The organism is uncultured Pseudoteredinibacter sp., assembly GCF_947502065.1.
Lineage (GTDB): Bacteria > Pseudomonadota > Gammaproteobacteria > Pseudomonadales > Cellvibrionaceae > Pseudoteredinibacter.
Map to the genome: position 1 here is coordinate 114,942 of NZ_CANMYE010000006.1, position 84,614 is coordinate 199,555.

Consider the following 84,614-nt stretch of genomic DNA (forward strand, 5'->3'; position numbering starts at 1 on the left):
CAGACGTTTAGTGGCTATTTGCAAGGAAATGGTGAGAGTCGATCTAAAGGTGTCGAGCTCAGTTTCCAGAAGAATCTGAGTGAGCAACTGTATGTTTACAGTAATGCTACCTATAACGATACAGAAACTGCACCAAATAGTGCAGGAGTAAGAGAACAGCGTGTTCGTCGTCCGCGAGTGTTGTTTAATGCCGGCATGGATTATCATTTTTGGAATGATCACTTGATCTTAAGCAGTAACTACCGTCATGTAGCTGGACAGCGTGATAGCTCTTCAGAGCTTGAAGACTATCAAGTTCTGGATGTATCGTTACGTTGGACGGCGACCGAGCATATCGATTTATTCTTGCGGGCTGAAAATGCTTTTGATGAAGATTACCAAGAAGTTTCTAGTTATAACTCGTCTGGCGCAGCTATTTATGCGGGCTTTAAATTAAGTTTGTAAACTCCTAAACCGATCAATAAATATGGGGCTCAGAAGGTATGCATAGAGAAACGGCTAAGCGAATTCTCTATTTGCAGTTGATCCTGCTGCTGCCCCTTTCCCTTTTGGCGCTCTGTATAGGCACAGAGCCCTCCTCAATTTCTGATGCGCTACAAGCTTTGCTTGGAAGGGCGGATAATACCGAACAGCTTATCATCCGAGATATTCGGTTGCCGCGATTGCTACTGGCCATACTTGTTGGTGCTATGTTGGCAAGCTGTGGTACGGCAAGCCAAGGATTATTTCGCAACCCTCTTGCCGACCCAAGTTTAATTGGAGTGAGTGCAGGCGCTTCAATGGGGGCTAGCTTGTGTATTGTCTTCGCTGCTGCGGTGCTCGATGTCCCGCTTAGTTTTCTTTTGATTGCACTGAGTGCATTTCTCGGTGGAGCTTTGGCCAGCTTCTTAGTGTATCGGCTTTCTTTAGGGGATTATGGAACCTCCGTTGCGATGATGCTATTGGCTGGGATAGCAGTTAGCGCGCTCGCAGGAGCGATATCAAGTTTCAGCGAGTTCTATTCCGATAATGAGCAGTTACGACGGATCAGTATTTGGCAAATGGGAAACCTGTCTGGCAGCAGCAGTATGCAGCGTTGGAGCCTATTTGCTTTGTTAGTAGCCGTTCTTTTTTTCTTACAGATAAATGCACAAAGGCTAAATGCGTTGCTGCTTGGTGAATCCGAAGCCCGGCATCTGGGGGTGAATGTAGACGGTTTGAAAGTGCTTGTTGTTTTGTTGATTGCTGCTGGTTTAGGCTTATCTGTAGCGCTCGCTGGTATTATCAGTTTTATCGGCTTGGTGGTGCCACATATTATGCGTTTATTAATAGGTCCAGATCATCGGTTTTTGATTGTGAATTCGGCCTTAGGTGGCGCCCTACTACTGTTGTTGGCTGATACTTTAGCGCGCACCATAGTTTTGCCTACCGAGTTGCCAGTTGGGGTTTTGACAGCTCTGTTGGGGGCGCCATTCTTTTTAGTTTTATTACGTAGCAAGCGTCAAAAGATACTATGAATAAGGCATCACAAGAAAGCAGTAAGCCTCCAATAAAGCAGTTCGCCTGCTTAGAAGCGCAAAACCTATCTGTGCTTCGCTCGGGTATTGAGGTATTGAAAAATATCAGTTTTTCAGCTTGTGCGGGTGAGTTGGTTGTAATCATTGGTCCCAATGGGGCGGGAAAGTCCAGCTTGTTAAAAGCTATGTCGGGGGAGCTTCCAGCTGCTAGCGGTGCTATTCACATCCACGAGTTAGAAATCGCAAAGCTTGACGCGTCGCAAAGGGCGCAAAGCTTGGCGGTATTATCCCAGCATACTAATTTGAACTTTCCATTTTCAGTATCTGAAGTTGTGGAAATGGGACGGATGCCATTTGCAACGGGTAGGGCGTATGACCAGGAGGTTTGCGCGAAGGCGATGCAGACCTTTGATTGCTATGATTATCATGGGCGAACTTACACACAGCTTTCGGGTGGCGAGCAGCAAAGAGCTCAGCTAGCAAGAGTTTTTGCGCAGGCGTGGCCAAAACTTGCTTATTCCCCCCAGTATATATTTTTAGATGAGCCAAATAGTTCCTTGGACTTGAGTCATCAGAAAATGCTATTGGAAGCCTGTCGGCAACGAGCAAAAGATAACGCCGTGCTTATACTGGTTCTGCATGATTTGAACTTGGCTTGTCAATACGCTGACCGTATTTTGCTGCTTGATAAGGGCCAGCTTAAGGCAAGTGGTAAGCCATGGGAGGTGTGTACAGAAACCTTGCTGAGTGAGGTGTACCAGGTAGATGTCAAGGTCGTTCAACATCCAAGTAAAGATTGTCCGGTGGTTTATATATGAATGCCAAGTGTTTGCGAGTCCGCCATTTCAAAAGGTGTTTGGTCTGCTCGATTCTCTTGTTTCCCTTGTTTACTGCCTGGGTGTGGGCGAATGAATCGAAGGGTTCCGTTGGGTCGGCAAAGCGAATAGTGGCCTTGGCACCACACTTGGTGGAAGTGGCTTATGAAGTCGGTGCCGGAAATAAGCTGATCGCTGCTGTCGACTATAGTAATTACCCTGAGGCTGCTAAATCTCTACCGAGAGTTGGCGGATATACCGGTGTGAATGTCGAAGCGATAGTGCGCTTGAATCCTGATCTGATCCTTGCTTGGAAAAGCGGAAATTCTGAGAAACATTTAAAGCAGCTAGAAAATCTGGGTTTTCAGGTTTATTACTCCGAGCCTAAGACCTTAGAAGATATTGCTCTTTTGATGGAGGATGTGACTCGATTAACTGCCAGTAAGGCAGGCGTTGCCAAGGTGGCCGAATTTCGCGACAAGCTGAGTCGATTAAAAACGAAATATCAGTCGCAGAATAAGGTGTCTGTGTTTTATCAGGTTTGGAATCAGCCCCTGCAGAGCCTTAACGGTCAGAGCATAGTCAGTGACGTTATTGATTTATGTGGCGGAGTAAATGTTTTTCATAGTGCCAAAAGTATTGCACCTAAGCTGAGTGTAGAGACTGTGCTGCGTAAAAATCCAGATGTGATTGTCGCAAGTGGTATGGGCGAAGAAAGGCCACAGTGGCTAGATGAATGGAGGCGGTGGCCTAGCTTAAGCGCTGTGAAAAACGATCATTTGTTTTTTATTCCGCCAGATCTAATACAAAGGCATTCTCCTCGTTTGCTAGAGGGCGCAAGCATATTATGCGAACAGCTGTCGTCTGTACGGCAGCGAAAAGCTAATTAAAAGTATTGAGTCAAACTAGTTGGGTGATTAAAAATGACCGAAGAAAAAGAACAGCGCCACAAAAAGCGCATGCAACAACGCAAACAAATTGTAGATGCGGGTGTTGCTAGAGCCCAGGAAGATAAGGGCGTGTTTATAGTGCTAAGTGGTGACGGTAAAGGCAAGAGTAGTTCAGGCTTTGGTACCGTGCTTAGGGCCCTAGGTCACGGTTATAAAGTAGCTGTAGTGCAATTTATCAAAGGCACCTGGGAGTGCGGCGAACGCAACATGTTGGAGAATATGCCCGACGTAGATTTTCATGTCATGGGCACTGGGTTTACCTGGGAAACCCAGGATGATGAAAAGGATAAGCTTGCCGCCCAAAAGGTTTGGCAGGAAGCTAAATCGGCATTTAACAATCCGGATATCCACTTGGTGTTGTTGGATGAGATGACCTACGCCTTAAATTATAAATGGTTAGATAAAGACGAAGTTCTTGAGACTATTGCCAATAGGCCCGAGGCGCAAAGTGTGATTATCACCGGGCGTGGTGCAAAGAAATATCTGCAAGATGCCTGCGATACCTATAGCGAAATTAAGGCTGTAAAGCACGCATTTCAGGCTGGAATCAAAGCCCAAAAAGGTATTGAGTGGTAGCTCAGTGAAGTTGGATCTCAAGAAGTTTAACAGCGCTGCTCTGATGGTGCAGGGCACCACCTCTGATGCCGGTAAGAGCACATTAGTAGCAGCGCTATGCCGGATATTTTCCAACCAAGGTAAATCTATCGCGCCATTCAAGCCACAAAATATGGCCTTGAATAGTGCAGTTACTGAAGATGGTGGTGAGATAGGTCGAGCGCAAGCGGTTCAGGCAGAAGCGGCTAGGGTGCCAGCCCACACCGATATGAATCCGGTTTTGCTAAAACCAAGTACGGACACCGGTGCCCAGGTTATTGTGCAAGGCCATTCCATTGGTGACATGCAGGCCTTAGATTATCACCACTATAAAAGCACCGCGAAGCAAGCGGTTTTGGAATCTTTTGCACGCTTACAAAATAGCTATCAATGGCTGTTTGTGGAAGGGGCTGGAAGCCCTGCGGAAATTAATTTGCGTGAAGGTGATATTGCCAATATGGGCTTTGCTGAGGCCGTAGATTGCCCAGTTATTCTTATAGCAGATATAGATAAGGGAGGAGTATTTGCTCACTTAGTAGGAACGCTAGATCTTTTGAGTGAAAGTGAGCAAAAGCGTGTGGTCGGCTTTGTTATTAATCGTTTTCGTGGCGATATTGCATTACTTGAACCGGGTTTAGAATGGCTGGAAGAAAAAACTGGCAAACCCGTTTTAGCGGTTATTCCTTATCTACATCACTTTCACCTGGAAGCCGAAGATGCGATAAGCGTCAAACAGCAAAGAAAAGCAACGGATAATTTAAAAGTCTCTGTACTTGTTCTGCCTAAAATTTCAAATCATACAGATTTCGATCCTCTTGCCCTGCACCCGCAGGTAGAACTTAGCTTTGTTGACTTGAAATCGAGTTTGGAAGAATGTGATCTGCTGATTATTCCTGGCTCAAAGTCGGTACGTTCTGATTTGGACTATTTACGGGAACAAGGCTGGGAGGATGTCATTAAACGACATCTTCGCTATGGCGGAAAGCTTTTGGGGGTATGTGGTGGCTACCAGATGCTAGGTAATAGTATTAATGATCCGCTGGGCGTCGAGAGTGCAGCAGGAAAAAGTCCAGCTTTGGGCTTGGTCGATATGGATACCGAACTCTATGAGCGTAAAGAGCTGAATAATCGTCAAGGATACTTTTTTGCTAGTAATATTGCGATCAGCGGTTATGAAATCCATATGGGTAAGAGTTCTGGCGCTGATTTAAAGCAAAGCCCGTTGTTTGAATTAGAGGGTGATCTGGGGCTAGAGCTAGAGGGCTTTCGCTCTGCTGATGGACAAATACTGGGAACCTATTTGCACGGATTGTTTAATGAAAGTTCGGCTCTTGAACAGTTACTGCAATGGGCTGGTTTGGAATCTTCCGAAGTGTTTAATTATTTCGAATTTCGCGAGCAAGAAATTGAACGTTTAGCTCAATCTACTCTTGAGGCCTTGGAGCAACGCGAAGCTGGCAGAGACTTATTATCAATGTAAAGCTATACATTGAGTTTTGAATTTACTTAGCTGGCCCTGGATCCAATTATGTAGACTACTCTTAGCCAGTGCTACAAAGCAAAACCAGTGCTGCGGCCTCGATAATTTCTACACTGGCTCCGGCTGTATCGCCGGTGCAGCCGCCAATCCTACTCATCATTAAATGGCGAAGGCCTAGCCAGATAAGCAGTAATATACCTAAATCGATTAAGCCTGTGGGCCAGAGCAGTACAAACAGGCTTAGATAAATTAAGAGGGCTAAGTTGATTACATTGGTTTTCTTCAAATCTAAAAAACCTAAAGCTGAGCCTGATTCACTCACGTAGGGGCAGAACCTAAAAACAGCTATCGCCGAACAGCGGCCCAACATAAGGATGATGATTAAGCTGCTGGCTAAATTGATTGACTCAGTGTCACTTTGCTGGAATAAATGTAGCAGTGCGCCATATTTAAGTAACAATAAACAGATCACGGTAAATACAGCGCCGCTACCGCAGCGTGGGTCTTTCATAATGGCTAGGCTGCGACTCTTATCGCCCAAGCCGCCAAGCCAGGCATCGGCTGAATCCGCTAAACCGTCGATATGTAAACCACCTGTTATATAAACCCAAGCACAAAGTAGGATGGCGGCGCTGACACTCGCAGGAAATTGGCTTGATAAAAATAGACTTAGTACAGCGAGAAGGGCGCCTAGCAATAAGCCCACTAAAGGAAAGAGAAGGCCGGATCGACGTTGGTCTTCAAGTTTGTATTCCTTTAAGTGCGGCATGGGGATGCGGCTTAAAAACATAAAGGCGATGGCTAAGCTGCGCCCAAATCCCGAAACTCGTTCCATATGGAGCCCTATTAAAAACAGGTGATAACAGTAGTCAAACTTAATTTAAGCCGTGACTGATTAACTGCGGCCAGTCTGGTTTTCCTGCCTCGTGAAAAATGTCGATTTGACTTAAGCAAGCGTGAGGCACGCTGATTCGAGATAACGGTCTTAGCGACATGCCTAAAACATCGGCAAGTATACAGCGAATAACACCACCATGGGTGATCAATAATATTTGTTTATATTGGTATTGCTGCAAAATGTTATGCCAGGCTTGGCAAACCCGTTGATTGAAGTCTGCCATTGTTTCGCCATTGGGTGGGCAGTTCGATACAGGGTCGCTCCAAAAAGCTTCCAGTTGTGACTGTTGGCTTTTCATGAGTTCTTCTATATTAACTCCTTCCCAATCACCAAAGTTGATTTCTTTTAAATCTTCCTCGATCAGCAAGTCTGAATTGCTATACTGCTGTGCCAATTCCTCTGCAACTTGCCGACACCTTTGCAGTGGAGAGCAAATAATAACGTCAATATCTTGCAGTGCAGTACAGGCAGTTAGCATTTGTTGATGCCCTTCGCTAGATAAAGGGCTATCCCAATGTCCCCGAAAAATATTGCCACCTTCGCAAATACCATGGCGCAATAAACGAATACTGGTTTTCATTATTGACTGACACCTGCTTCGGCAAAGGTGGCCATATTGTTGTGAATTTGACAGGCGCTATCTAACAGGCCAATGCACAATGCTGCACCACTGCCTTCTCCTAAGCGCATACCCCATTCTAACAGTGGCGTTAAATTAAGGCTTTCTAGAATAGTTTTATGGGCTATTTCAGCGGAGAGGTGGCTGGCCAGCAGGTAGTGTGTTACGGCTGGATTAATTTTGCATGCTAGAAGAGCGGCGACACTGCTAATGACGCCATCGAGCAATATGCTTTTGCCCATTTGTGCGGCCCTAAGGTAAGCTCCGCATAAGCCCGCAATTTCAAAGCCACCTAGCTCTTCTAAGGCGAGAAGCGCTCGCTGGCGCTCAGTTAAATCTAGCGACTTCGCTTTTTCAGTAAAGCGCTGCACGCCCGCATTAATTAGGCTAGCTTTTTGAGATTTGGCATCTTCACTGATACCCGTCCCGTAGCCACACACTTCATCGATCTCTTTATTCAGCAGCGCAGCGGCTAGCGCTGCTGCGCTGCTGGTGTTTGCAATGCCCATCTCTCCACCAATAAATAAGGTGCACTCCAGCGGGGCTCTTTCAAGAGCATTTGCTCCTTCTTGCAGGGCTTGCTGCGCTTGCTCACTGCTCATAGCGGCTTGCCTTGAAAAGTCGGCGGTAGACTTTGCAATAATGGCATTGTGCAAACCTTGTAAAGGCTCTTGGTTGCTGCTCAAGCATTGGGGGATTGGATAGCAGGTGCCAAGATTAACCACTTCCAATTGGGCATCGAACTGCTTCGCCAAGACACTGATCGCGGCACCACCGGCGATAAAGTTGCTAACCATCTGTGCAGTGACTGACTGTGGAAAAGCCGAAACGCCTCGCTGAGCGATACCATGGTCAGCGGCAAATACAGTAATTTGTGGAGCTCGAATAGTGGGTTTATTACTGTTTTGTTGTGCCGCCAGCTCAATGGCCAGTGATTCTAGTTTGCTTAATGAGCCTGCTGGCTTAGTGAGCTGTGATTGATGTTGTGCTGCTTTCTCGCGGCTATCGTTCGAAGGTAGCGGGATGTTTTGGTCGAACCAATATAGAGTTTCGGGCATGAGCGGGCTTTCTTGTGTTGGTGTTGGGCTTGTTTTGAAGCGGTAGGGCTCTATTTGTTGCTCTGAGGTTTGAGTTGTTGCGGTATACCTGCGGTGACGAATGTTACTTGGTCGCAAATTCGAGCCAGATCTTGATGTAACCAGCCTGATTCGTCAACAAATACTCGGGCCAATTTATCCATAGGGACCAAGCCTTGTCCGACCTCATTGCTAACCATTAGTAATTGGCCTTCGAAGCTGCTTAAGCAGCTTAGCAGTTGTTGCTTTTCTCTGTGCCAAAGCTCTTTGTCTTGATGAAGTAGGCAATTGCTTAGCCAAAGAGTTAAGCAGTCCACTAAAACGATAGCATCGGTATGGTTCAGCGATTCTAGTGTCTGGGATAAAGCCGTTTTTGTCTCAATGAGTTGCCAGTGGCTGGGGCGCATCTGTTGGTGCTGTTTGATTCGCTGAGCCATCTCAAGATCGTTTTGCGAGGTATCGGCGGTGGCAATATAGAATACCCTTCGTCCAGCCGATTCGAGGGATCTTGCAATTGATTCGCTATATCGGCTTTTGCCAGAACGGGCACCGCCTAAGACTAGATGCAGCATGATATAAGTTTCTTAGTTAGAGGAAAGGCACGCCATGGGGGTAAGCAATGCCACTTTAAGATAAAAATGATTCCAAAGTATGGATAATTTGTCTTGTTTCGCATAGAAAGATTGTAATTTTAGACTATTATTTAGTTGATTGCTGCGACAAATGTCCTGTATCACTTGGAGTAGCTGGGTATAAAGGATGTTTGTTGATTGATCAATTTGCATCGCTGTTCGAGCGCTAGGCTCAGCTTAGCCATTTTTGCACTCGCCAAAAAAAGCCGCTTAGAGAGACTTTATTAAAAAGTGACCACGGGACTGGAAATCAGCTCCTGTTGACCAATACTCTAAAGGAACGGGGCAAAAATTTGGACAGCGTTTCGGTGTTTGGCCGTACGGTTCTATCCACATAGTGCTGTATTTAGATAAAGAGAGAATTAGGAAGTTGGCAGGACTAGGGCTGGTCCAGGGTGGTGCCTCAAAGGTATTGGGGCGGATATTAAGAACTCTAATATAAAAGACTATGAAATTTAATGACTCCTGTGTGCAAGACCATATGACAATGGGTTTTGTAACGGTGGAACCCAATGCATCGTTAAGCGAGATATTACAAACTCTCACTGAAGCGAAGTCTCCATGCCTTATTGTGATAGATGACGATAAGCCGGTAGGCATCATCACCGAAAGGGATTTGGTAGGATTGCTGGCGGCCAGTCACCTTGAAGGTAAAGACTTCTCTGCTTTAATTGCGCAAGATATTATGACGCCCTCTCCTGTGACGGTACATTATGGTTCACCGCTTAGGGAGGCTTTTGTTATCTCGCAATCCTACAATATTCGCAATCTGCCCGTAGTTGACCCGGATGGCTATTTGATGGGGATTATCGGGCAGAACGATGTTTTAGATGCCCACTTTAATATGCTCGATGAGCTTAGAACCCTGTCTATGGAGGATTCTCTTTTGGGGATCGGCAATCGCCGCGCCATGGAGATGGATCTGCAATACACCCATAACAATGCCTTGCGTTATCAACGTTATTATTCGGTTGTGCTGATCGATGTTGACTGCTTTAAAAAATACAATGACCACTATGGGCATCAAGAAGGTGATCGGGTTCTAAGGCTGGTTAGCGATACAATTCAGTCCAGCTTGCGTAGCTCTGATAGATTGTATCGTTATGGTGGGGAAGAGCTGCTAGTGTTGCTCCCAGAGACTTATCCCTTGGTGGCGGCGAAAGTGGTTGAGCGGGTATTAGAAGCGCTTGAGGCTAAGGCCGAGCCACATTGTGAAAGCGACTACGGTATTTTAACCGCAAGTGCCGGCCTCTGTAGCTATGAGCCCGGTTGTGGAATGGAATGGAAAGAATTAGTAGAGTTGGCTGATGGGCAGCTTTATAAATCTAAAAATCGGGGTCGAAATTGTGTTAGCTGGGAAGGCGATAAAGATTCCATAGCTGCGGCTGCCGTTTGATTTTGATCGTTAGCCGAGGGTTGCGTTATTGTTTTTAAAATGCAGCCTTTGCAATATCTTTAATGTACCAATCTTTGACAGGCTTGCTCCCTTCTAGTTAGTGAAGTAGATTGATTGAACTAGAATGTATCAGGGAGGGCTGTATGAATATCCTTTTAACAGGCGCCAGTGGTTTTATTGCCCAATTTCTAATTCCCCGATTGCTCTGCAAAGGGCACCAGTTACTCGCTTGGAGCCAGTCTAAAAATACCTGCGCACAATTATATGGGAAGCAAGTAGAGTGCTTCGCCAGTCTCGATGATTATTGGCAGCTTGCGAACAGCCCCAAGATAGATGCGGTGATTAACTTAGCCGGAGCGGGTATTGCTGATCAGTGTTGGAGTGAGTCACGCAAAGCAGAGTTACTTAATAGTCGTATCAGCACCACAAAAAATTTAATAGAGTTGATTTCAAATTTAGATTGTAAGCCCGATGTCTTACTGAGTGCTTCAGCAATTGGATTCTATGGTAGCCATCTTGAAGATGAGCCGCTCGACGAAAGTGCTGCCCCCCAGCAGGGCTTTACTCATGATTTGTGCAGCTCCTGGGAAGCTGAGGCCTCTCAGGCAGAAGAGTATGGCATTAGAGTTTGTCTTCTTCGTACAGGGATTGTGCTTGGGCCCGGAGGCGCACTTGCTAAAATGCGTTTGCCGTTCTCTATGGGTCTTGGTGGTCGGGTTGGCAGTGGTAAGCAATGGATGTCGTGGATTCATATTGAGGATGAGGCGCGAGCCATAGAGTTTTTGTTGGAGAATAAAAACGCTAAGGGCGCTTTTAATTTAACAGCACCCAACGCTGTACAGAATGTTGAGTTTACCCGCCTTTATGCTGAATCACTGCGGCGCCCCGCAATTTTTCCTTTGCCCGAGATAATTCCAAAGCTTATGCTCGGTGAGGGAGCGGAGCTGTTGCTTGAGGGGCAGAGAATCTATCCAAGGAAGTTATTAGAGATGGGCTTTCAATTTCGATATGAAGAATTGGCAAAGGCATTTTCCACGCTGTAAAAAATAAAAAAGAGCCCAGCGGAGCTGGGCTAGAAAATCGACTAGGGTTTAAAGCCTATTTAGAAAAAGTTATATCTAAAATCTATGCCGTAGGTTCTGGGCAAAGCATAAGACCTTCTGACTACACCTTCTTGGGCTAAAAATGCTGGTGCGATACTGGTGTAATAGCGTTCATCCGCCAAGTTTTTGCCCCATAGGCCTACTGTCCAGTTTTCATCATTATCCGAAATCTCGAAACGACCATTGAGCAACTCATAAGAGTTGATAATGATGTTGTTACTATTGGCGATATCACCATAAACGTCATCAATATAACTGTAATCTAAGGACGCGCGGGCCATATTACTATCGCTGATGCTGAAGCGATAAGAAACTTGCGCATTTGTTTGCAGCTTAGGAGTGTTTGGTGTTTCATTGCCAATAATCGTTGCAGATTCTGCTGGGTCTTCAGAGGCAAACTCAGTAATTTCACCGTCAAGATAGCTGGCGCCTAGGTCGATTCGCAGCCCTTCAATCGGTTGCCAGTTAATATCGAATTCAGCACCTGCAATCTCCGCCTTACCGGCATTTGTTAAAATGGCATCTTGTACCCTTGTACCGTCTTCGCCAACAATGGTTACTAGTGCTTGTGCTTGCAGATTGTCATAGTCATAAAAGAATACCGAAGCATTAACTCGCAGCGGAATATTACTGGAGGTCCACTTTATGCCAGCTTCATAGGCTAATAATTCTTCACCGTCGAAAGGTTCTAGGGCCGCGTTTGAAGTTATGCCTGAGCCATCAAAGCCGCCTGACTTATAGCCTTCGCTAATGCTAGCGTACAATAAGGTGTCGTCATTGGGACGATAATCCAAGCCGAGTCTCCAGGTAAGCTCCTCAGCATTGATGCTGTCTTTGCCTGGGATTATTGGCAGGTCAGGAAATATTCGATCTACGAGAGCCGTACCATAGGGATCGAATGATTGTGAGCTGCGATCGATACTGCGCTCTTCTTCAAGATAACGTAGGCCGGTGGTTAAGGTGAAGTCGTCAGATAATAACCAGTCGACCTGCGAGAATAGGGCCCAGCTCTCTACGGTTCGTAAATACTTTGTATCAAGAAAGCCTAAAACCGAATCAGAAGCGTCTTGTCTTTTGAAAAAATCCACTTCGTCTTCAGCGTAATGAAAACCGGCCGTCCAGTTTGTGTTTTGCGTTTCACCGACCAATCGAAACTCTTGGCTGAACTGCCAAGAATCATTGTATAAATCTTCGTTAAGAATTCGGCTGGCAGTACCCTCAGAATCAATCATGTGTCGATTCAGGGTTTCGTAACCACTTAATGAGGTGAATTCTGCAAACCCTAGATCCCAGCTAACTCGCAGTTGACCGCCCCATTGCTCATGGTCATTAATGCCCAGTTCGTCACCTTCAACCGTGTAGGGATCATTACTGGCGGGGCTCATCCCAAGAGCATCCGCGCCATCAAGTTTCACCAGTGGGATATCTGATTCATCATTAAAATAGTGAATGCTGGAATATACTTCTACCTCTTCGCTTGCCTCCAAAAGAAAGCTCGCGCGAATAGATAACTTGTCCTGCCCGCCAAAATTACTGTCGGCTGGGCGCTCTGCAATTCCTGGGATCACTCCAGGTATTCTGGTAAAGCCCGCAGTTCTACTGGTGCCCAAATTATTTTGATGACCATCTGAGCGAGTCTGCTTTAGGGCGACTCGAGCCGCTAAGTTATCGCTTAGGCTGCCGCCGATTGCAGCTTCGATATCCGTTTCATTAAAACGCCCGTAACTTAAATCTATGTAGCCGTCGGTTTCATGGCTGGGTTTACGAGTAATAAAGTTAATGGCTCCGGCTGTAGTATTTTGTCCAAATAAAGTTCCCTGAGGGCCTTTTAAGACCTCCACTCGTTCAATATCAAACAAAGGAACATTCAAGTAACTGGGGGTTGCCATTGCGACTTCATCAATATGCACAGCTGCTGAGGCACTTACATTGGGTTCTTCAAAGCGTAGGCCGATTCCCCGAATTGTGACGATAGGGTCATAAAAACCAGTAGAGGGGGCTAAGTTTAAACCTGGGGTTAGGGTGCCAAGCTTACTAAAATCGTCGATACCCTTATCCTTCAGGTTTTCAGCGCTAAAGGCCGCAATAGAGATCGGAATATCTTGAATATTCTGCTCTCGCTTTTGAGCGGTAACGGTAATCTCCTCTAGCGTGCTTTGTTGAGCAAAACTGTTACTGGCACATATGGCCAAGGCTAGGGCGCTGAATAAAAATGGTTTGTTTAAGCGTGATCGGGCCATGATGCAAGTGTCTCCGAGGCTATGCTGTTGAGCGTTCAAGTTATTGTTATGCATACAATCATTCATGTATTTCAGATACTTAAAGCTTCTCGTTTACCTCGGCCAAGCCGGCGGCCAACAGCATTGCTGACTGTATACCGGCCAAGGTGTTTTAACAGCTTGAGTAAGCCAAAATACCTACTGAATATTTACATACATTAACGTATGTATGGATGATAGGCAAACCGAGTTTCAGTTTGATGACAAGATTTAGATCGCTTTCAACTGATATCTAGGGTTCGTCCAAAATGCCTAAAGTGGCCTTTTCAGCGATATCAAACAGCTCGTTGAAAACTTCCTTTTCGGGAAACATTAGGTACTCGATAGCAGCCCCGCGCAGCAGGGTTCGCTGCATATAGCGGATTTTTTGAATCTGAGCATGCTTTAAGTCAGAGTGCTTTAGGCAGTTGCGCCATTGCTCTGAAAGCTTGCTGTCTAATTCCTTAAACAGTGGCAGGATTCTTTCTGATAGTTCAGTGTCGCTGCGACAAGCGAGCCATATTTGGATAAGAACAATGGTTTCTTTTTGGTGGAATAATTGCTTTTGGAGTTGCCAAACGTCCTTCAGAAGTTTTCGTGGGTCTTCGTCTTGTAAGATAGGCAGGTATTGTGCGTAATACTGGTCATACACATGCTCGGCGGCTTGAGCGATAAGCTCTATACGTCGGTTACCAAAATGGTGTTGCAGCGCGCCACGGGTTACCCCTGATTCTTGAGCAATCAAAGACATAGTGGCACCTTGGTAGCCGTGTTGCTGTATGCAGCGCACCGTCGCTTCTAAAATATTGCTACGGGTTTGATTGCTACGTTCCTCGTTGCTACGCCGAATTAGACTCATGCTTGCCTTCTTTTCCCAAATCAAGCGGGAGATTCTAACCTTTGACCTTTATGTACACAATGCAGCAGGGAGCCGCTAAGGTTTAGGTTAGGCCTTCTGCTTTAGGAGATGGCTTTCTCAAATATTGACATGCAGTCATGTATGTATGTATCTTGTATGTATTCTAAGCGTAGTCTTGCGCTGGCAAACTGCACTGGGCTGTATTAGAGAGAATTTAAGAAATGAAACGCAGAGAGTTAATAAAGTCCGCTGCTTTAGTGGGCGGAATAACCGGGCTTCCTTTGGCGCATGCTACAAAGAATGCAACTGTTTTTGAGCACGGTGTAGCAAGTGGCGACCCCTTACAAGATCGCTTTATTATTTGGACGAGAGTTCACCCGAGCCAGGCGTTGCAGACAGTAAGCTGGCAGCTGGCGGAAGATCGCGAATTTCACAATATTGTGCAGCAAGGTGAGCTTGTGGCACAGGCTGAAAACGATTTTACTCTCAAGCTTGATGTTCAGAAATTGCTACCAGCGAAGGAATATTTTTATCGTTTTGTTTGTAATAAAGAGTTCTCGCCAATAGGGCGTTGCAAAACTCTAGCGGCCGAAAATTGTAAGCAGGCTAGATTGGCGGTGGTTTCCTGCTCTAATTTCCCGGCGGGTTACTTCAATGTTTATCGAGCAATCGCGAATAAGCCTGACTACGATGCTGTCGTGCACCTGGGGGATTATCTCTACGAGTATGGTCGCGGCGGTTATGCCACTCAGCATGCTGAAGCGTTAAACCGTGAGCCCGTACCGGCCAATGAGCTTAAATCCTTAAAAGATTACCGATTGCGCCACGCACAATACAAAAGCGATACGGATTTGCAGGCTATGCATGCGGCGCATCCTATGATCGCGGTATGGGATGATCATGAGTTTGCCAATAACGCCTGGCAAGATGGCAGCCCTAAAAGTAAAAGCCCGGATGCTTGGCGCAAACAACAAGCGGCGGCACGCCAAGCTTATTATGAATGGATGCCTATACGGGAAAATGCCAATGATGGCATAAACCGGCATTTTACTTTTGGTAATTTACTTAGCCTTTCAATGTTGGACACCCGTCTTAAAGGAAGAGAGCAGCAACCCAGTCGTAAGGCCTTTGCGCAGGGGCTAGAGCGTGATCGTGAAATGCTTGGGCAAGACCAATCAAACTGGCTTGAAAGGCAACTTTCAAAGAACAGCTGTCGGTGGACAGCAATTGGCCAGCAGGTAATGGTGTCGCCATTTCACATGCCTGATTTGCGCAAGGTAGCAGATCCCAATGGAGATTCTGAGTTTGCGCGGTCGCGCTCTCGCAAGCACTATCAAGCGGTAATTGAATCCAGTAAATACGGACAGCCTATGTTGCTAGATGCCTGGGACGGATATCCCAAAGCTCGGGATCGGTTTTTAGAAATTTTGGGCAAGCATAGTGTAAATGCTGTCATCCTAACGGGCGATATCCATACGGGAATATGTTCTCAAATTTCGATACCGAGTAAACCTCAGCAAAAAATCACAGAGTTAATTACCAGCTCGGTAACCTCCCCAGGCTTAGATGATTATCTGCCAAGCTTCCAGGGAAGTTCGGTATCTGATGCCTTTATCGAAAAAAATCCACATCTTAGCTATGTCAATGGCAAGGATAAGGGCTGGATAGATGTGGATTTTCAAGTCGATAAAATGTCGGCTCGCTGGATGACTGTAGATAATATCCACTCATACAGCTTTACGGTCAATGAAAAATATAAAAAAACGGTTACTGCTAAAGGTTAGTTTTAATGAAGTTGTCCATTTTATTGTCTCTCGTTATGGTGTTTTCCCCTTTGGTCTTAGCTGGGTCTAAGGATAGCCTGCCGAATTGGAATTCGGGTCTATCTAAAACTCGATTATCACAGTTTATAAGGGATGCAAGTGACCCTGAAGCAAAGAACTATATTGCTAAAGAGGATCGTATAGCTGTTTTTGATGTGGACGGCACCCTTTGGGTCGAAAAGCCAAACTATGCTCAGCTAGACTTTGTCTTGTCACTTAAGGCGAATGAGCTAGCAATGGCAAATCCAAAGTCCGAAAAAGATCTTTTGGCATTGTCGTCTGCTGTTTTTAAGGGCGTTAGCGAAAAGAAATATCAGCAATACGCGCGGGAGTTTTTGCTGAGAAAAAGTCGTCACTCTAGATACGATAAAAAACAGGCTCAGTTAGTCTATCGGCCTATGCTTGAGTTAATGGCGATGCTGCGTGAGCACGATTTTGAAATCTATCTTTGTACTGGCTCGGATGAAGGTCTGATCCGTTCTGTGTCGCAAGAATTATTCTCAGTCCCTCCGCAGAATGTAATCGCTCAAAATGTCAGTTATGTAATGTCAGATGGCGAGTTGGTTCGCTCTGGTGTTTACAGAACACCTATCAACTTAGCCGAAGGTAAGGTCAGCAATTTGCAGCATAGGCTCGGTAAAGCGCCTGTGCTTGCTGTGGGCAATTCGATGGGTGATTATCATATGTTGAAGTGGGTTTCTCGCTCGGGTGGCTTAGCAGCCTTGTTGGTGCATGATGATGAGCAAAGAGAATATGATTACGGTAAAAAGAATAAAAAGTTGGCGAAAGCTTTTTCGGATATAGATATCGTTAACATCAGTATGCGAGAAGAGTTTCTACAATTGTTCGATGACTAGAGTAGAGTGCGGATTATGCGTTACATGATTTATGGTTTATTGCTAACCGTTGTGTCTGCCGCTCTGCTTGTGGCTTATATATGGCAATCACTTGGTGGCGGCAATGAAGTATCGACTAGCGATTACCAATCTTGTGAGCTTATAAAAGGGCCGGTCGGAGCTGAAGATATCGAAGTGGGGCTTGGGGGCTACGCCTATATTTCTGCTGATGATCGTCGCGCTCACCTGGGGAATCCAGCTGCGGCGGGGAATGTTTATCGTTTTCAGAGCGCTGGTGAGAAACATGAACTTCAGCTTATGGAGCTTCCCGAGGCTTTAAATAGTTTTCACCCTCACGGTATAAGTTATTTTAAGGAAGCTGATAAAGAATACCTTTTTGTTATTAATCATCGTGTTCCTGCTGCAGCTGATGGGGGGCACGATATTTTCCTGTTTAGGATTGATGGTCTGCGCTTAATTACTGTGAAGCAACTTGTTGTTCCAGATGGTTATTCACCAAATGATATTGCCGCGATCTCTAGCGAAGAGTTCTATTTTAGCAGTGACCGAAAAGCTCTATCCGGAATCGCTATGTACGTCGAAGTACTGCTGGGTTTGGCTCGGTCCTCCATCGGTCATTATTATCAAGGTCAATGGAAGGTGGCTGTGGACGGCTTGGCTTTTGCGAATGGTATTGCTTATTCTCCACGCTACCAGCAGCTCTGGGTTTCTGAGTCGCGAGCTGGGCAATTAGGTAAATATTATCGCAGTGAAAAAGGTGGTCTGGAATTACTGCAAAAATTTTCTTTAGGTAATAGCCCCGATAATATCTCTGTGCTGGAAAATGGTGATCTTCTGGTGGCCGATCATGTTAATGGTGTGGCTCAGGCTCGCAATGCGAGTGACTCAACGATTGCATCACCAAGTCGTATTTGGAAAGTGAAAGCAAATGGCAAGCTTGATACACCGCTATTGCAATTAGATGGGCGAGCCTACTCGGCTGCCAGCGTGGCGGTAAGTATCAATAATCAGTTGCTTTTGGGGTCAATATACAACGACGGTTTATTGCTTTGTTCGGTTGAGCAGTAAGTATTTTTGCGCTGAAAATAAAAAAGCCCGGCGATAACCGGGCTTTTGGCTTACACCTTAAAGCTTAGGCTTTAATGGGCTTGTACTTCATTCGCTTAGGGCCGGCATCGGCGCCTTTACGAGCAACAAAGTCTTCATGGTATTCAGTGTAGTTACCTTCAAAGAATACAATATCACTTTCGCCTTCATAGGCTAGGATATGTGTTGCCACGCGATCCAAGAACCAGCGATCGTGCGAGATTACCAGTGCGCAACCTGGGAAGGTAAGTAGGGCTTCTTCCAGTGCTCGTAAGGTTTCAACATCCAAATCGTTTGACGGTTCATCGAGTAGCAATACATTGGCGCCTTGCTTTAAAGTATTTGCTAAGTGCAGGCGGCCACGTTCACCACCGGATAGTTCACCAACGCGTTTTTGCTGATCAGTACCCTTAAAGTTAAAGCGGCCGACATAGCTGCGTGAACTAACTTCGTAGTTGCCAATCTTCAAAATATCGTGGCCACCAGAAATGGCTTCCCAAACATTTTGGTTGTCGTCTAGGTTTTCACGTCCCTGTTCAACGTAGGCTACTTTGACCGTTTCGCCTAATTCTACAGAGCCTGAATCTGGTTGCTCGGTACCAGCGATCATACGGAATAAGGTGGATTTACCAGCACCGTTACCACCGATAATACCAACGATAGCGCCTTTAGGAATGGTTAGGCTTAGGTCGTCAATTAACTTACGATCACCAAAGCTTTTGCTTAGGTTTTTGATTTCAATAACCTTATCGCCCAGACGCTCTCCTGGTGGGATATAGATTTCATTGGTCTCATTACGAGATTGGAAATCTTGCGATTGCATTTCGTCAAAGCGAGCTAAACGCGCTTTGTTTTTAGCTTGACGGCCCTTCGGGTTCTGGCGTACCCACTCCAGCTCTGCCTTGATGGCTTTGTTGTGTGCGGCCTCAGCTTTTTGTTCTTGCTCAAGACGTTGTTCTTTGGTTTCTAGCCAAGTGGTGTAGTTACCTTCATAAGGAATACCGTGGCCACGGTCGAGTTCCAAAATCCAGCCGGCAGCATTATCTAGGAAGTAGCGATCGTGGGTGATGGCCACTACGGTGCCAGAAAACTCTTGTAGAAACTGCTCAAGCCAGAATACCGATTCAGCATCCAAGTGGTTAGTCGGCTCATCAAGTAGCAGCATATCGGGGCGCGATAGCAGCAGGCGGCATAATGCTACGCGACGCTTTTCACCACCAGAGAGCTTGCTTACTTCAGCATCCCATGGCGGAAGACGCAAAGCATCGGCAGCCTGCTCTAGTTTGTGGTCTAGATTGTGGGCATCCCAAGCTTGAATAATATCTTCGTATTCACCTTGCTGCTTGGCCAGTGCGTCGAAGTCAGCACCTTCTTCGGCATAGGCCGCGTATACCTGGTCTAAGCCCGCGATGGCATCAAGTGCTTCACGAACACCGTCTTCAACATTGCCACGCACATCTTTTGCTTCATCTAATTGCGGTTCCTGTGGAAGGTAGCCAACCTTAATGCCTGGCATTGGGCGGGCTTCACCGTTGTAATCGGTATCGACGCCAGCCATGATGCGTAGCAGGGTGGATTTACCTGAACCGTTCAAGCCAAGAACGCCAATTTTTGCGCCAGGGAAGAAACTCAAGGATATATCTTTTAGAATTTGACGTTTTGGTGGGACGATTTTGCCCACTCTGTTCATGCTGTAAACGTATTGCGCCATAGCGCGTCAGCCTCCAATCAGTGCATAGAAAATTGCCGCTATTGTACCTGAGCCAACAAAAAGTGGCCCGCTCATAGGCTATTTATTTTCACTTTGTGCTAATTTAGCTTTTATAACTTGCATTAATAAACTTACTAAGCCATGATTAGATCATAGTGATAACAATATAAACTTCGAAATAGCCAGAAATGGAGGCCACAAGCCATGAATTCACCAATAGACGCTGCCAATCTAGAGGTCGCTGCAAAGTGCACCATTATCGAAGACAAGCAGGGCAACCCGGCCCCAAATGCACCTGCTTGGACTAAGGAAATCGACAATCCTTATTTGCATGGTGTCTATGCGCCAATCTGTGAAGAGGTGCAGGCCGATACATTAGAAGTTGTAGAAGGTGAGATTCCTGCGGATCTTTACGGTGCCTATCTGCGTAACGGTCCAAATGCGGTTTATAAGCCTCGCTTTAACTACCATGCCTTCGACGGCGATGGCATGTTGCACATGATCAATTTTAAAGACGGCAAGGCCAGTTACCGTAACCGTTGGATTCAAACGGATGCCAAGATAAAAGAGGCGGAAGAAGGCACGGCTGTTTGGCCGGGCGTGATGGGGCCATTTGATTTCAGTTTGCCAGGTTTCCCCATTAAAGATACTTCCAATACCGACGTGATGTACTACAACGGCCATATTATGTCGCTATGGTACAACGCGGGTATTCCTTACAAGCTTGATATGGACACCTTAGATACCAAGGGTAGAGAAGATCTAAATGGTGGTCTTAAGCGAGCACTATCGGCGCACTCTAAAGTTGATTTGGAAAATGGTGAGTTGGTCTTCTTCGATTACTCTGATGACTACCCTTATTACACTTACGGCATCGCTGATAAAGATGGCAATATCAAACATGAAGCAGGCGTTGCCTTGCCTGGCCCACGCCTGCCTCACGATATTGGCGTAACTCCTAATTATGTGATTGTGCATGATTGTCCTTTCTTCCACGATGTGGACTTATTGGAAAAAACCAATAAGCGCGTAATGACTTTCCATCGTGATGTGCCAACTCGATTTGGTGTGCAGCCGCGTTACGGTAATGGCGATGAAGTGAAGTGGTTCGAATGCGAGCCTTGTTACATTTTGCATGTAACCAACTGCTGGGAAGAGGGCGATTGGGTGATTCAGGTAGGCTGTCGCTCAACTAACCCAATGCCAAAAGCGGACCCTACTGAGGGTGAGCTTTCTCATATGTTGGCTTATATGCGGCTCGAGGCTAACTTGTACGTCTGGAAGTTCAATATGAAGACGGGCGAGGTTATTGAACATGATGTTGATACGCTAAACTCCGAATTCAACCGTTCTAACCCTCTTTATATGGGCTATAAAACTCGCTACAGCTTTAACCAATATATTATGACCCGCAAGGACGACGGCGTAGGCACCTTAGCATTTGGTGCAATGCTGAAATATGACGTTGAAAATGGCGATTTAGAACGCTGGGATTATGGCGAGGGTGTATTCGGTAGTGAGGCACCTTTCTGTCCGGCCAAAGGTGCGACTCGCAATGACCCCGAAGATCAAGGGTACTTGGTGACCATCGCTACCGACACTAACGACTGGACGTCTTACTGTTTGATCTTTGATGCGCGAAATGTTGCTCAGGGGCCTGTCTGTAAGTTGAAGCTGCCACAGCGCGTACCAGGAGGCTTCCATGCTAACTGGGTGCGAGGAGAGGATCTTTACGGCGAGTAAATCTCTCTGCTCTGTAGTATTAAAAAACCCAGCATTTGCGGGGTTTTTTAATGGCTTCGTTTTGAGGCATAAAGACTTGCCTGCAATTAAGCCTAGTCTTTCTTAATAGCTTCAGCGGCCTGCGCGGCGGCAATGGCTTTTTCGTGTTCGTCTTTCTTAATATCTTGCAATACTTGCAAGTTAGCACGAAAGCGCTCGGTTAGGTCATCGATACCTTTTTCTGAAAGGTAGCCGGCATTGCCGGTAGACACATAAGAGCAGTAGTTGGCGCTTGCGGTCATTAAAGCGGCAGCAACCAAATTCGGGTTTTCAGTTTCTTGAGCGGCTGTGTTGCACATTTCGATAAACAGGCCGGTCAGGCGGTGATGTTCTTTTTGTAGGTCGTCCACGTCACAGTTCTTATTAAAACTGCTGAATGATGCGCTTTGTTGGCATGTAGGTCAATATGCTTGGCCCGCTTTGCTCAATTGTTTCCTTTGAGCCGCCGCCATTGCTGGCGAGTTAAAAGTTGAAGCTTTCATTCCTAGGGCTTTGAACCAGTTCTAAATTAGGCGGGTTTAATGAGAGTCCTCGAATGCTACTGCTACTCTGGACCGTGCTGGCGATTTTATCTCTTGTGATGTTTGCGCCACAATCTCCATTGCAATTCAAGGTCCAGACTTTCTTAATGTTATTCTGCTGGTCGAGCAGCAGTAATAGTTTTAGCTTGGCTTTTTGCCCATTTCTATTGATATCGAGGCTCTTGATTACACCGAGATAACTTGTCGTTTTGCTATGCCCTTGGATTTCGCTTGAGTCGGCTGAAAATTCACTGAGCTTACCGTCAAGTTGGTGCTTGGCTAGCAAACTTAAGGCTGCAAGTAATGTAAATACAAGCACTAGTCCTATATTGCTGCTTGAGTTATCAGAATCGATTCGACTGTAATCTAAGTGGCTGGTTTTCATCTATACACTCGGCTTATCGTTGATTCAGTAGTCGTCTAGAGGAAAACATAGCGCTGGTGCGTATATTAGAATCCAGTTCCAGTATCTGATGGTCTATGAGTTGGTAACTATGGTCGGCATATAGATCAAATATATCGAGGCTGCTTGTAATGATAATTGTCGATCCGGTAGCTCTTAATTGACGTATCAGTTGCAATAGTTGGGCATTTGAGCTGGCACAAAGATGTTCGCTAGGATCATCAAATATGATGAGTTTGGGCTTCCCAAATACTGCCCTTGCTAAAGCAATTTTTTGTTTTTGGAGTACGGAGATTTGTTGGCAGCCGTCGCCGATCTTGCTCTGGTAGTTTTGCGGTAAGCGAAGGATATCGGAATGAACGCCAGCCATTTTGGCAGCTTTTATGACTTCCGAAATGTCGGCATTCGTAAAGCGGCTAATGTTTTCAGAGATTGTGCCTGCGATTAACTCGGGTTGTTGGCTGATAAAGGCTATGTGTTCAGCGCGATTCCCATCGGTCCACTCGCGAATATCTAGGTCGGCGACTTTAATGACTCCTTGTAGGCATGTCTCTAGGCCTAATGTCGCGCGGCATAAGCTGGTTTTTCCGCTTTGTGCTTGTCCTTTAAAAAGGTGGATTTCGCCAGGGGTTAAGTAGAGGTCAGTGTTAAAAAATATGGGGGAGAATCGATCATCACCAATGGATACATTACGCAGCTCGATACTTAATTCATTGTTGATTGTTGTTTTTTGGGCGGCTGGTGTCGACGCTATATTTAATACCTTTTTAGGGTCGAAACATTCGGCTTGAAAGCGACTATGGAACTTAAACGCATCATTTAATGAAGAAATAATTTGGTAAAAAACGATCAAGCTTATCGCCAAGCTGGAATAGCTTATTTGTGAGCTAAAGGTGAGCTGTGCACCCAAGATGGCAAGTCCGCAAAGGCTGGCGTTACCGCAAAGCCTGAGCAAATTCGAGAACAAACTGTTGATGCCGTTGCAGGCGTTTAGCTGGTTTTGATTAGCATTGTATTGCCCAAGCCAAGAGTCTTTAAAGCTCTGCTGCATGCCCATAGCGATAGTGCTATCGCGGTGATCGAAGAATGATGCCAATGACTGCTTGGCTTCCACTTGCTTGACTTTGGCATTTATCGCCTCTTCGAATGTTAACAGCTCTTTGAGCTGATGAAACAGCCAAAGCAAGAAAGCGCAGAGGCATGCTAAGGACCCAATGCGAACATCAACAGCAAAAAGGGCGAGCAAATAAAAAGGTGTCCAAAAGCTGTCTAGTATGGCTGGAATTCCTGATCCGCATATTAGGGGTTTAAGTCTTCCTAGTTCTTCCAATTTTAATAAAGGCTTGGCTGTTTCTCCTGCAGACGGAGTTGCTATTTCGCCATCAGGGGTGAATATGTCATCTATGCGTTGTTTCTCTAATCTATTGGAGAAGCCCGAGAGCGCCATATGGCGTTGCCGATTGTAATAGCCAATAATTAGAAATGCAGATAGGCTTGTTAAAATAAGCGCAGTTATTGTGCTGTTGCCCTCTATCGGTTGGGCTATAACGTAGCTCGCTAGACCTAATAATAAGAGGTTCTTAATGGCGCTCATCTGAATGATTCTGGATGAGCGGAGAGCATCGTTTTCTATCAAGATTTGCTTGGTAAAACTGATCATATCTTAATGGCTATACTTATAAATGCTGTGTACTGCAGTGAATTTGGATGGTGAGCAGTCTCTTTGGCCGCGATTGTGTTGCTTAGTATTCGCAGTCGTAAGTCGACACCTGGTCTCATTGTTTAACTCATCAAGCAGAATATTTAGCGCTTTGATCCATTGGTACTGGGCTTGACTAAGGCCAGTAAATGGTTGTAATTCATAAAGCCTCTGCAAGCTGTCTTCTAGCTCTTGCATAACAGGGTATTGCGAGGATGCGAGGAAATCTTCGATTACACGATCACTGATATGCTCTCCGGCTGAATCAATTACGGACTGCCATATGGCATCCATTTGCTGATAAATATGCTCTGCTTGCTCGCGTTCTTCTTGATTGAGAGTCTTGCATGGGCCTAGCATGGCATCGGCCTCATTATTCAATTGTGCAAGTGATAGCCTCGGGTCGACGCGATGGTCATGTTTGTCTGTTTGGTGTATCTCTGTTTTAAAAGCCATTTTGGTGCAGCTACCATCTTATCTATCAGCTAGATAATTATTGATGGCTGACGTGCTGCTTTAAATGAATACAATGTGATGATTTGTAGCTTTTTTCCCATTTCGAAGGCCCGCTAGATACAATGCGATACATTTGCGGTAGCTTTGTAGCTAGCTGCCTAACTTTGCGGGGAGCAAGCTAGGCAGCTGGGCTGAGTCAGTAGGATTTTTAACTGAAACTGCTGAGCCAAGCGGTTGTTGCCGCTATTTCTTAAAGGGGCGACCATTTAGGCGGTAAGGAATAGTATTTCTGAGGTAGTAGGCGGCCAGAATATTTGAAGGCTTTAGATCAAGAGGATGAGCCTCATCAGAGGATGAGTTATTAGAGCGATTCAACTCAATATCGCCATTTCCCATTTTTAGAGTGAGTCGCTTACTGAAAATTCGGGATAAGTCCAAGATATTACGCTTGCTGCTGCGGCCCATTTGAACCACTTCGCCGTTTAACAAATTTAGTTTGGGTAGTGTTGAAAAGTTTCTAATGGTGTCTTCTTCTGAAGCGCTAACCTCTTGACCTACAGCGCTCAGCTCTAGAGACATTTCGTGGCCATTTTCGGTCTTAACATGCGCAGAATAAGCTGTCTCAGAGCGGTTGAAGTCGATATCACCCATGGTTTTGGGTAGGCCTAGGCGTCGAATTCCTGCAATTCGAGATTCCTGGCTGGTCACCGGCATAAAGATACAATGCCAAAACTCATTGCCTTCGTATTTGCCTAAGATAAAGATTGATGCTTCTTTGTAGGGTTTGGTATTGGCGTCCATTTTGTAAAAATCGGATATGAATGCAAATACCATTGGGGTTTCCGGCATGGTAAAGCTGTCGGGAAGAAGTTCGCGGTAGCTATCTATCTCATCGGTTTCATAATAAATAAAAATTCCGTCGTTCTCATAGTAGGTGAATCGCTCTTCCTGAGATACAGCCTGTTGTGAGCTGAAAAGTGTTACTATTAGAAAGATGATTGAAGAAATTGCCTTGTACATATCTCTTTTCTCTTGTTTAAAGTGGTTGATAGTCTGCGGTGGTTTTACTTACAACTTATTTCTAGGCCCTGCTCATCTTTGCAGATGTGTTCCCTAATGATTTTTCCATCTTGTAGGGTTGCGCTACCTTCATAGCTTTTTCTGCTGGCGCCTTCTCTGGATACGTTTTTTCTGTAGCTTAATCCTTCGCTCTCGCTGTAACTGCTTTGTCGAGTCTTATTCACTGTGCCGCCATTTTTGTTGTTGCGCTGCTTATTTATCTGCCTCCAGTATTCACCTTCAGCAGTCCTTCCGCCATGTTTTGTTCGCAATCCTTCTGTGCCGTCAGCTTTCTCATAGGCTCGTGCATGAGTTTTCAGCACTCCGCCTTTATCATTCCCTCTGTTCGCCTTGCGGGTATAAACGGCCCCTTGCTCAGCAATCGAAGCCTTAGACTTTGAGATTTTACTTAGGCTAGACTCGCTAGCTCGCACCCTTGTCGATACCTTTTTCTTATAAATTGAGCCTTCTGCGTCGGCAGAAGGTGGACTTGAGTCTGCATGGGTGCCCGCTGAAGATAGGAGCTGGATGTTACATGCTGCCAGTAGTATGGCCAATTTTTTCATGTGGATATGTTGGAACATGGGGGGCTCTTGCCTTTAGATTAAGATGTGGTGTATGTTGAATTAAGCATGAAAAAGTTTCAGTCAAATATCCGTTATGGTAGTGTAAATTTTTTGTAAATAAGCTTTGGCTAATGGTTGATTATGGTGGGGAAAAACCACGTTTTAGTGATAGAGGATGATCTCGATGCATGTGAGTTGCTGGCTGAATATCTAAGTTTCGAAGGCTTTAAGGTGGACACTGCCAACTCGGGCATGGAGGGGCTTGGTTTCCTAGAAAAAAATCAGCCGGATATTATTCTACTGGATATTATGATGCCTCAAATGAATGGCCTTGATGTATTAAAACGTATACGGCTTGACTCCGATGTACCTGTGCTTATGTTGACCGCAAAGCATGAAGATATGACAAAAGTTATGGGCTTTGAGTTGGGTGCCGATGACTATCTGACAAAGCCATACAACCCCGTTGAATTGAGTGCACGTATTAAGGCTATTTTGCGCCGTACAAGCAAGGCTGTTACAGAAAGCAACGCTCGCTTAGCTAATCTTGAACTGATACAAGCGCGTAGGGAGGTTAAAGTCGATGGCGAAACTGTGAGTTTAACAGCAACAGAATATGATCTGCTGGAATACTTGCTGTTTAGGCCCGCACAGGTGGTCAGTAAGGAAGAACTTTTTCAGAATGTCATTGGAAGAAAATATGAGAGCTATGATCGAACTTTGGATATGCATGTTAGCAATCTGAGGAAGAAGATCGACGCAGCTAATGTGAAGTTGGCTACCTGTCGGGGTGTCGGGTATGAGTTGATTGAGTTGGAAAATGACTAGGATCTTCTGGAAGATTTTTTTTTGGCTGATTGTGGTCAATTATGGGGTTGCCACTATATTTTTCCTAATAAGTGGTGAGCGATTAGCGCTATCTCAAAAACAGTTCTCGTCTGAAAAGCTCAGAAAGGTTCAGTTGCAAAGAGTACAGTTTATTACTTATTTGCTGGCAGAATCTGAAGAAGGCGTTGCTCGTAAGTTTATTCATGAAAATCGAGAGATGCGGCCTAGAATCTGGGTTCTAGATGCATTCGGCCAGGACATTCTAGATCGTAATATTCCAAGTTTAATAAGCAACTCAGAGCGCATACATCGACAGCTGGTTCGTGGCCAAAAAGGCGAGAGCTTTGAGGTTCTTACTTTTATTCCTGAAGAAATCAAAGAGCCCTCTCTACTGCAGGGGAAGCACAAGAAAAAAGTTAGAGTATTGGTTTACTTTCTAGGTGGGCTTATCGCCAGTTTTTGGCTGGCCTGGTATTTATCAAGGCCTATCAGAATGCTCTCAGAGGGAGCTAGGAGCTTAGCAGAAGGCAAATTTGAGAAAATCTTACCAAGATTAGGTGGGCGAAAAGATGAGCTAGTAAGCTTGGCTGCTGATTTCGACAAAATGGCCCTTGAACTTCAGGAAAAACAACAGTCGCTAAAAGTCTTGCTTGGCGATGTGTCTCATGAGTTAAGATCACCCTTGACCCGGGTTAGATTGAGTCTTGGCCTGCTGGAGCAAAAGCAAGAAAACATTACTGCCAAGGACTTCGATCGGGTAAAGGCAGAGCTGGATCGCCTGGATGATTTGATCGATCAAATACTGACGGTGAGTCAGCTGGAAAATAATCCTGATTACCCTCTAAATGACTGCGTCGAGTTAAAAGGTTTTTTGCAAAGTACCATTGAGAGGGTTGATGTGGAAATTGGCCGAGGCTCCTGTAGGGTCTCTCTTCATCAAAGTAATGTGCCGGACGAGCTGTTAATGAGCGCGAATAGGGAGATGCTATTAAGGGCCTTTGAAAATATCATTAGAAATGCGCTGAAGTACACGCCCCCCAATGGCCGTATAGATGTGGAGCTGTTTGATCGGCCAGAGGAAATTTGTATCCATGTTACCGATGAGGGGCCGGGGGTACCCGAATCAGAACTGGATAAGATATTTTCACCGTTTTATCGTTTAGATCCATCCAGAAGTAGTCAGGGGTATGGCTTAGGTTTGGCAATATGCAAACGGGCCATCGAGCACAATAATGGCAGTATTGTGGCTAAGAATGCGACCCGTGGGCTGCGAATAGAGATCAGCTTTCCGAGGCGACTCTTCTTGAGCGCCTGAAGAATCTTCTGGCCTGCCTAGGCGGTATGGTGATGGTTGCAAATCTATATTCATAAGTAGGCTATTTAAGGCATTTGTAGTGTTAATCCCCCCCACTTTGTCGACATTGATACAAAGCGATACATTTTAGCAAAAAAGTACGCAAACACTGATTCTATCTGCTGCTAAAATACCACTTATTGTATTTGCCTTGAGAGGCGTCAATTGGCTTCTGTAAAAGGTTGGTAAGTGAAGCGGCTGTTCTTCTATTTATTTGGTTCTATTGTGGTGTTGTTCCTGTTAGTAGGGGGGATGTCCTATGCCATTTTGGAAGCGCAGAATGAAAAACGCTATCTAGAGCACATAGACAGTCATATGCTTCCTGTTGCTAACCTAGTGTCAGTAGGTCTTCAGCGTCAACCAGCAGCTAAGCAAAATGAGTGGTTGAACTTGGTTCGTGAGCTACTTGGAATAAGCTTGGAACCCCAGGAGCAGCCTTGTGCTACAAGGCTAGATATTTCTACAAAGACGGTTGGCGGGCAAAGCTATGAGACCTGCTTTCAAGTAGAGGGCAATAAATCCATAGTATTTCGCTTAGAGGCACTCAGTGAAGAGTTGTTCAGTACCATGGCCTTTCTGATTCTAAATGAGCTAGGTACGGTGCAAGCCAAAGAGCGGCAGGCTTTATTTGATCAAATAAAACGTAGTGCTCCATTCCCTGTATACCGATCCAAAAAAGTGCAGCAGAAATTGTCGGATAAACAGCGCTCTTTATTGCAGCAAGGCCGAATCATAGTGCAGTGGAAAAAGCAGTTTGATAAGGCTGAGCATTTGTTGGTTGTGGCGCCATGGGGAGGGACAAGCGATAGTCTGGTTCTCGGTCCGATACCGCTTTTTGAGCCTTACCCTAAAAATCAAATTTATTTAATTATTTTTGTTGTACTTTTACTTTTGGCCAGCATTGTCCTAATGATTCTTAAGTACTTAACAAGGGAAATTCAAAAGGTTCAGTTGGACATTGATACTATTAGCCGAGAGCAACTTGGGCTTGCATCTATTCCCTATCACAGTGAATCGATTTCTTCTATTGGTGAAACAATCGTACAGCTCGTTGAAAGAATCAAATATTTGTTACAAGAAAAGAACTATGCTATCAGAGCGATATCGCATGATCTTAGAACGCCCATTTCACGTATGCTATTTAGAGTGGAGTCGATAGAAGACGATGTGGGGAAGGCCGCCTTGCCACTGAAGCGTGACCTGCTTCATATGGAGTCGCTAATCAAACAATTGCTATCCTATGAGCAGCTAAGTGTTAATCAAAAGTTATCATTGCGAAAGGTTGATGTAGAGCTTTTAGCCAAAGAGGCCCTTGCTGGTTTTTGTGAGGTTAATAGTCATTTGACTTATGTGCGTCGCGTGAGCTTGGGCGATAATAAACAAGCTTGTTTAATGGATAGAGAGCTCATCTATCAGGGTTTACAAAATTTATTGCAGAATGCGAGTCGCTTCGCTGGCACAGAGGTTGTTTTAAGTGTCTCAGCGCGAGATGGGGGGCTCGAGTTTGCAGTATTGGATGATGGCCCCGGCCTGCCATCAGATGGAAATGATAAATTGTTTGATCCCTTTTATAAGGCGGATAAAAGCCGTGGTGGAACAAGCCTTGGGTTTGGGTTTGGTTTGTCTATCGTTAAGAAAATAGCATTACTGCACGGCGGCAAAGTTAAAGCAAGTAATAGGTCTAACAAAGGGGCTGCATTTTATATGCACATTCCCATTAAAAATGAAGATGTCGAGGAGGGTGAGAATGTTTAGCCTGAATCGATTGGTATTGCTTGTCTTGTCGTTGTTATACTGCATCCTTGTCAGTTCGGTAGTCGCTGCCGGTGATTCTAGTAGTGATACAGCAACAAAGAAGCTAGAGTCAACGAAGCTTGAAAAGCAAGCGAAAGATAAAGCCGGCAAAGTTGGTAAGTTGTTGGGTGCTAATAAAAGCCAAAAGGATAAAGAACTCAGCAAGAAAGTTTTGAAGCCTGTGCTTGTGGATGACTCTCAGGCCGAGGCTGCTAGTAAGCAACAATGGCAGGATTGGTTGAAAGACTCACAACGCGAGTTTGGTGTGGGCATTAGTGGTAGCATAGAAGAAAAAATTAATATTCTAGATAAAAGTAATTTATTAGATGATCCAAGTGGTGTACTTGCAGAGGAGGAGCTAGATGAAGGTATATAAACCGACGAAGCTTCTCAGTGTTGTAACTGTCTTAAGCCTATCTGCCTTATGGAGCACTGGCTCGCAAGCAGAGCTGCAAGCTGACGAAGGCCTTTTGCGAGAGGCTCTCGCTAGCAATTCAGAAAATCACTTGGCACGCGCAAAACTGGTTCAGCTTCTGGTAAAAAAAGAACAGTGCGCTGAGGCGAACTCTAATGCACAACAGATTATCGTTGCTGATTCTGTCCCAGAATTGGTTAAAGATAATCTTAATTTACTGATTCAGCACTGCCATACAAAGCGGGAAAATCAGTTAGCATCAAGCTTTGCTTTACTTGTTAAACCTAGGGTGGGCTACGATAGCCGGCCAACTTCTTTTAGCCAAGATTTAGGTTTTGCTGGCTCTTTACTTGAGGGTATCCCGGTTTTTGGTATTGTCGATAGGCCAGTTCTTGATTTTTACGATCCCGCTGCTTTAGGGGCTGATGTTCGCGATGAGTATGAAAATGTGAGCTGTGTGCAGAGCGCTTGTGATGCGGGGCAGGGTGATGAGTATACCGCTATATCGGCTGAGCTTGCTTATGCAAAGCAGTTTGAAATCTTTGACAGTAAGCCTAGTCAGTTAATCGTGAGAAATCGATTCTACAATCGTTCTTATGCAAATAATGATCATTATGATGTCAATAGTATTAAGGCTGGCTTAGAATTTAAAACAGAACTCAATAACAATCTGGCTGCCGTAGCAGGCATTACTTGGTGGCAGCAAAAATCGGCTGCTGATCTAGAGTTTAGCAGCGTTGGTAATTATATGGGGCTAAACTGGAATGTAGATCATTATGAAGCGTCTTTGATACTTGAGTCACTCAGAAGAAACTATAGCCAGCACGAAGAGATTGATCGAACGGAAACTCGCTCGGCCACATTGTTGTTCTCCACGCCGTTGTTCGACGAATTTGTGAGGCTGTCGGCCCATTATAAATTCTCTGAAAATGATGTTTGGGGTTTCTGTCAAGTCTGTCGTCTTAACTTTTCAGCGCCGGCCGTGAGTCAGGCTCGTTTTCTAGATTATCACAGCAGTAGTTATGGCTTTGATATAGAAAAGCCCTTAAACAATGATTATGTTATTAAGGCCGGTTGGCGGTATATAGACTATAAGGGGCTAAGCAGCGGTGTTGATAACTACAGCCGAGTAAAATTAGAGTTGTCCAAAAAAATTAACTCAAGCTTAGAGTTAAACATAAATATGCGCTCAGAGCGCCACAACTCCTCATCTCATGAATTGGATGATCGAAATGTTGTCTCTTTGGGCCTAGGTTGGGTTTGGGATGGATAAGCATAGGATATTAATCGTTGAAGACGACCTGGAATTGGCTGAGCTTACCTCGGACTTTCTAAGTAAGTATGAATTTCAGTGCTTTATCGAGCCCAATGCTGAATTGGCCTGCAAGCGTATCGTTCAAGAAGATTATGATTTAGTTTTTTTGGATTTGATGCTGCCCGAAATGGATGGCTTTGAAGTCTGCCGACATGTTCGAAGCCAATATTCTGGAAAGATTATAATGCTGACGGCCCGAACCGATGTTATTGATCAGGTGGTGGGTTTAGAGATTGGTGCCGATGATTATATTCCTAAGCCAATTGAACCTAGGTTATTGTTGGCAAAAGCGAGAGCTTATCTGAGAGCGCCTGAGTTAACTGAAAAAGAATCAGCGCCCGAGATGCTCTCTAAACTTAGCTATAACGGTTTGGCTCTTGATAGAGCACGACGTAAGCTGGAGATAAACGGTCATGGCATACACCTTGGCGATCTAGAATTTCGCGTGTTGGAGTTATTTTTTACCAATCCGGGAAAGGTCATTAGTCGGGATATGATTTTCAAACATATTCGCGGAATAGAATATGACGGAGTGAATCGACAGGTTGATTTGCTGATATCGAGGCTTAGATCAAAGGTAGAGCTAGACCCTAAGAATCCAGAATTAATCAAAACCGTTCGTAACCAGGGCTATGTCTTAGCCTGTCTCGCCGATAGCTAGCTGTATATTCAAAAGTTCTCTCCATTTGTAAATGCATGCTTTTGCCCTATAGTGTGCAAGCGATTGATGGATATAGTCGCGCTATTCTGTAGTTACTGTTTCTGCTCATTGCTCTGTGTTGATGGGCTTATTCATTGAAGCTTAGTCTTAAAGAAAGGATATCTTTTGTACAAGTATTTTTTGTGTTTCATAGTCATTCTCCTACAGGCATGCGCCAAACTACCCAGTAAGCCAGCTGTATTAGATCAAGATCCTGTATATACCCTAGAAATTATCGCTCCTTTGGGATACAAGCATGCAGATGTCGACATGCCGTATATTCCGCACCTTCTGGAGCATTTATTGGTATCTAATCTTGTGCGTAATGTTGGATCGCTTCGGGAGGGGAATGTGTCGGTGTCTGCCACAACCGGGAGGTATCGGACGCGATACGAGTTTCGGTTCTGGGAAGGCAGTCCCGCTATGGTGGAGCAAGTGCTAGAGAATTTCTTTGGGCCTGAGAGTTTTGCTCTGGCTGACATCGAGCGAGAGTATAAAAGTATTCATATTGAGGGTGGTAGCAAAAAGCACAATGTTAAAACCGTGGAGCAGTATCGTGATAAAAATATAGATATATGCGCATCGCTTGGGCTTTCTTGTGGGCCAGACCTCATGACGCAGTTTGAATTGGCGGCCTCGATTGATTATGAGCTTGCCCAACAAGCCCTGTTGAGCAGCTGGAAGCAGTACTATGGGCGCGATAAGGTATCTGTCATGGTTACGGGCCCAGCTGCATCGAAGCTAGCAAAATTAAATCAAAACTTAGATAAAACGTTAACCACAGATCCAGCTAAGTTGGCAAAAACGGCAGTTGCTAAGAGTGCGAATCAAGATCTTGTTGTTTTAGCCAAGGCAGGAAAGGAAGCGCTCTTCCGAAGTGGCCTGTCGATCGAGTTTGATATGGAGGCAGTTGAGGATGAAAAGGTTTTCGATTCTATTCTTGAGCGTGTAAATCGGGGCCTGGATGACTATATTAGCAAGCCATCTATCAGGGATAGATGGCTTGCTAAAGTCGCTGTCCAAAATTGTTTGTATAGCGCTTATGGTAGCTGCAGTGGGATGACTCGGATGTTTGGGGATGCCAAAGACCCGGATGAAATGGCGGGGTTTCTAAATAAATTACTGAGTCTATTCCAAGAGAGCGGCTTGGAGTTGGACGGAGATTCCTCAGCTTATTCTTTGGTTGTTTGGCTTGATGATGAAGCTGGCCTTGATCAACTCCAGAACAAGCTTGTCACGTATTTGGGACGAGAGTTGAAAGATGAGGGAGCTATTCGCTATTTTGACCGGGGCAGAATTTCCAGTTTTTCATCTGTAGCCGTAGAGGCTTTGCCCAAAGCGGATGCTCCTATAGTAGTTTCCTCTCCGAGTGAGGAGTCATCGAAAAAGCAAATCACAGTTCTTGAGCTGAAGTCAGTTGGCTTTTCATCAATGCTATCTAAATATACCGGATTCTTGGCGCACTATTTCAAATCAAGGTGCCATAAGCTAAATCTCCAATCTGTCGTAAATGAAAAAAGTAGTATATTTCTAGAGTTCAATACTGCTTTAGGCATGGCCGAAACCGAATTGTGTTTAGAGGGAAAAGTGGGGCCTGAGTTAAAACGAGATGATGTCAATTTACAGTTGAGATTTTATAATTTTAACAATATGAGTAATAAGCTCGGCAAAAACAACCTGGGCAGTGTTTGGGCAGAGGCTTCTACGGGAATCGGAGACAGCTATATTCTCTCTGACTCAGAAAAAAATGAGGTGTATGAGATTTTGGGTACTCTGAAGCTTACGGCGTCCGCAGCTATAGCACACAAAGATTCGGCAGTAGAAGAGGCCTCGTTGATTGAACGCTTTCAGAGGGCTAGCTGCGAAATAGATTTTCCTGCAGCTTTCGATAAGGACAAATTGATTGTCTCTCCCGCCCTATATGATCTGCCCGGCCAAGAACCCGTTTACCAAGTTGGTATAGCCTATCTGCTAGATGATGTGGATATTGAAGGAAAAGAATTCCCCTATGCTAGGTTTTATACATCCGCAGCCTATGCCCAAGACTTCGCATCTTATGGAGCCAATGTTGAGTTTTTACAGTATGGCGATAATGTGGTTGCCCTGTTTTCGCTGCAAACCATGGATGTAAAACGGGTCGTTAAAACCCTTAATGAGTTGCGGGATCTATCTGATAGCGTCTTGGCTGAGGCATATGATGGCAAGACCTTTGATAGTGTGAATCTAACGGACTTACCCATTGAATTATTCGGTAAAAAGAACAGGGCCAAAGATGTCTTTCTACCCTCGCAGTATCGAAAAGCTTATGGAACGAGGGCGGTTAACAATTGCCAGTAGGCTAGGGAAGGAGCCTCCCCTAGCCTTGCTTGGATTCCCTATTTTGGAATCGTTTGCAGCAACTTGGCAATTTCAGTCTCATAAAGCGCTTGACGTGCCTCAGGTTTAGCTTTACTGGCCTTGCCTAGTTTTACACTGCCGCGCCATAACATCTTTCCGCTTTTGTTGGAGTTTAAGTCGATAATAAGCTCGGGCTCTAGGCTATCTGCTTCTTTTGCTTTGGCTCTCCACGAACCACTATTAGCGCTGCCGCTGTAATTGCCCGTTAGGCTCATGCCGTCGCGCTTGCCGGAGTCTAGGTAATAGCTGGCAATAATATCGGCTTCAAGAGGATTAAAAACCTCGTCGAAACGCCCCTTCATTTGACCCGCTATGGCGCGCTCTACACGCTTTAACTCCATTTCGGTAATTTGGGTATCCCTTAAAGTGCTTTGCTTTGAGGATACTAAGTAGAAGCGTTTAAATTCACTGAACTGGGTTGCGGTGTCATAATCACTTTGAATATTGCCTTTATTACAGGCTACTAGAGCTACGCTCAGTGTTGCCAACATCAAATATTTTATGGCTTTCATAATACTTCCTAAAACTTTATCAAGTTACGCTATGTTAATAATCTTCGCTTTCCCAGGAGTAAAAGCAGCTAATCGCTAATACTAACCAAAGTCCTAAACCGCCCCAGTAAAGTGTTGGGGACTCTTCCCGGTAGATAACTTCATGTAGGATGGTGTAGCCGGCATATAGGTCGTAAACGACCCAGATTAGCAGCAGGACACCGATTACTTTCCAGAAATTTGTCATGGTTTTTCCCAAATTGAGGTTATTGGTGAGCCCTGTGGGTACAGGGCTCTTTAACATGGGAACAGTGTAAGTTAAGGCGGGGGATAAACGTGTCCGCTTTTACGGATCAGCCTACCTAGGCAGAATCAGAATCGTTCTGGTGGACGTGGTAGCTGGCTTGCACCGAAGACTTTGCTTGGTACATGGCTTGGTCTGCCATGCTGATTAATGTCTTGGCGTTGCCAGCACTGCTAACTTTACTGCTGGCTACGCCTAGGCTCCACAACATGGGGTGTTCGCCATTGTAGGAGCGACTGCTATCGATTAGCCTCTTGGCGACTTTCTCGGCACCTTTGAGATTGGTGTTACTCAGTACTATGACAAACTCATCGCCGCCTATTCTTGCTGCGAAATCAACTCCTTGGCGTAATGTGTTGCGGATCAAGGAGGCCGCGCCAATTAGCTGCATATCACCACTGGCATGACCGTATTTGTCGTTGAGGGATTTGAAATTATCCAGGTCGCAATAAATAACCGAGATATCTTGACGGTGACGTTGGTGTTCGCTCCAGCTGTGTTGTAGGGCCTCTTCAAATCCGCGCCTATTCAATAAACCGGTTAAGGGGTCGCTATTGGCAATTTTAAGGAAATCTTGTGTGCTACTTTGCAGCTGCTTCTTAGATTGTCTATAGCTCCAAACCAACATAAATATAGAGCTGGCTGCAATTAAAAATATACTCAGTTTGGCTATATTTTCCAGCTTGCTTAGTGATGGAGTGTTTACCATGGCGTGGTGTATCGAGAGGCCTCCACGTATATCGCCGACTTTCCAATCGGTTTTAGGGCTGTTTGGCAAACTATTGTGGCACCCTATACAGCCCTCTTGCATCACCAGTGGTTCAACATAGTCAAAGCTTAGTTTGTTACTTTGATGAGAGCTTTTAAATACAGCTTCAATTTTCTTGCCAGTGGCTTTTTGCTCTCGAAACTTTTGTAAGGCGAGTTTTTCAAAATCTGATTTCGCACCGCCATCTTTAATTCGGTTGGGGAAGGGGTGCTCGCTAAACATGCGAACACGTATATTGGGCTGCTGTTGGCTAACCATTTGGGCAACTTCGATAGTGAAGGTTGCCGGATTAGGCAGCGCCAGTTCTTTGTCATGATAATCCGCCCCAATATAAATATTACTTTGTTTGCTCAGGGGCTTCGCCACGTTTTTATTGTAGTGTATTCGGGCGGCATTCATTGTCATTGCCATAGCGCGGGCTGATTGCAAGGCAGTGCTTTCAACGGCTTCTAAGGCTGAGTTATGTAAACCCACCAATGAGGCAATAATAATTGTTGAAAGTGCGATGCTGTACCAAAGTAGGCGAGCACGAATCGAGATACTACGTAACACTAGATACCTATCTTGGGGTTCTTCGATAAAAAACTAAAGAACAAATCTGCTTCCATGGGCTTGTGAAAGTAAAACCCCTGTGCTTTATCACAACCTAATTTTTGCAAAATATCAGCCTGCTCCTTGGTTTCCACACCTTCGGCTATTGTTGTTAAAGAAAAAGTTTTGGCGATGTTGATAATGGACTCGACTAAGGCGAGACTGGATGCATCATGTTCTATATCGGCTACAAAAGATCGATCAATTTTTAAAGCAGAAAACGGGTAGCGGTTTATATAAGATAAACTAGAAAACCCTGTGCCAAAATCGTCGATAGATAGCGCAAATCCAGCCTGGCTGAGCTTCTTTAATTCCCTGAGGGCGTGCTCGGGTTCGTTGATCATTAGGTTTTCGGTGATCTCTATCTGTATATCCTGGGCGCTCAGCTGATTCTTGCTTAAGACTTCTAGCCATTTTTCGCAGATATCATTGCGATCTAAGATCTCGGCGGGTGAGCGATTTACGGATAAGCACAGCTGCTCAAAGCCCAGTTCTTGCCTTACCCGACATAGAAATTCACTGGCATCCTTAAACATCTTATCGCCAAGATCACGTATCAGCCCGGTATGCTCGCAAACTTCAACAAATTCTTGCGGACTGATCCGGCTCTGTTCATCGCCTTTCCATCTTGCCAAGGCCTCAAATGCCATTACCTTTCGGCTATCTAGGCACACGATAGCTTGATAGACGGGGTAAATACGTTGATCGATGCCGTCTTCGCTTAAACGCTTGTAAATGCTTTGAAAGCGCTCGCTAGACTGCTTTATCTGCTGATCAAAAAAGACTTGGGTATTGCGGCCGTTTGATTTCGCCCTTTGCAGGGCCAGTGCTGAATTGCTTTGTAAGGTATTACTGCGGTCGCCGTCTTCTGGAAATAGGCTGGCGCCCGAGCTAAAGGTTATGTTGCCGTTAAAGCCGGGAGTTGAAAACTCTTCGCGAACAAATTCTCTGAATTCTTTGATTAAATCTGCAATTTCAGTTTGATTTTTGTTCTGAACGAACAAGCTGATTTCATCAGCGCCCGATTTGCAAATCAGCTCTTCTACTTCGAAATGATTTTTAAGTGCGAAGGCGAAGCTTTTCGCTACATCGTCGGCGACGTGATGGCCAAAGAACTGATTGATCGACTTAAAATTATCGATATCAAAATGAATATAGGCGCCACATTGACCTGTTCTTCCTAGTTGCTCGAGTACAGGCTCTAATTCTCTTAGAAAGGTTTGGCGTCGTAATAGGCCCGTCTGTTCATCGTGAGTCGAGCGGTATCGCAATTGTGCTTTGCTGCGCTGCTCCTCGGTGATGTCTCGGTAGAACTTTACAAAAAAACTTGCAGTATCTTTATCGTTCTCATAAATCCCAATAATGTTGGTTTCAAGCTGTTTTAGCTCTCCATCAGCGCTTTTTATTTCTTCGATAATTGGCGGGAGTTCAAGCATATCAGTGTTGAGATGTTGCCCTATTACTTGAGACTGCTTTAGTCCAAATAGTGTTTCAAAGGCGGGATTAACCGAGCGAATTTTCTGCTGCTGGTCTGCGATTAAAATACCATCATGGGCACACTGAAGTATGCTACTCGATAAATTAATTTCACGATTTCGCTGCTCCAGCTCCAGTAATTGCTCGGTAAGAGCCAGCTGGTGCAAATGTCGCTCTACTTCGGCGGTAACCCGAACCGAGAAAAGATCGAAGACATCGTGAGCCCAATCTGGGTTTGGGATTTCGGATTCGTACAGTGCACTAACAAGGCCAATTTTCTGTCCTAGGCTATTGAGTAAGACCTTGCCGATGTAAGAGTGTACCTGCATGTCGACAAGATGATGATCATGCGGAAAACACTGTTGAACATTTAAATTGTAGGCGCAGCTCCCATGGCTTGCGAGCTGTTGGCAGGGGGTGTTTTCAAGTGGGTAGTTTATAGTTTTGGCTTGTTGACCATTCTCATAACCGGCAATGACACTGGCGTTCTCTAAAGCGCTGTCTAGAGTGACCACGTATACATATTGGGCCTTTATTAGGCCAGCAAGTTTCTGCGAGAGCTGATTTAAAAAATCGGCTCCAGTAAACTGACTGATTTCTGAGATAACCCTGACATATTCAGGGTTTAAACCACTTCTATTCATACTTAGCTACGATCAAATACCGGCTAATCATGCGAAAGCACTGATGTGAAGAAAGTATGTATGATGATTTAGGTACTGTCTAATTAGTTATGGTTAATATTCCTATTAACCATATCAAGGCTAATGTTTTTATTGGTGTCGGCTGCGGCGGTATTGGCTGGGTGATAGACCAATCTGTTTTTTAAACAAGCGCGAAAAATAGTAGGCATCCTCATAGCCAAGGCTGGCTGATATCCGTTTAACGGACTGGTCGGAGCTATCGAGTAGGCGGCAGGCATGCTGCATTTTTAGGGCGATAAAATACTGCATAGGCGACTGCCCGGTTAGTTCTTTAAACACTTTGCTGAAATGGAATTTACTACGGCGCATATGCTTTGCCAGATCATCAAGGCTAAAGTTGCTGTGCAGGTGCTGTTGCATAAAGGCTTCAACTTTCTCCATGTTGATGGCTTTTTTGCTGTCTAATTTTGACTGGCGTGCGAGTAGGGCCAATAGGCTAATTAGTTGCTGGGTTTGGTGGCAGCCATGGATAAAAGCCGTGCGGCTGGTTGCGGTATAGCGCACATCAAAGAGCGACTCAAACGCTGCTAGCACTTGGGGCTTGGTGCCTATGTCATGAATCGAGCCACTTTGGGCCGGGCTCAGTAGCCCCATTAATTGATCGGCCAGCTCGCCGTCGAAATGCAGCCAATAAACCGACCAAGGCATCTGTTCATCGGCCCAGTAGCGATGAGCTTGCCCTTTGGGGAGGGCTATTAATTGCCCTCGGGTGATGCTTTGTGTGGGCCCCGCCCTAAGCTGGAGGTAACCCTTGCCGGCGGTGCAATAGAGCAGCAACTGATTATCATGATCTTGGCGCTCCATATAGTGCCCGAGAGCGCTTGGGTAATAACCCATAGCTACCGGGTAGGCACCTTTGGTTAGCGGGTTGATCATCAGCCATTCAAACAACACGTGGGGAGTTAGAAAGCGCGTGGCTTGAGGTTGCAGGGGCCAGTCTGAGGTAATTGGCATGGTATTCTGTCTTACTTAAATAACAGCAATATAGTCCATCATAAAGCCAATATAATCAATCGAATTGCGCCTTATAGCTGTGTTTAACTAGGCTTAATAACGCAATATCTAACCATCGAGGTGATTATGAGCTTTAAATTTCCTTCCCAAGTACCCCTTTTTATTGAGGGTGAGTGGCAGCAAAGCCAATCTAAGCAGTTGATTCCGGTAACAAATCCGGCCACTCAGGAGGTGCTTACCCAAGTACCTTGTGCCACGGAAGATGAGATGGCTCGTGCCATTGCTTCGGCGGCTGAGACGTTTAAATCCTGGAAAGACACGGCAGTGCCTGTGCGTGCTCGCATTATGTTGAAGTATCAGCAGCTGCTTAAAGAGCACCACGATGAGCTAGCTGAAATCCTATGCCAAGAAACCGGTAAGACTTTTGAAGATGCTAAGGGCGATGTGTTCCGTGGTATCGAGGTAGTTGAACACGCTTGTAATATTGCCAGTTTGACGATGGGTGAGACAGTTGAAAACGTAGCACGCACCATTGATTGCTTTTCGGTAACTCAGCCGATTGGTGTGTTTGCGGGTGTTACGCCATTTAACTTCCCCGCCATGATTCCTTTGTGGATGTTCCCTCTGGCAATTGCCTGCGGTAACACGTTTATTTTGAAACCCTCTGAACAAGATCCGCTAACGCCGACTCGTTTGGTTGAGTTGTTCGAAGAAGCTGGCGCGCCTAAGGGTGTGTTGCAGGTTGTTCACGGTGGTAAAGAGCAGGTAGATACGCTGCTAACTCACCCTGAAATTCAGGGCATTTCTTTTGTAGGTTCAACCGCTGTAGGTGAGCACATTTACCGTACCGGTACTCATCATTTGAAGCGTGTTCAATGTATGGTGGGCGCTAAGAACCATATGGTTGTGATGCCTGATGCTAATAAGCAGCAGGTTATTAATAATCTTGTTGGTTCTGGTTTTGGTGCGGCTGGTCAGCGTTGCATGGCTATCTCTGTCGTGGTTGCTGTAGGTAAGAGCAATGAGTGGGTTGAGGAGCTGAAAGCCGAAGCTCAGAAAATTCGCCCGGGCGCTTGGAATGATCCAGAAGCTGCTTATGGTCCGCAAATTAATCCCCAAGCGCGCGATCGTGTTTTAAGTTTTATCGAGAAGGGTAAGCAAGAAGGCGCCAACTGCATTTTGGATGGTTCTGATTGTACGGTAGAAGGTTACCCAGATGGTAATTGGGTTGGCCCTACCATTTTCACCAATGTAACAACGGATATGGAGATTTATAAGAATGAAATCTTTGGTCCGGTTTTGTGTGTAATTAATGTCGATACTTTGGATGAGGCGATCGAGTTAATTAATAACAATCCAAATGGTAATGGTACGTCTATCTTTACGGGCAGTGGTGGCGCTGCGCGTAAATATAAGCATGAGATTTTGGTTGGTCAGGTAGGTGTTAATGTTCCTGTGCCTGTGCCGCTACCTTTCTTCTCTTTCACTGGCTGGCGCGGTTCCTTTATGGGTGATCAGCATGCTTATGGTAAGCAGGCGGTACGTTTCTATACGGAAACTAAGACGATTACTGAGCGTTGGTTTGATGATTCAGAGGAAGCTGCTTTGAATATGACGATTACTATGAAGTAATTCGATTTTTTAGCTTCGTAAGATACACCGTGCAGATGGGGTGCTGCCTGTGGGCTTCCACTTAGACAACTCGCCGTGAACCCATCCCTGGGGGCTCACCTTCAGCATCCATGCTGAAGATGGTTGTCTAAGTGGAAGCCCACAGGCAACACCCCGATACCTATGCGATTCTTTTAGATAAATAAGATTAGGTATCAGTTGGCAGGGTGGAGTTTCTTTAGGGGGGAGGAAGGTAGGTAAATGCATCTTCAGCATGGATGCTGAAGGTGAGCCCCCAGGGATGGGTTCACGGCGCCATTCACCTACCTTCCTCCCCCCTAAAGAAACGTAGGAAAGAAAAGATAACTGAGTAAATTGAAAAATCCACCAAGAGAAAAGCTATGGATTTTAATTTAAACGAAGATCAACTGGCTTACCAAGAAGCTGCAAGAGCATTTGCGGAAGGTGAGTTAATGCCGAATGCGGCCGAGTGGGATGAAGAAAAAATATTCCCACTAGAGACTATCGCCAAAGCGGGTGAAATGGGTTTTTGCGCCATGTATAGCCCAGAAGAAGTCGGTGGCATGAACATGAAGCGCACAGATGCCGCAATTGTGCTGGAAGAGTTGGCCAGAGGTTGCACGGCGACGGCGGCATTTATATCGATTCACAACATGGCCCTGTGGATGATTGCCAATTGGGGTACTGAACAGGCAAAAGCAGAATTTTGCCCGACATTAGTGACCGGTGAGCACCTCGTTAGCTATTGCCTAACAGAGCCCAATGCAGGAAGTGATGCTGCCTCATTGCGTACCAGCGCGAAAAAAGATGGCGACGATTACATTGTTAATGGCGGCAAGATGTTTATTTCTGGCGCCGGCAGTACCCAAGCCTTGGTCGTAATGGCGCGCACAGGTAGCCAGGATGATGGCGCAAAAGGCATCAGTGCATTTGTAATCCCTGCGGATGCTGAAGGCGTGAGTTACGGTAAGAATGAGCCCAAAATGGGCTGGAATGCTCAGCCTACCCGTGCTATCAGTTTTGAAAATGTTAGAATCCCCGGGCACTACCTACTTGGCAAAGAAGGTGAGGGTTTCAAGTTTGCAATGATGGGGCTCGATGGTGGCCGTATTAATATTGCGACTACAGCAGTAGGTACAGCTCAAGCGGCGCTAGAAGCAAGTCAGCGCTATATGCATGAGCGTAGCCAGTTTGGAAAGCCCTTGGCAAACTTCCAAGCCCTGCAATTTAAGTTGGCCGATATGGCAACTGAGTTGGTGGCGGCAAGGCAAATGGTTCGCTTGGCTGGCTTTAAGCTAGATAATAATCACCCTGATAAAACCACCTACTGTGCGATGGCCAAACAATTTGCAACAGATGTTAGTTTTAAAGTGTGTAATGAAGCCATGCAAATTCATGGTGGCTATGGATATTTGCGCGAGTATCCCATTGAGCGTTATGTTCGTGATACCCGTGTGCATCAAATTTTAGAAGGTACAAACGAAGTTATGCGTATGCTGGTTTCTCGCCGCATTCTGCAAGACGGAGCAACGGAGTCGATACGATGAGTGAAACAGGTTTATTAAAATACGAAACGCGTGGTCATACTTGCATTATCACCATGAACAATCCTCCGGCCAACACTTGGACGCCAGAAAGTCTACGTGAGCTAAAGGCCAAGGTTGAAGAATTAAATGCGGATAAAGATAACTATGCCCTAGTTATCGCCAGCGAAAGCGAAAAGTTTTTCTCTGCTGGCGCGGATCTAAATCGCTTTAATCATGATGACAAAGGTCAGGCCTTTGAATTTATTGGCGCCTTTGGTGAAGCTTTTGAAGCATTAGCGGATTATCAAGGTGTTTCGATTGCTGCGATTACTGGTTTTGCCATGGGTGGCGGTCTAGAGACAGCTTTGGCCTGTGACATCCGTGTTTGTGAAAAGCAGGCTCAGCTGGCTTTGCCAGAAGCGGCCGTAGGTTTATTACCTGGTGGTTTAGGTACGCAGCACTTGCCTTGGTTGGTTGGCGAAGCTTGGGCGAAGCGAATGATTCTGTTGGGTGAGCGCGTTAAGGCTGAAAAAGCTGAACAGATTGGCTTGGTTCAGGAAGTGGTAGCAACTGGCTCGGCGCTTGATAAAGCCGTAGAGCTGGCGGAGAAGGTTGCTAAGCAATCGCCAACTTCCGTGCGAGTGTGTAAAGAGCTCATTATGGCGGCTCGTAGCCAAACCATGAATTCTGCGCGAGCATTAGAGCGTGAGACCTTTGTGAAGTTGTGGGATACCCAAGATCAGAAAGAAGGTGTGGCGGCGTTTATTGAGAAGCGGGCGCCCGATTGGAAAAACGCCTAAAAATGAATTTATAGGCGCGCCTTAGGCTCAATAGCGGCGTCAGCGCTGTGCTCACTCGGTCACGTACTTCGTGTACGCTCCCTCGCTGTGCGCAGTGCTTCCTTGCTCTTGTGCCTAATTCGCACCTCTAAATCCATTTTATCTAGTAAAGAAAATTTCATTTCTTTTTGTCCGATTAAATTCTGCTTGTTGTACCAGTGGGCGAATGGAAATAGATCTGAATTTAAAATCTGAGAAGTGATGATGGCTGAATTACCTGTTTTGTTTGAAGAGTTGGAAGCGGCGGCTGGTAAAAAAATCGGCGTGGCAACTTTGAATGCTGAAAAATCCCTTAACTCTCTTAATTTGCAGATGATCGATTTGCTGCAAGAGCGCTTTAGTGCCTGGGAAGTAGACGATGCCATTGCCTGTGTATTTTTGCAGGGTGCTGGCGATAAGGCATTTTGTGCGGGCGGTGATGTTGTCGCTTTGCATGGTGGCAGCGCTGCCTATGGCGAGGAGGTTCCGAACGATTACTGCGTGAATTTTTTCGCTCGTGAATATGCATTGGATTACCACATGCATACTTTCAAGAAGCCCATTATTTTGTGGGGGCACGGAATTGTGATGGGTGGCGGCCTTGGTTTAATGGATGCTGCGAGCCATCGTGTGGCGACTGAAACCAATCGTATGGCCATGCCGGAAGTTACCATTGGTTTGTACCCTGATGTGGGCGGTACATGGTTTCTAAATCACGCGCCAGGTAATACTGGTTTGTTTCTCGGTTTAACCGGCGCCAACATCAATGCGGCAGATGCTAAATTCGTTGGTTTGGCGGATCGTTTGGTGGCCAATGAATACCGCGCTAATGTGCTTGCGGATTTGCAGGCTGCGGATTGGACGGTAGATTCGGAAGCGGTAGTTAATAAAGTGCTGCGTGCTTACGAGGCCAAGTCTCAAGATAAAATGCCTGAGCCTAATGTGCGTCCCAATTATGATTTGATTAATCAGCTTTGTGATGGCGACTCTGCTGCTGAAGTCTGCCAGCAGATTTTGGATTATCAAACGGAAGATAAGTGGCTTTCGCGAGCCATCGATACCTTGCGTAATGGTTGCCCTATTACGCCGCATCTGGTTATCGCTCAAATGCGTGAGGGGGCACATAAAGGCCTGGCTGATGTGTTTCGTATGGAGCTAATTATGTCGCGTCATTGTGCGGCGAAGGGGCACTTCAAAGAAGGCGTGCGTGCGCTACTGATTGATAAAGATCGTCAGCCCAACTGGCAACATAAAAACATTGCCGATGTGACCGCCGCTGAAGTCGCAGAGTTTTTCATTCCTTTTGATGATGACCCTTTAAGCCACCTTTAAGTCGACTAAGCGTTGGCTCGAGGCCAAAGTGTCCTAGTTTGGAGAAAGTTATGAGCAAAAATGTTGCCTTTATTGGCTTGGGAAATATGGGCGCGGGTATGGCGGCCAATCTAGTAAAAGCGGGCTTTAAGGTTACCGCTTTTGATTTATCAGCCGAGGCTTTAAATCAAGCTAAAGCTAATGGTTGCGCTATTGCCAGTAGTGCAATTGATGCGGTGGCCTCTGCTGATGTAATCGTATCCATGTTGCCCAATGGGCAAATTGTTGAAAATCTATATATCCACAATGACAAGCTGCTTTCGTCGATAGCAAAGCATGCTTTGATTATTGATTGCTCGACTATCGCGCCAGAAAATGCCCGTAATCTTATCGCTGCGGCAGCTGATGCAGGGATTGCGGCAATCGATGCGCCGGTGTCTGGTGGTGTTGCTGCGGCAGCGGCTGGCAGCTTGGCATTTATGTGTGGTGGCGAAGAGTCAGCCTGTGAGGCGGCTAAGCCTGTGCTCGAGGCTATGGGGGCTAATATTTTCCGTGCCGGTGATGCGGGTGCAGGGCAGGTGGCGAAAATCTGCAATAATATGCTGCTGGCCATTCATATGACTGGCACTGCCGAAGCATTGCAGTTGGGTATGGATAATGGTTTAGATCCGGCTGTTTTATCTAATATTATGCTCAAGAGCTCAGGCTGCAACTGGAGCCTCGAAAAGTACAATCCCGTTCCAGGCGTATTGGAAGGTGTCCCCTCTAGTAATAACTATCAGGGCGGCTTTATGGTTGACCTGATGCTGAAGGACTTGGGGTTGGCTATGGAGGCCGCCTTGGCAAGCCGATCATCCACCCCAATGGGTGCCGCAGCGCGTAATTTGTATAGCTTGCATAAAAACAGTGATCAAGGTGACAAGGGGGCAAAGGACTTCTCTTCAATCCTTGAGTTGTTTGCCAAATAACCTGCCTAGCTGAGCGACGTATTAAGCTGTTACTGCATTTTGATATGGTTTGATGCGTCGTTTTTCTACATCTTTAAATATTTCTAATATCCTTTTTTACTAATACGGTTAAGTAGTGTTCCTCGCCGCTTGATTGTTTGCCGTTTCACTTTTGGCCAAGTACTATCAAGATTAATAGTCTAATATCAAGGCTAAGACTCTGTATCAAGTTAATACATGGCATCAAGCCGATTATTCTTACAAGGTTTACATTATGTCTTCAATGCTTAGTCGCTTGGCGGCTACTTGCTTTGTGCTGCTGTCTGGCTCTGCGCTCGCCGAGTCTGTGCCAAAAGCAAAGCTTGAACCCTGTTATCTGCCCAATTTATCTGATCAAGTATTTTGTGGTGAGCTTACTCGTCCAGAGACTGTCGGTGGCGAAAAAACAATTGCGGTGCATTATGCAGTATTACCAGCACTGCGGGATAATTTTCCAGAAGAGGCTGTGCTTGCAATTGCAGGGGGGCCCGGGCAGTCGGCAATGGATTTAGCTGCTCACTTTAATCAAACTTTGAATGATGTGCGACGAGAGCGGGATATCTTGCTGATTGATCAGCGTGGTACGGGGCGCTCTAATATTTTACATTGCGATGAGATGGATTCTCTAGAGCAGTTGTCCTTCGATGATCAGAGTATGGACATCGCTAAAGAAACCCAGCGCTGCAAAGATGATTTGGCGGCCGATCTCAATGGCTACACGAGTCGCCAGGCGCTTGCTGATTTTGAAGCTATACGTAAAGAACTAAATTACGAAAAGTTGCATTTATTCGGTACTTCTTACGGCACACGCATGGTGCAGTTGTATATGCGCCACCATCCAAATGCCATTGCAACAGCGAGTATGGATGGCCTTGTTCCACTGCAGCAAAATGTACTGGCAGTGGGGGAGTCTGTAGATCACTCTATGGAGCTATTGCTAAAGCAGTGTGAGCTCCAGCCGGCTTGCCATAATCGTTTTCCTAGCCTCAGGCAAGATTTTGAAAGTCTGCTGAGTAATATTGGTGGGCAAACCCTGTTGCAAGGCGTAAAGCATCCGATATCGGCAGAAGGGGCCGCGCTGCGCCTGACGAAATCAAAGTTAAATGGCATTTTACGCTTAGCGCTATATAGTCAGCAGGCTAGAAGTTTACTGCCTTATGCTATTGATCGTTTAAAACTTGGTGACAGCGGACCTGTGCTTGGCTTATTTGGTTTAACCATGTCTGGTTTTGACCTTGCGATGGGTATGCATGCTGCGGTGGTCTGCGCTGAGGATTGGCCAAGATTAACAGAGCAAGATAGGCAGGCTTTGAAGGGAAGTTTAATTGGCGAGGATATGATTGCTGCATTGGATATCGCTTGCCCGATTTGGCAATTGGAGGCCGACGTTAAAGATTTTTCTGAGCCGCTGCGCAGTGATATTCCTACATTGCTATTGTCCGGAAAATACGATCCTGCAACTCCACCAGCTTGGGCTGAAACAATGGTGGAACAGCTGAGTAATAGCCGACATATTGTTTTCCCTAATGGCACCCATGCAGTAGCTGGTCATACTTGTGCCGATGAGCTAATTACGGCTTTTATCAGTAATCCTAAGCCCGACGAACTCGATGTGAGCTGTGTAAAAAAGGATAGGGAGCGAGGCTTTTTTATAAATGCCAATACTGCTTCGGCCGCTGTAACAGAGAAGGAGCCTGCTGATGATTGAGGTGCATAACTTAAGTAAAAAGATTGCCGATGTTCAGGCCTTAGATCAGCTGAGCTTCAGTGCAGGCGATGGCAAGATAACCGGTTTGTTAGGGCCAAATGGTGCCGGTAAGACGACTTGCCTCAGAACATTGTTTAATCTGCTTGATGCCGATGATGGTTGGGCCAAAGTAGATGGCATTAATGTTAAAGAGAGCCCTCTAAAAGCTAAGCAAAGTTTGGGCTTGTTCCCTGATCCTTTTGGTTTGTATGAACGCTTAAGCCCGCGGGAGTATATTCAGTATTTTGCGGAGTTAAATGGCCTAGCAAGTTCAGCAGCGAGCGCCGCTTGTGATGAGGTAATTGAGCGTTTGCAAATGTCGGATATTGCCGATCGTCGCTGCAAAGGTTTTTCCCAAGGGCAGCGTATGAAGACGGCCTTGGCTCAAGCGATCGTACATAAACCTCAAAATATTGTACTTGATGAGCCTACCCGTGGGCTTGATGTAATGAGTACGCGGACTCTGCGAGACTTGCTGCTTGCTCTTAAAGCGGACGGGCACTGTATTTTATTTTCATCCCATGTGATGCAAGAGGTATCCGCTTTATGTGATGAAGTGGTGGTGATGGCCGCTGGCAGAGCAATCGCTCAGGGGAGCCCCGCTGAACTTTGTGAGCGCACAGGGCAAGATAGTTTAGAAGAGGCCTTCATAAGTCTTATCGGTTCAGATGAGGGGATTGCTGCATAATGGCTGCTTGGATAAAAATTTATAAAAAAGAAATGAAGGATGCCATACGTGATCGACGATCAGTCATGGCGGCCTTGTCCTATTCTATCGGTACCCCTTTGATCATGTGTATTTTGTTCATCGCCATGATTGATAAATTTTCGAGCCCAAGTGCCTTGTACCTCACGATTGAAAATTCGCAGCAAGCGCCAGAGCTAATGCGTCATTTGCAGAGTAAGGATATTTTTTCTAAGGATGCCTTGCCGGAAGGCAAGAGTGCCAAAGCTATCACTTTAACGATCGATGACGGCTATTTGTATGCCATGCAGCATGGTGAGCTGGCAACACTTAGCATAACGGCCGATTTCTCAAATGATAATTTGCGCAGCTCGATTCGGCGTTTACAGCGGGAGCTCAGAAGTTTTTCAAGGGAAGTTGCAGCGCTGCGTTTAATTGTGCGAGGTGTCTCGCCTGAAGTTATCAGGGTTTTGGATGTGCAGGCCAAGGATACTGCTAAGCCAGAGGCAAAAGGTGGTTTCATTATTGGTGTTGCTATCTTTATGATGATTTATGCCGTGTTTATCTCTGGTATGAATCTGGCCATTGATACCAGTGCAGGTGAGCGTGAAAGAAACTCTCTTGCATTAATGCTGAGCTTGCCCATTCGGGTCAGTGATTTGGTTGTGGGTAAGTTGCTGGCGGTAAGTAGCTTTGCGCTATTTGGTTTGTGCATGATTCTTTTGGTGTCGAAAATTGCCTATGCCTATGTACCATGGCAGGAGTTGGGTGCCAATGTCATAATCGATGGCCGCTTTGCCTTATATATGCTGTTGTTTAGCTTTCCTTTGGCTTTGCTGGCGGCCAGTATGCAGCTATTTGTATCTTTTATGGCGAAGACTTTTAAAGAAGCACAGTCCTATTTAACCATTGTTTTAATTTTGCCAATGGGTATGGCAATGGTCACCGGTTATGATATCGGCCCAGACATGTTGCGCTGGCTGCCGGTTTCAGGGCAGCAAAAAGCTCTGATGGAGGTGGTAAAAGGAAATGCATTGCCTTGGGATTCGCTATTGATGGCGACGGCTATTACCCTGTTGTTGACGGGCTTGCTGGTTGGGGCACTGATGAAATTATTAAGTAGTGAGAAAACGGTGTTTTCACTATAAGGGTAAAAATTCCCGCGAGCTGCTCTATAGTGGGGCAGCTCGGGGCTTAAATGGATACGATTAGTCTGCCATTAAATCTAATACAAGTTGTACGTTTACCGCAGCAGAGCTGGCGATATCGATATTTCCTACTGTGCCGGCCAACTTATTTAGATTCGAGCTAGGAATGCCAAAGTCGCTTGCTGAAACAATCACGGCTTTTCGGCTGCTAACCATTAAGCGGCGGCCAGTGTTGGCGATGAGCAATTCTAAATCTAACTCTTTGCTGCCTTGCCAAACCCTTAAAGTCCCTTTCGCCATCATCGGCTTTATCTCACCGGTTTTGGGGAGGCTGTGTGGGTCAATATGGGCGCTAATTTCAATCGATGGGTATTTGTCGTACTCAAAAAACAAATCCCTAAGTCGCCCATCACGAATAGGGTTGACGGTGTCTAGGTTTTTTAAGTCGATATGGGCGACAAACTTTCCGCTTTTATCAAGCGCGCCGCTCAGCTTGCTAATGGTCGCAGGCTCGATAATGTATTGCTTCTTGGTGGTGGCAAAGTTAAGGGCAGATAGCTCAGGATTAATTTCGTAATGCCCAGCAAAGAGTTTTGGGGCAAGTAGAATGCACAGGGCTAGCATCCAGTACTTCATATTATTCTCCGTTATAATTCTTACTGTGTAAGCAGCATAGCAGAAAAAAGGGGCTAGAACCTATGGCTCTGCCCCTTTTTGGTGCTGCGTATTAAGAAGAAAACTGACTTAGCTTAAGCCTAGTTTCTTCTCAAGGTAGTGGATGTTCACACCACCTTCGGCAAATGCGCGATCGCGTGCCAATTCCTGTTGTAGCGGAATGTTGGTTTTGATGCCGTCGACAATCATCTCATCCAAAGCACTCCGCATGCGTAGCAAAGCTTCTTCGCGAGTGTCGCCAAAAGTAATTAACTTGGCGATCATTGAGTCATAGTTAGGCGGTACCAAGTAGCCACTGTAAAGGTGAGAGTCTACTCGTACGCCCAAACCGCCTGGAGGGTGGAAGTTTGTTACCCGGCCAGGACTTGGTAGAAACGACTTTGGATCTTCAGCGTTAATGCGCGCTTCGAACGAATGCCCTTTAATAACAATGTCTTCTTGACTCAAAGATAGTGGTTCGCCGCAACAAACGCGAATTTGCTCTTTGATCAAATCGACGCCTGTCACCATTTCGGTAACGGGGTGCTCAACCTGAATACGGGTGTTCATTTCGATGAAGTAAAAGCGACCACCTTCGTATAGGAATTCAAAAGTACCTGCGCCGCGGTATCCGATTTCAATACAGGCGTTGACACAAGATTGCTGAACCTCAGCGCGCACATCATCAGGAATGCCTGGCGCTGGTGCTTCTTCAAGAACTTTTTGGTGGCGGCGCTGCAAAGAGCAGTCGCGATCACCTAAATGAATAGCACCGCCCTGTCCATCGGACATCACCTGGATTTCTACGTGGCGAGGGTTCTGCAAAAACTTCTCCATGTAGACAGTATCGTCACCAAAGGCCGCTTTTGCTTCAGCCTTAGTGATGGCGATAGATTGGATCAGTTCTTCTTCTTCGTGAACAACACGCATGCCTCGGCCACCGCCGCCAGCGGCAGCTTTGATGATAACCGGATAGCCAACATCACGACCAATGCGCAAGCAGGTTTCTTTGTGCTCAGGTAGTGGGCCGTCAGATCCTGGAACGGTTGGAACGCCGGCGCGTTTCATGGCTGAGATGGCCGAAACCTTATCACCCATTAGGCGGATTACATCGGCATCGGGGCCGATAAAGGTGAAGCCGCTTTTTTGTACCTGCTCTGCAAAGTCGGCATTTTCCGCAAGGAAGCCGTAGCCAGGGTGTACTGCTGTAGAGTCAGTAATCTCCATGGCGCTGATAAGAGCGGGAATGTTTAAATAACTTTCTGGCGATGGATTGGGGCCGATGCAAACTGATTCATCGGCTAATCGCACATGTTTCAAATCGCGGTCAATCTTCGAGTGCACCGCTACAGTTTTAATGCCCATTTCTTTACAGGCACGCAAAATGCGTAGTGCAATCTCACCGCGGTTGGCAATGAGTAATTTCTGTATCATAAATGTTTCCTCAATGGGCTATTGTTTATCGCTTAAGGTAGAAGTCGATTTAAACAATAGTTACCAGAGGTTGATCAAATTCAACTGGCTCGCCATCTTCGATCAAGATAGCTTCAATGATGCCGGCTTTGTCTGCTTCAATTTGGTTCATCATCTTCATGGCTTCAACAATACAAACCACATCACCAGGTTTAACCTGCTGTCCCACTTTCACAAACGGGGTGGCGCCTGGGCTAGAGGCTGCATAGAAAGTTCCAACCATTGGAGACTTAACCGAATGGGTGTTGCTAGCTGGGGCGGCAGGCTCTGCGCTTTCGGCTGGGGCTGCAGCGGCAGCTGGAGCGGCGGCTGGCATCGGAGCGGCGGGTGCCATCGCAGGCATCATTGAAACGGTTTGCATAGAAGAAGAGCCGCGGCTAATGCGAACTGATTCTTCGCCTTCTTTAATTTCCAATTCGCCGATATCAGATTCTTCTAACAGCTCGATCAGTTTTTTAATTTTACGAATATCCATGTTTAAACTCGCTAATTGTTCTGTCGTTAAAAACGGTTGTGTTGGTTCAAGCTACATTCTCTATTGCCCAATCCAAAGCTAGTTCATAGCCTTTGGCGCCAAGGCCGCATATAACGCCCACAGCAATATCGGAAAAATAGGAATGGTGTCGAAAGCTTTCTCTTTGATGCACATTGGACAAATGCACTTCAATAAAAGGGATGTTTACCCCAGCTAGGGCATCACGCAGTGCCACGCTGGTGTGGGTAAAGGCCGCCGGGTTGAAGATGATAAAATCTACCCCTTCGCGGCGGGCATCATGAATACGTTCAATCAATTCGTATTCGGCATTGCTCTGCAGGGCCATTAAATGGTGGCCAGCTTCTTTGCATCGTGCGCTTAAGCTTTGATTGATGTCTTCTAGAGTGGTGTGACCGTAAATCTCCGGCTCGCGAGTGCCAAGCAGGTTCAGGTTTGGGCCATGTAAAACCAAGATAGTGGCCATAGCGGCTGCCCTTTATTGTGATTATTGATCAGATGAATGTGGGCAGTGTGCACGATTTTTGGGCGGATGTCCATGTAATTGGCGAAAAACCCGCGTTTTGGCGAAGATGCCAACAAGATTGGCGAAGTTGTGCTTTGTGTTTTTAATGCAAAAGTCGAGTGCGTGACACTTTTTTGCAAGAAGTGCATCTTTTCGGCGAAGTTGTTGCGTTTTTCTCGCTTTTTATTTGGGTTTCAGGTAAGTTCTGAGAAATTGCGTCGAAGTGGTACCAAAAGGGCGCCTAAAAGCGCCCATCTTGCTAATTGGTCTTGGTGGAAGAGAGTAATATCTCTTCTGTGAGCAGTTGAGGAAGTATTTGCACCTGACCTTTATGGTAAAAAAGGTATAAAGGTACACCGTTTCTACCATGGCTTTGAAGTAAAGAGGTAATTTCGGCGTCGTAGTTCGTCCAGTCTGCTTTCATGGCTAGGGTGCCTTGTTGCTCTAGCTGCGTTTCGAAAGCTTCGGTAAACGCTATACGCTCATTGGCCAAGCAGGTTAAGCACCAAGCAGCCGTTGCATTAATAAATACAGATTGCTGTTTGCTTAATGCGCCATCAAGTTTTGCTTTGCTATAGCTTTGCCAGAATCCGTTCGCAGGTTCTGCAGATTGGGTGGAGAGTTTATCCATCACCCATGGAAGTGAGAGAGCCAGCGCAATGGTGGCGATGCTTAGTATTTTGTTTATTGCGTTTTTATAGCGCAATAGCCAAAGGGCAAACGATAACAACGTTAGGCCAAATAGCGCCAATGCCATTGCATCGCCACCTGCTTGGCGACCCAATACCCACAACAGCCAGATAGCTGCAATAAACATTGGGAAGGCTAGGGCTTCTTTTAAGGTCTCCATCCAGGCGCCGGGTTTTGGCAAATACTTGCCCAGCGTAGGTATATAGCTCAGTAATAAAAACGGGGCAGCCATGCCAAAGCCAAGAGCTGCAAAGACAGAAAGTGCGACGGCGGGGCTCTGGCCTAGGGCAAAGCCTAATGCACTACCCATGAAAGGCGCTGTACAGGGGCTGGCTACCACACAGGCAAGCACACCAGTAAAAAATGAGCCTTGATAGCCTGACTTCTGAGTCAGCCCTTGGCCGACTCCCATTAAGCGATTGCCAAACTCTGCAAAGCCGGCCAAAGAAAGGCCCATGATGAAAAAGAGGTAGGCTAGTAGGCTAACAAAGATTGGCGACTGTAATTGGAAGCCCCAGCCTATGGCCTGCCCGCTGGCTTTTAAAATCAACATGATGCCGGCAATAAGTACGAAGCTCAGTACTGCGCCTGCTGTATAGCTCCAGCCGTGTAATTTTTTACTGCTTGAGCTGTTACTGGCTTCCGCTAGGCTTAAGGCTTTGATGGATAAAACCGGGAATACACAAGGCATCAAATTTAGGATCAAACCACCTAAAAAAGCAAAAATGATCGCTGCCAACCACGAGTTACCTGAGGATTGGCCAGCTTCTGGCGCTAATTCTTGTGTGGGGGCGGCACTGCTAGTGATAGAGCCCTTATCAGTGTTTACCGTGTACCACAGTGTATGGGGTGGATAGCATAAGCCGGCATCGGCACAGCCTTGGAACTCAACTGCCAGCTGATATTCGCTGTGATCTCCAGCAGGGCTTGGAATCTCAACTTGGGTGTTGTGGTAAAAAACCTCTAACTCTTTTTCAAAAGCCAGGTCAAAAATTCGCTTACCATTTTGTAACTTGCCATTTAGCGTTTGGCTTTGCTGGTCATGCCATTTCTGAAATTTAAAGCGATCCTTGTAGAGGTAATAGCCATCGGCAATCTTCCAGTCTAGAAATATCGTGTTGTCTTTAAGGCTAAGACTGGCCTGATAGGCTTCTTCGATAGGAAGAAAATCGACTTGTTCGTTGCTATTGAGAGTAAACGCAGAGTTTAAAGTTGAACTTTGCTTGCTGGGGGCAAGTGAAAAGCTGGATTGAGCTTGGCTGGTATTGCTGGAAGCTTGTTCCAGAATGGGCTCTACCATTGGCTCGGTGGCAAAGGGGCTTTGTGCCTTATCTTCCTGGGCTAGTGCAGATCCACTTAGAAGCAGCACGCTGAGGAAGCTAGCAAGGCGTTTATTAAAGCTCATAAATCCATCTCTATAAATTTCTCTGCTGTAATCAGCTGCCGGTGGCAGTATTAGACTGCTTGGCGACAGTGCTTTGATAGAGTCTTTTCAAAGCAGAATTTTGCGGTTTAGCGTTTGCTTTGTGCAGCGCTTTGTTGCACAGTCTCGCAATCTGTAGGGATTATACGACTAATAAAGCGTGTACCCACCTGTAATTATTAAAACTTAACTCAAAAAAGTATCACAAGAGCTGTTCATGTATCTTAGAAGCCTACTGCTGCTTTTACCTTTCGCTTTAGTGGCTTGCCAGGCACCGCAGCCTGTGGCGGTAAAGAAGCCTGTTGTCGTAAAGCAAACCCCGAAAACTGATGTTAGGGCGGCTGAGGTAAAGCGTTTATTAAATGAAGCTGAAAAGGCACTTGCCGCCAATCGACTGACCATCCCCAAAGGTAACAATGCCTTTGACCTGTATCGCCAAGTTATTAATCTCGATCCGGCCAATGTGCAGGCGAAATCGGGCCTGCAAATGATTCCTTTGCGCTATGTAGAAATGTCACGTTCGGCGGCAGCTAAAGGCAGCATCTCAAAGGCTAAGACTTGGTTGCGTAGGGCATTATCGATCGATCCAGATAATGCACCAGCTAAGACAATGCTGAATAACCTGCAGAAGGTAAATGTCCCTGCGGCGGTGAAAACCAATCCTGAGCAATCGGCTAAGAATGACAATCTGTTTTTAATTGATCCGCAAGCCCTAAAGTCTAAAGACGATAGTCTCCAGCCTTATCTGCAGTTAATTGCCCAAAAGGCCAAGATGGATGGTCTGCTGGCTATTATCAGTGCGCCTACAGACGCCGATGGGCGTTGGATCTATCTACAGATGAAGAAGGCATTGCCAGGCTTTCGTTTGCGGGGAGATATTCGTCGAGGACGGCAACCCCAGGTTAAATTGGAGTCGCCCTAAATCATGCTTGCTACTCAAAAATGGCAGAGGTTGAATCAAGTGCCGTTTTTGAAGCCCCTGGCGGTTAAGCTGGGTTTTTCTTCTATGCTTAAATTGAATCCTTAATGAGATTGCCGATTTGGCCGATATGAGGATGATACGCTCAAGCCCAAAATGGCTTTGGGGAGCTAAATCATAGGGGATAAACCGCAGTGACTTTGTTTCGACAATTAATTATCGCTATCAGTGTGCTCATGTGTATCCTGCTGGCGGTGAATCTGGTCATTAGTGTCTTGAATGCGCGGCTCTATTTTCATGAGCAAATGCAGAATCATGCTGAGGATACCGCGACTTCCTTGGCTTTAACCTTGTCTGGTCCGGCTGCACAGGCCGATGATGCACAGGTTCGCTCTTTGGTCGATGTAATCTTCGATCGTGGCTACTACCGTAATATTGTCTTTCGCAAGAGTGCTGATAATCAGCCAGCAATTCATCGAGAGCTTCCCGTGGCGGTCGAAGGTATTCCTGATTGGTTTATTAATATGATCGATTTGCCTGAGCCGGTCGGGCAAGCTGAGGTGGTCAGTGGTTGGCGGATCCTTGGGAATGTGGTCGTTGTTGGCAATCCAGGCTATGCCTATCGAGATCTCTGGCGCGTCTGCATTCAATATATTTATATCTTTCTGATCACCGCGGTTGTTTGTTATGGCGTAGTGGGCCTTGGCTTGCGGTATCTTTTGCGTCCTCTAAGCGAAGTGGAAAGCCAGGCCGAAGCAATTTGTCGTCGCGAGTTTCCAGTGCAAGATGAGTTGCCAAAAACCGTTGAGTTGCGCCGAGTGGTAACAGCAATGAACCGCATGGTGCAAAAGGTTCAGAGTATGTTTCAGGAGCAGGTAGGGCTCACTGAGAGCTTGTATAAGCAAGCCCACTTGGATCCAGTTACCCAGCTTTCAAATCGTCGTGACTTTGATGCCCGTATGACGGCTTATATCGAATCCGAGCGCAGTGGAAATCGCGGTGCCTTATTGTTGCTGCAAATCCAGGGTTTAATCGAATACAACGACAGTCACGGCCGAGAGGCAGGTGATGAGTGTTTGCAATCGATTGCGAAAACTCTCGCTGAAGTCGTCACCATGAATGACTCCATTGTCGGTCGACGTTCAGGTGCGGACTTCTCGATATTTGTTCCTGAAGTCGATGAGGAGCAATCCAAATCCTTAGCCGCTGAGCTAATTAATGCGCTTTCTCGCCGCAGTTGGTATCAAAGCAAGGAGTTGGCGCCTTATATTGGTGCTGCTCACTCAGAAACCATCGCCCGTGAGAATAATCTGCTGTCACAGGCCGATATGGCCTTAAGGCAAGCTCAGCACCATGGTGAGGGTGGTGGTAATTGGGCGATAGCTGAACGAGACACGGCCGAATCGGCACGTCCGGCTCACGAATGGGGTGAAATAATAAGCTCGGCAATTGAGCGCAGGGCTTTTGTTTTGCATTATCAGCCAGTCTATGGAATCGATGGTGGCCTAGTTCACCTAGAGGTGCTTTGTCGCTTGCAAGAGGGCGAAGAGCTATTAACAGCAGGAGTGTTTTGGCCGATGGTGGAACGCTTCCACTTAAGTGCTGATTTGGACCGGGTGTTGATTGAAATGTTAGCCGAGCAAAGCCCAGCTGGCGGCTCAATATTGTGCGTCAACTTGTCCCCTAACTCATTGCACAACGATAAATTCGCGCCCTGGTTAGAAGGCTTTTTGAAGAGTAATCCGCAGTTTGCCGAACGCTTACAGTTGGAGTTACCAGCACAAATGCTAGAAGCCGATGAAGAAGTGTTGCGTACTGTGGTAGAGCGCCTAGGGCCTGCCTGTGCGGGTGTTTCCTTGGACCACTTTGGTGTGGCAGGTAGTGAATTTATGCACCTACAGAGTATCGATCTGCGCATGCTTAAGGTCGATATGCGCTTTACCCACAGTATGAACCCTAAATCGGATAGTCGCTTCTATGTAGAAACCTTGCTTAAGATTGCGCGAAGCTGTGATTTAACCCTCTTCGCTGAGGGGATTGAGACAGAAGAACAATGGCAAGCCGTAAAGGATTTGGGGCTAGATGGTGGTCAGGGTTATTATCTTGGTCGACCTAGTGATCAGCCGTTGTAAGCTCAAGTTCATATAGCCTAGAGCATACTCCGGCCATAATAACGGAGTATGCTATGGGCCCATCCCTAAAAACATGTCGTGTTATCCCTTTCTTGTTGCTGGCTATTTTGGCTTGGCCTGCCTTTGCGCTTGAGCTGGTAGAAGAGGCCTATAGCCGCCCCTTACCACCTGGGCAGAGCACCGCTGTGGTGTATTTGAGCCTAGAAAACAGCAGTAGTGAAACCATCAAATTGACCTCGGTGAGTAGTTCTTTGGGTAAATCTGCCGAGTTTCATCGTCATATACATGAAGACGGCATGATGATGATGCGCAAGGTAGAGCAGCTGGAAATAGAGCCTGGCAAAATTTTACGGTTTCAGCCTGGCGGATACCATATAATGCTATTTGGGCTTAAGCAGCCGCTTCGTGTTGGAGATACCTTTGCTGTGCAGATAAATAGCGCTCGGGGCGAGGTGCTCAACGCCACGGTAGAGGTGAAAGCCTATTAATCGGTTTGTATAGAGAATAAAGCTCAATTGGAGCTTTTTAATACAATCCGAGCTTTTAATTTAAGGAGCTAAGTAATGAGTTATTCAGCAAATGGGGGTGCCTGGTTTCGAGGCGCGGGTTTTATCCTAGGAGTATTCCTGCTGGTGACTGTAGTGCTAGGCATATATTGGAGCTCTGAGCCAGGTGAGGAGTTCTATTTATCTAAAGAAAGCGAAGTTCGCTTTCGCGCTTTACAGAATTCCAAAATTACGGGTGTAGAGACCACTAAAACCTTAATTAGTGTCGCAGATACTCTGTTGTATAAGCCCGGTGGCTTTTTATCTAACGACATTGTTCCGCCTGGGGTGTGGTTGGATAATATTCCAAACTGGGAATACGGCGCATTAATTCAGGTGCGAGATTTAAGTAAGGCTATGCGTGAGAGCTTTAGTCGCTCTCAATCGCAATCTACCGAAGATGCCGATTTGGCTTTGGCTGAGCCCCGCTTCAATTTTGATCACAATAGCTGGATGCTTCCGGCCTCAGAAAAGCAATACAAAGAAGCGACCATGTACTTGCAGCAGTATCTTGATCGCTTAGTGGATGACAATGCCAGCGATGCACAGTTCTTTGCGAGGGCAGATAATTTACGCAATTGGTTGCGCACCGTTGAAACTCGCCTAGGCAGCTTGTCGCAGCGACTCAGTGCCAGTGTTGGCCAGCGCCGTATTAATACTGATTTGGCTGGTGAGGAAAATGCCAGTCAGAGTACCCCAGCACCGGCTGAACTAGAAGTAAAAACACCTTGGTTAGAAATCGATGATGTTTTCTATGAAGCACGTGGCTCGACTTGGGCACTGCTGCAGTTTTTAAAAGCCATGGATAAAGATTTTGCCGATGTGCTAGAAAAGAAAAATGCTCGAGTGAGTTTGCAGCAAATTATTCGTGAGCTTGAAGCGGCGCAAGAACCTATTCTTAGTCCAATGATTGTTAATGGCAGTGGCTTTGGTATGTTGGCCAATCACTCTTTGGTAATGGCGTCTTATATTTCTCGTGCGAACGCCGCCATTATTGATTTGCGTGAGCTGCTATCTAAAGGTTAGATTCTTCTGCTTACCTAATCTTACGAGGCGTTGATCGCCTCGTAGGACGTTAAACCCTCCAACCCTTTTCATTCCTTTATGTTCGATGCTTTTATATTAACCCGCGAGTGGAAAGACGCCCCTAGAGGTGTTCGTCTTGAGCTGTGGGTGGCCAGTGATATTGGGCCGGTAAAAGTTATTATCGATAAACAAGAAGCGGTTTTTTTTGTTGCGCAAGATGAGTTGGCTGATGTCCAAGACATTCTTGGTGTGACTTGGCGTTATGCTGAAGTGTCGATGCGAAGTTGGGACAATCGTGAATTGGTGGCTTGCTATAACCGCAGTCAGCGGCGCTTGCGTGATGGCTTGAGGCAATTGACCTCTCGCGGCATTCAAGTTTGGGAAGGAGATATTCGGCCTCCAGAACGTTATCTGATGGAGCGTTTTATATTTGCTGGTATTGGCTTTGATGCAAAGCCTGAGCTGCAAGCAAAAAAGTTTCCGGTTTTGCAGCAGCCGCGTTGTCGGCCGTCAGAATACAAACCGAAACTAAACGCCATATCTATTGATATCGAAACCTCTTTTGATGCTCGCAGCCTATATTCTATCGCGGCTGTCGGCGACTGTGATCCCATAGTGTTTATGGTTCAGGTAGCAGAGCATCAAGAGGCTATTGAAACGGAAAGTATCGACAGTGAATCTGGTGAGGCAACGCTGCTGTGGTTTGACAGTGCTGCTGAGTGCCTGCAGGCATTTTTTGAATGGTTGAATGAGCAAGACCCTGATGTTTTGATGGGGTGGAATGTGGTGCAGTTTGACCTATGGGTGCTAGAGCAAATGTGCCGCCGCCATGGCCTGCGCTATGCAATTGGCCGCGAAGGGCAGGAGCCAAGTTGGCGACAGGCTAACCAGGGCGGGCACCAATTTATAACGGTGCCAGGGCGTATTGTTTTAGACGGTATCGAGTTGCTTAAGTCTGCCTTTTATAATTTTGAGAGTTTTGCTTTAGGGGCAGTGGCTGCCGAATTACTCGGGAAAGCAAAGCTGATTCAATCCGAAAATCGAGCCGAGGAAATTACCCGGCAGTACAAAGAAGAGCCTATTGAGCTTGCCAAATACAATATTCAAGATTGCCAGCTGGTGTGGGATATTTTTGAAAAGACCGAGCTGATGGATTTTGCCTTGGCTCGCAGTCAGCTTACCGGCCTGTCTGCAGACAAAAGCGGTGGCTCGGTGGCGGCTTTTGAATACGCTTATCTACCTTTATTGCATCGGTCTGGCTTTGTCGCTCCCAACCTGGGGGAGCTGCAATCTTCGGTTGTGAGCCCTGGCGGCTATGTTATGGACTCAAAACCAGGTTTGTATGAGCACGTATTGGTGCTCGATTTTAAAAGCCTATACCCTTCGATTATTCGCAGTTTCAATATTGATCCTTGTGCCTATTGGCAATCGCAGCACTTATCGTTGGCCGATGAAGATTGTGTGATGGGTTTTAACGAGGCGCGCTTCGCGCGCGAGCACAGTTTATTGCCAGATATTATCGCTGAGCTTTGGCAAGAGCGTGAGCTTGCTAAGAGCGAAAACAATCAGCCATTGTCTCAGGCGATTAAAATTATCATGAATTCTTTTTATGGTGTATTGGGTTCGCCAGGCTGCCGATTTTTCGACCCTAGGGTGTGTAGCTCGATTACCCTGCGTGGTCATGAAATTTTAATTGCCACCAAGCATTGGATTGAAAGGGCTGGTTACCGTGTTATTTATGGCGATACCGACTCTGTATTTGTGCATTTGCCAGAGGTTAGCTCCAATGAAGAGGCAAGCAGTGTTGGTAGCGAGCTTGCCCAAAAACTAAATCAATATTGGACGGAGAGACTGCAGCAAGATCACCGAATTAAGAGCTACCTTGAAATTGAATTTGAAACTCATTTTAGCCGCTTTTTTATGCCCACGATTCGAGGATCAGAGCTGGGAAGTAAAAAGCGTTATGCCGGCTTAGTGAATCGCAATGGCAAGGAAGAAATGGTGTTTAAAGGCTTGGAAAATGTACGCACCGACTGGACGATGCTGGCGCGTACTTTTCAAGAGGAGTTGTATCGTCGCGTCTTTCTAGAGTTGCCTTACCGAGATTATGTCGAGGCAAAGGTCAAAGCCGTGCTGGCAGGTGAAATGGATGATCAATTAACCTATCGAAAGCGCCTAAGGCAAGAGCTAAGTGATTATCGACACAATATCCCTCCCCATGCGCAGGCTGCCAGTAAGAGATTGGAGCGAGATGGCTATCTTTACAAACAGGGTGACTGGGTGAGTTATGTGTTAACTCTAAATGGCCCCGAACCTCTGGAATGGGTGCAAGAAGGGCGTGCCAGCTCATTGGATTATGGCTTGTATGTTGAGCGTCAACTTAAGCCTGTTGCCGATGCTATTTTATCGATGGCGGGGGATTCCTTTGACGACATCGCCGCCAGTCAAATGAGCCTGTTTCATTGACATCTCAGCTAGCGCTACCGTAGCTATTGTCGCGGCTACCTTTCGTCGGTAAAGCGAGAGAAATCAAACACATATCTAAGTAATTAGCTGGCCGACTGGCGCTGGCCTTCTATCTTTAGGGGTAGCTTTGGCGTATTTGCCAAAGGCGCTATTGGCACTTGAGAAAACACTGTTTCTGCCGATACCGCTAAGAGACCTTAATTGAATCGGTAGAAGCCGCTAGTGAACCCTACATCTTCAGAGCCAAAGTGGGCCGTACCCACGCCATTGAGCACATTGAGAGACATCAGTGCTTTGGGCCTTGGTCGTGAAGAGGCGGTGAAGCTGTGTCAGCTGTTAGCCGATAACACCCGTGAGGGCGTTATTTTTCTAGATCGCCAAGGCCAAATTCTGATGGCCAATGCCACCGGCAGCACGCTCTTAGGTGGCTCGCGCCAGTGTTTAGGCAAGCCGCTAAACAACCTCTTGCAGGCGATGAGTCCCGATGGCTACCAGTGTTCGGTGCAGGAAAGCTTATTCAAGCGCCTTTGTGGGGGTGAAACCTGCACGGTGGCGCTCAGTCATGGCCCTGCGGATTTATATTTAATTCACAGTCGTCAACTCAATACTAAAAGCGCTTATGCCGTAGCTTGGTTGCGTAAATTAAATTCTCCTCGTGAAGCGATGCTGCGTGCAGGTGGTTTGGACAGCCTAACCGGCTTTGCTGGGCGCCAGTCCTTCGAAAACGCCCTGAGTCAAGCCATGGAGAGGGCGCAGTCCGGTGTCAGTTCTGGGCTGCTCTATATCGATTTATACCATTTCAAAGTGGTCAATGAGAGTTGCGGTAATGATGCAGGTGATGAGCTGCTAAAGCAGGTTGCTGGTATTTTTGTTTCCTGTTTGCGTGGCAAAGATATGTTGGCGCGTCTTGGTAGTGATGAGTTTGGCGTGCTATTAAGCGATTGCAGTTTGTCTGGTGCCCAGCAAATGGCTTCGCGCATCGTTAAGAAAGTTGAATCTTTTCGTTTTCGCTGGTCCGGCCAAGAGTTGGCAATCGGTGTCAGTATCGGTGTGGTTGCGATTAATGACGAAGGTGAATCGGCGAACCAGTTGCTCGCAGCGGCGAATGCTTCGTGTAATGTCGCCAAAAAATCCGGTCGCAACCGCATCAAGGTTTATCATGGTGACGCTAAGATGAAGGCGCGCCAAGAGTCGATGCAATGGCTAAGCAAAATTCAAAAAGCCATTGCCGAGGATCGCTTTGTTTTATATGCCCAGCCTATTGTAGAAACAGCCAATCTTGATCGCCATCATCACAGTGAAGTGCTCTTGCGAATGCTTGATGAAGAGGGGGACTTGGTTAGCCCGGGGCAGTTTATTCCGGCTGCTGAGCAGTTTGGCTTAATGGAGGAGTTAGATCGCCTGGTTTTACGTAAGGTGCTGGCCTTTATGTCTGAGCAAGATTCCGAACAGCACTATGCGGTTAATGTCTCCGGTGCAAGTTTAGGGGACTCTAAATTCTGTGATTACGCCTGTAAAATGTTAGATAAAACCGGCGTAAACCCTCATCGTATTCAATTCGAAATTACCGAAACGGCAGCCATCAGTAGTCGCAGAGCTGCCTTAGAGTTCATGCGAGAGCTGGGTGATCGTGGTTGTAAGTTCTTTCTGGATGATTTTGGCCGCGGCCAGTCATCTTTGGCCTACCTACGAGATTTGCCGGTACATTACATTAAGATCGACGGTTTGTTTGTAAAGAATATGCTTCGTGACGCTAAAGATTATGCGATGGTTAGCACCATTAACCACTTGGCCCATGTGATGGGGCTGCAAACTGTCGCCGAATATGTCGAAAGTGAAGAGCTTCGACAAGCTTTGGAAGAATTGGGTGTCGATTTTATTCAAGGCTATCTGGTATCTCGCCCTGAACCTCTAAAATAAAAATATTTTCACTTATTGTCTTTTTGTTGTCCTTTTCTTGCATCGCCGATCGACGTATGGGTAAGGTACTGCTTTGTGGTGCTGATTATTTATCCGTTCGCTAGGGCCTGTTAACACTAATTCGGCCATCACTGTTAGAGCTGAAATCGCCTTAATCACGGCGCGAGGAGCGTAGTTTGGTCGCTCCAAATAAGCAACGAGCAACACCGAGTAAGACGATTTCAGCCTAACCCTTAGTACCCAAAGGGCATAAAGGCCGACTTATTTCATCGCTCGGCTGTGTTAGTGCTCGCTATAGTGGAGTGACCACAATACGCTCACTCTGCCTTGCCGAATCGACGAAACAAGTTCGGCAGTGACGGCTGAATTAGTGTTAACAGGCCCTGGACGAACGCTAATATACAGTATTGAGAAAAAGGATCGAGAATATGCAATACATCGCATTGATATACAGTGATGAGACTTTTGATGATGGCCCAATCGAAGAGCTATTGGCTGAGTACCAAGAATTCACCGATAAAGTAACAGCCGCTGGCGTTATGCGCGGCGGCGATGCCTTGGAATTGACCAATACCGCGACAACAGTGCGTATGCGTGATGGCGAATTACTGCTTAGTGACGGCCCCTTTGCGGAGACGAAGGAGCAGCTTGGGGGATACTATTTGTTTGAGTGTGCTGATCTTGATGAGGCCGTGTATTGGGCTAAACAGATTCCTTCAGCTAAATACGGCAGCATCGAAGTTCGCCCGATTATGCCTACTGATGGCTAGTCGCTCAATAAATTGGCGGGATTTGTTGAACGACGAGTCCCCTCAAATTATTGCTTATTTAAGCAAGCAATGCGGTGGCGATATCGCTAGCGCTGAGGATGCCTTGCAGGAGGCTACACTGCAAGCCCACGAGCATTGGGCTGAAAATGGTTTGCCTGAAAAGCCCGCCGCTTGGCTCTGCCATGTAGCTCGTTGTCGTTTATTGGATAAGCTGCGACAAGATTCTCGTGGCAGACTACATTTTATAGATGCTCAGCTGTTCCCGTCAGATTCTATTTCTGAGCTGGATGTTTCCGCCGACTACTCAGATGGCGATGATCAACGTCTTGCGCTCATTTTTTGCTGTTGTCACCCTGCTATCGATGAAACCAGTCAGCTCGCATTGTTGTTGCAGTTGATCGGGGGGCTAACTTATCGGGATATAGCTAACCAGTTATTGCTGTCGGCTGATGTTGTTCAGCGGCGCTTGAGTCGGGCGAAGAAGAAAATAAAGGAAGCCAAAGTACCTTTTGAGGTGCCAGAGCAAGAGCAATTATATTCACGCCAAGGGCATATTCGTTCGATGATTTACTTAATGTTTAATCATTCAATGGAGATGAGTGTCGAGCAGGCCAAACCTTTACTGCGACAATCCATAGACTTATTACTGCTGTTGCGTAAAACCGTCGATAGCCCTGAGAGCATGGCCTTGCAGGCTTTGCTAATGTCGGTCATGGCGCGACGAACAGCGGAGGCTTGCGAGTTTGGGCTTGCGCTTTCTGAGCAGGATCGTAGCCAGTGGGATAGGGTAGCGATAAAGCAAGCTGACAACCTATTACAGCAGGCCTTGAGATTTCAACAGCTGGGCCCTTTGCAACTGCAAGCTGCCATTCACCTCTTGCACTCCCAGTCGCCCTCATGGGAGGAGACAGACTGGCAACAGATTATTTCTCTATATGATTTGTTAATCAAAATGCAGCCTTCGGCACTGCCAAGACTCAATAAATACATGGCCCAATTTTATTCTGGGGTGGGCGCCAAAGAGATATTGGATAAAGTGAGTAGCCTGATGCCGGAACTTGAGAATTACTCGGCCTTTTATGGGGCTAAAATGATTTTGTTGCTGGAGTTGGCTGACCTATCTTCAGCAGATGAGGCATATCAGCAAGCTTTAGCGCTTGAGGCTGCGCCTCGCCAACGTGAGTTGTTAATTCAAAATTGGCAAAAGGCGCAGTTAAACAGATAGGGTTTACACTTGAGCCAGTAACTCTTGGTACTGTTCTTCACGTAAGCGTGGGCCATATTGAGCCACTAAAGTTGAAGCGCAAAGGCTGGCTAGCTTGCCGCAGCGTTCATAATCCCAACCTTGGCTAAGACCATAAAGAAAAGCACCCGCAAATAAATCCCCAGCGCCGTTACTGTCGATAGCTTGAACTTTTTGAGCGGCGACTTTGATTTCTTTCTCGCCGTCCCACAATAGAGCACCTTCAGCGCCGAGAGTAATTGCAAAGCTATTAGCGTGGGCGCGTAATGCTTGGGCGGCTTCCTGGACATTGGCGCTGCGGGTAAAGTGGATAGCTTCGGCTTCATTACAGAAAAGTAAATCCACTTTTTCGCCAATCATCTCGACAAGACCATCGTGGAAAAACTCTACCATGGCAGGGTCAGATAGACTCAGAGATGTTTTCACGCCAGCGGCACTGGCCACTTCGCGTAATTCAATAGCGGCCGCTTTGCCACTTTCCGAACTGACTTGATAGCCTTCAATGTACACCCACTGGGATTGCTTAATGGCATCGTGATCAAGTTGTTGAGTAGACACCTCGGCGCTAGCGCCTAAAAAGGTATTCATTGATCGTTCAGCGTCAGGGGTGATCATTACCAGGCATTTACCGCTGATGCCAGTTTCGGCATAAACGCTGCTAGGGTAGTCAACACCCGCTTGTTGCATATTTTCGGTAAAAAATCGGCCAGTTTCATCGTTCGCTACGCGGCAGGAGTAAAAACTTTTTGCTCCGAAATAATTGGCCGCAATGATAGTATTTGCACCAGATCCGCCGCAGGCTCTCTTTGAGGCCACCAAGTGGTCCGACAGTTGCTCCATCAATTGATGTTGTCTGTCCTCGTCAACTAAGGTCATCAGACCTTTTTCGACACCGCATTGGTTGAGGTCTTGATCGTTCACTTCGATTTCAGTGTCGACCAGTGCAGCGCCCAGGCCATAGATGTGGTAATGACTCATGCAAATACCTTGCTAATCAGCTCGCAAAAGGGCGCTATTATGCTCATTTCGGGCCTGCTGATAAAGCCCACAAGGTACAAGAATTAAGGCAATTAATGGCTCCTAAGGCAAAAAAAGCTCCCAGCAGACCTTTTTACAGTCGCTGGTGGTTCAAATTACTATTTTTATTGGCCCTGATATTTGGGGCGTACCTGCTCTATTTGGACTATACCATTCGCGGAAAATTTGATGGCCGTAAATGGGCCTTGCCTGCCAAGGTGTACGCCAGGCCGCTGGAGCTCTACCTCGGGCAGCAGCTGGATGCGAAATCCCTAGAATTTGAACTGAGGCAGCTTGGCTATCGCGCAACTAAACGCTTGTCTCAAGCTGGGGATATGGTGCGTTTGGGGGATCAGTGGCAAATCTATAGCCGAGGCTTTGTCTTTTGGGATGGTGATGAGCCTGCTCGGAAGATCAAGCTGCGCTTAGAGGATGGCTTTGTGAGTGATTTGCAAAGCGCTAAGGGTAAAGCTTTGGATATTGTTCGCCTAGAGCCTTTAGAAATTGCAGGAATATACCCAAGTCACAATGAAGATCGTGAACTATTGCGCTTGATTGACGTGCCACATTTGCTCGGTGAAGCTTTGATTGTGGTGGAGGATAGAAACTTCGCTCATCACTTTGGGGTATCTCTTAAGGGGATCGCGCGTGCAGCCGTTGCGAATTATCGGGCGGGTAGTGCAGTGCAAGGTGGTAGCACTTTAACCCAGCAGTTAATTAAGAATTTCTATTTAAATCAGGAGCGAAGCCTGCAGCGTAAAGCCCAGGAAGCGCTAATGGCGGTGTTGTTGGAGCTGCGCTATAGCAAGTCTGAAATTCTTGAAACCTATATTAACGAGGTTTACCTAGGGCAAAGTGGCAAGCGTGGCATCCATGGTTTTGCATTGGCTTCGCGGCATTATTTTGGTCAGCCCATTCAAGAGCTAAAGCTGGAGCAATTGGCTCTGCTAGTGGGTATGGTCAAAGGAGCTTCTTATTATAATCCTTGGCGTAACCCCAGGCGGGCTACTGAGCGACGCAATTTGGTTCTGAAGCTAATGTTAGATCAAGAGCTAATTAGCGCTCAGCAATATAAACGGGCGAGCAATGCCTCTTTGGGGGTGATAAAAGCTGGTTCAAGATCCGCTCAGCGCTACCCTGCATTTTTACAGCTGGTAAAGCAGCAGCTCAAAAGAGATTACCAAGAGGAAGATTTGCGTAGCGAAGGTCTGCGGATATTTACCAGCCTCTCACCGTCAATACAGCAGCAAGCTGAGCGCAGCTTAAACCAAAAGGCCGCTTATCTTGAGCGCTACTATGGGATGAAGAAGCAAAGTTTGCAGGGCTCCGTGGTGGTTAGTTCTGTAGGGGGGGCTGAGGTGCTTGCTTTAGTGGGCGGCCGAGAAAGTAAAGTTGCGGGCTTTAACAGGGCGTTGAACGCAAAACGCCCGGTGGGATCCCTGCTAAAGCCGGCGATTTATTTAACGGCTCTTAATCGCAGCGAGCAATTTACTTTGGCTACTCGTGTCAGTGATGCGACGGTAAAAGTAAAGACCCCAGAGAACAGTATCTGGCAGCCGCGTAACTTCGACCGCAAGAGCCATGGCGAGGTTATGCTCTATGAGGCCTTGGCTAAGTCTTATAATCAGGCGGCGGCTCGATTGGGGATGCAATTGGGCTTAGCTGATGTGTTTGCGAATATCGAAAGGCTGGGGATTGACGCTGACTTGCCACCGGTACCGGCAGTGCTTTTAGGGGCGGTAGAGCTGTCGGCGATGGATGTCTCGGCGTTTTATCACACCTTGGCTAATGAAGGTGTTTACTCCCCAATGCGCGCTATTCGTGAGGTCACATCAAGTGCTGGCCAACCGTTAAAGCGCTACCCCTTACAAGTCGAGCAGCGATTCTCATCAGATTCGGTGTATTTAAATCAATTTGCTATGCAGGCCGCTATGAGGATAGGAAGCGGTCGCTCGGCCTACCAAGAGCTGCCTCAGCATCTAGAAGTGGCTGGTAAAACGGGTACCACTAATGATCAGCGCGATAGTTGGTTTGCAGGCTTTAGTGGCTCACATCTCGCTGTAGTTTGGCTTGGTCGCGATGATAATGGCAGCACTCCATTAACCGGCTCTAAGGGTGCCTTGCGAGTATGGTCAGATATCTTCGCCAATATACCCACTCAGTCATTGGTCGCTCAGCCGCCACTGGGGGTGGAGTATCATTGGATTGATGTCGCCAGTGGGAAATTGAGCCAAGCCGAGTGTCCAGGAGCTATTGAGCTGCCTTTTATTGCCGGCAGCCAGCCCCAGGAGCAAATCTATTGTCAGCCACGCCAGCCTAAAAAACGCAGCTGGTGGGAGCGTTTGTTTGGTCGAGGTTAATCTCGACGAGTTATGATTTAGGAGTCTGAAAATGATTAAGGGAATTGCCGCGCTAAGCTTGCCATTGATATTGATGGCCTGTGCAAGCCAATCGCCAGCGCCCCAGCAGGATTTAGCAAACGGGCGGGGACAGGGTGGTGAGCAAGCTAAAGAGCAATCTGTGGCCCGGCAAGCTGGCGCGCAGCCAGGCACAGGGCATGTTGCAGGGCGTTCACAGGAGGCGTCGAGACCAGCCCAGCCACCTCAGCAGCCTGTGCCAATTAGGGCGAGAGAGTCCCGCAGGGGAGCGTTGCCTGGTGCGGCTCAAAGTCTATTGTCATCGGCCGCTAGCTCTTTTAAGGCTGGCGACTATAGTGCTGCTATAGCAAGTGCTGAACGAGGCTTACGGATAGCAAGAACATCGCCTGAGTTGCTTCTAATACTGGCCCGTAGCTATGAACGCCAAGGTGATTTTGCTCAAGCTAGGGTATTTGCTGAGCGAGGGATGCGTTATTTGTCGGTAGGGGAGCGACGGGGTGAATTTGAAGATTTATTGGGGCGCCTTAGCCAATAACCTTATATTAAATACAGACAAACTCGATATTCCCACTAATGCTGCTAAAATGGTCAGGCGAGTCACTGGGTAATAGTGAATAATTAGATAGATATTGTCGCCATTCGTGGTTTGGAGGTGACAATCTTGCTAGAGGCTCGACTAAACTCAAAAGGTAGTACAGTAAACCAAGGATTGGACTGCGCACCTTGCTTGTTTGGCCATGGATGTAAAAGAAGCAAAAATTATGAGCAATTTGAGTAATGACAAGTCCGCAACTTCGGCGATCTCCCCTTTTACTAGCGCCCAGATAAAACAGCTATTAGAACGTTGTCGAGACATCGTTGTAGAGCACGCTGGGCCTCGGCTGGAAGAGTGTCTAGAAAGCCTAGATGAGCAACTATTAGAGTTTGCCACCGACGCCCCGACAGATGCTGAGCAGATGCAGTATTTTGATGTGCAGCGAGATTTTCGTAAGCGTTCAGCATCGCTAGTGCAGCTATTTGGAGAATGTTTGGCAGGATGCTTTATTAAGTTCTCCAATGGCCAGTTGAATACCCAAACTGGCGAAGAGAAATTTTCTCGAGACATGCTGTCCTTGGTTGACAACGAAGATCTCGAAGAAACAATTGCTATTTCGTCAATCAACCATGCGGCAACAGATAACTTTGGCGAAAGCTTGTGGTTGGTCGCTATGCGTTTTGGGCAGTTGCGCGGCGGTAAAGAGTTACCCCCAGAGCAAAACCCTGTTAGCCCCGTACAGTTCTGTGAGTCTTTACGTCAAACGCTGCAGGCAGTGGCTTGTGCCACCAAAATAAAAATTCTTTGCTATCGCACTTTTAGCAAAATTTTCATTCCTGTTCTTGATGATATTTATCAGGAATTGAATCAATACCTTGGCTCTGAAGGTGTATTACCGGAATTAAGTTACGCGACGGCAATGGCTGCTGGCCATGCTGGAGAAGCGGTGGCGCCGGCAGATGAGGTACTTGGCGAGTCTTTTGAAGATGTTTTTGATGAAGCTGTGCCGCAAGAACTTGGTAATGCTCCTGTGGCGGGAAATGCGGCGGGCGCCCCTGCCAATGGTTTGGCTCCTGCGCCAGGGCAGCAGGTTCGTTTGCCGGTCAGCGGCTTTGCTCCGCAAGCGAGTGCAGCAAGCCCGGACCCTTCAATGCCATCGCCTCAATATCAACAGAGCTTGGTAAATGCAATTCGGGTATTACAAAACCATTTGGCGACTGACTCCTATCGCACAAGCACTACGCCGGCTGCTTCATTTGCTCAGGTAGAGTCGCCAAGCAACAACAAGGCCTTGATCGTTGATGAGGGCTATAGCGCCAGTTGGAAAACTGCTGCAGTACCTTCTGAAACAGGCTTTGCACCAGCGAGATCTGGAGCCACTGTCTTTAGCGGGCCGCAATTATTACAAGCGCTACAAAACCTGCAGGTGGGCATTAATTCTGGTGAAGGAAAATTAATCCGTAGTGAGGAGCTTCAAGCCGACTCGGATCAATTACAAATTCAAAGTGTTGCTCAAGTTTCGCAACAGTTAAGCAGTCAGCTCCTAGGTGCTTCGGAAGAAGAGGGGCAGGCCGTTGATGTCGATGATATGCAGATTATTGATCTGGTAGGTATGCTATTTGATTACATGCTGTCCGATGATAACTTGCCTAATTCTGTGAAGGCTCTGTTGAGTTATTTGCACACCCCCTTTTTGAAAATCGCTTTTATTGATCCAGACTTTTTCGAGCAAACCGATCACCCGGCTCGTTTGTTATTGAATAGCTTGGCTGAGGCCGGTACTCGTTGGGTGAGTAACGATGGTACCGCCCAATATGATATCTATCCGCGCATCAAGGCTGTTGTTTCGCGAGTATTAGAAGAGTTTCAAAACGATGTTCGCCTATTTGCTGAATTGCTATTGGAATTCAGCGGTTACACCAAAAAAATTGCCCGCCGACAAGATTTGATTGAGCGTAGGGCAATGGAAAAAGTCCAAGGCGAGGAAAAGTTAAGAGAAGTAAAATTGCAAGTTAACGAGCAAGTTAGCATGCGTATCGAAAACACTGAGCTACCTTCGGCGGTTCTGTTGTTGTTATTGCAGCCTTGGTCCGATTATTTAGTCTTTGTGTTGCTCAGATTTGGCAAAGACTCTGAGGAGTGGCAGTTAGCTCTGACCGTGGTAGATGACGTTATTTGGACTGTGCAGCCCAAAGAGCAAGAGCAAGATAAAGCTCGCCAAATGGAAATGCATGATGGCTTGTACGAAAAGCTATCTAAGGGCTTTGATACTATTGCCTACGACCAAACTAAGGCGAATAAGCTGCTTGATGCATTATTTACTTTGCAGAAGATGGCGCTGCAAAGCCAGCCCTTACAATTTGCACCTGAGCCAATGCGATCTAAACTGGAAACTATGGCTGCGGAAAAAGCCGGTGCGCAACCCGATGACGAAGATGTCAGTGAAGAAGAGTTGCGCATGGTGGACAGCTTGAAAATGATCGAGTTTGGTACTTGGTTCGAGTTCAGCGACGGTAAGCGCTTAAAGGTTGCCTGGTACAACTCAACCACCCTGCACTATATGTTGGTCGATCAGCTGGGTAAGAAAGTAGATTTAAAGACCGGTTTGGAACTGGCTAGAGATATGCTTTCAGGTGAGGCCAAGGTTATCTCAGGGGCAACAAAGCCATTCTTCGAGCGAGCCTTGGAAAACATCTTCCAAAGCCTAAATGCCAAAGCTGAGACTAATTCTCAGCAGGAAACTACGGAGAGTTGATGTGAGTGAGAATCGTCGCAGGTTAGAGCGTCGCCGTGTTGAGATTTCTGTGCTGGCACACAATGGTGTGGACGATGAGCCGCTTGGGAAGCTGGTGAATATTCACGAGGAGGGCCTAATGATAATGAGTGAGGGCCCTTTGCAGACAGAGTCAATTTATCAATTAGAGCTTGTTTTGGACTCAGCTATTGATAGCCAAAATACCATTCCATTGGTTGCCGATTGCTTGTGGCAAAGCCCTGCAAGTAGTGATGGTAGCTATTGGGTGGGCTTTAAGATTGTCGAAGTTTCGAATAAGTCGCTTGAAATTATTAGCCGGCTATCACAATAAAGCGTTTAGCAGAGAAACATAAACCAAAAAGCCGGCATCTGCCGGCTTTTTGGTTTTCTAAACAGCTGTCTTGCAAACTTACAAGGGCTGCTGTTTACAGTCTGTTGAAAACCTTCTCCGCCGCATTTAGGGTGGCATCGATGTCGGCGTCAGTATGAGCGGCAGACATAAAGCCCGCTTCATACGATGCTGGCGCTAAATAAACTCCCTCATCAAGCATGCCATGGAAGAATTTGTTAAAACGCTCACCGTCGCAAGCCATAACCTGTTGGAAGTTTGTAATTGTGTCGGCTTCAGTAAAGAAACCACCCCACATACTGCCTACATGGTTGGTAGTAAACGGAATGCCAGCTGCCGCCGCACGTTCTTGCAAGCCTTTCACTAGGGCTTCGGTTCGTTTAAAAATGGGCTCATAAAAACCTGCGGCTGAAATCAGTTCTAGGGTTTTCATGCCCGCGGCCATCGCTACTGGGTTTCCAGATAGGGTTCCGGCCTGATACACAGGGCCAAGTGGAGCGATATATTCCATGATCTCACGCTTGCCGCCAAAGGCTCCCACAGGCATGCCGCCGCCCATGACTTTGCCTAAAGTCGTCAGGTCAGCCTGCACGCCATAGTGACCTTGTGCGCCGGTATGGCTGACTCGAAAGCCTGTCATCACTTCGTCGATAATTAGCACGCTGCCGTATTTGTCACACTGTGCTCTGAGGCACTCCAAAAACCCAGGGATGGGCGGCACACAGTTCATATTGCCCGCAACGGGCTCGACAATAACGCCAGCAACCTGCTCGCCTATTTCAGCAAAGGCCTGTTCCACACCGGCGATGTCATTGTAACTCAAGGTCACAGTGTGCTCGGCAAGTGCGGCAGGCACGCCTGGAGAGCTGGGTACGCCCATGGTTAATGCGCCGGAGCCCGCTTTGATCAGCAAGGAATCAGAATGACCGTGATAGCAGCCTTCAAATTTAATGATTTTGTCGCGTCCAGTGAAACCACGGGCTAGGCGTATTGCGCTCATGGTAGCTTCGGTACCAGAGTTAACAAAGCGAACCATATCCATGCCTGGCATCAGTGCACATAACTTCTCGGCCAACTGGGTTTCGATTTCGGTAGGTGCGCCAAAACTTAAGCCAAGTTGCAGTTTTTCGATAACTGCCGCAATAACTTCAGGGTGGCTGTGCCCGACAATCATTGGTCCCCAGGACTGCACGTAATCAATGTACTGCTTGCCATCGGCATCAAAAGTGTATGCGCCTAGAGCTTTTTCAAAAAATACGGGTGTGCCGCCAACTGCACGAAAAGCCCTAACGGGAGAGTTTACTCCGCCTGGGATACATTGCTGGGCTTCTTGAAATAACTGTTCTGAACGATTCATAAGTTTCCTGAAATCAATTTAGTGGTTCACCAATGAGGCTTGAGTACGACAAGCAAAACAATGGGGATTAACAGTAATACTGGTGCTTCATTGAACCAGCGAAAAAATACATGATTGTGTTGATCTTCATTTCGCGCCAAAGAGTGCATAAAGCGTTGGCAAACAAAATGATAAATAATTAAAAGTGCAACTAGCGATAACTTACCCCAGAACCACAAACTGGATTGGTAATAAGTCCAGTTATAGCTGGCCGTCCAAAAGCCTAAGATAATGGTCGCGATCATAGAAGGTGTGGCAATGCCGCGATAAAGTTTGCGTTCCATTATCACGAAACGTTCTCGGCTAATTTTGTCCTTGCTCATGGCGTGATAGACAAATAAGCGTGGTAGATAAAACAATGCGGCCATCCAGCAAATTACCGCAATAATATGAAAGGCTTTAAGCCAAAGCATAGTGAATTCCTAGAGGCTATTCTCTTCGTTTAACCGTAGAAGCTGTTTATATCTTCTTGGGTAATAACGCCTATTGTAACGGTTTGCCAACGGCTTTGCTTGGTTACGATCAATGCTTCGACTTCTTGTTCTCGCAGACTAGTTTTTGCCTCAAATAAGTTAGATCTTTGGTCGATAAAACTAGCTTGTAGGCGGCTCGCTGGAATGGCCAGTAAATCAATTTCGGCGTTCGGGTCGTCGACTTCTTCAATGAAGCGAGATAAATCGGCGGCCTTCATGACAAGTGGACTTTTGCTATCTAGTACCAACCAATTGGGTTTTGGTTTTAGCAGCCGTTTGGCTGCCTCTAAATCAATCACGGTGCTACAACTCTGGCAGCGACCACTCATAACGCTGCGCACTCCAGCCCTGCTAAGGACCTGTTGGCTTGGGGAGGTCTCAATCGCCAGGCCTTGAGTTCTTAATTGAGCTAAAAATATACCGTCATGACAAAACCATTGGCGCGTCGCTAGGCAGGCCACAACAATCATTAGCATGGCTGGAAAGATAATGTCGGGTGTTTGCGATAATTCCAGTACCGCAAGCAGGGCGGCTAGTGGGGCGTTCAAGACGGCGGCCATCATGGCAGTGGCGCCTAACAAGGCGTAGAGCTCGGTATTGGTTGAGCCGATAGGAGAGAAGTTGGCCCCAAGTTGTCCAATGACAGCTCCGAGACATGCGCCGATGACCATAACCGGCCCAATTACCCCACCAGTGATGCCAGCGCCGGACGATACGGCGCTGGCAAGTGTCTTGGCCAAAACTAGGGCGATTAACAGTTGTAGCCCTAATTGGCCATTTGCAGAGTCCAGTATTGTGTCATAGCCGTTGCCCATAATCTGCGGCCAAAAAATTGCTAATGTGCCTGTGAGTAGTCCTGCCGCCGTTGTTTTCAAAACAATGGGTAGATTGCTTATTTTTAAGGTCGCCAAATGTAGCCGGATAAACAAGCCTGCCGCCAAAGCGATCGCCAATCCACCAAGTGCAATATAAGGCAGCTCCCATAAGCTGAGAAGCTCGCCTTGAATGCCAGTGAAGCTTAAGGTTTGAACAAAGACGGCCTTGGAGATGGCGGCCCCTGCAACAGAGGCGAGTATCACAGGTATAAAGCCGCTGATGGTGTACTCCATCAAGACAACTTCCATAGCAAAGATAACGCCGGCAATTGGGGTATCAAATGATGCGGCTATGGCAGAGGCCACGCCGCAGCCTACCAGAGTGCGTAGGCTGTTATTAGGCAGTTTTAAAAACTGGCCCAGCTGGCTGGCCATGCCGGCGCCAAGGTGCACGGCCGGGCCTTCTCGTCCTAAGCTCTGACCGGTGATTTGAGCAAGGCAAGCTCCAATAAATTGCACTGCAATATTAACTCCCGGTAGGCGCCCCTGAAAGTGATGCAGCCTTGATAGAACGTGCCCTACCGATAGTTGGCGATTTTCGGGTTTTAAGGCCTGTAGAAATAAGCCAATTATGATGGCGCCAATTAAAGGAAGTGCGAAGCGTACTTCAGCAGGGAGGTCTTCAAATTTCTTGCCAGAGAAAAAGCTTTCACTTGGGAGGTCAATGGCTAGACGAAATAAAACAATTAAGCCTGCCGCAAGTAGGCCGCTGAGTAACCCCAATATTGTCATCAAGGGCAGGGCTTCAATATGGGCAACGCTGTGACGGGTGTGGTCGGCCAATTGGCTGACTTTCCTTCGCATGGCAAGGGAGAGCTTGCTTGTAGATGCTTTGCGTTGGCTCATTTTGTTGTCTAAGCCCTTATTTCATGGGGTCTGAGGGGAAATTTTGTCGCCCCAGTTCTTTTGCTTTGGGGCGCTGGCCTTTATTATAAGAGATTAATTAGATTTTGGCTGTGTTTAGTACTTGCACTTATAACATTGCACTTTGGCAAGTTTGGACTAAATTTGTGGTGAGGCAACAATTGTCGCTATTGGCCACACGCAGCAGATAAGAACAGTAGTCGTAGCAAATAGCAGTTGAGGTAGTAGTGATTAAAGTAGGCATTGTTGGAGCAACAGGTTACACCGGCGCAGAGTTATTACGTCTTTTGGTTAACCACCCTAAGGTTGAGGTAAGCATGATTACCTCGCGTGCAGAGAAGGGGGTGGCGGTATCCAGCCTGTATCCAAGTCTGCGAGGGCGTTGTGATATCGCCTTTTGCGAGCCTGATGTAAAGCTGTTAGCTCAGTGTGATGTGGTGTTCTTTGCAACTCCGCATGGCGTAGCGCAAAGCATGATGGCTCCATTGATTGCCACGGGAACACGAGTCATTGATCTGTCGGCTGATTTCCGTATTAAAGATATTGACTGCTGGGAGCAGTGGTATCAGCAAGTACATGCCTGTCCAGAGTTGGTTGAGCAGGCGGTATATGGTTTGCCTGAGGTAAATCGCGAGCAAATTAAAAGTGCTCAGCTAGTGGCTTGCCCGGGTTGTTATCCAACGGCTACTCAGCTGGCGCTGATCCCGCTATTGGAAAATGGTCTAGTGGATCCGGCGCGTTTGATCGCCAATGCCGCTTCAGGAGTGAGTGGGGCGGGCCGACAGGCTAAAGTCGATAATCTAATGGCCGAAGTAACAGATAGTTATAAAGCATATGCTGTTGCAGGCCATAGACATTTGCCTGAAATAGAGCAGGGGTTAAGAACGGTTCAAGGCGCCGATCAAGCGCCGGCAGAAGTAACTTTCGTACCGCATCTGTTACCAATGATTCGCGGGATTCAGGTTACGGCCTATGCAGAGCTTAAGACACCGGGCGCGGTGGATTTGCAAACCTTGTTTGCAGAGCGCTACGCAGATGAAAGTTTTGTTGATGTAATGCCTGAGGGAAGCTGCCCGCAAACACGCTGGGTAAAAGGGTCTAATCAATGCAAAATAGCGGTGTATCAGCCCCAAGGGAGAAACACTGTAGTTGTGTTGTCTGTTATCGACAATCTTTGTAAAGGAGCCTCAGGGCAGGCGGTTCAAAATATGAACCTAATGCTGGGATTTGAGGAGAAATTAGGGCTGGAGCAGTTGGCCCTGTTGCCTTAGTACCTTGAGTGCTGGGCTGGGGATTCGCCGAAGGGCAAGGATGAGGCCAGGCGATTCAATCTTACCTTGATAAAGAGCAGTACTATTGGAGGTGAATATGGCAGTGGTAAAAGGAAGTTATCAATATCGTTTAAGAGTTGTGCAGGACGAGCCTGGCAAGCGCTTTGCCGGACAGCTTGTTACGACGATATTAGTATTAACGGTCGGCTTGGCGTCTTATTTTTATGGGCGTTACCAGCTGCAATCAACTCAAGCTGACGCAACGGCCGAGGTGGCTCAGTTACGTTCGCAGTTGCATAATAAAAACTCAGAGGCTGATGGCTTGCGCCAAGAAGTGGCAAACTTGTCATTAGGCTCGGAGGTAGATCGTAAAGCGGCTGAAGATGTTCGTGGTGAGGTCATTCAGCTAAAAGCGAAAATTGCAGAGCTTGAGGAAAATGTTAGCTTCTATCGAGGCCTGATGTCCCCAACAGCCAATAAGCGTGGCCTAACAATTGGCTCACTTGATGTGATTGCCACTAGTACCCCAAGGCATTATCAGTATAAACTCGTGGTCCAGCAATTGGCCTCCAATCACAGTCACCTGCGTGGACACCTAAGTTTTAACGTGGTGGGTAGAGAGACTGATGGAGAAGTTCGCAGTTTTGCACTTAAAGATTTGTCTAATGATGTTAGTGGTGATGAAATCCGCCTAGGTTTTCGCTACTTTCAGAACGTGACAGGTGAAATGGTGTTGCCGGAGGGCTTTACCCCCGAGCGTATTGAACTGGTGGCCAAGTCTACCGGTAGGGATGCCGTTGAAGTTGAGAAGAAGTTTGGTTGGCTAGTGCAGCAGAGCTAAAGCCCTTGCCTGCCGCTTCTTACTCCACATAACTAAGAGTAAGAGTCTAATCATGTTTCCAAAAAAGGAAAAACCAATGGCATTTGCGGCAGGTTCAACCACTTTAATTTCCAAGGCTACTGAGATTGTTGGTGACTTACATTTTAAAGGCAATCTGGAAATCGAAGGTCGCGTTAAGGGTAATATCATAGCTGAAGATGGCAGTGATGCGCGTGTAAGGGTTATGGATGGCGGTGAAGTAGAAGGTGAGATTCGAGCGCCTTCCATCGTGGTCAACGGCAAAGTGTCTGGTAACGTAAATTCTAGCAAGCACATCGAACTTGCTGAAAAGGCTATCGTTCAGGGTAATGTTAATTACCATCTTATCGAGATGGTTAAAGGTGCTCAGGTTAACGGTAGCTTAGTGTATTGTGATGGCAAACAAGCGGTTCTGACCGCCGTTGAAGGCGCTAAAGATCGCGCTGCCGAAGTATAAATCTTTGTAAAAGTCTTATTGTTGGCGGCGCTATTCGCGCTGCTGCTGTCGGTTTTTATCTACGTTTCAGTATGCCATTCAATAGTTGACTGTTTTCCTTGGTTAAGTAGATAATAGCGCCGCAAGTACAAAGGTTAAAAATATGTCTGAAGCTCAAATGTTTACCCCGCAAGCCTTAGAAGTTACCCCCAGCGCGATCAATAAGGTTCGTAGCTTGGTGGAAGAAGAGGCTAACCCAGAGTTGAAGTTGCGTGTTTTCGTAACTGGCGGCGGCTGTTCGGGCTTTCAGTATGGCTTTACTTTTGATGAGTTGGCGGCAGAAGACGATTCAGTGGTGTCAGTTGAGGGTGTCGAGGTTGTGGTGGATGCCATGAGTTACCCGTTTTTAATGGGCGCCACTGTCGATTATGAAGAAGGCTTGGCCGGCTCTAAGTTTGTGATCACAAACCCTAATGCTGCAGCGACCTGCGGCTGCGGCTCTTCCTTCTCTATTTAATTCTCTTAATCGATTTGGCTTGTAGGCCTTGAGTTGAGCTAGTTTGACGGGTGTCACTTTGGGTGTGCTTGTTTAGCTGGGCATTAGGCTGGGTATATCGCCCCAAGAATCCTGTTTCCTTTTGCACCCGTTACGCTGGGTAAGTTTCCGCTCTTGTTGTGTTTGCATTGATGGGCGAGCCAGGCGAACGTCACAGCTTCAACCCAGTCGGGATGTACTCCTAGGGAGCTTGTGTCGGCTACAGTAAATTGCTCTAGCAGTTCGTCCAGTCGTTGCATTAATGCGCCATTATGCGCACCTCCGCCGCAAACATAGAGTTCGCCTGCAAGTTGCAGTTGCAATACATGCATGGCAATGCTGCGGGCGGTAAATTCCATTAGGGTAGCCTGAACATCTTCAGGGTTTAAGCTTAAACCGCTTAGTTGTTGCTCGAGCCAAGGCATATTGAAGGCTTCGCGGCCAGTACTCTTCGGTGCGCTTTGCTCCAAAAATGGATGCTTTAACAGTCTGGTTAGTAGGTGGTCGCTTACTGTTCCGCTTAGAGCCCATAGTCCGTCTAGGTCGTAGGGCTTCCCTTTGTGCAACATTATCCAAGCATCCATAAGTGCATTGCCTGGGCCGGTATCAAAGCCGATAACATCTTCTTGCAGCTGGGTAGCGGGGATATAACTGATGTTGGCCATGCCGCCTATATTCACAGCAAAGCGATTGCATGTCGGGTGCTGAAATACGGTTTTGTGAAATGCGGGGGCTAGTGGTGCACCTTGGCCGCCAGCGGCGATATCTCGGCGGCGAAAATCAGCAATGGTACAAATCTGGGTAGCTTCTGCGATGCGGGCTGGATCACCAATTTGTAGGGTATAGCCTGCTTGTGTATCGCTTTTGGGGATGTGCCTAATGGTTTGTCCATGACTGCCTATGGCGGCTATATCTTCTGGCTTTAGCCCTTGCTGCTCAAGTAGCTTAAGACTGGCTTGAGCAAAGCTTTCGGCCAGCTGTATATCAAGCTGGGCGAGCTTGTTGATTTCATCTGGGCCGCTAAGGGCTAGTTCGCTAACTAATTTTTTGGTGTGGCTGGGAAGGGGGGCTTCCAGTGTGCCGAGTAGCTCAATGTGGTTGCCTTCAATACTTTGTTCATCAATGGCAACCAAAGCCACGTCTAGCCCGTCGGCGCTGGTACCTGACATTAGGCCGATATAGAGTTCGCGGCTCATTTGGCTCTCTTTATTAAAGTGTGTTGCTGGTTTCTTTTTCTAGTCCTGCAATTTGACGCGCAGCTTGTAGGTCGCCCATTTGTACCAGCATCGGCTGGGTTAGCTCTTTAAAGCGTGTCGCTTCGGATTTCGGTATTGAGCGTGCTTTGGGTAATTTAACGGTTACGGGGTTGCGTACGCGCCCGTTTACGTAGAATTCATAATGCAGGTGAGGGCCAGTTGCCAGGCCGGTTGAGCCAACGTAGCCAATAATTTGCCCCTGTTTTACACGTTTCCCATTTTTAATATTTTTCCCATAACGGCTCATGTGGGCATAAAGTGTTTTGTAAGCGCCGCCATGTTTTATGATAACAGCCTTGCCGTAGCCGCCTTTGCGGCCGGCATGAACAATTTTTCCATCGCCGGCAGCACGGATGGGGGTGCCGCGTGGTGCCGCATAGTCGGTACCTTTATGGGCGCGAATACGGTTTAAAACAGGGTGTTTGCGGCGCAAATTAAAGTGCGAGCTAATGCGTGCAAAATCAACGGGAGTGCGCAGAAACTCCTTACGCATGCTGTCTCCGTCAGGGGTGTAATAATGGCTGCTGCCGTTTTCATGGGTGTAGCGAACGGCTTTAAAGGTTTTATCTTTATTGGTGAATTCAGCGGCTAAGATCGGGCCGTTGCCAATGTGCTTGCCGTCTAAAAACTCTTCGTTATACATCACCTTGAAGCTATCGCCTTGGCGGATGTCCAATACAAAATCCACATCCCAGCCAAAGATATTGGCCATCTCCATGATTAAGGCATCGCTTAAACCGGCATTTTGTCCGGCGAGGAATAGTGAACTATTAATAGTTCCTTCGTGGTAGCTCGGTTGTAAGTCGGGCTCACGGGTTAAAGTTTGGGCTAGGAAGGTTTCGCTGTCGCGGCGAAAGCTTGCTGTGTTTAGTTGGTCGGTTTGGTAACGTAATTCTTGTAGCTTGCCTTCAGCGATATGGAAGTCGATGGTTTGACCGGGGTGGATGCGGCGTAATTGCTTGGCCTCTTTGCAGCTGCTTACTAGCTCGTGAAGATCGCTGTCATTTAAGCCGGCACGTTTAAATATTAAAGAAAGGTTGTCGCCGCTCCTTACTTTCTCGCTGTGCCAATCAATGGCGGGCTCCGGTAGCGCGAAGGCTTCGCTCTTTGCTTGCTGATCTGTAATGTCGAGGTTAACAGGCTCCGCGGTGAATTCTGTAATTGCAAGTGTGTTTGCCGTCAGTGTCTGATCGCTTAGGGCAACTTGGCCAGCAGGCTGTTGATCGATAAGCTCTGGAGCATCTTGGCTGCTAGCTGTTTGTGGGATGTCTGTTTTGCTGTCGCCCATAAAAGCCATTGCGCCCAGCGCAAAGCCTAGGCCGGCAGCCATAGCAAGATTAAGCAGAGGGAATCCGCGCAAAGTTTTTGGGAAATCTTTCATATTTTCAGCGACTTGTAGTCTTTTCTTATGTTCGCACAGTAAAACTTGGTCTTAAGCTGTGTGTTTATATCAAAAATAACCCTGCGAAGCACCCTAAAACCGTCATTCGGCGGGCATTTACGGCAAGGCTCTTGTTTTTCGAAACCGTTAAGGTAAGGTTGCGCCTCTTTTATAGAGGCCTATGACAAATCTAGGCCTTAGATGTTCAATCAAAATTGCCAATTTAATGTGAAAGGTAGTGATATGTCTCAGGTCGATTCGGGATTGCTAGAAGACTTAAAGGCGCGCGGCTTGCTAGCGCAGATGACAGGCGAAGAAACTTTGCCGGAGTATTTGTCAGCCGAGTCTCGCACCCTTTATTGTGGCTTCGATCCTACCGCCGATAGTTTGCACATTGGTAGCTTGGTACCTCTTTTGACGTTGCGTCGCTTTCAGCAGGCGGGCCATAAGCCAATTGCATTGGTTGGCGGTGCAACGGGTTTGATTGGCGATCCAAGTTTTAAGGCGCAGGAGCGCAAGCTAAATACAGCAGAAACGGTTTCTGGTTGGGTAGAAAAGTTGCGTGCCCAGGTGTCAGCCTTCATTGATTTCAATGAGGCGTCCAATTCGGCGCTTGTGGTGAACAATCTGGATTGGACCCAAGATATGGATGTGCTGACCTTCCTACGCGATGTGGGCAAGCACTTCTCTGTTAATAATATGATTAACAAAGAGTCGGTTAAGCAGCGTATCGATCGTGAGGGTGAGGGCATATCTTTTACTGAGTTTACCTACTCTTTATTACAGTCCTTTGATTTTGCAGAATTATATAAACATCATAATTGCAGTTTGCAGATCGGTGGCTCGGATCAGTTTGGTAATATTATCGGTGGTGTTGAGTTAACTCGTCGTCGCTATGGTGGAAAGGCCTATGGTTTGACGCTGCCTTTGGTGACAAAGGCAGATGGTACAAAGTTTGGTAAAACTGAATCTGGAACCATTTGGCTAGATGCTAACAAAACTTCGCCTTATGCTTTTTACCAGTTCTGGCTGAATACAGCGGATGCGGATGTTTATAAGTTCCTGAAGTACTTTACCTTCTTGTCTGTAGCTGAAATTGATGCTTTAGAAGAAAAAGACAGCGCTGCTCAAGGGCGTCCTGAGGCGCAGGGTGTGCTGGCTAAAGAAGTTACTCGCTTGGTTCATGGTGAAGAAGGCCTGGCTGCAGCTGAAAGAATCACTAAAGCTCTGTTTTCTGGTGACGCTGGAGATTTGTCGGCTGAGGATTACAAGCAATTAGCCCAAGATGGCTTGCCAAGTTACACCATTGAAAAAGGCGACTTGCACGAACCGCTAACCACTTTATTGGTTAAAGCTGGTTTGGCAGGCTCCGGCAAGCAAGTTAAGGATGCGCTACAACGCCGCGCACTCCTGGTTAACGGTGGTGACTTCGGTGTGGACGATAATATGAATGCTGAAGAGATTTTTTCAGCGGCAAGTGCCCGCTTTGAGCAGTACTTCTTGGTTCGCTTGGGTAAGAAGAAATATGCACTGCTTACCTCTGCTTAAATAACGGCCATGATCTAATAAAAAGCCCGCATTAGCGGGCTTTTTTGTGGCCAAAAAACAGCCGCAAAAAGTTTTTGTAAAAAAACTTCAAAAAGGGCTTGCCAAGGTTTCGATGCTGCGTATAATGCGCGCCTCTCCTGACGGAGAAGAGCAGAAAAACAAAGCTGAAGAGGCGGTTTTTCAGGCAAGTGTGGCAAGGTTTAGCGAGTTTCAAAAACAACGTTAAACACTTGAAAAGATTTAAAAAAACACTTGCAAAGCTCAACGGGATGTGTAGAATACGCCTCCCTGATCAAGACGAGGTCTTGGTCGCAACGACAAGCTCCAGCAGCTGTCGGTTGTT

At 46.7% G+C, this 84,614-nt stretch carries 74 protein-coding genes (1 of these 74 only partly in view); 45 read left to right on the plus strand and 29 right to left on the minus strand.

The genetic code is table 11. The features are described 5' to 3' along the window. The 6 genes from Q1A41_RS15665 to Q1A41_RS15690 all read left to right on the plus strand — a co-directional run. Positions 1–444, plus strand: the 3' portion of a protein-coding gene (locus Q1A41_RS15665) for a TonB-dependent receptor (protein ID WP_299980891.1). Its footprint begins 1,401 nt before the window's first position; only the last 444 of its 1,845 coding nucleotides appear in the window; the start codon falls outside the window, past its left edge; its stop codon occupies positions 442–444. Between the two features lie 38 nt (positions 445–482). Next, positions 483–1,496 carry an iron ABC transporter permease gene (locus Q1A41_RS15670; RefSeq protein WP_299980892.1) on the plus strand — a complete coding sequence of 338 codons (1,014 nt, stop codon included), beginning with the start codon at positions 483–485 and terminating at the stop codon, positions 1,494–1,496. Then, entirely contained in the window at positions 1,493–2,314 is an 822-nt protein-coding gene (locus Q1A41_RS15675; RefSeq protein ID WP_299980893.1) for a heme ABC transporter ATP-binding protein, read from the plus strand. Before Q1A41_RS15670 ends, Q1A41_RS15675 begins: the two co-directional genes overlap by 4 nt. Positions 2,315–2,442: 128 nt before the next feature. Next, entirely contained in the window at positions 2,443–3,201 is a 759-nt protein-coding gene (locus Q1A41_RS15680) for a cobalamin-binding protein (RefSeq protein ID WP_299980894.1), read from the plus strand. Positions 3,202–3,234: 33 nt separating this feature from the next. Continuing rightward, on the plus strand, positions 3,235–3,837 hold the full coding sequence (gene cobO / locus Q1A41_RS15685) for a cob(I)yrinic acid a,c-diamide adenosyltransferase (protein WP_299980895.1): 603 nt from the start codon (positions 3,235–3,237) through the stop codon (positions 3,835–3,837). A 43-nt stretch (positions 3,838–3,880) separates the two neighbouring features. Next, entirely contained in the window at positions 3,881–5,335 is a 1,455-nt protein-coding gene (locus Q1A41_RS15690; RefSeq protein WP_299981034.1) for a cobyric acid synthase, read from the plus strand. Between the two features lie 61 nt (positions 5,336–5,396). Here Q1A41_RS15690 and cobS read toward each other — a convergent pair whose 3' ends face one another. The 4 genes from cobS to cobU are packed head-to-tail and all read right to left on the minus strand — an operon-like array spanning position 5,397 to position 8,500. Continuing rightward, complete coding sequence (gene cobS, locus Q1A41_RS15695) at positions 5,397–6,170, minus strand: adenosylcobinamide-GDP ribazoletransferase (RefSeq protein WP_299980896.1); 774 nt, start codon at positions 6,168–6,170, stop codon at positions 5,397–5,399. Positions 6,171–6,210: 40 nt separating this feature from the next. Then, positions 6,211–6,813 (minus strand): histidine phosphatase family protein, encoded by a 603-nt coding sequence (locus tag Q1A41_RS15700; protein WP_299980897.1) that lies wholly within the window; start codon positions 6,811–6,813, stop codon positions 6,211–6,213. Continuing rightward, complete coding sequence (gene cobT, locus Q1A41_RS15705) at positions 6,813–7,910, minus strand: nicotinate-nucleotide--dimethylbenzimidazole phosphoribosyltransferase (RefSeq protein WP_299980898.1); 1,098 nt, start codon at positions 7,908–7,910, stop codon at positions 6,813–6,815. Before cobT ends, Q1A41_RS15700 begins: the two co-directional genes overlap by 1 nt. A 50-nt stretch (positions 7,911–7,960) precedes the next feature. Next, positions 7,961–8,500, minus strand: coding sequence for a bifunctional adenosylcobinamide kinase/adenosylcobinamide-phosphate guanylyltransferase (gene cobU / locus Q1A41_RS15710; protein WP_299980899.1), 540 nt, complete (start codon positions 8,498–8,500; stop codon positions 7,961–7,963). Positions 8,501–9,008: 508 nt separating this feature from the next. Between cobU and Q1A41_RS15715 the strand changes: the two genes are divergently transcribed. Together Q1A41_RS15715 and Q1A41_RS15720 are read left to right on the plus strand one after the other, a co-directional pair. Next, a complete protein-coding gene (locus Q1A41_RS15715) occupies positions 9,009–9,956 on the plus strand; it encodes a GGDEF domain-containing protein (RefSeq protein ID WP_299980901.1) in 948 nt (315 codons plus the stop codon). A 143-nt stretch (positions 9,957–10,099) separates the two neighbouring features. Further along, positions 10,100–10,999 (plus strand): TIGR01777 family oxidoreductase, encoded by a 900-nt coding sequence (locus Q1A41_RS15720; RefSeq protein ID WP_299980902.1) that lies wholly within the window; start codon positions 10,100–10,102, stop codon positions 10,997–10,999. 59 nt (positions 11,000–11,058) lie between these two features. On the opposite strand, the gene Q1A41_RS15725 is transcribed toward Q1A41_RS15720, so the two are convergent. Further along, on the minus strand, positions 11,059–13,299 hold the full coding sequence (locus Q1A41_RS15725) for a TonB-dependent receptor (protein ID WP_299980904.1): 2,241 nt from the start codon (positions 13,297–13,299) through the stop codon (positions 11,059–11,061). A gap of 271 nt (positions 13,300–13,570) precedes the next feature. Further along, positions 13,571–14,176 carry a TetR/AcrR family transcriptional regulator gene (locus Q1A41_RS15730; RefSeq protein ID WP_299775088.1) on the minus strand — a complete coding sequence of 202 codons (606 nt, stop codon included), beginning with the start codon at positions 14,174–14,176 and terminating at the stop codon, positions 13,571–13,573. A 221-nt stretch (positions 14,177–14,397) separates the two neighbouring features. On the opposite strand from Q1A41_RS15730, the gene Q1A41_RS15735 reads away from it, so the two are divergent. From Q1A41_RS15735 to Q1A41_RS15745, 3 genes are read left to right on the plus strand one after another with little or no spacing between them, the layout of a single operon-like run. Further along, a complete protein-coding gene (locus Q1A41_RS15735; RefSeq protein ID WP_299980906.1) occupies positions 14,398–15,960 on the plus strand; it encodes an alkaline phosphatase D family protein in 1,563 nt (520 codons plus the stop codon). A gap of 5 nt (positions 15,961–15,965) precedes the next feature. Further along, positions 15,966–16,856, plus strand: a complete 891-nt coding sequence (locus Q1A41_RS15740) for an HAD family hydrolase (RefSeq protein ID WP_299980908.1) — start codon at positions 15,966–15,968, stop codon at positions 16,854–16,856. A 15-nt stretch (positions 16,857–16,871) separates the two neighbouring features. Beyond that, the gene (locus tag Q1A41_RS15745) at positions 16,872–17,924 is read left to right on the plus strand and encodes a hypothetical protein (RefSeq protein WP_299980910.1); all 1,053 of its coding nucleotides are present in this window, start codon (positions 16,872–16,874) and stop codon (positions 17,922–17,924) included. Between the two features lie 64 nt (positions 17,925–17,988). Here the strand turns inward: Q1A41_RS15745 and ettA are convergent, their stop codons facing one another. After that, positions 17,989–19,653 carry an energy-dependent translational throttle protein EttA gene (ettA, locus tag Q1A41_RS15750; RefSeq protein ID WP_299980912.1) on the minus strand — a complete coding sequence of 555 codons (1,665 nt, stop codon included), beginning with the start codon at positions 19,651–19,653 and terminating at the stop codon, positions 17,989–17,991. Positions 19,654–19,857: 204 nt separating this feature from the next. On the opposite strand from ettA, the gene Q1A41_RS15755 reads away from it, so the two are divergent. Continuing rightward, positions 19,858–21,396, plus strand: coding sequence for a carotenoid oxygenase family protein (locus Q1A41_RS15755; RefSeq protein WP_299980914.1), 1,539 nt, complete (start codon positions 19,858–19,860; stop codon positions 21,394–21,396). A gap of 92 nt (positions 21,397–21,488) precedes the next feature. Here the strand turns inward: Q1A41_RS15755 and Q1A41_RS15760 are convergent, their stop codons facing one another. The 6 genes from Q1A41_RS15760 to Q1A41_RS15785 all read right to left on the minus strand — a co-directional run bounded on the left by Q1A41_RS15760 (position 21,489) and on the right by Q1A41_RS15785 (position 26,157). Beyond that, the gene (locus Q1A41_RS15760; RefSeq protein ID WP_299980916.1) at positions 21,489–21,785 is read right to left on the minus strand and encodes a hypothetical protein; all 297 of its coding nucleotides are present in this window, start codon (positions 21,783–21,785) and stop codon (positions 21,489–21,491) included. A gap of 112 nt (positions 21,786–21,897) precedes the next feature. Continuing rightward, positions 21,898–22,341 (minus strand): hypothetical protein, encoded by a 444-nt coding sequence (locus Q1A41_RS15765; protein ID WP_299980918.1) that lies wholly within the window; start codon positions 22,339–22,341, stop codon positions 21,898–21,900. A 13-nt stretch (positions 22,342–22,354) separates the two neighbouring features. Beyond that, positions 22,355–24,019 (minus strand): ATP-binding cassette domain-containing protein, encoded by a 1,665-nt coding sequence (locus Q1A41_RS15770; RefSeq protein ID WP_299980920.1) that lies wholly within the window; start codon positions 24,017–24,019, stop codon positions 22,355–22,357. A gap of 3 nt (positions 24,020–24,022) precedes the next feature. After that, positions 24,023–24,514, minus strand: coding sequence for a hypothetical protein (locus Q1A41_RS15775; RefSeq protein WP_299980922.1), 492 nt, complete (start codon positions 24,512–24,514; stop codon positions 24,023–24,025). Positions 24,515–24,757: 243 nt separating this feature from the next. Continuing rightward, positions 24,758–25,534 (minus strand): acetoacetate decarboxylase family protein, encoded by a 777-nt coding sequence (locus tag Q1A41_RS15780; RefSeq protein WP_299980924.1) that lies wholly within the window; start codon positions 25,532–25,534, stop codon positions 24,758–24,760. A 44-nt stretch (positions 25,535–25,578) separates the two neighbouring features. Further along, entirely contained in the window at positions 25,579–26,157 is a 579-nt protein-coding gene (locus Q1A41_RS15785) for a hypothetical protein (RefSeq protein ID WP_299980926.1), read from the minus strand. 123 nt (positions 26,158–26,280) lie between these two features. Here Q1A41_RS15785 and Q1A41_RS15790 point away from each other — a divergent pair, with 123 nt between their 5' ends. The 7 genes from Q1A41_RS15790 to Q1A41_RS15820 all read left to right on the plus strand — a co-directional run bounded on the left by Q1A41_RS15790 (position 26,281) and on the right by Q1A41_RS15820 (position 34,882). After that, on the plus strand, positions 26,281–26,967 hold the full coding sequence (locus tag Q1A41_RS15790; protein ID WP_299980928.1) for a response regulator transcription factor: 687 nt from the start codon (positions 26,281–26,283) through the stop codon (positions 26,965–26,967). After that, positions 26,960–28,282 (plus strand): ATP-binding protein, encoded by a 1,323-nt coding sequence (locus Q1A41_RS15795; RefSeq protein ID WP_299980930.1) that lies wholly within the window; start codon positions 26,960–26,962, stop codon positions 28,280–28,282. The genes Q1A41_RS15790 and Q1A41_RS15795 overlap by 8 nt, the downstream gene beginning before the upstream one ends. Positions 28,283–28,510: 228 nt before the next feature. After that, complete coding sequence (locus Q1A41_RS15800) at positions 28,511–30,076, plus strand: HAMP domain-containing sensor histidine kinase (RefSeq protein ID WP_299980932.1); 1,566 nt, start codon at positions 28,511–28,513, stop codon at positions 30,074–30,076. Beyond that, positions 30,069–30,491: a hypothetical protein gene (locus Q1A41_RS15805; protein WP_299980934.1), complete on the plus strand. Its 423-nt coding sequence runs from the start codon at positions 30,069–30,071 to the stop codon at positions 30,489–30,491. The genes Q1A41_RS15800 and Q1A41_RS15805 overlap by 8 nt, the downstream gene beginning before the upstream one ends. Next, positions 30,478–31,803, plus strand: coding sequence for a hypothetical protein (locus Q1A41_RS15810; RefSeq protein WP_299980936.1), 1,326 nt, complete (start codon positions 30,478–30,480; stop codon positions 31,801–31,803). Before Q1A41_RS15805 ends, Q1A41_RS15810 begins: the two co-directional genes overlap by 14 nt. Beyond that, positions 31,796–32,506 (plus strand): response regulator transcription factor, encoded by a 711-nt coding sequence (locus Q1A41_RS15815; protein ID WP_299980938.1) that lies wholly within the window; start codon positions 31,796–31,798, stop codon positions 32,504–32,506. Before Q1A41_RS15810 ends, Q1A41_RS15815 begins: the two co-directional genes overlap by 8 nt. Before the next feature lie 462 nt (positions 32,507–32,968). Beyond that, positions 32,969–34,882 carry a hypothetical protein gene (locus Q1A41_RS15820; RefSeq protein ID WP_299980940.1) on the plus strand — a complete coding sequence of 638 codons (1,914 nt, stop codon included), beginning with the start codon at positions 32,969–32,971 and terminating at the stop codon, positions 34,880–34,882. 38 nt (positions 34,883–34,920) lie between these two features. Here Q1A41_RS15820 and Q1A41_RS15825 read toward each other — a convergent pair whose 3' ends face one another. The 5 genes from Q1A41_RS15825 to Q1A41_RS15845 form a co-directional block, all read right to left on the minus strand. After that, positions 34,921–35,454, minus strand: coding sequence for a DUF4136 domain-containing protein (locus Q1A41_RS15825; protein WP_299980942.1), 534 nt, complete (start codon positions 35,452–35,454; stop codon positions 34,921–34,923). A gap of 34 nt (positions 35,455–35,488) precedes the next feature. Beyond that, a complete protein-coding gene (locus tag Q1A41_RS15830) occupies positions 35,489–35,680 on the minus strand; it encodes a hypothetical protein (protein WP_299775126.1) in 192 nt (63 codons plus the stop codon). Between the two features lie 115 nt (positions 35,681–35,795). Beyond that, complete coding sequence (locus Q1A41_RS15835) at positions 35,796–37,058, minus strand: diguanylate cyclase (protein WP_299980945.1); 1,263 nt, start codon at positions 37,056–37,058, stop codon at positions 35,796–35,798. Further along, entirely contained in the window at positions 37,058–39,217 is a 2,160-nt protein-coding gene (locus Q1A41_RS15840; RefSeq protein ID WP_299980947.1) for a GGDEF domain-containing phosphodiesterase, read from the minus strand. Before Q1A41_RS15840 ends, Q1A41_RS15835 begins: the two co-directional genes overlap by 1 nt. A 129-nt stretch (positions 39,218–39,346) precedes the next feature. Beyond that, the gene (locus Q1A41_RS15845) at positions 39,347–40,231 is read right to left on the minus strand and encodes an AraC family transcriptional regulator (protein WP_299980949.1); all 885 of its coding nucleotides are present in this window, start codon (positions 40,229–40,231) and stop codon (positions 39,347–39,349) included. Positions 40,232–40,357: 126 nt separating this feature from the next. Between Q1A41_RS15845 and Q1A41_RS15850 the strand changes: the two genes are divergently transcribed. From Q1A41_RS15850 to Q1A41_RS15885, 8 genes are all read left to right on the plus strand, one after another. Further along, a complete protein-coding gene (locus Q1A41_RS15850) occupies positions 40,358–41,863 on the plus strand; it encodes a CoA-acylating methylmalonate-semialdehyde dehydrogenase (protein WP_299775134.1) in 1,506 nt (501 codons plus the stop codon). Positions 41,864–42,243: 380 nt separating this feature from the next. Further along, positions 42,244–43,410 carry an acyl-CoA dehydrogenase family protein gene (locus tag Q1A41_RS15855; protein WP_299980950.1) on the plus strand — a complete coding sequence of 389 codons (1,167 nt, stop codon included), beginning with the start codon at positions 42,244–42,246 and terminating at the stop codon, positions 43,408–43,410. Beyond that, on the plus strand, positions 43,407–44,189 hold the full coding sequence (locus Q1A41_RS15860) for an enoyl-CoA hydratase (RefSeq protein WP_299980952.1): 783 nt from the start codon (positions 43,407–43,409) through the stop codon (positions 44,187–44,189). The genes Q1A41_RS15855 and Q1A41_RS15860 overlap by 4 nt, the downstream gene beginning before the upstream one ends. Before the next feature lie 240 nt (positions 44,190–44,429). Next, on the plus strand, positions 44,430–45,539 hold the full coding sequence (locus Q1A41_RS15865; protein WP_299980954.1) for an enoyl-CoA hydratase/isomerase family protein: 1,110 nt from the start codon (positions 44,430–44,432) through the stop codon (positions 45,537–45,539). A gap of 38 nt (positions 45,540–45,577) precedes the next feature. Beyond that, positions 45,578–46,486 (plus strand): 3-hydroxyisobutyrate dehydrogenase, encoded by a 909-nt coding sequence (gene mmsB, locus Q1A41_RS15870; RefSeq protein ID WP_363322435.1) that lies wholly within the window; start codon positions 45,578–45,580, stop codon positions 46,484–46,486. 253 nt (positions 46,487–46,739) lie between these two features. Further along, the gene (locus Q1A41_RS15875; RefSeq protein ID WP_299980958.1) at positions 46,740–48,212 is read left to right on the plus strand and encodes an alpha/beta hydrolase; all 1,473 of its coding nucleotides are present in this window, start codon (positions 46,740–46,742) and stop codon (positions 48,210–48,212) included. Further along, positions 48,205–48,939, plus strand: a complete 735-nt coding sequence (locus Q1A41_RS15880) for an ATP-binding cassette domain-containing protein (protein ID WP_299980960.1) — start codon at positions 48,205–48,207, stop codon at positions 48,937–48,939. The genes Q1A41_RS15875 and Q1A41_RS15880 overlap by 8 nt, the downstream gene beginning before the upstream one ends. Further along, positions 48,939–50,084, plus strand: coding sequence for an ABC transporter permease (locus Q1A41_RS15885; RefSeq protein ID WP_299980962.1), 1,146 nt, complete (start codon positions 48,939–48,941; stop codon positions 50,082–50,084). Before Q1A41_RS15880 ends, Q1A41_RS15885 begins: the two co-directional genes overlap by 1 nt. A 60-nt stretch (positions 50,085–50,144) precedes the next feature. Here the strand turns inward: Q1A41_RS15885 and Q1A41_RS15890 are convergent, their stop codons facing one another. The 5 genes from Q1A41_RS15890 to Q1A41_RS15910 all read right to left on the minus strand — a co-directional run bounded on the left by Q1A41_RS15890 (position 50,145) and on the right by Q1A41_RS15910 (position 55,304). Continuing rightward, positions 50,145–50,720: a YceI family protein gene (locus Q1A41_RS15890; RefSeq protein ID WP_299980964.1), complete on the minus strand. Its 576-nt coding sequence runs from the start codon at positions 50,718–50,720 to the stop codon at positions 50,145–50,147. Between the two features lie 108 nt (positions 50,721–50,828). Beyond that, entirely contained in the window at positions 50,829–52,172 is a 1,344-nt protein-coding gene (accC, locus tag Q1A41_RS15895; RefSeq protein WP_299980966.1) for an acetyl-CoA carboxylase biotin carboxylase subunit, read from the minus strand. Positions 52,173–52,221: 49 nt separating this feature from the next. Next, entirely contained in the window at positions 52,222–52,686 is a 465-nt protein-coding gene (gene accB, locus Q1A41_RS15900; protein WP_299980968.1) for an acetyl-CoA carboxylase biotin carboxyl carrier protein, read from the minus strand. A gap of 46 nt (positions 52,687–52,732) precedes the next feature. Next, the gene (aroQ, locus tag Q1A41_RS15905) at positions 52,733–53,170 is read right to left on the minus strand and encodes a type II 3-dehydroquinate dehydratase (RefSeq protein ID WP_299980970.1); all 438 of its coding nucleotides are present in this window, start codon (positions 53,168–53,170) and stop codon (positions 52,733–52,735) included. 298 nt (positions 53,171–53,468) lie between these two features. Next, entirely contained in the window at positions 53,469–55,304 is a 1,836-nt protein-coding gene (locus Q1A41_RS15910) for a protein-disulfide reductase DsbD (RefSeq protein WP_299980972.1), read from the minus strand. Between the two features lie 235 nt (positions 55,305–55,539). On the opposite strand from Q1A41_RS15910, the gene Q1A41_RS15915 reads away from it, so the two are divergent. From Q1A41_RS15915 to Q1A41_RS15950, 8 genes are all read left to right on the plus strand, one after another. Then, entirely contained in the window at positions 55,540–56,244 is a 705-nt protein-coding gene (locus tag Q1A41_RS15915; RefSeq protein ID WP_299980974.1) for a hypothetical protein, read from the plus strand. A 191-nt stretch (positions 56,245–56,435) separates the two neighbouring features. Next, a complete protein-coding gene (locus Q1A41_RS15920; RefSeq protein WP_299980976.1) occupies positions 56,436–58,373 on the plus strand; it encodes an EAL domain-containing protein in 1,938 nt (645 codons plus the stop codon). A gap of 53 nt (positions 58,374–58,426) precedes the next feature. Continuing rightward, positions 58,427–58,861 (plus strand): copper chaperone PCu(A)C, encoded by a 435-nt coding sequence (locus Q1A41_RS15925; protein ID WP_299980978.1) that lies wholly within the window; start codon positions 58,427–58,429, stop codon positions 58,859–58,861. A 75-nt stretch (positions 58,862–58,936) separates the two neighbouring features. Next, positions 58,937–59,944: a DUF2333 family protein gene (locus Q1A41_RS15930; RefSeq protein ID WP_299980980.1), complete on the plus strand. Its 1,008-nt coding sequence runs from the start codon at positions 58,937–58,939 to the stop codon at positions 59,942–59,944. Positions 59,945–60,022: 78 nt separating this feature from the next. Then, complete coding sequence (locus Q1A41_RS15935) at positions 60,023–62,410, plus strand: DNA polymerase II (protein ID WP_299980982.1); 2,388 nt, start codon at positions 60,023–60,025, stop codon at positions 62,408–62,410. A gap of 222 nt (positions 62,411–62,632) precedes the next feature. After that, on the plus strand, positions 62,633–64,330 hold the full coding sequence (locus Q1A41_RS15940; RefSeq protein ID WP_299980984.1) for an EAL domain-containing protein: 1,698 nt from the start codon (positions 62,633–62,635) through the stop codon (positions 64,328–64,330). Positions 64,331–64,758: 428 nt separating this feature from the next. Further along, the gene (locus tag Q1A41_RS15945) at positions 64,759–65,100 is read left to right on the plus strand and encodes a YciI family protein (protein ID WP_299980986.1); all 342 of its coding nucleotides are present in this window, start codon (positions 64,759–64,761) and stop codon (positions 65,098–65,100) included. 25 nt (positions 65,101–65,125) lie between these two features. After that, positions 65,126–66,325 (plus strand): sigma-70 family RNA polymerase sigma factor, encoded by a 1,200-nt coding sequence (locus Q1A41_RS15950; protein WP_299980988.1) that lies wholly within the window; start codon positions 65,126–65,128, stop codon positions 66,323–66,325. 3 nt (positions 66,326–66,328) lie between these two features. Here Q1A41_RS15950 and Q1A41_RS15955 read toward each other — a convergent pair whose 3' ends face one another. Beyond that, positions 66,329–67,321 (minus strand): adenosine kinase, encoded by a 993-nt coding sequence (locus Q1A41_RS15955; RefSeq protein ID WP_299980991.1) that lies wholly within the window; start codon positions 67,319–67,321, stop codon positions 66,329–66,331. 95 nt (positions 67,322–67,416) lie between these two features. Between Q1A41_RS15955 and mrcB the strand changes: the two genes are divergently transcribed. The 4 genes from mrcB to Q1A41_RS15975 all read left to right on the plus strand — a co-directional run bounded on the left by mrcB (position 67,417) and on the right by Q1A41_RS15975 (position 73,359). Beyond that, positions 67,417–69,720, plus strand: a complete 2,304-nt coding sequence (mrcB, locus tag Q1A41_RS15960; protein WP_299980993.1) for a penicillin-binding protein 1B — start codon at positions 67,417–67,419, stop codon at positions 69,718–69,720. Between the two features lie 31 nt (positions 69,721–69,751). After that, a complete protein-coding gene (locus Q1A41_RS15965; protein WP_299980994.1) occupies positions 69,752–70,273 on the plus strand; it encodes a tetratricopeptide repeat protein in 522 nt (173 codons plus the stop codon). 226 nt (positions 70,274–70,499) lie between these two features. Beyond that, positions 70,500–73,028 (plus strand): DUF1631 family protein, encoded by a 2,529-nt coding sequence (locus tag Q1A41_RS15970; RefSeq protein ID WP_299980996.1) that lies wholly within the window; start codon positions 70,500–70,502, stop codon positions 73,026–73,028. Position 73,029: 1 nt separating this feature from the next. Then, a complete protein-coding gene (locus Q1A41_RS15975) occupies positions 73,030–73,359 on the plus strand; it encodes a PilZ domain-containing protein (protein ID WP_299980998.1) in 330 nt (109 codons plus the stop codon). Positions 73,360–73,453: 94 nt separating this feature from the next. Here the strand turns inward: Q1A41_RS15975 and hemL are convergent, their stop codons facing one another. The 3 genes from hemL to Q1A41_RS15990 are packed head-to-tail and all read right to left on the minus strand — an operon-like array spanning position 73,454 to position 76,967. Next, entirely contained in the window at positions 73,454–74,734 is a 1,281-nt protein-coding gene (gene hemL, locus Q1A41_RS15980; RefSeq protein WP_299981000.1) for a glutamate-1-semialdehyde 2,1-aminomutase, read from the minus strand. A 26-nt stretch (positions 74,735–74,760) separates the two neighbouring features. Next, positions 74,761–75,186: a protoporphyrinogen oxidase HemJ gene (hemJ, locus tag Q1A41_RS15985; protein WP_299981002.1), complete on the minus strand. Its 426-nt coding sequence runs from the start codon at positions 75,184–75,186 to the stop codon at positions 74,761–74,763. 29 nt (positions 75,187–75,215) lie between these two features. Further along, entirely contained in the window at positions 75,216–76,967 is a 1,752-nt protein-coding gene (locus Q1A41_RS15990; protein WP_299981004.1) for a chloride channel protein, read from the minus strand. Between the two features lie 245 nt (positions 76,968–77,212). On the opposite strand from Q1A41_RS15990, the gene argC reads away from it, so the two are divergent. The 4 genes from argC (at position 77,213) to erpA (ending at position 80,068) form a co-directional block, all read left to right on the plus strand. After that, positions 77,213–78,256, plus strand: coding sequence for an N-acetyl-gamma-glutamyl-phosphate reductase (argC, locus tag Q1A41_RS15995; protein WP_299981006.1), 1,044 nt, complete (start codon positions 77,213–77,215; stop codon positions 78,254–78,256). 97 nt (positions 78,257–78,353) lie between these two features. Continuing rightward, complete coding sequence (locus Q1A41_RS16000; protein WP_299981008.1) at positions 78,354–79,097, plus strand: DUF6776 family protein; 744 nt, start codon at positions 78,354–78,356, stop codon at positions 79,095–79,097. A gap of 52 nt (positions 79,098–79,149) precedes the next feature. Then, positions 79,150–79,572: a polymer-forming cytoskeletal protein gene (locus Q1A41_RS16005; RefSeq protein WP_299981010.1), complete on the plus strand. Its 423-nt coding sequence runs from the start codon at positions 79,150–79,152 to the stop codon at positions 79,570–79,572. A 142-nt stretch (positions 79,573–79,714) separates the two neighbouring features. Next, entirely contained in the window at positions 79,715–80,068 is a 354-nt protein-coding gene (gene erpA, locus Q1A41_RS16010; protein ID WP_299981012.1) for an iron-sulfur cluster insertion protein ErpA, read from the plus strand. 83 nt (positions 80,069–80,151) lie between these two features. Here erpA and Q1A41_RS16015 read toward each other — a convergent pair whose 3' ends face one another. Next, positions 80,152–81,282 (minus strand): anhydro-N-acetylmuramic acid kinase, encoded by a 1,131-nt coding sequence (locus tag Q1A41_RS16015; RefSeq protein WP_299981014.1) that lies wholly within the window; start codon positions 81,280–81,282, stop codon positions 80,152–80,154. A gap of 13 nt (positions 81,283–81,295) precedes the next feature. Then, on the minus strand, positions 81,296–82,723 hold the full coding sequence (locus Q1A41_RS16020; protein WP_299981016.1) for a peptidoglycan DD-metalloendopeptidase family protein: 1,428 nt from the start codon (positions 82,721–82,723) through the stop codon (positions 81,296–81,298). A gap of 243 nt (positions 82,724–82,966) precedes the next feature. On the opposite strand from Q1A41_RS16020, the gene tyrS reads away from it, so the two are divergent. Further along, positions 82,967–84,271, plus strand: coding sequence for a tyrosine--tRNA ligase (gene tyrS / locus Q1A41_RS16025; RefSeq protein WP_299981018.1), 1,305 nt, complete (start codon positions 82,967–82,969; stop codon positions 84,269–84,271). Between the two features lie 46 nt (positions 84,272–84,317). Further along, a complete protein-coding gene (locus tag Q1A41_RS16030; RefSeq protein ID WP_299981020.1) occupies positions 84,318–84,497 on the plus strand; it encodes a hypothetical protein in 180 nt (59 codons plus the stop codon). Positions 84,498–84,614: the final 117 nt, after the last annotated feature.

Coding starts and splice junctions, on each gene's coding strand:
- Q1A41_RS15670 (WP_299980892.1), top strand. CDS start 483: ATGCATAGAGAAACGGCTAAGCGAATTCTCTATTTGCAGTTGATCCTG.
- Q1A41_RS15675 (WP_299980893.1), top strand. CDS start 1,493: ATGAATAAGGCATCACAAGAAAGCAGTAAGCCTCCAATAAAGCAGTTC.
- cobO (WP_299980895.1), top strand. CDS start 3,235: ATGACCGAAGAAAAAGAACAGCGCCACAAAAAGCGCATGCAACAACGC.
- Q1A41_RS15690 (WP_299981034.1), top strand. CDS start 3,881: ATGGTGCAGGGCACCACCTCTGATGCCGGTAAGAGCACATTAGTAGCA.
- cobS (WP_299980896.1), bottom strand. CDS start 6,170: ATGGAACGAGTTTCGGGATTTGGGCGCAGCTTAGCCATCGCCTTTATG.
- Q1A41_RS15700 (WP_299980897.1), bottom strand. CDS start 6,813: ATGAAAACCAGTATTCGTTTATTGCGCCATGGTATTTGCGAAGGTGGC.
- cobT (WP_299980898.1), bottom strand. CDS start 7,910: ATGCCCGAAACTCTATATTGGTTCGACCAAAACATCCCGCTACCTTCG.
- cobU (WP_299980899.1), bottom strand. CDS start 8,500: ATGCTGCATCTAGTCTTAGGCGGTGCCCGTTCTGGCAAAAGCCGATAT.
- Q1A41_RS15715 (WP_299980901.1), top strand. CDS start 9,009: ATGAAATTTAATGACTCCTGTGTGCAAGACCATATGACAATGGGTTTT.
- Q1A41_RS15720 (WP_299980902.1), top strand. CDS start 10,100: ATGAATATCCTTTTAACAGGCGCCAGTGGTTTTATTGCCCAATTTCTA.
- Q1A41_RS15725 (WP_299980904.1), bottom strand. CDS start 13,299: ATGGCCCGATCACGCTTAAACAAACCATTTTTATTCAGCGCCCTAGCC.
- Q1A41_RS15730 (WP_299775088.1), bottom strand. CDS start 14,176: ATGAGTCTAATTCGGCGTAGCAACGAGGAACGTAGCAATCAAACCCGT.
- Q1A41_RS15735 (WP_299980906.1), top strand. CDS start 14,398: ATGAAACGCAGAGAGTTAATAAAGTCCGCTGCTTTAGTGGGCGGAATA.
- Q1A41_RS15740 (WP_299980908.1), top strand. CDS start 15,966: ATGAAGTTGTCCATTTTATTGTCTCTCGTTATGGTGTTTTCCCCTTTG.
- Q1A41_RS15745 (WP_299980910.1), top strand. CDS start 16,872: ATGCGTTACATGATTTATGGTTTATTGCTAACCGTTGTGTCTGCCGCT.
- ettA (WP_299980912.1), bottom strand. CDS start 19,653: ATGGCGCAATACGTTTACAGCATGAACAGAGTGGGCAAAATCGTCCCA.
- Q1A41_RS15755 (WP_299980914.1), top strand. CDS start 19,858: ATGAATTCACCAATAGACGCTGCCAATCTAGAGGTCGCTGCAAAGTGC.
- Q1A41_RS15765 (WP_299980918.1), bottom strand. CDS start 22,341: ATGAAAACCAGCCACTTAGATTACAGTCGAATCGATTCTGATAACTCA.
- Q1A41_RS15770 (WP_299980920.1), bottom strand. CDS start 24,019: ATGATCAGTTTTACCAAGCAAATCTTGATAGAAAACGATGCTCTCCGC.
- Q1A41_RS15775 (WP_299980922.1), bottom strand. CDS start 24,514: ATGGCTTTTAAAACAGAGATACACCAAACAGACAAACATGACCATCGC.
- Q1A41_RS15780 (WP_299980924.1), bottom strand. CDS start 25,534: ATGTACAAGGCAATTTCTTCAATCATCTTTCTAATAGTAACACTTTTC.
- Q1A41_RS15785 (WP_299980926.1), bottom strand. CDS start 26,157: ATGTTCCAACATATCCACATGAAAAAATTGGCCATACTACTGGCAGCA.
- Q1A41_RS15790 (WP_299980928.1), top strand. CDS start 26,281: ATGGTGGGGAAAAACCACGTTTTAGTGATAGAGGATGATCTCGATGCA.
- Q1A41_RS15795 (WP_299980930.1), top strand. CDS start 26,960: ATGACTAGGATCTTCTGGAAGATTTTTTTTTGGCTGATTGTGGTCAAT.
- Q1A41_RS15805 (WP_299980934.1), top strand. CDS start 30,069: ATGTTTAGCCTGAATCGATTGGTATTGCTTGTCTTGTCGTTGTTATAC.
- Q1A41_RS15810 (WP_299980936.1), top strand. CDS start 30,478: ATGAAGGTATATAAACCGACGAAGCTTCTCAGTGTTGTAACTGTCTTA.
- Q1A41_RS15815 (WP_299980938.1), top strand. CDS start 31,796: ATGGATAAGCATAGGATATTAATCGTTGAAGACGACCTGGAATTGGCT.
- Q1A41_RS15820 (WP_299980940.1), top strand. CDS start 32,969: ATGGTGGAGCAAGTGCTAGAGAATTTCTTTGGGCCTGAGAGTTTTGCT.
- Q1A41_RS15825 (WP_299980942.1), bottom strand. CDS start 35,454: ATGAAAGCCATAAAATATTTGATGTTGGCAACACTGAGCGTAGCTCTA.
- Q1A41_RS15830 (WP_299775126.1), bottom strand. CDS start 35,680: ATGACAAATTTCTGGAAAGTAATCGGTGTCCTGCTGCTAATCTGGGTC.
- Q1A41_RS15840 (WP_299980947.1), bottom strand. CDS start 39,217: ATGAATAGAAGTGGTTTAAACCCTGAATATGTCAGGGTTATCTCAGAA.
- Q1A41_RS15845 (WP_299980949.1), bottom strand. CDS start 40,231: ATGCCAATTACCTCAGACTGGCCCCTGCAACCTCAAGCCACGCGCTTT.
- Q1A41_RS15850 (WP_299775134.1), top strand. CDS start 40,358: ATGAGCTTTAAATTTCCTTCCCAAGTACCCCTTTTTATTGAGGGTGAG.
- Q1A41_RS15855 (WP_299980950.1), top strand. CDS start 42,244: ATGGATTTTAATTTAAACGAAGATCAACTGGCTTACCAAGAAGCTGCA.
- Q1A41_RS15860 (WP_299980952.1), top strand. CDS start 43,407: ATGAGTGAAACAGGTTTATTAAAATACGAAACGCGTGGTCATACTTGC.
- Q1A41_RS15865 (WP_299980954.1), top strand. CDS start 44,430: ATGATGGCTGAATTACCTGTTTTGTTTGAAGAGTTGGAAGCGGCGGCT.
- Q1A41_RS15875 (WP_299980958.1), top strand. CDS start 46,740: ATGTCTTCAATGCTTAGTCGCTTGGCGGCTACTTGCTTTGTGCTGCTG.
- Q1A41_RS15880 (WP_299980960.1), top strand. CDS start 48,205: ATGATTGAGGTGCATAACTTAAGTAAAAAGATTGCCGATGTTCAGGCC.
- Q1A41_RS15885 (WP_299980962.1), top strand. CDS start 48,939: ATGGCTGCTTGGATAAAAATTTATAAAAAAGAAATGAAGGATGCCATA.
- Q1A41_RS15890 (WP_299980964.1), bottom strand. CDS start 50,720: ATGAAGTACTGGATGCTAGCCCTGTGCATTCTACTTGCCCCAAAACTC.
- accC (WP_299980966.1), bottom strand. CDS start 52,172: ATGATACAGAAATTACTCATTGCCAACCGCGGTGAGATTGCACTACGC.
- accB (WP_299980968.1), bottom strand. CDS start 52,686: ATGGATATTCGTAAAATTAAAAAACTGATCGAGCTGTTAGAAGAATCT.
- aroQ (WP_299980970.1), bottom strand. CDS start 53,170: ATGGCCACTATCTTGGTTTTACATGGCCCAAACCTGAACCTGCTTGGC.
- Q1A41_RS15910 (WP_299980972.1), bottom strand. CDS start 55,304: ATGAGCTTTAATAAACGCCTTGCTAGCTTCCTCAGCGTGCTGCTTCTA.
- Q1A41_RS15915 (WP_299980974.1), top strand. CDS start 55,540: ATGTATCTTAGAAGCCTACTGCTGCTTTTACCTTTCGCTTTAGTGGCT.
- Q1A41_RS15925 (WP_299980978.1), top strand. CDS start 58,427: ATGGGCCCATCCCTAAAAACATGTCGTGTTATCCCTTTCTTGTTGCTG.
- Q1A41_RS15930 (WP_299980980.1), top strand. CDS start 58,937: ATGAGTTATTCAGCAAATGGGGGTGCCTGGTTTCGAGGCGCGGGTTTT.
- Q1A41_RS15935 (WP_299980982.1), top strand. CDS start 60,023: ATGTTCGATGCTTTTATATTAACCCGCGAGTGGAAAGACGCCCCTAGA.
- Q1A41_RS15945 (WP_299980986.1), top strand. CDS start 64,759: ATGCAATACATCGCATTGATATACAGTGATGAGACTTTTGATGATGGC.
- Q1A41_RS15955 (WP_299980991.1), bottom strand. CDS start 67,321: ATGAGTCATTACCACATCTATGGCCTGGGCGCTGCACTGGTCGACACT.
- mrcB (WP_299980993.1), top strand. CDS start 67,417: ATGGCTCCTAAGGCAAAAAAAGCTCCCAGCAGACCTTTTTACAGTCGC.
- Q1A41_RS15965 (WP_299980994.1), top strand. CDS start 69,752: ATGATTAAGGGAATTGCCGCGCTAAGCTTGCCATTGATATTGATGGCC.
- Q1A41_RS15970 (WP_299980996.1), top strand. CDS start 70,500: ATGAGCAATTTGAGTAATGACAAGTCCGCAACTTCGGCGATCTCCCCT.
- hemL (WP_299981000.1), bottom strand. CDS start 74,734: ATGAATCGTTCAGAACAGTTATTTCAAGAAGCCCAGCAATGTATCCCA.
- hemJ (WP_299981002.1), bottom strand. CDS start 75,186: ATGCTTTGGCTTAAAGCCTTTCATATTATTGCGGTAATTTGCTGGATG.
- Q1A41_RS15990 (WP_299981004.1), bottom strand. CDS start 76,967: ATGAGCCAACGCAAAGCATCTACAAGCAAGCTCTCCCTTGCCATGCGA.
- Q1A41_RS16000 (WP_299981008.1), top strand. CDS start 78,354: ATGGCAGTGGTAAAAGGAAGTTATCAATATCGTTTAAGAGTTGTGCAG.
- Q1A41_RS16005 (WP_299981010.1), top strand. CDS start 79,150: ATGTTTCCAAAAAAGGAAAAACCAATGGCATTTGCGGCAGGTTCAACC.
- erpA (WP_299981012.1), top strand. CDS start 79,715: ATGTCTGAAGCTCAAATGTTTACCCCGCAAGCCTTAGAAGTTACCCCC.
- Q1A41_RS16015 (WP_299981014.1), bottom strand. CDS start 81,282: ATGAGCCGCGAACTCTATATCGGCCTAATGTCAGGTACCAGCGCCGAC.
- Q1A41_RS16020 (WP_299981016.1), bottom strand. CDS start 82,723: ATGAAAGATTTCCCAAAAACTTTGCGCGGATTCCCTCTGCTTAATCTT.
- tyrS (WP_299981018.1), top strand. CDS start 82,967: ATGTCTCAGGTCGATTCGGGATTGCTAGAAGACTTAAAGGCGCGCGGC.